Annotated in this window: 109 protein-coding genes, 1 tRNA gene and 1 riboswitch (2 of these 111 cut by a window edge); of the genes, 48 read left to right on the top strand and 62 right to left on the bottom strand. The window is 39.3% G+C overall.

Annotated elements, in window-relative coordinates:
• Both RFW85_RS07710 and radC read right to left on the bottom strand, forming a co-directional pair.
• Nucleotides 1-620, bottom strand: partial view of a bestrophin family protein gene (locus RFW85_RS07710; RefSeq protein WP_069141498.1) — the 5' portion only. It extends 292 nt beyond the left edge of the window; only the first 620 of its 912 coding nucleotides appear in the window; its start codon is at nucleotides 618-620; the stop codon falls past the left edge of the window.
• A 61-nt stretch (nucleotides 621-681) separates the two neighbouring features.
• Nucleotides 682-1,401, bottom strand: coding sequence for a DNA repair protein RadC (gene radC, locus RFW85_RS07705; RefSeq protein ID WP_309171368.1), 720 nt, complete (start codon nucleotides 1,399-1,401; stop codon nucleotides 682-684).
• 99 nt (nucleotides 1,402-1,500) lie between these two features.
• Here radC and coaBC point away from each other — a divergent pair, with 99 nt between their 5' ends.
• A complete protein-coding gene (gene coaBC, locus RFW85_RS07700; RefSeq protein ID WP_002116235.1) occupies nucleotides 1,501-2,754 on the top strand; it encodes a bifunctional phosphopantothenoylcysteine decarboxylase/phosphopantothenate--cysteine ligase CoaBC in 1,254 nt (417 codons plus the stop codon).
• Between the two features lie 64 nt (nucleotides 2,755-2,818).
• Here the strand turns inward: coaBC and secF are convergent, their stop codons facing one another.
• The 8 genes from secF to queA all read right to left on the bottom strand — a co-directional run bounded on the left by secF (nucleotide 2,819) and on the right by queA (nucleotide 11,359).
• Nucleotides 2,819-3,784, bottom strand: a complete 966-nt coding sequence (gene secF, locus RFW85_RS07695; RefSeq protein ID WP_005804728.1) for a protein translocase subunit SecF — start codon at nucleotides 3,782-3,784, stop codon at nucleotides 2,819-2,821.
• Between the two features lie 8 nt (nucleotides 3,785-3,792).
• Nucleotides 3,793-5,694 carry a protein translocase subunit SecD gene (gene secD, locus RFW85_RS07690; RefSeq protein ID WP_309171367.1) on the bottom strand — a complete coding sequence of 634 codons (1,902 nt, stop codon included), beginning with the start codon at nucleotides 5,692-5,694 and terminating at the stop codon, nucleotides 3,793-3,795.
• A 51-nt stretch (nucleotides 5,695-5,745) separates the two neighbouring features.
• A complete protein-coding gene (gene yajC, locus RFW85_RS07685) occupies nucleotides 5,746-6,075 on the bottom strand; it encodes a preprotein translocase subunit YajC (RefSeq protein WP_002116168.1) in 330 nt (109 codons plus the stop codon).
• A 97-nt stretch (nucleotides 6,076-6,172) separates the two neighbouring features.
• Entirely contained in the window at nucleotides 6,173-7,306 is a 1,134-nt protein-coding gene (tgt, locus tag RFW85_RS07680; RefSeq protein WP_002116306.1) for a tRNA guanosine(34) transglycosylase Tgt, read from the bottom strand.
• 152 nt (nucleotides 7,307-7,458) lie between these two features.
• Entirely contained in the window at nucleotides 7,459-8,028 is a 570-nt protein-coding gene (locus RFW85_RS07675; protein WP_017385650.1) for a LemA family protein, read from the bottom strand.
• A gap of 85 nt (nucleotides 8,029-8,113) precedes the next feature.
• A complete protein-coding gene (locus RFW85_RS07670; protein ID WP_170249733.1) occupies nucleotides 8,114-9,142 on the bottom strand; it encodes a hypothetical protein in 1,029 nt (342 codons plus the stop codon).
• 92 nt (nucleotides 9,143-9,234) lie between these two features.
• Nucleotides 9,235-10,236 carry a hypothetical protein gene (locus tag RFW85_RS07665; RefSeq protein WP_309171366.1) on the bottom strand — a complete coding sequence of 334 codons (1,002 nt, stop codon included), beginning with the start codon at nucleotides 10,234-10,236 and terminating at the stop codon, nucleotides 9,235-9,237.
• Between the two features lie 85 nt (nucleotides 10,237-10,321).
• On the bottom strand, nucleotides 10,322-11,359 hold the full coding sequence (queA, locus tag RFW85_RS07660; RefSeq protein ID WP_309171365.1) for a tRNA preQ1(34) S-adenosylmethionine ribosyltransferase-isomerase QueA: 1,038 nt from the start codon (nucleotides 11,357-11,359) through the stop codon (nucleotides 10,322-10,324).
• Nucleotides 11,360-11,541: 182 nt separating this feature from the next.
• Between queA and RFW85_RS07655 the strand changes: the two genes are divergently transcribed.
• From RFW85_RS07655 to RFW85_RS07615, 9 genes are all read left to right on the top strand, one after another.
• A tRNA-Leu gene (locus RFW85_RS07655) sits at nucleotides 11,542-11,628 on the top strand.
• 525 nt (nucleotides 11,629-12,153) lie between these two features.
• A complete protein-coding gene (locus RFW85_RS07650) occupies nucleotides 12,154-13,425 on the top strand; it encodes a HAMP domain-containing sensor histidine kinase (protein ID WP_309171364.1) in 1,272 nt (423 codons plus the stop codon).
• A gap of 67 nt (nucleotides 13,426-13,492) precedes the next feature.
• Nucleotides 13,493-16,243: a bifunctional [glutamate--ammonia ligase]-adenylyl-L-tyrosine phosphorylase/[glutamate--ammonia-ligase] adenylyltransferase gene (gene glnE / locus RFW85_RS07645; protein WP_309171363.1), complete on the top strand. Its 2,751-nt coding sequence runs from the start codon at nucleotides 13,493-13,495 to the stop codon at nucleotides 16,241-16,243.
• A gap of 24 nt (nucleotides 16,244-16,267) precedes the next feature.
• Nucleotides 16,268-17,194: a branched-chain amino acid transaminase gene (locus RFW85_RS07640; protein WP_086265231.1), complete on the top strand. Its 927-nt coding sequence runs from the start codon at nucleotides 16,268-16,270 to the stop codon at nucleotides 17,192-17,194.
• A gap of 68 nt (nucleotides 17,195-17,262) precedes the next feature.
• Nucleotides 17,263-18,153 carry an ELM1/GtrOC1 family putative glycosyltransferase gene (locus tag RFW85_RS07635; protein ID WP_309171362.1) on the top strand — a complete coding sequence of 297 codons (891 nt, stop codon included), beginning with the start codon at nucleotides 17,263-17,265 and terminating at the stop codon, nucleotides 18,151-18,153.
• 21 nt (nucleotides 18,154-18,174) lie between these two features.
• On the top strand, nucleotides 18,175-19,203 hold the full coding sequence (locus RFW85_RS07630; RefSeq protein ID WP_309171361.1) for a glycosyltransferase: 1,029 nt from the start codon (nucleotides 18,175-18,177) through the stop codon (nucleotides 19,201-19,203).
• Nucleotides 19,200-19,955: a polysaccharide deacetylase family protein gene (locus RFW85_RS07625; RefSeq protein ID WP_199977989.1), complete on the top strand. Its 756-nt coding sequence runs from the start codon at nucleotides 19,200-19,202 to the stop codon at nucleotides 19,953-19,955. Before RFW85_RS07630 ends, RFW85_RS07625 begins: the two co-directional genes overlap by 4 nt.
• Nucleotides 19,952-20,719: a glycosyltransferase family 2 protein gene (locus RFW85_RS07620; RefSeq protein WP_309171360.1), complete on the top strand. Its 768-nt coding sequence runs from the start codon at nucleotides 19,952-19,954 to the stop codon at nucleotides 20,717-20,719. The genes RFW85_RS07625 and RFW85_RS07620 overlap by 4 nt, the downstream gene beginning before the upstream one ends.
• Before the next feature lie 7 nt (nucleotides 20,720-20,726).
• The gene (locus RFW85_RS07615; RefSeq protein WP_309171359.1) at nucleotides 20,727-21,761 is read left to right on the top strand and encodes a glycosyltransferase; all 1,035 of its coding nucleotides are present in this window, start codon (nucleotides 20,727-20,729) and stop codon (nucleotides 21,759-21,761) included.
• Here RFW85_RS07615 and RFW85_RS07610 read toward each other — a convergent pair.
• Together RFW85_RS07610 and RFW85_RS07605 are read right to left on the bottom strand one after the other, a co-directional pair.
• The gene (locus tag RFW85_RS07610; RefSeq protein ID WP_309171358.1) at nucleotides 21,758-22,651 is read right to left on the bottom strand and encodes a hypothetical protein; all 894 of its coding nucleotides are present in this window, start codon (nucleotides 22,649-22,651) and stop codon (nucleotides 21,758-21,760) included. The two genes, RFW85_RS07615 and RFW85_RS07610, sit on opposite strands and share 4 nt — an antisense overlap.
• A gap of 18 nt (nucleotides 22,652-22,669) precedes the next feature.
• Nucleotides 22,670-23,485 (bottom strand): glycosyltransferase family 25 protein, encoded by an 816-nt coding sequence (locus RFW85_RS07605; protein ID WP_309171357.1) that lies wholly within the window; start codon nucleotides 23,483-23,485, stop codon nucleotides 22,670-22,672.
• Between the two features lie 179 nt (nucleotides 23,486-23,664).
• On the opposite strand from RFW85_RS07605, the gene wecB reads away from it, so the two are divergent.
• Nucleotides 23,665-24,792 (top strand): non-hydrolyzing UDP-N-acetylglucosamine 2-epimerase, encoded by a 1,128-nt coding sequence (wecB, locus tag RFW85_RS07600; RefSeq protein ID WP_068528974.1) that lies wholly within the window; start codon nucleotides 23,665-23,667, stop codon nucleotides 24,790-24,792.
• A gap of 1 nt (nucleotide 24,793) precedes the next feature.
• Here the strand turns inward: wecB and RFW85_RS07595 are convergent, their stop codons facing one another.
• From RFW85_RS07595 to RFW85_RS07580, 4 genes are all read right to left on the bottom strand, one after another.
• Complete coding sequence (locus RFW85_RS07595; RefSeq protein WP_309171356.1) at nucleotides 24,794-25,588, bottom strand: glycosyltransferase; 795 nt, start codon at nucleotides 25,586-25,588, stop codon at nucleotides 24,794-24,796.
• Nucleotides 25,589-25,627: 39 nt separating this feature from the next.
• Nucleotides 25,628-25,843, bottom strand: coding sequence for a hypothetical protein (locus RFW85_RS07590; RefSeq protein ID WP_068528968.1), 216 nt, complete (start codon nucleotides 25,841-25,843; stop codon nucleotides 25,628-25,630).
• A gap of 147 nt (nucleotides 25,844-25,990) precedes the next feature.
• Entirely contained in the window at nucleotides 25,991-27,775 is a 1,785-nt protein-coding gene (aspS, locus tag RFW85_RS07585; protein WP_309171355.1) for an aspartate--tRNA ligase, read from the bottom strand.
• Nucleotides 27,776-27,945: 170 nt separating this feature from the next.
• A complete protein-coding gene (locus RFW85_RS07580) occupies nucleotides 27,946-28,710 on the bottom strand; it encodes a DUF4184 family protein (RefSeq protein ID WP_309171354.1) in 765 nt (254 codons plus the stop codon).
• 135 nt (nucleotides 28,711-28,845) lie between these two features.
• Between RFW85_RS07580 and znuD the strand changes: the two genes are divergently transcribed.
• Complete coding sequence (gene znuD / locus RFW85_RS07575; RefSeq protein ID WP_309171353.1) at nucleotides 28,846-30,921, top strand: zinc piracy TonB-dependent receptor ZnuD; 2,076 nt, start codon at nucleotides 28,846-28,848, stop codon at nucleotides 30,919-30,921.
• 75 nt (nucleotides 30,922-30,996) lie between these two features.
• Nucleotides 30,997-32,460 (top strand): phospholipase D family protein, encoded by a 1,464-nt coding sequence (locus tag RFW85_RS07570; protein WP_309171352.1) that lies wholly within the window; start codon nucleotides 30,997-30,999, stop codon nucleotides 32,458-32,460.
• A gap of 195 nt (nucleotides 32,461-32,655) precedes the next feature.
• Here the strand turns inward: RFW85_RS07570 and RFW85_RS07565 are convergent, their stop codons facing one another.
• On the bottom strand, nucleotides 32,656-33,102 hold the full coding sequence (locus tag RFW85_RS07565; RefSeq protein WP_002116392.1) for a hypothetical protein: 447 nt from the start codon (nucleotides 33,100-33,102) through the stop codon (nucleotides 32,656-32,658).
• A 165-nt stretch (nucleotides 33,103-33,267) separates the two neighbouring features.
• Here RFW85_RS07565 and RFW85_RS07560 point away from each other — a divergent pair, with 165 nt between their 5' ends.
• The gene (locus tag RFW85_RS07560) at nucleotides 33,268-33,651 is read left to right on the top strand and encodes an RcnB family protein (RefSeq protein WP_309171351.1); all 384 of its coding nucleotides are present in this window, start codon (nucleotides 33,268-33,270) and stop codon (nucleotides 33,649-33,651) included.
• 39 nt (nucleotides 33,652-33,690) lie between these two features.
• Here RFW85_RS07560 and RFW85_RS07555 read toward each other — a convergent pair whose 3' ends face one another.
• The 4 genes from RFW85_RS07555 to RFW85_RS07540 form a co-directional block, all read right to left on the bottom strand.
• Nucleotides 33,691-34,173 (bottom strand): phosphate-starvation-inducible protein PsiE, encoded by a 483-nt coding sequence (locus RFW85_RS07555; RefSeq protein ID WP_086265224.1) that lies wholly within the window; start codon nucleotides 34,171-34,173, stop codon nucleotides 33,691-33,693.
• A gap of 119 nt (nucleotides 34,174-34,292) precedes the next feature.
• On the bottom strand, nucleotides 34,293-36,074 hold the full coding sequence (locus tag RFW85_RS07550; protein ID WP_108009036.1) for an acyl-CoA dehydrogenase C-terminal domain-containing protein: 1,782 nt from the start codon (nucleotides 36,072-36,074) through the stop codon (nucleotides 34,293-34,295).
• Nucleotides 36,075-36,242: 168 nt separating this feature from the next.
• The gene (locus tag RFW85_RS07545) at nucleotides 36,243-38,045 is read right to left on the bottom strand and encodes an acyl-CoA dehydrogenase C-terminal domain-containing protein (protein ID WP_046811894.1); all 1,803 of its coding nucleotides are present in this window, start codon (nucleotides 38,043-38,045) and stop codon (nucleotides 36,243-36,245) included.
• A 290-nt stretch (nucleotides 38,046-38,335) separates the two neighbouring features.
• Entirely contained in the window at nucleotides 38,336-38,698 is a 363-nt protein-coding gene (locus tag RFW85_RS07540) for a hypothetical protein (protein WP_309171350.1), read from the bottom strand.
• A gap of 132 nt (nucleotides 38,699-38,830) precedes the next feature.
• Here RFW85_RS07540 and baeS point away from each other — a divergent pair, with 132 nt between their 5' ends.
• A complete protein-coding gene (gene baeS / locus RFW85_RS07535; RefSeq protein WP_057085699.1) occupies nucleotides 38,831-40,489 on the top strand; it encodes a sensor histidine kinase efflux regulator BaeS in 1,659 nt (552 codons plus the stop codon).
• Nucleotides 40,490-40,510: 21 nt separating this feature from the next.
• Nucleotides 40,511-41,197 carry a response regulator gene (locus tag RFW85_RS07530; RefSeq protein ID WP_309171349.1) on the top strand — a complete coding sequence of 229 codons (687 nt, stop codon included), beginning with the start codon at nucleotides 40,511-40,513 and terminating at the stop codon, nucleotides 41,195-41,197.
• Nucleotides 41,198-41,266: 69 nt separating this feature from the next.
• Here RFW85_RS07530 and RFW85_RS07525 read toward each other — a convergent pair whose 3' ends face one another.
• The 3 genes from RFW85_RS07525 to RFW85_RS07515 form a co-directional block, all read right to left on the bottom strand.
• Nucleotides 41,267-41,848, bottom strand: coding sequence for a L,D-transpeptidase family protein (locus tag RFW85_RS07525; RefSeq protein ID WP_309171348.1), 582 nt, complete (start codon nucleotides 41,846-41,848; stop codon nucleotides 41,267-41,269).
• 73 nt (nucleotides 41,849-41,921) lie between these two features.
• Nucleotides 41,922-43,364, bottom strand: coding sequence for a protein adenylyltransferase SelO family protein (locus RFW85_RS07520; protein WP_309171347.1), 1,443 nt, complete (start codon nucleotides 43,362-43,364; stop codon nucleotides 41,922-41,924).
• A 99-nt stretch (nucleotides 43,365-43,463) separates the two neighbouring features.
• Nucleotides 43,464-44,636, bottom strand: a complete 1,173-nt coding sequence (locus RFW85_RS07515) for an acyl-CoA desaturase (RefSeq protein WP_016143072.1) — start codon at nucleotides 44,634-44,636, stop codon at nucleotides 43,464-43,466.
• Between the two features lie 208 nt (nucleotides 44,637-44,844).
• Between RFW85_RS07515 and RFW85_RS07510 the strand changes: the two genes are divergently transcribed.
• Nucleotides 44,845-45,378, top strand: a complete 534-nt coding sequence (locus RFW85_RS07510; protein WP_309171346.1) for an META domain-containing protein — start codon at nucleotides 44,845-44,847, stop codon at nucleotides 45,376-45,378.
• A 28-nt stretch (nucleotides 45,379-45,406) separates the two neighbouring features.
• On the opposite strand, the gene RFW85_RS07505 is transcribed toward RFW85_RS07510, so the two are convergent.
• The 3 genes from RFW85_RS07505 to RFW85_RS07495 all read right to left on the bottom strand — a co-directional run bounded on the left by RFW85_RS07505 (nucleotide 45,407) and on the right by RFW85_RS07495 (nucleotide 48,700).
• Entirely contained in the window at nucleotides 45,407-46,120 is a 714-nt protein-coding gene (locus RFW85_RS07505; protein WP_309171345.1) for a glycerophosphodiester phosphodiesterase, read from the bottom strand.
• A gap of 75 nt (nucleotides 46,121-46,195) precedes the next feature.
• On the bottom strand, nucleotides 46,196-46,774 hold the full coding sequence (locus RFW85_RS07500) for a cob(I)yrinic acid a,c-diamide adenosyltransferase (RefSeq protein WP_032005538.1): 579 nt from the start codon (nucleotides 46,772-46,774) through the stop codon (nucleotides 46,196-46,198).
• Between the two features lie 93 nt (nucleotides 46,775-46,867).
• Nucleotides 46,868-48,700, bottom strand: a complete 1,833-nt coding sequence (locus RFW85_RS07495; protein ID WP_170248331.1) for a TonB-dependent siderophore receptor — start codon at nucleotides 48,698-48,700, stop codon at nucleotides 46,868-46,870.
• A 35-nt stretch (nucleotides 48,701-48,735) separates the two neighbouring features.
• Nucleotides 48,736-48,943: riboswitch (cobalamin riboswitch) on the bottom strand.
• A 126-nt stretch (nucleotides 48,944-49,069) separates the two neighbouring features.
• Between RFW85_RS07495 and RFW85_RS07490 the strand changes: the two genes are divergently transcribed.
• From RFW85_RS07490 to RFW85_RS07475, 4 genes are read left to right on the top strand one after another with little or no spacing between them, the layout of a single operon-like run.
• Complete coding sequence (locus tag RFW85_RS07490) at nucleotides 49,070-49,738, top strand: phosphoribosylanthranilate isomerase (RefSeq protein ID WP_170248330.1); 669 nt, start codon at nucleotides 49,070-49,072, stop codon at nucleotides 49,736-49,738.
• Nucleotides 49,713-50,942 carry a tryptophan synthase subunit beta gene (gene trpB, locus RFW85_RS07485; protein ID WP_170248329.1) on the top strand — a complete coding sequence of 410 codons (1,230 nt, stop codon included), beginning with the start codon at nucleotides 49,713-49,715 and terminating at the stop codon, nucleotides 50,940-50,942. The genes RFW85_RS07490 and trpB overlap by 26 nt, the downstream gene beginning before the upstream one ends.
• Nucleotides 50,943-50,951: 9 nt before the next feature.
• Nucleotides 50,952-51,464, top strand: a complete 513-nt coding sequence (locus RFW85_RS07480) for a DUF1543 domain-containing protein (RefSeq protein WP_170248328.1) — start codon at nucleotides 50,952-50,954, stop codon at nucleotides 51,462-51,464.
• Nucleotides 51,465-51,501: 37 nt separating this feature from the next.
• Entirely contained in the window at nucleotides 51,502-52,497 is a 996-nt protein-coding gene (locus RFW85_RS07475) for a DUF2804 domain-containing protein (RefSeq protein ID WP_032056703.1), read from the top strand.
• Between the two features lie 8 nt (nucleotides 52,498-52,505).
• Here RFW85_RS07475 and RFW85_RS07470 read toward each other — a convergent pair whose 3' ends face one another.
• Entirely contained in the window at nucleotides 52,506-53,381 is an 876-nt protein-coding gene (locus tag RFW85_RS07470; protein ID WP_199978012.1) for a metal-dependent hydrolase, read from the bottom strand.
• 121 nt (nucleotides 53,382-53,502) lie between these two features.
• On the opposite strand from RFW85_RS07470, the gene RFW85_RS07465 reads away from it, so the two are divergent.
• The 5 genes from RFW85_RS07465 (at nucleotide 53,503) to RFW85_RS07445 (ending at nucleotide 58,827) form a co-directional block, all read left to right on the top strand.
• Nucleotides 53,503-54,552, top strand: a complete 1,050-nt coding sequence (locus RFW85_RS07465; protein WP_170248326.1) for an AraC family transcriptional regulator — start codon at nucleotides 53,503-53,505, stop codon at nucleotides 54,550-54,552.
• Between the two features lie 246 nt (nucleotides 54,553-54,798).
• On the top strand, nucleotides 54,799-55,602 hold the full coding sequence (gene trpA, locus RFW85_RS07460; protein ID WP_309171344.1) for a tryptophan synthase subunit alpha: 804 nt from the start codon (nucleotides 54,799-54,801) through the stop codon (nucleotides 55,600-55,602).
• Nucleotides 55,599-56,495: an acetyl-CoA carboxylase, carboxyltransferase subunit beta gene (gene accD, locus RFW85_RS07455; protein WP_086265215.1), complete on the top strand. Its 897-nt coding sequence runs from the start codon at nucleotides 55,599-55,601 to the stop codon at nucleotides 56,493-56,495. Before trpA ends, accD begins: the two co-directional genes overlap by 4 nt.
• A complete protein-coding gene (gene folC, locus RFW85_RS07450; protein WP_309171343.1) occupies nucleotides 56,492-57,778 on the top strand; it encodes a bifunctional tetrahydrofolate synthase/dihydrofolate synthase in 1,287 nt (428 codons plus the stop codon). The genes accD and folC overlap by 4 nt, the downstream gene beginning before the upstream one ends.
• Nucleotides 57,769-58,827: an SPOR domain-containing protein gene (locus tag RFW85_RS07445; RefSeq protein WP_309171342.1), complete on the top strand. Its 1,059-nt coding sequence runs from the start codon at nucleotides 57,769-57,771 to the stop codon at nucleotides 58,825-58,827. The genes folC and RFW85_RS07445 overlap by 10 nt, the downstream gene beginning before the upstream one ends.
• Before the next feature lie 29 nt (nucleotides 58,828-58,856).
• Here RFW85_RS07445 and RFW85_RS07440 read toward each other — a convergent pair whose 3' ends face one another.
• The 3 genes from RFW85_RS07440 to RFW85_RS07430 all read right to left on the bottom strand — a co-directional run bounded on the left by RFW85_RS07440 (nucleotide 58,857) and on the right by RFW85_RS07430 (nucleotide 61,152).
• Nucleotides 58,857-59,435, bottom strand: a complete 579-nt coding sequence (locus RFW85_RS07440) for a dual specificity protein phosphatase family protein (protein WP_309171341.1) — start codon at nucleotides 59,433-59,435, stop codon at nucleotides 58,857-58,859.
• Nucleotides 59,432-60,244, bottom strand: a complete 813-nt coding sequence (locus RFW85_RS07435) for an MBL fold metallo-hydrolase (RefSeq protein WP_309171340.1) — start codon at nucleotides 60,242-60,244, stop codon at nucleotides 59,432-59,434. Before RFW85_RS07435 ends, RFW85_RS07440 begins: the two co-directional genes overlap by 4 nt.
• A gap of 257 nt (nucleotides 60,245-60,501) precedes the next feature.
• Nucleotides 60,502-61,152: a peroxiredoxin gene (locus RFW85_RS07430; protein ID WP_005050084.1), complete on the bottom strand. Its 651-nt coding sequence runs from the start codon at nucleotides 61,150-61,152 to the stop codon at nucleotides 60,502-60,504.
• A gap of 406 nt (nucleotides 61,153-61,558) precedes the next feature.
• On the opposite strand from RFW85_RS07430, the gene secA reads away from it, so the two are divergent.
• Both secA and RFW85_RS07420 read left to right on the top strand, forming a co-directional pair.
• Complete coding sequence (secA, locus tag RFW85_RS07425) at nucleotides 61,559-64,279, top strand: preprotein translocase subunit SecA (RefSeq protein ID WP_309171339.1); 2,721 nt, start codon at nucleotides 61,559-61,561, stop codon at nucleotides 64,277-64,279.
• Between the two features lie 131 nt (nucleotides 64,280-64,410).
• Nucleotides 64,411-64,854 carry a hypothetical protein gene (locus RFW85_RS07420; protein ID WP_078219685.1) on the top strand — a complete coding sequence of 148 codons (444 nt, stop codon included), beginning with the start codon at nucleotides 64,411-64,413 and terminating at the stop codon, nucleotides 64,852-64,854.
• A 68-nt stretch (nucleotides 64,855-64,922) separates the two neighbouring features.
• On the opposite strand, the gene RFW85_RS07415 is transcribed toward RFW85_RS07420, so the two are convergent.
• Together RFW85_RS07415 and RFW85_RS07410 are read right to left on the bottom strand one after the other, a co-directional pair.
• A complete protein-coding gene (locus RFW85_RS07415; protein ID WP_002116183.1) occupies nucleotides 64,923-66,233 on the bottom strand; it encodes an MFS transporter in 1,311 nt (436 codons plus the stop codon).
• Nucleotides 66,234-66,365: 132 nt separating this feature from the next.
• Entirely contained in the window at nucleotides 66,366-67,007 is a 642-nt protein-coding gene (locus RFW85_RS07410) for a hemolysin III family protein (RefSeq protein WP_309171338.1), read from the bottom strand.
• Nucleotides 67,008-67,135: 128 nt separating this feature from the next.
• On the opposite strand from RFW85_RS07410, the gene RFW85_RS07405 reads away from it, so the two are divergent.
• Together RFW85_RS07405 and RFW85_RS07400 are read left to right on the top strand one after the other, a co-directional pair.
• Entirely contained in the window at nucleotides 67,136-68,344 is a 1,209-nt protein-coding gene (locus RFW85_RS07405; protein WP_309171337.1) for an SAM-dependent methyltransferase, read from the top strand.
• A gap of 12 nt (nucleotides 68,345-68,356) precedes the next feature.
• Complete coding sequence (locus RFW85_RS07400) at nucleotides 68,357-68,776, top strand: GNAT family N-acetyltransferase (RefSeq protein WP_309171336.1); 420 nt, start codon at nucleotides 68,357-68,359, stop codon at nucleotides 68,774-68,776.
• A gap of 29 nt (nucleotides 68,777-68,805) precedes the next feature.
• Here the strand turns inward: RFW85_RS07400 and RFW85_RS07395 are convergent, their stop codons facing one another.
• From RFW85_RS07395 to RFW85_RS07375, 5 genes are all read right to left on the bottom strand, one after another.
• On the bottom strand, nucleotides 68,806-69,666 hold the full coding sequence (locus RFW85_RS07395; RefSeq protein ID WP_080027746.1) for a patatin family protein: 861 nt from the start codon (nucleotides 69,664-69,666) through the stop codon (nucleotides 68,806-68,808).
• An 11-nt stretch (nucleotides 69,667-69,677) separates the two neighbouring features.
• On the bottom strand, nucleotides 69,678-69,935 hold the full coding sequence (locus RFW85_RS07390) for a hypothetical protein (protein WP_004638947.1): 258 nt from the start codon (nucleotides 69,933-69,935) through the stop codon (nucleotides 69,678-69,680).
• A gap of 165 nt (nucleotides 69,936-70,100) precedes the next feature.
• Nucleotides 70,101-72,236, bottom strand: a complete 2,136-nt coding sequence (locus tag RFW85_RS07385) for a 3-hydroxyacyl-CoA dehydrogenase NAD-binding domain-containing protein (RefSeq protein ID WP_309171335.1) — start codon at nucleotides 72,234-72,236, stop codon at nucleotides 70,101-70,103.
• Nucleotides 72,237-72,254: 18 nt separating this feature from the next.
• Nucleotides 72,255-73,460: an acetyl-CoA C-acetyltransferase gene (locus RFW85_RS07380; protein ID WP_309171334.1), complete on the bottom strand. Its 1,206-nt coding sequence runs from the start codon at nucleotides 73,458-73,460 to the stop codon at nucleotides 72,255-72,257.
• Nucleotides 73,461-73,630: 170 nt separating this feature from the next.
• Nucleotides 73,631-74,641 (bottom strand): AraC family transcriptional regulator, encoded by a 1,011-nt coding sequence (locus tag RFW85_RS07375; protein WP_002116561.1) that lies wholly within the window; start codon nucleotides 74,639-74,641, stop codon nucleotides 73,631-73,633.
• A 210-nt stretch (nucleotides 74,642-74,851) separates the two neighbouring features.
• Between RFW85_RS07375 and RFW85_RS07370 the strand changes: the two genes are divergently transcribed.
• The 6 genes from RFW85_RS07370 (at nucleotide 74,852) to RFW85_RS07345 (ending at nucleotide 82,660) form a co-directional block, all read left to right on the top strand.
• Nucleotides 74,852-75,970, top strand: coding sequence for a CoA transferase (locus RFW85_RS07370; RefSeq protein WP_309171333.1), 1,119 nt, complete (start codon nucleotides 74,852-74,854; stop codon nucleotides 75,968-75,970).
• A 155-nt stretch (nucleotides 75,971-76,125) separates the two neighbouring features.
• Complete coding sequence (locus tag RFW85_RS07365; RefSeq protein WP_309171375.1) at nucleotides 76,126-77,358, top strand: carbohydrate porin; 1,233 nt, start codon at nucleotides 76,126-76,128, stop codon at nucleotides 77,356-77,358.
• A 174-nt stretch (nucleotides 77,359-77,532) separates the two neighbouring features.
• The gene (locus tag RFW85_RS07360; RefSeq protein ID WP_309171332.1) at nucleotides 77,533-79,938 is read left to right on the top strand and encodes a glucose/quinate/shikimate family membrane-bound PQQ-dependent dehydrogenase; all 2,406 of its coding nucleotides are present in this window, start codon (nucleotides 77,533-77,535) and stop codon (nucleotides 79,936-79,938) included.
• Nucleotides 79,939-80,103: 165 nt separating this feature from the next.
• Nucleotides 80,104-81,747 (top strand): nitrite/sulfite reductase, encoded by a 1,644-nt coding sequence (locus RFW85_RS07355; protein WP_309171331.1) that lies wholly within the window; start codon nucleotides 80,104-80,106, stop codon nucleotides 81,745-81,747.
• Nucleotides 81,740-82,225, top strand: a complete 486-nt coding sequence (locus RFW85_RS07350; RefSeq protein WP_309171330.1) for a DUF934 domain-containing protein — start codon at nucleotides 81,740-81,742, stop codon at nucleotides 82,223-82,225. Before RFW85_RS07355 ends, RFW85_RS07350 begins: the two co-directional genes overlap by 8 nt.
• An 81-nt stretch (nucleotides 82,226-82,306) precedes the next feature.
• Nucleotides 82,307-82,660: a multidrug efflux SMR transporter gene (locus RFW85_RS07345; RefSeq protein WP_086265202.1), complete on the top strand. Its 354-nt coding sequence runs from the start codon at nucleotides 82,307-82,309 to the stop codon at nucleotides 82,658-82,660.
• 51 nt (nucleotides 82,661-82,711) lie between these two features.
• Here the strand turns inward: RFW85_RS07345 and RFW85_RS07340 are convergent, their stop codons facing one another.
• From RFW85_RS07340 to RFW85_RS07330, 3 genes are all read right to left on the bottom strand, one after another.
• Nucleotides 82,712-83,155, bottom strand: coding sequence for a VOC family protein (locus RFW85_RS07340; protein WP_017392465.1), 444 nt, complete (start codon nucleotides 83,153-83,155; stop codon nucleotides 82,712-82,714).
• Between the two features lie 129 nt (nucleotides 83,156-83,284).
• Nucleotides 83,285-84,460: a thiolase family protein gene (locus tag RFW85_RS07335; RefSeq protein WP_309171328.1), complete on the bottom strand. Its 1,176-nt coding sequence runs from the start codon at nucleotides 84,458-84,460 to the stop codon at nucleotides 83,285-83,287.
• 108 nt (nucleotides 84,461-84,568) lie between these two features.
• Nucleotides 84,569-85,084: a GspH/FimT family pseudopilin gene (locus RFW85_RS07330; protein WP_309171326.1), complete on the bottom strand. Its 516-nt coding sequence runs from the start codon at nucleotides 85,082-85,084 to the stop codon at nucleotides 84,569-84,571.
• Nucleotides 85,085-85,463: 379 nt separating this feature from the next.
• On the opposite strand from RFW85_RS07330, the gene omp38 reads away from it, so the two are divergent.
• Nucleotides 85,464-86,489, top strand: coding sequence for an outer membrane protein Omp38 (omp38, locus tag RFW85_RS07325; protein ID WP_017385600.1), 1,026 nt, complete (start codon nucleotides 85,464-85,466; stop codon nucleotides 86,487-86,489).
• A gap of 121 nt (nucleotides 86,490-86,610) precedes the next feature.
• Here the strand turns inward: omp38 and RFW85_RS07320 are convergent, their stop codons facing one another.
• From RFW85_RS07320 to RFW85_RS07300, 5 genes are all read right to left on the bottom strand, one after another.
• On the bottom strand, nucleotides 86,611-86,769 hold the full coding sequence (locus tag RFW85_RS07320) for a hypothetical protein (protein ID WP_016143433.1): 159 nt from the start codon (nucleotides 86,767-86,769) through the stop codon (nucleotides 86,611-86,613).
• A gap of 3 nt (nucleotides 86,770-86,772) precedes the next feature.
• Entirely contained in the window at nucleotides 86,773-87,978 is a 1,206-nt protein-coding gene (locus tag RFW85_RS07315; protein WP_309171325.1) for an RtcB family protein, read from the bottom strand.
• Between the two features lie 264 nt (nucleotides 87,979-88,242).
• Nucleotides 88,243-89,703 carry an amino acid permease gene (locus RFW85_RS07310; RefSeq protein ID WP_086265197.1) on the bottom strand — a complete coding sequence of 487 codons (1,461 nt, stop codon included), beginning with the start codon at nucleotides 89,701-89,703 and terminating at the stop codon, nucleotides 88,243-88,245.
• A 21-nt stretch (nucleotides 89,704-89,724) separates the two neighbouring features.
• Nucleotides 89,725-90,738, bottom strand: coding sequence for a methyltransferase (locus RFW85_RS07305; RefSeq protein WP_309171324.1), 1,014 nt, complete (start codon nucleotides 90,736-90,738; stop codon nucleotides 89,725-89,727).
• A 64-nt stretch (nucleotides 90,739-90,802) separates the two neighbouring features.
• Nucleotides 90,803-92,161, bottom strand: a complete 1,359-nt coding sequence (locus tag RFW85_RS07300; RefSeq protein ID WP_002116159.1) for a uracil-xanthine permease family protein — start codon at nucleotides 92,159-92,161, stop codon at nucleotides 90,803-90,805.
• A 178-nt stretch (nucleotides 92,162-92,339) separates the two neighbouring features.
• Here RFW85_RS07300 and typA point away from each other — a divergent pair, with 178 nt between their 5' ends.
• The 3 genes from typA (at nucleotide 92,340) to RFW85_RS07285 (ending at nucleotide 95,343) form a co-directional block, all read left to right on the top strand.
• Entirely contained in the window at nucleotides 92,340-94,175 is a 1,836-nt protein-coding gene (typA, locus tag RFW85_RS07295) for a translational GTPase TypA (protein ID WP_002116501.1), read from the top strand.
• Between the two features lie 255 nt (nucleotides 94,176-94,430).
• Complete coding sequence (gene mscL, locus RFW85_RS07290; protein WP_309171323.1) at nucleotides 94,431-94,862, top strand: large conductance mechanosensitive channel protein MscL; 432 nt, start codon at nucleotides 94,431-94,433, stop codon at nucleotides 94,860-94,862.
• A 136-nt stretch (nucleotides 94,863-94,998) separates the two neighbouring features.
• A complete protein-coding gene (locus tag RFW85_RS07285; protein ID WP_309171322.1) occupies nucleotides 94,999-95,343 on the top strand; it encodes a gamma-glutamylcyclotransferase family protein in 345 nt (114 codons plus the stop codon).
• 14 nt (nucleotides 95,344-95,357) lie between these two features.
• Here the strand turns inward: RFW85_RS07285 and RFW85_RS07280 are convergent, their stop codons facing one another.
• Complete coding sequence (locus tag RFW85_RS07280) at nucleotides 95,358-95,648, bottom strand: peptidylprolyl isomerase (RefSeq protein WP_002051379.1); 291 nt, start codon at nucleotides 95,646-95,648, stop codon at nucleotides 95,358-95,360.
• Nucleotides 95,649-95,667: 19 nt separating this feature from the next.
• Nucleotides 95,668-96,492 (bottom strand): bifunctional DNA-formamidopyrimidine glycosylase/DNA-(apurinic or apyrimidinic site) lyase, encoded by an 825-nt coding sequence (gene mutM / locus RFW85_RS07275; RefSeq protein ID WP_309171321.1) that lies wholly within the window; start codon nucleotides 96,490-96,492, stop codon nucleotides 95,668-95,670.
• 75 nt (nucleotides 96,493-96,567) lie between these two features.
• On the opposite strand from mutM, the gene RFW85_RS07270 reads away from it, so the two are divergent.
• The 4 genes from RFW85_RS07270 to RFW85_RS07255 all read left to right on the top strand — a co-directional run bounded on the left by RFW85_RS07270 (nucleotide 96,568) and on the right by RFW85_RS07255 (nucleotide 101,566).
• Nucleotides 96,568-97,134, top strand: a complete 567-nt coding sequence (locus RFW85_RS07270; protein WP_309171320.1) for a DNA-3-methyladenine glycosylase — start codon at nucleotides 96,568-96,570, stop codon at nucleotides 97,132-97,134.
• A gap of 134 nt (nucleotides 97,135-97,268) precedes the next feature.
• Nucleotides 97,269-99,467 carry a TonB-dependent receptor gene (locus RFW85_RS07265; protein WP_309171319.1) on the top strand — a complete coding sequence of 733 codons (2,199 nt, stop codon included), beginning with the start codon at nucleotides 97,269-97,271 and terminating at the stop codon, nucleotides 99,465-99,467.
• 9 nt (nucleotides 99,468-99,476) lie between these two features.
• Nucleotides 99,477-100,586: an NADH:flavin oxidoreductase/NADH oxidase gene (locus tag RFW85_RS07260; RefSeq protein ID WP_309171318.1), complete on the top strand. Its 1,110-nt coding sequence runs from the start codon at nucleotides 99,477-99,479 to the stop codon at nucleotides 100,584-100,586.
• Nucleotides 100,587-100,642: 56 nt separating this feature from the next.
• Nucleotides 100,643-101,566 (top strand): AEC family transporter, encoded by a 924-nt coding sequence (locus RFW85_RS07255; protein WP_309171317.1) that lies wholly within the window; start codon nucleotides 100,643-100,645, stop codon nucleotides 101,564-101,566.
• Nucleotides 101,567-101,598: 32 nt separating this feature from the next.
• Here the strand turns inward: RFW85_RS07255 and RFW85_RS07250 are convergent, their stop codons facing one another.
• The 4 genes from RFW85_RS07250 to RFW85_RS07235 all read right to left on the bottom strand — a co-directional run bounded on the left by RFW85_RS07250 (nucleotide 101,599) and on the right by RFW85_RS07235 (nucleotide 104,363).
• Entirely contained in the window at nucleotides 101,599-102,423 is an 825-nt protein-coding gene (locus tag RFW85_RS07250; RefSeq protein WP_060466037.1) for a tetratricopeptide repeat protein, read from the bottom strand.
• Nucleotides 102,424-102,607: 184 nt separating this feature from the next.
• Nucleotides 102,608-103,318: a DsbC family protein gene (locus tag RFW85_RS07245; RefSeq protein WP_086265191.1), complete on the bottom strand. Its 711-nt coding sequence runs from the start codon at nucleotides 103,316-103,318 to the stop codon at nucleotides 102,608-102,610.
• Between the two features lie 146 nt (nucleotides 103,319-103,464).
• A complete protein-coding gene (locus tag RFW85_RS07240) occupies nucleotides 103,465-104,187 on the bottom strand; it encodes a folate-binding Fe/S cluster repair protein (protein WP_309171316.1) in 723 nt (240 codons plus the stop codon).
• Nucleotides 104,188-104,246: 59 nt separating this feature from the next.
• Nucleotides 104,247-104,363, bottom strand: a complete 117-nt coding sequence (locus tag RFW85_RS07235; protein ID WP_002116161.1) for a hypothetical protein — start codon at nucleotides 104,361-104,363, stop codon at nucleotides 104,247-104,249.
• 38 nt (nucleotides 104,364-104,401) lie between these two features.
• Between RFW85_RS07235 and RFW85_RS07230 the strand changes: the two genes are divergently transcribed.
• Nucleotides 104,402-104,854, top strand: a complete 453-nt coding sequence (locus RFW85_RS07230) for an SRPBCC family protein (RefSeq protein WP_014207573.1) — start codon at nucleotides 104,402-104,404, stop codon at nucleotides 104,852-104,854.
• A 48-nt stretch (nucleotides 104,855-104,902) separates the two neighbouring features.
• Here RFW85_RS07230 and RFW85_RS07225 read toward each other — a convergent pair whose 3' ends face one another.
• From RFW85_RS07225 to rutD, 8 genes are all read right to left on the bottom strand, one after another.
• Entirely contained in the window at nucleotides 104,903-105,775 is an 873-nt protein-coding gene (locus RFW85_RS07225) for an NAD(P)-dependent oxidoreductase (RefSeq protein ID WP_309171315.1), read from the bottom strand.
• Between the two features lie 15 nt (nucleotides 105,776-105,790).
• Nucleotides 105,791-107,143: a pyrimidine utilization transport protein G gene (rutG, locus tag RFW85_RS07220; protein ID WP_068612099.1), complete on the bottom strand. Its 1,353-nt coding sequence runs from the start codon at nucleotides 107,141-107,143 to the stop codon at nucleotides 105,791-105,793.
• Between the two features lie 31 nt (nucleotides 107,144-107,174).
• Nucleotides 107,175-107,765, bottom strand: coding sequence for an NADH-dependent FMN reductase RutF (gene rutF, locus RFW85_RS07215; RefSeq protein WP_081310019.1), 591 nt, complete (start codon nucleotides 107,763-107,765; stop codon nucleotides 107,175-107,177).
• 66 nt (nucleotides 107,766-107,831) lie between these two features.
• A complete protein-coding gene (rutC, locus tag RFW85_RS07210; protein ID WP_005072774.1) occupies nucleotides 107,832-108,215 on the bottom strand; it encodes a pyrimidine utilization protein C in 384 nt (127 codons plus the stop codon).
• Between the two features lie 45 nt (nucleotides 108,216-108,260).
• Nucleotides 108,261-109,013, bottom strand: coding sequence for a pyrimidine utilization protein B (rutB, locus tag RFW85_RS07205; protein ID WP_309171314.1), 753 nt, complete (start codon nucleotides 109,011-109,013; stop codon nucleotides 108,261-108,263).
• Entirely contained in the window at nucleotides 109,010-110,128 is a 1,119-nt protein-coding gene (gene rutA, locus RFW85_RS07200) for a pyrimidine utilization protein A (protein ID WP_309171313.1), read from the bottom strand. The genes rutB and rutA overlap by 4 nt, the downstream gene beginning before the upstream one ends.
• Before the next feature lie 360 nt (nucleotides 110,129-110,488).
• Nucleotides 110,489-111,076, bottom strand: a complete 588-nt coding sequence (locus tag RFW85_RS07195) for a malonic semialdehyde reductase (RefSeq protein ID WP_151823340.1) — start codon at nucleotides 111,074-111,076, stop codon at nucleotides 110,489-110,491.
• Nucleotides 111,073-111,879, bottom strand: a complete 807-nt coding sequence (gene rutD / locus RFW85_RS07190; protein ID WP_309171312.1) for a pyrimidine utilization protein D — start codon at nucleotides 111,877-111,879, stop codon at nucleotides 111,073-111,075. The genes RFW85_RS07195 and rutD overlap by 4 nt, the downstream gene beginning before the upstream one ends.
• 174 nt (nucleotides 111,880-112,053) lie before the next feature.
• Between rutD and RFW85_RS07185 the strand changes: the two genes are divergently transcribed.
• From RFW85_RS07185 to RFW85_RS07175, 3 genes are all read left to right on the top strand, one after another.
• A complete protein-coding gene (locus RFW85_RS07185; protein WP_130119511.1) occupies nucleotides 112,054-112,410 on the top strand; it encodes a DUF488 domain-containing protein in 357 nt (118 codons plus the stop codon).
• Nucleotides 112,411-112,500: 90 nt separating this feature from the next.
• Nucleotides 112,501-112,845 (top strand): zinc ribbon domain-containing protein YjdM, encoded by a 345-nt coding sequence (locus RFW85_RS07180; protein ID WP_309171311.1) that lies wholly within the window; start codon nucleotides 112,501-112,503, stop codon nucleotides 112,843-112,845.
• A gap of 211 nt (nucleotides 112,846-113,056) precedes the next feature.
• Nucleotides 113,057-113,398, top strand: a complete 342-nt coding sequence (locus RFW85_RS07175) for a YegP family protein (RefSeq protein ID WP_016143125.1) — start codon at nucleotides 113,057-113,059, stop codon at nucleotides 113,396-113,398.
• A gap of 53 nt (nucleotides 113,399-113,451) precedes the next feature.
• On the opposite strand, the gene RFW85_RS07170 is transcribed toward RFW85_RS07175, so the two are convergent.
• The gene (locus tag RFW85_RS07170) at nucleotides 113,452-115,167 is read right to left on the bottom strand and encodes a proline--tRNA ligase (protein WP_309171310.1); all 1,716 of its coding nucleotides are present in this window, start codon (nucleotides 115,165-115,167) and stop codon (nucleotides 113,452-113,454) included.
• A gap of 58 nt (nucleotides 115,168-115,225) precedes the next feature.
• Nucleotides 115,226-115,343, bottom strand: the 3' portion of a protein-coding gene (locus RFW85_RS07165; protein WP_309171309.1) for an efflux RND transporter permease subunit. Its footprint extends 2,981 nt past the window's final position; only the last 118 of its 3,099 coding nucleotides appear in the window; its start codon lies beyond the right edge, outside the window; the stop codon is at nucleotides 115,226-115,228.

Raw genomic sequence — 115,343 nt, 5'->3', positions numbered from 1 at the left:
ATGGGCGTATTGGCAATCCGGTCACAGCCAGTTTGTACAACACTTAAATCTGAAACATTTTTATTCATTTGTGCATAGATGATGTCAGAAATTTCACCTTCTTTAAGTGCCTGCAACAATTCCCAGTGAATGAGACTGAGTGTGTACTGAGGGGCGTTATTTTGCTGATAAAGCTGAGTAAGCGCTTGCTGACTCATACCACTGGTTTGTATTAACTCAGTTGGGTTCGCCGTCTGACGACGTAAACGGTCACGCAATACATTAGCAAAAACAATCACATGTTGAATAACTCGCTCACGGCGAGCTTGAGTTAAAATACGACAATCGCGGTCAAAATGGCGTGAAGTTGCAATGAGAACGCCCCATAATTTTCGGGCCTCCCACCAACGGTCATAACATGCACTATTTTTAAATCCTAGGAAAATAGAAAGTACGACACCAATGAGCGTAAAGCCAACCAGAGGAATTTCTGGAAAGCGATAAAGATTGATGTATTCTACTCCACCAATGATTGCCGAGATCAGCATCACAACGCCTAGGGAAGGCAAAATTTTGGGTAAAATTGTGCCTCGCCAAGAGAATAATACTTTGAAAATACTAGGCTGTTCCCGAACAATCATTTTATTTTAAACATCGCTATTTTTGTTTTGATCTTCTAGGCTTAGTGGTACTTTGTCAATATCATTGAACTGATATTGTTGCTGGGTTGAGCAGTTGTTGTTCAGCAAAGGAAAAGCTCCCTTCAGGTGAGATAATAAAGTGGTCAAGCAAACGAATTTCGACAAGCTGACAAGCCTGTTCAAGTTGCTGAGTTAAGGCAATATCTTCGGAAGACGGTTGTGCTGAACCAAAGGGATGATTATGTGCAATAACGAGCTGACAAGCATGTTGCTGTAAGGCGTAGCGTAAGGTTTGATTGACCGAAACCGAGCAATTCTGAACTGAACCAAAGAATAGCTTTTTAAAATGGAGCTTTCTTAATTCGGGATCTAGACACAAAACAGCAAAGACTTCTTGTTTCTCACCCTTTAGTTCATAGCGCAGATAATCCAACACTAGATCTGATGAGTGGAGGCTGAGATTGTTGGTTTGAAAGTGATGATTGAGATAACGCCGTCCCAGTTCTTTGACTGCCAGTAATTGTGAATATTTCGTTGCTCCAATCCCATTAAATTGAGTTAACTCACTTAAGGGCGCATCGAACACTGCATTAAGGCTACCAAAGTGATGAATGAGTAAACGTGATAGTTCGACTGCTGAATGTTGCCGTGAACCTGAGCGAAGAAAAATCGCGAGTAGCTCAGCATCTGATAGACTTTGTGGACCTTGTTGTAATAACCGTTCTCTTGGCCGTTCTTGTTCGGGCCAATTTTTAATAGAAGTATTCATATTCCCCAGCATTATTCGCTTAAAATTTTATTTTGTTTGCCCAATCAATCTTGGGTCTGCGCGTATTTAATGCTATTGTGAGCGCCACTGCAACAGAAAGGTATCCTGTTCGTGAGCTTTGATCTAAGCGTTATTCCTCATAAAAACATTGTTTTAGCTGTTACTGGCGGAATTGCTGCCTATAAAAGTGCCATCTTAGTCCGCCGCCTCAAAGATTATGGCTTTGACGTGCGAGTGGTGATGACACATGGTGCTCAGGCATTTATTACCCCATTAACTTTTCAGGCTCTTTCTGGTAATCCTGTTCATACTGAACTTCTAGACCCTGCGGCTGAAGCGGGTATGGGACATATTGAATTAGCACGTTGGGCTGATTTATTACTGGTCGCACCTGCAAGTTGTGACACATTGGCTAAATTTGCGAATGGTTTGGCAGATGATTTACTCAGCACGGTGTTTTTGGCAACAAAATCTCCTGTCTGGGTAGCTCCGGCGATGAACCAGCAAATGTGGGCGGCTAAAGCAACTCAACGTAATTTGCAAACCTTAGTCGAAGATGGCGTACATGTGATCATGCCGGATGCGGGTGAGCAGGCTTGTGGTGATGTCGGCTTAGGCCGTATGCCTGAGCCAGAAGAAATTGCTCGCCAAGTCGCTGGCTATTTCCATCAAGCTCAACGTGCTATCGCTGAGAAATTTGGACTGTTGGCAGGTAAACGAGTAGTTATTACTGCTGGACCAACACGTGAAGCGATTGACCCTGTCCGTTATATCTCAAACCATAGTACTGGAAAAATGGGCTTCGCTTTAGCTGCTGCTTGTTATGCTGCTGGCGCGCAAGTGACTCTGATTGCTGGACCTGTAAGTTTAGATACGCCAAATGGTGTTCAACGTGTAAATGTTGCCTCAGCACGACAAATGCTTGACGTCAGTATGAGTTCTCTAGAAACAGGCTGCGATATTTTTATTGCGACTGCGGCAGTTGCAGACTATCGCGTAGCAGAAGTTGCTGAGCATAAAATTAAGAAAGCAGGGGATGAGTTGAATGTTTCCCTTGTAAAAAATCCAGATATCGTGGCGACAATCGCAGGTCAGGAAAAACGTCCATTTATGGTGGGCTTTGCCGCCGAAACACAAAATGTTGAAGAATATGCGGCAGGAAAACTTGTTGCAAAAAAACTAGACATGATTGCCTGCAACGATGTATCACGTGCTGATATTGGGTTTGCTTCTGATGAGAATGCGATGACAGTTTTCTTTGCTGAAAGCTATCACATGAAAAAGCGTGAGTTAGAGAAAGCATCTAAGCAAGAAATTTCTCAACAACTCGTTGAAGCAATTTCGGATGCCCTGCGCCGTAAATAATTTTGAATCAAATAAAAAACCGCGAATGAATCGCGGTTTTTTTATTTGTCTTAATTTAGACAGCTTAAGGAATTTCATCCTCAAATTCAGGTTTAACCTGAACGATGAAGTCTTGGCGGTTAAGACCACGCCATAATGCAAATGCAGTACCGATATAAATCGAAGAATAAGTACCAACAAATACACCAACAAACATTGCCACAGAGAACCAGTGTAAGCCATCACCACCTAAGAACATCATCGCTAGAACAACCAGCAATAACGTCATTGATGTATGAATAGTACGACGTAAAGTCTCAGTTAACGCAATATCAACGATTTCACGAGGAGTCGCACCGCGAATTTTCCGGAAATTTTCACGGATACGGTCTGACACTACAATGTTATCGTTAAGCGAGAAACCAATAACAGCAAGTACTGCAGCTAACACTGTAAGGTCAAATGGCCATTGGAATAATGCAAAAGCACCAATAATAATGATGATGTCGTGGAATAAAGACATTACGGCACCCATCGCGAGTTTAAACTCAAAGCGGATGGTCACGTAGATCAACATTAAGATAAGTGCTAGTGCAACGGCACCAGCAGAACGAACATAGAGCTCGTTACCAACCTGACCACCGACAGAGTCCACTTTATGAACTTCGGCAGCATTATTTGGTAACTGCACTGCTTTAGTAATCGCATTACTAAGGTCTTCAACCTTAACTTCTTGTACTGGCATACGCACAAGTAAGTCTTTATTACTACCTAAGGTTTGTACTACAGCATCTTTAAAACCAGCTTTATCGAGTGCCTGAATAACTTCAGACTGATTGGCTGGTTGAGCATAGTTAAGCTCAGCTGAAACACCACCTGTAAAGTCCAAACCGAGGTTAAGACCTTTAGTCGCAATAAAGAAAATACTCGCCAAAGTAATAAGGATCGAGAAGATTGCTGCAGGTTTAGCAATCTTCATAAACGGGATGATTTTTGCATCATCCGGACGACCATATTGTTTTGAATCTTGTTGAGTCACTTTAGTCATCATCGATCTCCTTAAATGCTCAACTTTTTCAAATTACGGCGTTTACCATAAATGATTTGTACGATTGCACGAGTTACTGTAATTGCAGTAAACATCGAACAAATAATACCGATCATTAATGTCACGGCGAAACCTTTGATTGGACCTGTACCAATTGCAAACAAAATGAATGCAACAAGGAACGTGGTTAAGTTCGAGTCAAAAATGGTGTTATAGGCTCGATCATAACCGGCCACAATGGCCTGTTTGGGTGAGGCCCCCCAGAGTATTTCTTCTCGGATACGCTCACATATCAATACGTTCGCATCGACCGCCATACCAATGGTAATAACGATACCAGCAATACCCGGTAAGGTGAGAGAAGCTCCAATCCATGACATCACGGTTAAAATCATTGCCAAGTTAAACACAAGAGCAAAGTTCGCGATTAAACCGAATACGCGGAAGAAAACCACCATCCAGATTGCAACGAGCAAGAAGCCGATTTGAGTAGACAATACACCTTTATCAATGTTTTCTTGACCAAGGCTTGGACCTACTACACGTTCTTCAACAAAGTACATTGGCGCAGCTAAAGCACCAGCACGAAGCATTAATGCAAGTTCAGATGCTTCTTGAGGAGAACTTAACCCAGTAATACGGAAAGTCGAACCTAAAACAGCCTGAACTGTTGCAGCGTTAATGACTACAGACTCAGTGTATGGCGTACGAACTTCTGTTTGTGCACCAGTTTTTGGATCTGTGACATAGTTAATTTTTTGCTTGTTCTCGATGAACAACACCGCCATGCGTTTACCAACTGCATTACGGGTTGCATCGGACATCAGCTTACCGCCAGCGCTGTCGAGCGTGATATTTACTTCGGCACCGCCAGAGTCCTGACTAAAGCCAGAGCTTGCATTTTGAACACGCTCACCAGTCAAGATTCGGTTACGTTGCAACAAGAGTTGACGGCCGCTATCTAAAGACTCATAAGCAAAAACTTCTGTGCCCGGAGGTAAAGGTTGACCATTATATTTACCCGTATATGGATCGATATATTGATCATTTAAGTCAGAAACTAAACGGAATTCGAGGTTCGCAGTACGGCCTAAAACACGTTTAGCTTCAGCTGTATCTTGTACACCCGGTAATTCAACAACAATACGGTTGCTACCCTGACTTTGTACCAATGCTTCTGCAACACCAAGTTCGTTAATACGATTACGTAATGTTGTTAAGTTCTGATTTACCGCATATGACTGAATTTCTTGGCGACGTACATCGGTATAAGTAAGCTTTAAAGTAGAACCTGTAGAGCTTGCTAATGCCTGTTGGGTATATTCATTCCCATTACGACGTAAGAAATCCATTGCTGCATCACGGTCAGCATTGTCAGCAAATTGAACAGTGATCACATTATTCGTTAATGCAAGACTATTAAATTTGATCTTGTTTTCACGGAACTGACGACGCAAATCGGTGGCAGAGGTTTCCATACGTTGGGCAACGGCTTTGTCCATATCTACTTCAAGCAAGAAGTGGACACCACCACGTAAGTCCAAACCAAGTTTCATTGGTTTTGCCCCAATCTTTTGCAGCCATTCCGGTGTGGTTGGTGCAAGGTTTAGGGCGACAACATATTGATCACCTAAGTCACGACGTAATACTTCTTTTGCCTTTAACTGCGCTTCAGATGAACTGACACGCAATAGGGCAGCATTATTTGTAAAAGTATTGTCATGGCTCGCAATATTTGCTGTTTTTAAAATTTGCTCTGCTTTTTGCACCACACTTTGATCAATTTGGGTACCAGCTTTGGCACCGGAAATTTGAACAGCGGGCTCATCCGGATATAGACTCGGCAGTGCGTATAATGTACTGATTACCAGAACAACAAGAATCAGTAAATATTTCCATGCAGGGTAACGCATTCGCTTTCTTCTTAAATGAAAAAGCCGTGCTAAAGCACGACTGTTTTATGATTAAAGGTTATTTAGAGTGCCTTCAGGTAATACTGAAATTACGCTGGCACGCTGAATTTTTACTTCTACACCACGGCTAAGTTCAACAACTGCATAGTCACCTTCAATTTTGGTTACTTTGCCCATTAAACCACCAGCGAAAACAACTTCACTACCAACACCTAAGCTCTCGATTAAAGAACGGTGTTCTTTAGCGCGTTTTGCTTGAGGGCGCCAAATTAAGAAATAAAAGATTGCAACGAATACGACAATCATCAAGATGTTTGGCAAAATACCATTAGTTGGGCCAGCTGCTGGTGCTGCATGAGCAGCAGAAATTAAAAAGCTCATTTTGATTTCCTAAAGTTAAAAATATGAGTCAGATAACTGACATAATCCTAATTCGTTTTGCAATTTACCTTGTCTTGAGGTTGAGCGCAAATCTAGCTTATTCATCAACCGGACATGGTGGAACTTCTAAACCACGACGGGCATAAAAGTCCTGAACAAATTCATCAAATGTGCCATTGTCTAATGCATCACGCATACCTTCAGTTAAACGTTGGTAATAACGTAAGTTATGAATAGTACCGAGCATAGATGCTAACATTTCTCCACATTTTTCAAGGTGGAATAGATAAGCACGGGTAAAGTTCTTACAAGTGTAGCAATCGCAATGTGGATCGAGCGGGCTCTGGTCATGGCGATATTTACTATTACGAATACGTACCAGACCATCAGTGACAAAATAATGACCGTTTCGAGCATTACGAGTCGGCATTACACAGTCAAACATATCGACACCACGGCGTACTGCTTCAACGATATCTTCTGGTTTACCAACGCCCATCAAATAACGTGGTTTGTCATGTGGCATTTTATTTGGTAGATAATCTAAAACTTTGATCATCTCTTCTTTAGGTTCACCTACCGATAAACCGCCAATTGCGTAGCCATCAAATCCGATTTCAAGTAAGCCATTTAAAGACTCATCGCGTAAGTCTTCGTACATGCCACCTTGAATAATGCCAAATAACGCATTGTGATTCTTGAGTTCATCATGATGATGGGTTTTACAACGTTTTGCCCAGCGTAAAGAAAGCTGCAATGATTTTTGAGCTTCTTCATGTGTCGCAGGGTAAGGTGTACATTCATCAAAAATCATGACGATGTCAGAGTTCAAGACCTGCTGAATTTCCATAGAAATTTCAGGAGATAAAAATACTTTTGAACCATCAATCGGTGAGCGGAAAGTAACACCTTCCTCTTTGATTTTGCGCATTGCGCCAAGACTAAAAACCTGGAAACCGCCAGAGTCAGTCAAAATTGGCTTATTCCATTTAATAAAGTCATGCAAACCACCGTGCTCTTTAATCACCTCAAGACCCGGACGCAAATATAAATGGAATGTATTTCCTAAAATAATTTGTGCCTGAATGTCTTCGATGTCACGAGGTAACATGCCTTTGACTGTGCCGTAAGTCCCCACCGGCATAAAAACAGGTGTTTCAACAACACCATGTTCTAAAGTTAAACGACCACGACGGGCGCGCCCCGACTGACCTAATTTTTCAAACTTCATCTAAAAATCCTGAACACGAGCAGAGGCGAAGAAACAGTTCGCTGCTAAAAAGAGGGCTATTTTCCTTGATTCTGCGACGTAGTTCTACTACTAAATGTAGCTGGCTATAAAATAGATAAATTTCCGATAACTTGGAGATTATTTTCTTCCTATTAAAAATTAGGTTTATAGTCAAAATTCTCATTCACGAGATTATCTCTAAAAGGGCGAATCGCTTTCTTGGATAAAGTTAATGTATTGATGAGATTGTTAGGGAATACTTCAATCTGGTTGTTGAACAGCTCGACATTACGGTTAAAGATGCTAATTGCTGCACCGACATTTTCATTTTGTTCCTGAATATCATCCATCATTTTGCTATAGAGTGAATCAGCTTTAAGCTCTGGATAATTTTCAACAACAACGTTTAAGCTTCGAATAAGTTCTTGGCTCATTTTCTCGATCTGTTGTAGCTGAGAAATATCAGTGTTATTCACATTTAAATTAAGAATTTGTTGACGTAATTGAGTAACCTTTTCTAATGTCGATTTTTCAAATTGAGTATATTGATTGAGCGTTGATTCAAGAGATTCCAAGGTCTTTACTTTTTGACGCTCGAAATTGGCAACTTCAGCCCAAGCTCTTTTAGTCGCATTAAAGTAACGTACGATGGTGTTACGGATGTGAACGCCCCAGACAATCAGTACGACGAATATCCCCAAGAAAATAAATAAACCTGTCATTTTCACTCCTCTTATTTTTATTCTCTCATTGAGCCTTTTAACTTCTTATTTTTTGATAAGTTGCCAGTTCAGCGCTACGAGAGATTTATTTAATTAAATTAAGCATTAATTGCTGAAATTTTTCATATTGCGGCATAGTCATGGTACGTAAATGCCCACGTAATGTTGAAACATCATGTATTTCACTTTGCTTACTGGTGGTCTGAAAAAGATCTTGTTCACCGAGATAACACAAAATTTGTTCTTCATGATGATAAATTAAATCACCTTTAAAGTGTTGAAAAAAATCATGAAGTTTTAAAGTTATGCTTGGGCTAACTTCTTTAGCTAATTGGTGTTGGGCAGTACCAAAAATATTAAGCTTTTGATTAATCAGGATGTCAGTGCTTTGCCATTCAGTTAAGTAAGGTGCAAAAAAGCGAGAACGTTGGTTACTTACAGCAATACCCAATGTAGGCATTTGAAATATAAAAGCGCCCCATAGATCTCTATGGATCTCTTTAACTATTTTTTTATCACTATCCTGATTTTGAAGAATGGGTAAATTATTTACATAGTGATATTTGAACAGCAGAACTTGATGTTCCGTAATTCCATCATCCCACGTAGTGGAAGCAAACTGAGTAATTTCATTAGATTCATTACCCCGATTAAACAGTGGAAAGTGTTGCTTTAATTTGCTTAAGACTAAAATTGGTTGAGATTGCATAGGAAGATAGGCTGGTAACTGTTGAAACCGTAATCCATAACGTAAAGTGGTGATACGTTCTTCTAAATAGTGAATGACTTCGCTTAGAGGTTTTTGCGGTTCATAGAGCAAATAGGCCAGAAAACCAGTTAAAAATGCCCATAAGAGGCTCCAAATATATTGAATATGAGGATGAAAAAAGTATCCAAATAATAAAGTCGTAATACTGCAAATACCTAACAAATACGGCAATACATTAACAAAACGAAGGTTATGATCTTCACGCCATGGATGTAACGCATTTAAGAGCTCTTGATCTGTTTGTGACTTTTGTCCAGCATCCCAAAGACGAGCAATATTGCGAAAAACCTGTGTATTTTTCTTACGTCTTATATGCAGAGCTTCTTGTAAGGTATCAATTGGCATAGAAGTAATGAGGTCATTATCATAAAGTGCTATTTTTAGATTATCTTTTAAATTGAATGAGATAAATAGAAATAAGTCATAAATAATTACTTTTATGATTTCGGCATTTGAGTTTCATTAATGAAATGCTGCAATCTATTTGCAAATTGCTCAAACTCTGGCATTGAAAGTGTTGTAAGACATTCGGCAAGCTCGCGTACACTAGCGCCATATAAACTTTGCTGGCGTAAAAGATTTACATTACAGAGCCAACATAATGCAGATGTTTCAGGGTGTACATAGAAATCCCCAGGAAAATCTTCCAATATTTTTTCTAATAATAACAAACGGTCAGGGCTTAGAAATTTTACTAAATCCAACTTATTAATTCCGCTCTGTTGATATTTTTGATTAAAACGGATATCACTTGATTCCCAAGCTACACCTAAGCGACAAGCCTTTTTCTGTTGACTTGAAATACTGACTCCGCGAACTGGAAAATTCTCTAAAATGACGCCGTATAAATTATAGCTAACATCTTTTAGTTCCCATTTACCTTTTGAATTATAGGCCATCTCTCGATTGATATAATGGTATCTAAAGATTTTATAGGGGTGAATTGTTTTTCTTACTTGCCACTTGCCGTGTATTGCAGTTAAAACAGAATTTTCTTGATTGCCTAACTTAAACAAAGGAAAGTCTGAAGCGGATGTTCCTTCTTTTGGTAAGTTATCTTCAGTTGCAAATTTGAAATTATATTTATGTTCATAATAATAAGTTTGGATATCTTGAAGTAGGCAAATCAGTTCGGAGGTAGAGGCTCTATGATAAAAACCATAAAAGATCGCAAGAATGGCAAAAGGAAAGAAGTAAATCGAGATTAAAAAGCCTAAGGCCATACAAACTAAGGCGAAAATTGTAGCATTCCAAAAAATATAATTTCGAATATCAAGTTGTTGGGGGCCTGCCCAATTCTTTAATGAATAAACAAGAATATCAGGTGGTAATTGCTGATTAATTAAATTTCTTAATGCCTCAATATTTTTTAAAGTAATTTTGTTATGTGTATTTTGGTTGTCAAAAGCACTTCGAACTTTTTGAAAAAGCAGTTTCATAAATTTTATTATTAGTCGAAATTGTAGTTGGGGCAGCTGGGTTAAATTTTAAATGAGCTTATAAAATTTAACCCAGCTTTAATTTTTAAACTTCTAGCTTATCAATCAGCATTGCATCACCATAGCTAAAGAAACGATAGCGGCTTTTAACTGCATGTTCATAGGCAGCTAAAATGTTGTCGCGATTTGAAAGAGCTGACACCAACATGAGCAGGGTAGATTCTGGTAAATGGAAGTTGGTAATTAAACGGTCTACGATGCAGAACTCATAACCTGGATAGATAAAGATTTGCGTGTCGCCAGTCCAAGCTGCAATTTTACCGCCATGAGCTTGAGCTGCACTTTCTAAAGCACGTGTCGCGGTTGTACCAATGGCAATCACTTTATTGCCGCGTGCTTTAGTCGCCAAAATTAAATCAATGGTTTCTTGAGGTACATCACACCATTCACTGTGCATGATATGGTTGGTAATGTCATCAGTACGAACAGGCATAAATGTGCCAGCACCGACGTGTAAAGTCACAAAAGATTTTTGAACATTTTTTTGCTCTAACTTTGCTAGTAACTCTTCGTCAAAGTGCAAGCTCGCAGTAGGAGCAGCCACACTGGCAATTTTTTCAGGGTTATGGAAAACAGTTTGATAGCGTTCAGTGTCAATTTCTTCTGCTTCACGATTAAAGTAAGGCGGAATAGGTAACTGACCATATTGCTCAAGTACAGGCAAGATCGGCTGTGAAAACTCAACCACAAATAAGTTTTCGTGACGGCCACGTACAATCACAGGAATATTATCTGCACCGACGAAAAGCTCAGCACCTGCTTTAGGTGAGTTGCTAGATTTGATATGACAATACGCCGTGGTGTGGTTTAGCATACGCTCAACTAAAATCTCAATCGCACCGCCTGTAGAGCGTTTTCCTTTAAGTCGAGCTTTCATGACCTTGGTGTCATTAAGCACTAACAAATCACCCTCTTCGAACAGGTCGATAATGTCTGTGAACATATGATCATGATATTGGCCCTTTGAATCTAGGTGCAACAACCGCGAAGCACTACGTGATTCGAGAGGGTAACGGGCAATGAGTTCATCAGGTAATTCAAAGGAAAAGTCAGACAGTTGCATATTTGAGAAAAAACACCACAAAAATTGGGCCTAGTATAAACTTTTTCGCTTTTTTATGGCTGTGCTTCTGACCTAAATCATGAAAAATGTTTAAATGATCTAAAAGTGAACGATAATATTCACTTAGGGTTTGACAAGTTTTACAAACGCGCTAATATACGCAACACAAACATACTTCCTCTCCCGAGGTGGTGAAATTGGTAGACGCGGCGGACTCAAAATCCGCTGTCAGAGATGACGTGTCGGTTCGAGTCCGACCCTCGGGACCATATTCAGAATCGTAAGATTCTACGAAAACCCCTAAGTTAACGGCTTAGGGGTTTTTTGTTGGGTATAAAAAGTAGATAGAGCTTAAGAAATTATGAAATGAGTATTTGATCCCGAGGGTCGGACTCGAATTTCTAGCTATAAATTTAGAGTTTATAAAAATCTTTCATTTTTTAAGCTGAAGAAGTTCTTGTTTAAATACCAAACACGTTTGATAAAAGCGAAACTGAGTAAGAATCTAACCTCGTATTCAAAATAATATTTTTTGACCATCTTTTACGAGTATTCTGAACTCGCATTTCTAACATCTTACAACTTTCCACCTTCAAACATTTGTTGTATTTTTCTCAAACATACCCACTTTATGTATCTAAAAACCTTTAATTGAAACTTCACATTTCTATTTTGAAAAGAAAGTTGCTCTTTTAATGTACTGTGTTAAAGTTTGTAGTAGATCATAATGATTATAAGTACATTTCTTTTAAGAGCGGTTCCGACCAAAAACGACAAAATCTGTGAGGCGGGCAATGACATTCCAACGTTTAGAACTAAATCAGATTGAGCAGTTAAGTGCTTGTAGGATATCTCTGTTGCTTGGATTAAACGCCGAGCAGAACTACATCGAGCAATTTTTCCGGTTTAGTCTTCGTCTTTTGAATTGTAAAAAAGCCTTATTGACTTTTAATCAGGAGCCTTACTTTTGGCACCATTGTCCTGAAGGCATGACCGCCATTTCGTTTAAACCTTCAAAACATTTAAAACAGTGCTTTGCTAAACAACAGGTGATTAATCACTCACATCCCTCATATCAAAATTTAATCAACTATTTAAAAGAATTAAACATCGAGTGCAGCAGGGCATTGGCCGTGCATCTTCTACACCCTGATAAAACCTCTATGGGTTTTGCCGTTTTTTTTGATGATGATGCAGCAACATTTGAAGATGAAGACATCCAGTTATTGCTCGATTACTGTTCTACTTTTATGCAACAAGTCGAATTGAAGTTTAACTACGAAGAGTTAAATGAATTATACGAGCAACAAGTGGCACTTAATTCGAGTAAAACAAAATTTTTCTCGATTATTTCGCATGACTTGCGTGCGCCTTTTCATGGATTGCTCGGATTTTCTGAGGTACTCGCTAAAGAGCGTGAAACTTTAGATGAATCTAGTATTCAAAATATTGCAGACTATTTATATGACACCTCACAGTCGACCTATAACTTGCTTGAAAGTTTGCTGACATGGGCGATGGCCGAGGGAGGGCGTTTTGTCTATCACCCGATTAACTTTAAACTTAGACAAGTCAGCAATATCGTTTGCGATGTACTTCACACATTAGCTTTAAAGAAAAATATTGAACTGATTAATGGTGTTCCAGATGATTTAAACATCTACGCCGATATCAATATGATGACCTCTGTAATTCAAAACTTGGTGTCAAATGCGCTGAAATTTACCGACGTTGATGGTTCGGGCAAAGTCTTTATTGAAGCCAAACAAACTGGCGAAAATATTGAAATAACAGTTCGAGACACAGGTCTAGGCATGACCGAACAACAAATGGCAAATTTATTCCATCCACGTATTACTGCTAGCTTTAAAGGCACTGCAGGGGAAAAAGGTGCTGGTTTGGGTTTGAGTCTTTGCAAGCGTTTTGTCGAGATTAATCAGGGGCAAATTACTGTTGATTCTAAAGAAGGGGTAGGAACGACATTTAAAGTTCTATTACCTTCAGCTCAAGAAAGTCATGAAGTACATACCGAACATCATTCTTCATCAGAAGCAAAATTAGTCTAATCCCTTTTCCTTCCACTACTCGAACTGCTATAACTAAAAACAGAGTACGAGGAAAAGAGCTTTTTATATGAATGCGGAGCAGTTACAAAAAACATTGCGTGCCAGTCAGTACGCAGAACAAGTTTTAGGCCTGCATCAGGCTGTTTTAGAACAAGATTACCAAATAGATCAATTTACTGCACCGCTCTCAACTGATCAAATTTACCAATTTGTACAAACCACATTAGATGGAATTGGTGACGAAACATCTTGGATGCGCGCACTTCGTATTTTGCGTGGTCGTTTAATGTTTCGCTGGATTTGGCAAGATGCCAATCAGCTTACCGATGTTGTCACACTTACTCGTGAACTTTCTGATTTTGCTGATGCCAGCATTTGTGCGGCAAAGGCTTTTGCACGTGTGGCACTCGTAGCGAAACACGGTGAACCTGTGGGTTACTCTGGCAAAGTTCAAGATTTGATTGTAGTTGCCATGGGTAAGCTCGGTGCACAAGAGCTTAATCTCTCGAGTGATATTGATCTAATTTTTGCCTTTGATGAACAAGGCGAAACTAATGGTCGTAAATGCATTGATGTACAGCAGTTCTGTATTTTATGGGGACAAAAACTCATTTATTTGCTTGAGCACATTACCGCAGATGGTTTTGTATTTCGAGTTGATATGCGCTTGCGTCCTTGGGGAGACGGTTCGGCACTAGCGATTAGTCATGCAGCTTTAGAAAAATATTTAAGTCAGCATGGTCGTGAATGGGAACGTTATGCATGGATTAAAGCGCGCGTTGTGACGGGAGGTAAAGAAGGACAAGACTTGTTAGAGATGACACGTCCTTTTGTTTTCCGTCGTTATGTCGATTACACAGCCTTTGCTGCCATGCGCGATATGAAAGCGATGATTGAGCGTGAAGTTCTACGCCGTCATATCGAGGATGATATTAAACTCGGGGCAGGCGGTATTCGCGAAATTGAATTTATTGTTCAGGTGTTCCAGCTGATTTACGGCGGCTCTAAACGTGAGCTGCAAGACCGTCAGTGTTTGGTTAGCCTTGAGCACATTGGCGAAGCAGGTTTGTTAGAAAGACAAGCCGTTTTAGAACTTGAAGATTCCTACCTGTTTTTACGCCGTGTTGAACACGCAATTCAAGCGCTCAATGATCAACAAACCCAGCTATTGCCAGAAGAAATTGACCTAAGACAAAGAATTATAGATACCTTGGGCTTTGCGAGCTGGAATGAATTTATTGATGTTCTTAATGAGAAACGTCAAAAAGTTAAAGTTCAATTTAAGCAGCTCATTGAAGATACAAGTTCAAATGCCGCAACTGAAAACTTTGGCCAGTTAGAGCAGCAGTTGGATGAAGTATTGGATGACAATGCGAAAAATCTGATTCATGAGTTTTGGCACGGTCACGCACTCAAAAAACTACCTTCAAATGCAGTTCAGCGTTTAAAAACATTCTGGCCTCATTTAATTGAAGTGATCTTACAGTCCGAACAATCTCAAACAGCACTTTTACGTTTAATGCCGCTGATTGAATCGGTCATGCGCCGAACCGTGTACTTAGTCATGCTGATTGAAAGTAAAGGCGCATTGCAACGCTTAGTGAAAATGGCGACCGTAAGTCCGTGGATTTGTGAAGAGCTAACGCAATATCCAGTACTGCTTGATGAGTTCTTATCGATGGATTTTGAGTTGCCAAAACGTAAGGACTTAGAAGACTCACTACGTCAGCAGTTGCTCCGTATTGAGATTGATCAGGTCGAAGATCAGATGCGAGCACTTCGCCTGTTTAAAAAGAGCAATGTGTTAACCGTTGCTGCAAGTGATGTGTTAGCTGAAAGCCCATTAATGAAAGTATCTGATGCATTAACAGATATTGCTGAAGTGAGTGTTAATGCAACCCTACATTTAGCTTATCAGACAGTGGCGAAGCGCCATGGTTACCCTAAAGATGTTGATGGGAAACGCTGCTCACTTGACTACAAAGCTTTTGCTGTCATTGGTTATGGCAAAGTGGGGGGGATTGAACTGGGCTATGGTTCTGACTTAGACCTTGTCTTTATTCACTATCTAGATGAACAAGCTGATACGGATGGAACCAAGTCAATTAGTGGCTTTGAATTTGCGATGCGTGTTGCTCAAAAATTTATGTCTTTGATGACTACGCAAACGCTAGATGGTCGTGTCTATGAAATTGATACACGCTTAAGACCTTCAGGTGAAGCAGGTTTGTTGGTGACAAGTCTTAAGGCCTACGAACACTATCAGTTGAAAAGTGCATGGCTTTGGGAGCATCAGGCACTCGTTCGTGCACGCTCTATTGCTGGCGATGAGGTGCTTTGCCAGAAATTTGAAATATTTCGCCGCGAGATATTGACTCAATCTAGAGATGAGGCTTATGTTCGTGAAGAAGTGTTGAAAATGCGTCAGAAAATGAAAGACCACCTAGGTTCATCTTCTGAACAAAAAAAACATGGTATTTTTCATTTAAAACAGGACGCAGGTGGTATCGTCGATATCGAATTTATGGCACAGTATGCTGTACTTGCATGGAGCGGGACGAAACCCGATCTCGCCCATTATTCTGATAATGTAAGAATATTAGAAGATGCTGCTAAAGCAGACTGCTTATCCAGTGAAGATGCCACAGCATTAATTCGAGCCTATCTTAGTGAACGTGCCGAAAGCCACCGTTTAGCCCTTGCAAATCAATCCATGCAAGTCAGCGCAGCGGACTGGCGTAGTACCCGTGCGGTCGTTTGCAATTTATGGCAAAGATTAATAGACCCAACCGCCTCGGTTGAGTTGGATAGTGAATGATTTTATAACAATTTGGAGTGTTCCATGAATTTGGCTGATCGTGATGGTTTTATTTGGCAAGATGGAAAATTAATTGATTGGCGTGATGCAAAGATTCACGTTTTAACCCATACATTACACTACAGTATGGGCGTATTTGAGGGTGTTCGTGCTTATGAAACGCCTAAAGGTACTGCCATTTTCCGTCTTCAAGACCACACAAAACGTTTGTTAAATTCAGCAAAAATTTATCAAATGAAAGTGCCTTATGATCAAGCAACGCTTGAACAAGCACAAATCGATGTTGTTCGTGAAAATAAATTAGCTTCTTGCTATTTACGCCCGTTGATCTGGATCGGTTCAGAGAAACTAGGTATTGCAGCAACAAATAACACCATTCATGCCGCTGTTGCTGCATGGGCGTGGGGTGCATACCTTGGTGATGAAGCGATGGCTAAAGGTATTCGCGTTAAAACTTCATCATTTACTCACCATCATCCAAACGTGACGATGTGTAAAGCAAAAGCATCTGGTAACTACACGTTGTCAATCCTTGCTCACCAAGAAGTTGCACATTCTGGTTACGATGAAGCAATGTTAATGGACCCACAAGGTTATGTATGCCAAGGTTCAGGTGAAAACGTATTCTTGATTAAAGATGGCGTTTTACACACTCCAGATATCGCTGGTGGTGCGCTTGATGGTATTACACGTCAAACTGTAATGACAATCGCTAGAGATCTTGGTTACCAAGTTGTTGAGCGCCGTATTACACGTGACGAATTCTATATTGCAGACGAAGCATTCTTCACAGGTACTGCTGCTGAAGTAACACCAATTCGTGAATACGATGACCGTCAAATCGGTTCGGGTACTCGTGGCCCAATTACTACTGAAATCCAAAAAACTTACTTTGATGCGGTTCAAGGTAGAAATCCGAAATATGAACACTGGTTAACTTACGTAAAATAAGTTAATCCGTTAACATAAAAAGGCGAACATAAGTTTCGCCTTTTTATTTTTTGGCTTAGGGAGCTTCTATGCATATTGTCTATGTGTCTGATGGAAAGGCAGGACACCGCTCACAAGCATTAGGCTTGTTTCAGGCAATGCAAAGACAACAGCCAGAAACAACTTTTGAAGAGGTTCTAATTTCTGATTTACCTATTATTTCTCTGATTCAGGCACTTTTCTCTTCAAAAAAATCTTTATTTAAACAAGCGCCTGATTTTGTATTTGGCGTGGGAAGCCACACACATTTTCGTGTTTGGTTACTCGGTAGAATTTTCAAAAAGGCCAAAACGATTATTTTAATGAAGCCGAGTTTACCTATTGGTTGCTTTGATTATGCTGTTATTCCAGAGCATGACGGTATTCATGCCGATAGCCATGTGATTGTCACGCGTGGTGCATTAAACCCCATCCGTAATGAAAATCGCCATCAAACCGCGAGAGTTTTAATTGCTTTAGGAGGTTCATCTAAACGACATCAATGGAACCAAGATAAAGTATTAATCAGTGTTCAAAAAATTGTGGAGAACAATCCAGAAGCTGAAATTATTCTGACTACTTCACGTCGAACCCCAGCAGAGTTTATTGATATTTTAAAACAACAAAGTTTTGCCCAGCATTTACACATATTTCCGGTTGAGCAAACACCTCAAGGCTGGATTTTCGAAGAAATGCAAAAAGCAGAAGCTGTGTGGGTAACAGAAGACAGTGTATCTATGATTTTTGAGGCGCTTACCGCGGGTTGTCGAGTAGGGGTAATGGCAATGGACCGTTTGAAAGACGACCGGATTACGCACTCAGTTGATCAAATGTTAGAATCAAAATTAATTTCACAGCAGACCTCTGTTGTACAGTTACCACAACCTTATGCTTTTAAAGAAGCGGACCGTGTGGCAACATATCTTTTATCAAAAAATTAAATTTTTATTTTGAGTAAATAAATGAAAATATTGCATATTGCAAATTTTGGCTTTAATAAACAAGGCGCCCATTTTTACTGCACAGACCGTAAAATTTCTGCCGGATTAATTGAAAATGGCCATTTCGTTTATGATTTTAGTTTTCGTGACATGGCTCGAATGGGGACCATTTTTAAAACAAAAAAACTGGGTGCTAATTGGGCTAATAAAGAAGTCCTAAAAGTCGTTAATAATATTGAGCCTGATCTAGTGCTCATTGGACATAGTGACTTAATGAGTTCAGATGTTCTAAGACAAATTAAAGAATCTTATCCAAATACTAAAATTGCATTTTGGTATGTTGACCCGCTTTATCTTGAAAGCAAACTCGACTTTGTTAAAGCATTCTCACCATATTTAGATGCTATTTTCTGTACAACAGGTGGGGAATATCTCCAAAAGTTAAAGCAACCTCATTTAAGTGTGGCTTATTTGCCAAATGTCGGCCACCGCAATGTAGAAACACTACAACAGTTTTCAAATTCTAAGACTGACAAGACTTTTATTTTTTGTGGTGTAGTCTATAAAGAACCTGAGCGTGAGAAGTTCTTAAAGGATTTGGCAGATGCTTTGCAACAAGGTCATGTGAACTATCAATATTATGGTTGTTTTGAACAACCGGGTGTTTATGGTAAAGCCTATTATAAAGTTCTGTCTGAAACAAAAATGGGACTTAATTACTCACGCCGTAATGATGTAACCTTGTATAGTTCTGACCGTATTGTACAGCTGACTGGTAATGGTTTACTCACTTTTAGTCCAAGAATTCCGGGTTTTGAGAAGCTCTATACTGAGCAGGAAGTGGTTTACTTTGATGATCAGTTTGATTTAGCCAAAAAAATCCAATTCTTTGATCAAAATCCAGAGAAGGCTGAAAAAATAGCGAAAGAGGGTTGGGAGAAAACACGCAAATCTTTCAATGCTAAGCGCATCACCCAGTTTATGGTTGAAGTGACATTTAAGCAGCCACTTTCAGAAGATTATGAATGGTCACACGAGGTTTATGCATGATGTGGTTTTTGTACGTTGCGGTGGGCCTATTAGTACTTGCTGCACTGTTATATGTGCTAGGTAATTATACATTCTGGCTTCCGTTTCGTTCGAATAAATTACCACGTATTGTCATGTTGCATCAGGTTACTCCTAAAGATGCAGCCTCTGGCATGAACATGCCTCCTGAAAAGTTTGAACAACTCTTACAACTGTTAACTCGTAAAGGGGCTATCTTTTGCTTTGTTTCTGAGCTTGAGCAATATCGTAATCAAAAGAATGTGGTTGCTTTAAGTTTTGATGATGGCTTTATGGATAATTATCTTTATGCCTATCCATTACTCAAAAAATATAATGCGAAAGCAACTATTTATTTGGCAACGCAAATTGAAGGCATCGAAAAGCTCACTCATGAGCAAATTCATGAAATGGCGAATTCTGGTTTGATTGAATTTGGTGCGCATACGCAACATCATGTGAACTTACTTAAGCTTGACGATCAAACGGCTTACGATGAGATGCTTCAGTCTAAGCGTGATGTTGAAGCATTAGTTGGAAAATGTCCGAGCTTTGCCTATCCATTTGGTCGATTTAACGAAAAACACCAGAAAATGGCCCAAGAAATTGGCTTTAAAAACGCAGTATCGACTCGTAAAAAAATCGAAGCCTATGAAGCTGTTAATCAATTTAATATTCCACGTGTCAGCACGCATGGAGCCATGAATGCTTTACAAATGCGTATCGCCCTTGCTAAAGGACGTTATAAGTTATGAATAAAATTCCATGCAGTGTCTATATTGTCACTTTAAACTGTGGTGCTTGGTTAGAGCGAACATTACAAAGTATCAGTGAGTTTGATGAAGTCATTATTTTAGACTCTGGCAGTACTGATAATACTTATGAAATTGCTCAGCGCTTCGAAAATACGCAAATCTCTCATCAAGACTGGCAAGGTTATGCTGGACAAAAAAGTTTGGCTTTAGCAAAGTGCCGAAATGATTGGGTACTCAATCTAGATGGCGATGAAGTTTTATCTAACGAGTTAAAACAAGAGATTGTTGAGACCATTCAACAGAACAAGCTTGATGCATTAATCACACCAATTAATGATGTGTTTTTAGGTGTTCCAAACAGCAAACATACTAAAAAACATGCAAAGGTACGTTTTTTCCGCAAGTCCAAAGGACATTATGACCTTGCCAATAAAGTTCATGAAAATGTGATTGTGGATGGTGAATCTCAGCGTGCCCAACACGATATTTATCATTATGGTGAATCGAGTATTTTCGTTAAGGTCGAAAAAAATAACCAATATTCCAACTTAAAAGCATTAGAGAAATACCAAAAAGGAAAGTCTCCAAGCGTTGCTAAATTGGTTTTAGTGATGCCTGTGACTTTTATGAAGTCTTATTTTATTCGCCGTAGTTTCTTAAATGGTTGGCGTGGTTTTGTAAATAGTATGATTAACGCATTTTATGCATTTCTAAAAGAAGCTAAGCTTTTTGAACAGACCATGAATAAAGATAAAAATAAGTAGGCGAGCTATGAAAATTGTTCAGGTATTGGCAACGAGTGGTGGAATTGGTGGTTTAGAGCAGCACACTTTTAACCTTGTTAATGAGCTTGCTTTAAACCATGAAGTACATGTGATTGCACATCCTTGCTATGTAGACAAGTTTAGCCAACAAGTACATTTTCATGCTGTCGATTTTGCACGTAGCCGTTGGAATATTTTTTTACTGTGGCAACTTAAAAATCTTATTCAGCAAATTCAACCCGCTATTATTCATGCACAAGCAGGAAAAGCGGCTGAGCTGATTGCCCGCATTAAGCTATTTTTATCTGGCCCGAAATTTGTAACGACGGTACACGGCACTAAAAAGAATAAATCCGCTTATTTAGCTGGTGATGCAGTTATTACAGTGAGCCAAGCGCTCACGCAAGGCATTCCAGAGTCTAAAGCGCACGTGGTTTACAACGGGGTCTATCCTCAACCCGTACTTACTGCTGAAAATAAAGAAAAGTTACTTCAATCGATTCAAAAAGATTTTGCTGAGCTAGACACAAGCAAAAAAGTTGTTATGTGTATTGGACGTCTAGAGCCAGTAAAAAATATCAGTTTACTGATTGAGTCGATGCAACAGATTGATGCCAATTTATGGATTGTTGGCGATGGCTCACTTCGAGCAAGTTTAGAAAAGCAAGTCAGCGAATTGAACATGCAAAATCGTGTCGCTTTTCTTGGGTTTAGAACTGATGCTCGAGATCTGGTGCAATTAGCAGATATCGTGGTTTTGTCATCAGATCGTGAAGGTTTTCCACTTGTTATGGTCGAAGCTTTACAGGCTGATAAAGAAATGGCTTCAACCAAAGTAAACGGTGTGATTGAATGGCTGCCAGAGCAATATCTGGCAGAAATTGGAGATGCACAAGGTTTAGCAAAAGCGATTAAATATGCGCTTCGACCTGAGGCTCAAAACGACTTTAGCCCTTTGTATGCAAAAGCCAAGGCTGAACTGACTGTACCAGCCATGGCTGAGCAGACCATTAATATTTATAAAGGTCTGCTGAAAACTTAATTATTCTTTGGTGTAAGGCGGATGGCATCAAGTACCACGAAGTTATCTTCGACATTAATAGTATGACAACCGTCATCTGCTTGATTCCAGTCTGGTAAAACGACTTCTAATAATTTTTCTTCATAAGCTGTCGGGCTAAGCTGAGTAATCGCTTTTAATTCGATATTGCCGCCATAACGTTTTAAAGAATCTTGGCTTGGTCGAACCAGTCGCCCTTTGTAAATAAAAGGTTTGCCCGCCATACGGAACTGCTGACTGCCTTGGCACACTGGGTTCATTGGGTGCTCTTGCCAGTTTGGATTTAAAATATCTGCGGTAAAGAACAGGTCTAAACGGTCACCAAATTTCTTACAATCACGACGCGTTGAGGTAAAAAGGTACCATAAGCCCTCATGGTAAAAAGGGGTGCTGTCGACTGCTTCAATATTTTCAATAAGGTTGGAATGCTTTTCCCATTTCAGTGGAAACTCAGTACATTTCCAAAGTTCAATCGTCTTGTTTGCAGAAGTTTCTGGGACCATATACCAAGTGTTATCTATTTTAAATACGCAAGGGTATGACAGGTGGTAATCGAGTTTTAAAATGGTTTCAGGCGGGGTGTAAGTGCCATCTTTAAAGACTTCTAAAACAGAAAGAAAGCCGACCGGATGCTGATCATCCACCTCTTCAAAAAAAATGAAATGACGCTCATTTTCATAAGCATAAAAACTATCTGCAAAGGTGAACTTTCTAGGGGAATGGATCTCAAAGAGTGAATCTAATTGCTCAAGTGTAGTAACAGGTTGTTCTAACCAGCCAAAACGCATATACCAATGGGAGTCAAAAGTTTTCGCTTTTTTTGCTTGTTGGTACTTGTACCATTTTTTTTGAAGATTGCGAGTTATTAACATTTAATTACCTGTAGCTACTCATTTTTGTGTTTGGGCGGATTGGAGAAAGTATGCTAATCGAATAATTTTTTTGAAAATAAAAAGAGAAATAACCCGAGAAATTAAATCATTTTTCATTTTGTTAAAGTTCTTTTTAAAGCGATTTGGCTTTTTCATGTATGTTTTTCTATCAGATGCAATATGGCTTTGCATCTCGTCGTCATGCTCAAAGCAATAATAAAAAGGAGTGGAAATATCTCCTTCTAATAAATATTTCCAGTCATCAATATAAGTTAATTTCTTTATTTGCTTATGGACAAAATTTTGAGCAGTTTCTCGGGTTAAAGAGTAAGCATATGTGGCTGTATATAGGTCTTTAGGGCCAGTCATATTGAAGTAAAGTTCATCATTACTTACGTATCCTCTTATTCGTCGTCTAGATGGTTCAGAGTGCCCTCCTAAGAATGCGAATGCGGGATTGGTTTCTAATAAAGAATGTAATTTCTGCTGTATATGTTCGGTTTGAAAAATTACATCATCTTCAATAATTATTATGCGATCATATGCTGCATAATCACCTTGAGCTAGACGTTGCCAAATAATCATATGACTTAACCAGCAGCCTAGTTCACTTGGCCCTAATTCATGATCACATAATCCAGCAAACTGACGACTTAAATTTAAAAAAGTTAAATACTCATTATGAAGTTTTTTTCCATAAATTGCTTCGAAAAATTCAAAATCAATTTGTATATCGTGAATGACCGATTGCAAACTTTGATGTTGCTGTTTAATTTTTTCTTGTCGTTCATTACTTCCTTTCAAGGAGACACACAAGATAAGAATTTTTTTCATGTTTCAACTAACTTGATACAATACATTCTAGCTATTTTAGCCTGCTATGCTTATTGTTGATAGCCTCGCGATATCATACAAAACGCTCATTTACGCAATAATCTGATTAATATTTTAGATTTTGCATGTTCTGTTTATTTATTCTGAACTATCTAGAAAAAGGAATAATTTACTTCATTATGATTAAAGTTCTTATCTCATTTGGTACGCGTCCTGAAGCTATTAAAATGGCACCTGTAATCCAATGTTTAAAAAAAGACAATAGATTCGATGTTAAAGTATTAGTAACAGCTCAACATAGAGAGATGCTTGATCAAGTATTAGAAGTTTTTAAAATAACTCCTGATTTTGATTTAAATTTAATGAAAGCTAATCAAAGTTTAAATCAGCTTTCTGCAAATATTTTACAAAATATGGATAGTATTTATCAAAATTTTAGGCCACATATATTATTAGTGCATGGTGATACATTATCTGCATTTGTGGTAGCTCAATCTGCATTTTATAATCAAATTGATATTGGTCATGTTGAGGCTGGGTTAAGAACTTATAATTTAAAGTCGCCTTGGCCTGAAGAAGGAAATAGACAACTAATTTCTAAAATCTCTAATTTACATTTTGCTCCCACTGAGTTGGCTGCTGAGTGCTTAAAAAAAGAAAATATTCAGTTAAGTAATATATATATTACGGGGAATACTGTAGTAGATGCATTATTAAGTGTTTCTGACCAAATTTTACCTTTACCTATAAAATATAATGGTAGTAAGTGGAACTTGGATGAAAAAATAAAAAAAATTCTGATCACAGGGCATAGACGTGAGAATTTTGGTCAAGGTTTTATTAATATTTGTCAGGCTATAAAAGATTTAGCCTTAAAGTATCCCGCAATTGAGTTTATTTATCCTGTTCATTTAAATCCTAATGTGAAAGATATTGTTTTTAGTTATCTAACTGATATTAAAAATATTATTTTATTACCACCCCAGTCTTATTTAGAATTTATTAATTTAATGAAACATAGTTATCTAATTTTGACAGACTCTGGAGGGATTCAAGAGGAAGCACCAAGTCTGGGGGTGCCAATTCTAGTAATGCGAGATACTACTGAAAGACAAGAAGCTATTGATGCAGGCACAGTCAAATTGGTGGGAACAGAAACTGCTTCAATAACATTTTGGGTAGAAACATTATTGGAAAATAGTGAGCTGTATCATCAGATGGCTAGAGCTAACAACCCTTATGGGGATGGTACAGCTAGTATTAAAATCAAACAAATTCTTTTGGATAAATATAGTCATACAATATAAATTACTTTAATTTATATTGTATAAAATAACGTATAAGTTTAAATAAATCTTTAATTTTAATACGAGTAGCTAGAGTCTTTAGAAAGTTTTTACTGTGAGTAATATTTTCTAAAGATTCTAATTGTTCATTAAAATATATCTCTAATGCATTTTCTTTATAACTCTTAGTTCTATCTGGTAACCAAGAACCATAAAAATGATGCGTAGCAAAATTTTTAGGTAAGTCTAAGCAAAAATGTGTTGATGGATATACATGAATTGTATTTATAGAATCCTTTCCAACTTGCAGGTTATTATTTAAAGGATTAATAAAAAAATTTTCTCTTAATATTTCTGATACCGAAAAAGTATTAGTATTCTCTTCATCTGTATAAATACGTTCATGATAATATTCTAAAATTCTTTTGGTTAAGCTATGATTTGGTATTGACCCCCAAACAGCAGTAAAAGGAGAGCCTTTCCCTTCAAAACCTGTAAAGGCTTCGTGCTGTAAAAAAATATCAAGATTTTCTTTTAGTTCTACATCAGTATCTAAATAAATTCCTCCAAAATTATGTAAAGCATAAGCTCTTACGTAGTCTGATACATAGGCATATTTTTTTTGATTGTAGGCTGATAAGGTGAAGGGATGACTGTTTATATTAAATGATTTTTCATTCCATAATTTTATTTCATAATCTGGACAAAATAATCTCCATGATTCTATATATTTAACAAGTTGTTCAGGGATCTTGTTGGGGCCAAACCAACAGTAATGTATTATGCGTGGGATCATATAATCTTGTGTGTCTTTCAAAATAATATTTAAAAATAAAAAAACTGTAGCATAGATATTTTATTTATCTGCATTACCTTTGAGCACCATATAAATCAGGGCAACAAAGATCAGTAATGCCCCAGCCAAACTACTGATGCAGAAATACAAAATACGTTCGCTGGTAGTCATGTTAAAGAGTTCATTTGCAAGGATGTAACGCATAAAGAACCATTGTGCAAGTGAGAACACAATAATCACAATTGTGTGTCGACGTACATCTGGACGCATTGCCATAAAGCTGACCTCTTAGTAAAAAGCAGCCTATTATGCCACTGACGTGCTTTTTCGCAAAGCATAGCTTATGAAAACTGAATGTTTGCTTGATATTGTTTAATAAAAAACCCTGCATAAGCAGGGTTTTTTAATGGAAAATCTAAAAAATTATTTAGATTCTTCAGCTTTAGGTTTTTCACGTAAGCGGATGCCTAAGTCACGAAGCTGGTTCGCTTCAACAGGAGCAGGTGCTTGAGTAAGTGGACACTCAGCAGTCTTAGTTTTCGGGAATGCAATAACGTCACGAATTGAAGTCGCGCCAGTCATAAGCATCACTAAACGGTCAAGACCAAATGCCAAACCACCGTGAGGAGGAGCGCCATAACGAAGTGCGTTAAGCAAGAAGCTGAATTTCTCTTCTGCTTCTTCATCAGAAATACCAAGCGCTTCAAAAATCGCTTTTTGCATTTCTAATGTGTAAATACGAAGTGAACCACCGCCAACTTCAGTACCGTTTAATACCATGTCGTAAGCAACAGAAAGTGCTTCACCTGGATTGCTCTTCACGTCTTCTACGCTAGATTTAGGTAGAGTGAATGGGTGGTGAACAGAAGTCCATTTACCATCGTCAGTTTCTTCAAACATTGGGAAGTCAACAACCCAAAGTGGAGCCCACTCACAAGTTGAAAGATTCAAGTCGTGACCAATCTTGACACGAAGCGCGCCCATTGCGTCATTTACAACTTTAGCTTTATCAGCACCGAAGAATACGATATCGCCATCTTGTGCGCCAACACGTTCCAACAGTTCAAGTACAATCGGTTCAATGAATTTCACGATTGGAGATTGAAGACCTTCAATTCCTTTAGCGAGTTCATTAACTTTAATATACGCTAAACCTTTTGCACCATAGATGCCAACGAATTTGGTGTATTCATCGATTGCACTACGTGGCAATGAAGCTGCACCAGGAACACGTAAAGCAACAATACGACCTTTAGGATCTTTTGCAGGACCAGCAAATACTTTGAACTCTACTTCTTGCATTAAGTCTGCAACCTCAACGAGTTTCAACGGAATACGCAAATCTGGTTTGTCAGATGCATAGTCACGCATTGCTTCGCTATATGGCATACGGCGGAATTTTTCAAATTTTACGCCAAGCAAGTCGTTAAATAGTTTAACAGTCATGCCTTCCATCAAATCCATGATTTCATCGTCATTTAAGAACGATGTTTCAATGTCGATTTGAGTGAATTCTGGCTGACGGTCAGCACGTAAGTCTTCATCACGGAAACATTTCGCGATTTGGTAGTAACGATCAATACCACCCACCATCAATAATTGTTTAAACAATTGCGGTGATTGTGGAAGTGCGTAGAAGCTACCATTTTGTACACGACTTGGTACTAAATAGTCACGCGCGCCTTCAGGAGTTGCACGAGTTAAAATCGGAGTTTCAACGTCTAAGAAACCGTGATCGTCTAAATAATTACGGATCAAGTTAGTTACTTTAGAACGGAAACGTAAGCGATCTAACATTTCTGGACGACGGATGTCCAAGAAACGATATTTTAAACGGTGTTCTTCTGACACGTTGATGGTGTCATCATTTAACGGAAATGGCGGAGTTTCAGAAGCAGCAAGAACTTCGATTTCTTTGCCTAAAACTTCGATTTGACCACTCACCATATTTGGGTTTTCAGTACCTTCATAACGGCGACGAACACGACCTGTAATTTTTAATACATATTCAGAACGTGCTTTATCTGCAGTTGCAAATGCTTCTGGAGTATCTGGGTCAATAACCACTTGAACGAGACCATCACGATCACGCATATCAAGGAAAATAACACCGCCATGGTCACGGCGACGATGTACCCAACCGCATAGTGTAACGGTCTGGTCGATTTGGGCTTCAGTTAAAGAGCCACAGTAATGAGTTCGCATCATGATGAAGATTATCCAAACTATATTGGCTGAAAGGACGGATGCGTAAACCGCGCACCGTCAAAAAAGTAAGTTTTCGATTATGCCTTGTTGGATGGTTTGTCACAAGAACTAGATCAAAAAACCGCAGAAATTAAGCTGAAAATGAGCAATTTGGCAGCGATTTTAGTTATTCATCCCATTCTTTGTTGTCGATCTAAAACCAAGAATAGTAAGCATCCTAAGCTAAAGGTATTTAACCAACCTTGCATAAATTCATTAATAGAACGACCAGTGAAATAATAGGTATCAGCATGCCAAACTTCATGAGGAATGTAGCGGGCATAATCCCAAAAAGAAAATAGGCCTAACAATGTAGATAAAATCAACAGACACCATGCAAAAATTTTAATTTTATAGTTTACTTTCCAGTGTTGTTTATAGCGCTGATAATAATGAATACACATCCAAACAATAAAAGGTAAAGCAAGAGCAGAGGAGCCTAACTGCAAAAGACGATGTAAGGGGTATGGGTGTCCTAAAAGGTGAATCTTTGTTGCTAATACATCTTTAAATACAAAAGTCCGAAAGTCTGAGTGTGTTAGACCATCCCATATTAAATGTGTTGCAATTCCTAAAGTAAGTGCGAGTAATGTTCCAACCAAAAATAAAAAAATACGTTTTAAAGAGTTGAGGCCAAGATCATGCTGAATGCCGAAAAAACGGTAAATTACAGGTCGATATAGAAAGTACCAAATAGCACAAAAAATAAGGCCTAAGGTAAGGTTAGGATAAATCAGGCCTTTCCATTGATGTGTCAACATACCTGATTGCATTGTAAATAAGCGGTAAAGATCAGGTGTCATACTGCCAATTGCTAACGCAGCAATTGGCAAAGTGTTTCGGCTAAGCTTCGAAAGAGGAGGCGCTATAACGGCATGAGAGATTGTAAAAGGCATTAGAAATCGGAATTTACTCACATCATTTAATTGGCCAGTCTATCGAATCATCTGATTAGAAATGTTTTTTATTGCAAAACAACTGAAATGTTATAATATAACAAAACAAAGGCGTAGCGATCAGAGAATCACCTCATGTTGTTCCATAAAAATATTTTGACCATATCCATTTTAGCTGTCATATCCGTATCTTCATTTGCAGCAGAAAGTGAAAATGTTGAAAAGCTAGAAACCATTCGAATTAAGGCTCATCCACTTGAGCAAACTTCACAAGATTTTGCTGTGGCAGATACTGTTGTTGACCAAAAGCATTTATCGCAAGGTGCTGCGACCATTGGGGATGCACTCAGTAGCGAAGTGGGAATTTATGCTAATCAGTTTGGGGCTGGTTCGAGTCGTCCAGTCATCCGTGGACAAGATGGGCCACGCGTTAAAGTACTTCAAAATTCATCAGAAAATATTGATGTCTCGACTTTGTCTCCTGACCATGCTGTCACTGTAGATCCTGTGCTTGCGAAACAAGTCGAAGTAATTCGCGGACCTTCAACTTTACTGTTTGGTGCGGGGACTGTCGGAGGTTTAGTCAACGTTATTGATAACAAGATCCCTACGCAAATGCCTGAAAACGGTTATGAAGGACAAGTTGGCTTACGTTACAACACTGGAAGTGATGAAAAACTGGCGAGCGCTGGCCTAACTGTTGGCTTGGGCAGCCAAGTTGCTTTACGTGTTGAGGGGTTAACTCGTGATGCGAATAATTATATTGCGCCCAATTATATTCATGAAGGCGAAAAAGAGCGCCGTGTAGACAATACTTTTGCGCAGGGTGACTCAGTTAACGTTGGTTTGTCTTGGATTTATGACCGTGGCTATACAGGTATTTCTTATAGCAACCGCAGAGACCAGTATGGCTTACCAGGCCATAGCCATGAATATGAAAATTGTAAGGCTCATCTAGGCGGAAGACCACATTTGCATTGTGACGAACATGAGCATGAACATGAAGATGGTGAAGAGGCTCACGCCCATGAAGAACATGAACACGAACATGGCGGCCCATGGATTGATTTAAAGTCTGAGCGTTATGATTTTAAAACCGAGTTAAATGAGCCATTTGCAGGCTTCCAAAAGTTACGTGCACAAGCAAGCTATACAGACTATCAACATGACGAAATTGAAGAAGGCACAATTGCGACCCGATTCCAAAACAAAGGTTATGATGGACGCATTGAGTTAGTACATAACCCGATTGCAAGTTGGGAAGGGGTAATTGGCGCACAGTTAGGTCAACAGAAATTGGATTTAACTGGCGAAGAAGCATTTATGGCTCCGACCACTACCAAAAAGTGGAGCGTATTTGCTTTAGAACATAAACAATGGAAAGACGTACATTTTGAGCTTTCTGCCCGTGCAGATCAGCAAGAAATTGATGTAGACGATAATTCTAAACAGGATTTTGATGGTTCGGCATTCTCATACGCAGGTGCTGCGAATTGGGAGTTTGCACCGAACTATAAACTGTCTTTTGTCGCTTCACATCAGGAACGTTTACCTTTAGCTCAAGAGTTATATGCAAATGGTGGACATTTTGCGACGAATACTTATGAGTTAGGAAATGATCAACTCAGTAAGGAAAAATCGAATAATGTTGAGTTAGGTTTGCATTTTGATAATGACAAACTTGATTATCATCTTCATGTGTACCATAACTGGTTTGATGACTACATCTATGCGCAAACTCTTGACCGTTATAAAGACTTCCGTTTAGTTCAATATACTCAAGATAAAGCTCGTTTCTATGGTGCTGAGGGTGAAATTGGTTATCAAATTACCCCAATGTACAAGATTAGTGCTTTTGGTGACTATGTACGCGGTAAAATTGATGCAGAGGGTAACGCTCCACGTATTCCAGCGGGACGTTTAGGTACTAAAGTTGATGCAGACTTTGGCGATGGTTTTAGTGGTTCTGCCGAGTACTATCATGTCTTTAACCAAGATAAGATCGCAGCTTACGAGACCGAAACTGAAGGCTATAACATGCTTAATCTTGGCGTGGCATACTCTGGACAATATGGTGCAAAAACAGATTATCGTGTTTATATGAAAGCAAATAACTTGTTAGATGACACGGTTTATCAACATGCTTCATTCTTATCAAATATTCCACAAGTTGGACGTAATTTTACTGTGGGTGTTGATTTTAGTTTCTAAGGCTTTAACACGAAACTAAACTTGAAAAATCAAGCCAAAAGACCTAATTTGAAACCATCAAGTTAGGTCTTTTTTATGCGTATTTTTCAACGAATTCATCAAAAGTTAAATTGGTCAGGGCGTCGTTATATGGCGGTATTACTTTGCGTTGTTGCTATTGCATATGTTGCATCGGCGATTTACCACACAGTAAAACCATTACCACAAGGGATTAACTTTAGTGGCAAGCTTAGACATGCCGATGTTAAATTTTTAGCAGACAAAACTTATCTTGATGCAAAAGGGCAACAGCAGGTTGACCAGCACATCTTTGATGAAATCTTGAAAATGATTGATGAGGCAAAAACCACGATTGTGGTGGATATGTTCTTGTTTAATTCAGAAGTGGGTGATTCAAAGCTGAAGCAAAGATCATTAATGCAAGAGCTAACCGATGCATTAGTAAGTAAGAAAAGACAAAATCGCCAAATTCAGATCGTTATGATTACTGACCCAATTAACTCGGTATACGGTGGTCTAAGCCCTGAACACTACCGTCAGTTACGTCAGGCAGGTATTGATGTGATTGAAACGAATTTAGCCCCTTTGCGTGCTTCTAACCCATTCTGGTCAGGCTTCTGGTACATCTGCTGTCAAAATATTGGCAATAACCCTGAAAAGGGCTGGTTACCAAATCCATTCGGTGATGAAAAAATTACACTGCGCAGTTATTTAAACTTATTTAATTTTAAGGCCAATCACCGTAAAACAGTTGTTGTTGATACCGATGCTGGTTGGAAGTCATTGGTGACCTCAGCAAATCCACACGATGGCAGCTCTAGACACTCTAATGTCGCGTTGGTTGTAACAGGGGCGACAGCTGCTGATGTTCTTCAAACTGAAGCTGCAGTTGCACAAATGTCAGGCAGTAGCTCCCCATCGCTCATTTTAGGTGACTTTGAGAAAGACGTAACTAAACCTCAAGTGCAAGTTTTAACTGAGGGCGCAATTTATCAATCTGTATTGAAATTAATTAATTCAGCGAAGCCGAAAGAGCATCTTGATTTAAGTATGTTCTATCTATCTGAACGCAAGATTATTCAAGCACTAAAAAATGCTCAAGAGCGAGGTGTTATTGTTCGTGTTTTACTCGATCCAAATAAAGATGCATTTGGTAGACAAAAGAATGGTATTCCAAACCGTCAGGTGGCTTCAGAGCTACATGCTGCTGGTATTCCAATCCGTTGGTGTGATACCCATGGCGAACAGAACCATAGCAAAATGATTTTGAAATATAACGCTCAACAAGCTGAGTTGATCGTAGGATCTGCCAACTTTACGGCCCGTAATTTAAAAAATTACAACCTTGAAACGGATATGTTGGTCATTGGCAAAGTTCAAGATCAAGTTTTTAAAGATGCACAAGATTACTTCAATACCTCGTGGTCAAACCTAAAAGATAGACAGATGAGTGTGGATTATGCGAAGTATGCAGATGAGTCTAAAGTGAAGTATTGGATTTATCGTTTTATGGAATGGTCAGGGTTGTCGACTTTTTAATCACTATCTTTGGAGTTTTCCAAAAAATAGCAAGATGATTGGCGACATGGATGTCGCCGTTTCACTGTGTTGCAGGGAAGCAACATCAGTGAAACAAAGGTTTTTGTCACTTTTGACCTCTCAAAAGTGAGGCATTAGCCTATACAAAAGACATAAGAACATCACTGTAAGCAAAGGCTGTGCTATAAGTCCGATTTAAGGTGCTGGCGGAATCAATTGATCCAACGCTTTATCATCAAGTTTTTCTATTTCACTCAAATCTGTCTTAATTTTCCACTGCGACTCGTCGTCAACAGGATTCGGCAAACGTGCTTCAAGCCAATCACAGACCACATCTGGAGAAAATTCAGGGTGATTACATTGAATGATCCATGATAAAAAATCTTTGGCTTCACCATTCATATAAGGTGGTGGTGAAACAGGAAAGAATAATGTGGGTAGGCGTTCATTCGTCGATAGGTAATTTAAAACATGACCTAGTTCTTGAACTGTTTGCCATGCAAGTGCATGCTCTACGTCAATACTGAACTTAAACCACCAAGCATGTTCGCCGTCTGCTCCATGAGCCATGATACGGGCTTCTTGTACACTTGGAACTTTGCAAAAGAATTGATGAAGACGCTCAAAACTGATTTCAGACACAGCAATTGACCTAGTTTGAAAAATGCTAATGGTAGCACAGATACAGATTCTTCATATTTTCTTTATAGTCATTACAAAGTTTAGCAATCAAAGCTGTTTTATTCATGGTTTCTCCTCGACTGTCTTCTAATCTAGCTCCATATCAAGATTAAAAGGAAATAGGCCATGAAAAAGCCAATCGTTCTTGTTCTTTCAACATTGATGTTAGGTATATCAGCTACCGCGATGGCTGATTCAGGTCATCGTTGGGACAATAAACATGGTAAAAACTATGATCGATATGAGCATCGTGATGACCGCCGTCATGATTATCGTAATGATCACCGAGCGCCAGTTTGGTCAAATGCTAATCGTGGTAAGCATTATGGTAACTATGTTGCTTTTAAACGTGGTGAACGTATTCCTACCCAATATCGCCATAGCCGCTATTATGTTTCGGACTGGAGAGCGCACCGTTTATATGCGCCACCACGTGGATACCATTGGGTTAAAACCCCTAATCAATACTTATTAGTAGACTCAAGACATAACATTTATCGAGTTCGTTAAAAGTAAAATAACAAAGGCCTCTATTTTGAGGCCTTTTTTCTATGCTAACTCGTCATCTTGCGGTTGAGGGGTTTTCAAATTATTTGAGGTTTTTGCGTGTTTCTCTTTCATTACTGATGGGTAGTGCCATGAAGCAAATCGTACAACTAAAATAGATAGGGCTAAAATCAAAATTGAGCCCGTAATAATGACTTGATCGATATCCGCTTTATGATCATGTTGAATATCTGAAATGAGTAGTCGGGTTAAGGCTGTAATTGCAACATAAATAAGAAAGCGCACAGGCATATGATTGGTTTTAAAGTAAATTCCAACCATTGCTCCCAATTCCAAGTAGATAAATAATAATAAAATATCATCAATTGAAGCGTACTTTTTGACAGTCAGAATTTCAAAAACGGTATTGGCTGCCGACCATGCCACCATACACCCGATAATAAACAAGGCTAAATAATGGAAGGCTTCTACGGCGTAATGTCCGAAACGGTCAAGTATCCGTTCGTATTTTTTAGAATCAGGCATAATGAGATCTTTTGTTTACTTCATAATATTTAGAAATTAAACAAATTTTGTGCCAATGGAAATAGTAAATATAAAATAAAAAACGCCTGATTATTCAGGCGTTTTTATGAAGAGCTTAATTAAGCTTGATTTGTAAAGTAATCTTCACTAAAGCCCATAATTAAGTCAGAACCAGCTTTGATTTTAGCAATACGCGCATCAATATCAGGCAAAATACGTTCAACAAAGTACTGAGCTAAAGCAAGTTTATTTTGGTAGAAATCACCAGACTTATCCTTTGCTGCCGCTGCAATTTTTGCAAACATGTATGAGAAGCTGAGTAAACCCACTGCATGTAAATAATCAACCGCAGCTGAGTTCGGGAACTCTACATTCTCAGCAGCTTGCTCAATAATAAACTGAGTAATTGCTTCGATTTCAGTTGCAGCGTCTAAAGTTGCATCTTTAATAAAGTTCAAATCTGCATCTAATGTATTTGCAAAGTCACGAATTTCAGTGATGTATTCAGCGATGAAGGCACCACCATTCTTAATCACTTTACGACCGATTAAGTCTTGTGATTGAACACCATTCGTTCCCTCATAGATTTGAGCAATACGAAGGTCACGAATACATTGTTCCATGCCCCATTCACGGATATAGCCGTGGCCACCAAATACCATTTGAGCATCTAAAGTCGCTTGGAATGCTGTATCCGTGAGGTAAGCTTTTGCAATTGGAGTTAAAAGCGCAACGCGGTCATTGGCTTTTTTCACTGCTGCTGCATCAGTTGAGAATTTAGTAATATCGAGTTGTTGACCTACATAAACTGCAAATGCACGAGATGCTTCATTGTTTGCACGTACGTTTAACAACATACGACGTACATCACCATGCACTAAAATGCTGTCAGCAGGTTTGTTTGGTGATTGAACACCAGCTGCACTACGTCCTTGTAAACGGTCAGTTGCGTATTGAGCAGCATTTTGATATGCAAATTCAGATGCGCCTAAACCTTGAATACCCATTGATAAACGTTCGTAGTTCATCATAACGAACATTGCTGCAAGACCTTCGTTTTCTTTACCAACGAGGTAACCTTTAGCTCCATCAAAGTTCATTACACAAGTTGCAGATGCTTTGATACCCATTTTATGTTCAATTGAACCTGGGCCAACATGGTTACGGTCGCCTAAAGAACCATCTTCATTTACAAGGTATTTCGGTACGATAAATAACGAGATACCACGTGAACCAGCAGGGGCATCTGGAGTTTTAGCAAGTACTAAGTGAATGATGTTTTCTGCTAGATCGTTGTCACCGCCAGTGATGAAGATTTTAGTACCTGTAATGTTATAAGTGCCGTCTTCATTACGTTCAGCTTTAGTTTTGATAATACCTAAGTCAGTACCTGCATGTGGCTCAGTTAAGCACATGGTGCCTGACCATTCACCTGAATAAATCTTAGGTAAATAAGTCTCTTTTTGCTCTTGAGATGCGTAGCTGTTTAAAGCCATACCTGCACCCACTGAAAGAAGCGGGTAAAGCATAAATGATGGGTTTGTCGCAAATAACATTTCATCAGAAAGAACGGTGAGCATTTTTGGCATGCCTTGACCGCCCCATTCTTCATCGGCACCTAAGCCAATCCAACCACCTTCTGCATATTGACGAAATGCATCTTTAAAACCAGCTGGTGTGAATACTTCGCCGTTTTCATAGCGAGCGCCTTCTTCGTCACCGGTACGGTTTAATGGATGAGTCACGTTCTGAGCAAATTTAGCCATTTCTTCTAAAATTGCTTCAGCTGTTGCAGCATCTACATGAGCGAGTTTCTCATTAGACTGCCAAAATTGTTCTGCTTTAAATACATCATTTAAGATGAATTTCATATCAGCTAAAGGAGCATTGTAAATTGGCATAATCGTTCACCCTTTTTTGTGCACATTGGCCTGTGCTAGATATCCTGTAAAACGAAATGGATATGGAATTTAAAGTGTAAATTTATCATTGATTTTATAAAAAAAGGACCGTCAAAACTGAGCAGTCCTTTTTTGTTTTTTAACATTGCATATCGCAACTAACTATGGTTAGAAAGCGAAATGTTCAGCGTCTAATGACATTAATGGATCTAGACCACCAGCGATCACATCTACATGAGAACGTACACGTGGCAAGATTTTCTTGAAGTAGAAACGAGCAGTAGTTACTTTCGCATTGTAGAAGTCAACATCGGTTGTACCTTCTGCTAATTTCTCTTGTGCTACAAGCGCCATACGAGCCCATAGGTAAGCTAAAGTGATATAACCTGCGAAGTATAGGTAATCTACAGCAGCAGCACCGACTTCATCTGGGTTTTGCATCGCACGCATACCAATTTGCATAGTAAGATCGCCCCATTCTTTGTTAAGTGCCGCAAGCGGTTCAACAAATTCTTTCATAGCAGCGTTGTCTTTGTTTGCTTCTACGAATTTATGGATAATCTTAGTGAAGTCACGTAGCATTGCACCTTGAGTTTGCAATACTTTACGACCTAACAAATCAAGTGCTTGAATTTCAGTTGTACCTTCGTATAAGCAAGCAATACGTGTATCACGTACGATTTGCTCCATGCCATGCTCAGAAATAAAGCCATGACCACCGAAGACTTGTACACCGTGCTTAGCAGATTCAGAACCTGTTTCAGTTAAGAATGCTTTTGCAATTGGAGTCAATAAAGACAAGATGTTGTCAGCAAACTTACGCTCTTCTTCAGTTTCGCCTTTTTCAACGATATCTGCGTATTGAGCAAGTAAGTAAACAAGAGCACGACCGCCTTCAGCAAACGCTTTTTGAGTTAAAAGCATGTTACGAACAGCAGGGTGAACGATAATAGGATCTGCTTCTTTTTCTGGAGCTTTAGGACCAGAAAGTGAGCGCATCGCTAAACGTTCTTTCGCGTATGTCAACGCACCTTGGAAAGATGATTCAGACGCTGCTAAACCTTGAACAGCAGTACCAATACGTGCTGTGTTCATGAAGGTGAACATACAGTTCAAACCACGGTTTTCAGGTCCAATCAAGTAACCTTTAGCTTGGTCAAAGTTAATGACACAAGTCGCGTTACCGTGAATACCCATTTTGTGTTCGATAGAACCACAACGTACCGCATTACGTTCACCAATAGTTCCATCTGCATTTACATTGAATTTAGGAACGATGAATAATGAGATACCTTTAGTACCTTTTGGTGCGCCAGGTAGGCGAGCAAGAACGATATGGATGATGTTCTCAGCCATGTCATGTTCACCAGCAGAGATAAAGATTTTCTCGCCAGAGATTGCATAGCTACCATCTGCATTTGGTTCTGCTTTAGTACGGATAATACCTAAATCTGAACCTGCATGAGACTCAGTTAAGCACATCGTACCTGTCCAAACACCTGAAACAAGGTTTGGTAAATAAGTATTTTTTTGTTCATCAGAACCGTGATGTTCTAATGTACGTACAGCTCCGTGAGACAAGCCTGGGTACATGCCCCATGCCCAGTTCGAGCTACCTACCATTTCAGAAATTGCAATACCTAAAGAGTTAGGTAAGGCCTGACCACCGTATTGTTCTTCAGCTGATAAAGACGGAAAGCCAAGTTCAATATATTTTTGATAAGCTTCTTTAAAACCTGTTGGAGTAGTGACTACACCATCATTCCAAGTACAACCTTCGCGGTCGCCAACTTGGTTTAAAGGAGAAAGTTCATTTTCACAGAAGTCAGCAGCAGCTTCTAAATATTGATCAACCAATTCACGGCTTACGTTACCTTGGAAATCAGGTAATTTTGCATAGTGTTCTTCAGCATTTAATAATTCATGCAAAACAAATTGCATATCACGTAAGGGCGCTTTGTATTGTGGCATATCGGGTTCCTCAATACTGGTGAAACCAGAGTTATAATCTTAATCTATGAGAATGTGCCATGAGGCACCTTGGACTATTACATCGTGCAACAACTTGCATAACTGCACAAGCACCTCAGGACCTTTACTTTGTGACTGCAAAGTCAAGAAAAAAATGCTTAAACTAGCTAAGTGCTTTGAGTGTAAACACTTTTGGTTATGTTTATATGATACAAATAGTCAAAATCGTAAACAGTTATGTATAAACAAAAAGGCGCCTATAGGCGCCTTTTTGTCTCATAATTTTAGAATTATTTTGCTGGAGCAGGAGCGTTAACTGGTGGTTGAGGGCGCTTTGGTTCAAAACGAAGGTTACAAGTACCTTCAAGTGTCTTATCTCCAACTTGAACATTTACTGTTTGTCCATTCGCTTTACCATCACATGCTTTTTGGATTTGTTCAAAGCGAGCTTGACGTTCTGCACGGTGCTGTTCCCATGCAGCTTTTTGTTCTGGGGTGAACTCACGGTGCTTCCGGTGGTGATCCTCACGAGGGCCATCTTGCATCATTCCACGCTCTGGTTTAGGTGGTTGAGTTGTCGATTGACACGCAGCCAAACTTCCCATAGTTACAATTGCCGCACTGAATAATGCAATTTTTGCCGTCATTTTCATATCTAAAGCCCTTTAATGTTGTGTTTACTGATGGGTTAAAGATTAGATAATAAAGATGTAGAAACAATGGAGAGTTTTTCTTTTCGTTGTTGGTTACAATGCAAAATATAGGGTAAAAATGAGAGAGTGCTTTTGAACGTTCTACGTGTTCCCATTGCATTACGGTTATTTTTGACAGTCTTGCTCACCACATTGCTTATTGCGACTGCAAGCTTGAGCGTTTTGCACTGGACAATGCAAAAGAACTTTGCCAAATACGTGGCTGACGTTGAAATGCAGAAGCTAGATCGTCTCATTACTAATCTGGGTGATGTCTATACCGTTTACCATGATTGGGGAAATGCGATTCAGGCGCAGATTTTACAAATCGAAGGAACCGCAGCTCCTGACGACTATGATCGTCTCTCACAGTGGTGGCTTCGTCGTCAATATGATATTGCAATACAACAGCATTCTTTCGATGAACATGCCCTTATTAATATTTCACCGCAAGTTGCACCGACCAATAAAAATACTATTTTTAGTGATGAAGAATTAAGAACGCTTGAGCAAAATTTACCTTCTCAATATCAACCCTTTGAAGGGCTAAGATTTCCCTTAAGCGCAAACCAGTTTCGTCCAAGTGATGATAAAAATAAGTCAAAGAAGGGAAGCCTAAAAGATATTGAAACCCAAAATGGTAAGAAGCGTTTTATTGCTTTGCCAGACCGTTTAGGGTTGAGTTCACGTTTATCTTTATATGATGCACGACACCAGTTTGTGGTAGGTGAGCCGCCTTCTTCAGACCAAATGTCATTTCGCCCGATTATCTTAAACAATCAAGTCGTGGGATATTTAGGTTTAAAACCTGTTTTAGATAAAGAAGATGCTTTGAGTATTAATTTCTTTAGTAATCAAAAGCGTTATTTACTCTTGATTTATGCTTTGACCTTACTATCAAGTTTAGTTGCAGCGCTGTTAATGGCAACTTATTTTAAAAAACCAATTCAGCGTTTATTAAATGCAACCAATGAATTAACTAAAGGAAATTATCAACACCAAGTGGTCATTAAGCGAAATGATGAGTTAGGTGATTTATCTACTCAATTGAACCATTTGGCAGAGATTTTACATCAGCATGAAGAGTCGCGACGTCAATGGGTGGCTGATACTTCTCATGAATTAAAAACGCCTTTGGCTGTATTGCAAGCACAAATTGAAGCGATGCAAGACGGGATTCGAAAAGCAACCCCAGAACATTTAGATGCGATGATGCGTCAGGTTTCAAGTCTGAAAAAATTGACCCAAGATCTTGCAGACTTGGCCCAAGCAGATGCTCAGCAGCTTAAGTGTTATTTGAGTTCTGTAAATCCATGGGAAGTGGTACTACAAGAAGTTGAAAACTTTAAACCAAAACTTGAGCAGGCTGGTCTTGAAATTCAAGTTGAAGGAACAAGTTCTCCGCTATTATTAGATCGTGATCGTTTTAAACAGATTGTTGTTAATTTAATTAGTAATAGTATTCGTTACACGGAAACAGGTGGCAAAATTCATATTCATACAAGTCAGACTCCTCAAGAGTGGACTTTGTATGTGGATGACAGTCCGTTTGGTTTAAGTGATGAGCAGTTATCCCGTTTAGGTGAACGTTTCTATCGCGTAGATGATTCGCGTACGCGTAGTACAGGTGGAACAGGGCTGGGCTTAGCTTTGTCTTGTAAGATTGCGCAGGCGCTTGGTGGTACACTCAGTTTTGAACATTCACCATTAGGTGGTTTACGTTGTGTACTTACTTTTAAAAAGCAGAGTTAAATATAAAAGGAAAAATATCTCATGAAACATGTGATGTTGGTTGAAGATGAAGTCGAATTAGCGCATTTGGTGCGTGATTATCATGAAGCTGCCGGTTTTGAAGTAAGTATGTTTCATGATGGTCAAGATGCCTATGCGAGCTTCCAGCAACGTAAACCAAATTTGATGATTTTGGACTTAATGGTTCCACGAATGGATGGTTTAACGATTTGCCGTAAGGTTCGTGAACAATCAGATTTACCGATTATTATGGTTACGGCCCGCACCGAAGAAATTGACCGAGTATTAGGTCTTAACATGGGTGCTGATGATTATGTCTGTAAGCCATTTAGTCCCAAAGAGTTAGTTGCTCGTGTACAAGCTGTGCTACGTCGTTTAGAGCGTAAGGCCGAGCCTGAGCAAAATGATTCTTTCCGCATCGATAAAGCACAACAAAGAATTTGGTATCAACAAAAATCGTTGAGCTTAACGCCAACCGAATTTCGCTTACTTGAGCTATTTTTAGAGCATGTGGGGCAAGTTTATTCACGTGCACAATTATTAGATCACATTAATCCAGATAGCTTTGATGTTGCCGATCGTGTGATTGACAGCCATATCAAAAACTTGCGCCGAAAAATTAGTGAAGCGGCTGAAACTGGTAACCGTCATGAGTGGATTCAAGCAGTTTATGGTGTAGGTTATCGCTTTGAATATCCTGAAGAGTAAGTCTTCATAAAAGTTATTCTGTGGATAACCACAATGTTATCCACAGAAAATGTGGATAGTTTTAAAGAGTTATGGATAAATTATAATCTTGGTGTGATTGGGTACTAATTGCCAAATTTCATCTATATCTACATTTCTAACAGCGATACATCCTAAGGTCCAATCCTTATGGGGCATATAAGTCGAGCTAAAAGGCATCGATATTAATGATTTTGGAACGGATCCATGAATCATGATATCTCCTCCCGTTGGTTGATTATGTTGCTTGGCATAAGCAATATCTTTCGCATCGGGATAGGAAATATGCAGCGATTTATAGTAAGCACTTTGTGAGTTTCGCCAATCTATAGAATAAATCCCTTCTGGTGTTTTACCATCATTTTCAAAGTGTTTATGTCCTTTGGGATTAAAGCCGAGACGAATCGGATATTGCCGAATTACCTCTTCATTATTTTTAAGTAGAAGTAGGCGTTGGTTTTTAAACACTTCAATTGAGGTAACTTGCTTGGTCTTTATGAGTTCTAATATTTCTTCATTTGAGAGTGCTTGATGACTTGACGTAAAAGTCGGTAAATATTTTTCATAATTATAAAAAGCGATTCCCAGTGGAATGATAAGAAGTGTGCAAATAATGAAGGGGCTAATTTTCATATATTATTTTTTATACTCAATGAACTCTCTTAAATGTCTCAAATTAACTTAAGAGAGTTTTAGTTTTTTAATATTAAGATGAACAGCTCACTGCTACATCTGGAACATCACTTGGTAATGGCCCTAAATCTTGTGGTTGCTCAAGCTCTAGTTGTCTTGTGTAAGGATGATTAAGTAGTTTAAATAAACGATCTACTTCGCTAAAATCATCTCTTTCCGCTGCTTCAATAGCACGCTGCGCCATGTGATTACGCAAAATATAAACTGGATTTGCTTTTTGCATATTTGCATCCAGCTCATCAATATTTTGATGTTCACGAATACTTTCATATTGGCTAAGAAACTCATCAAACTGTCGAATATCAAGACAATCATCTCGTAAAGCTTTGAATTCTTTATTTTGAAGACGAATAAAACTTTGAGTGTAATCAAGTTGTTCAGTTTGTAATATTCTTAAAAACGCAAAACTACAATCAAGGCTGTCTTTATGGAAATGAGGAAGACCCATTTTTTGACATAAACCTTGTCCATAGTGTTCTAAAAAGATTGGTTCAAATTGTTCTAAGCAACGTGCTAACTTTTCTTTGAACTCATCTTTTTGTTCAGATTCAGCGAGAGGAATTAAGTTGTTTAGCCACGTCCATAAGTTCCAATGGCCTATACTCGGTTGATTTTGATAAGTATAACGACCTTGGTAATCTGAGTGATTGTTGATCCAGTGGGGGCGGAAACGCTCCATAAAACCATATGGCCCAAAATCGAGTGTTGAGCCGGTAATATTTAAGTTATCAGTATTCATCACACCATGAGCAAACCCAACTAATTGCCATTTTGCAATCATGATCGCAGTACGCTCAACCACCTTTTTGGCAAAAGATAAAGTTGGATTTTCGGTTTCTAGGCATTCTGGATAATGCCATTCAATACATTTTTGAGTGAATTCTGACAGCAATTCAGGCGCATATTGATTAATCCATTCAAAATGTCCTAAACGGATATGACATTCAGATGTTCTGAGTAGCATTGCGCCTAACTCTAATTTTTCACGCTGTACGCCTTGAGTCGAGGTTGTGAAACCGACTGCATGACTAGATGCGATGCCTAAAGCATTTAGAGCATGTCCTGCTAAATATTCACGGACAACAGAACGTAATACGGCTCGTCCGTCCCCCATTCTTGAATAAGGGGTAGGGCCTGCACCTTTGAGATGTAGGTCGATGGTTTGACCCTTTGTATTTAGTATTTGCGCAATCAGTAAGCCACGTCCATCGCCGAGCTGTCCTGCCCATTGTCCGAATTGGTGACCCGCATAGACCATCGCCAGAGACGGAAATTCAGGGAATGTACGCTGTCCACTACAGATCTCAACCCATGCATTTTTATCATCTTCTGACCATTGCAGTTCATCAGCCAAAGCACTGTTAAAATGTCCTGCTTTTGCACCACGTAAAGGTGATGGCTGCTGAACATGAAATAATTTAGACGGAAGTGAAGGGTAGAGCGGATTAAACTGCATAGGCTTAGCAAAATAGAGAGAGCGGATTTCACTATAACACAGTTAAAAAGCAGGCATAAAAATAGCTCCCGAAAGAGCTATTTTAGATCAGAATTTATTTTAGTCTGACACCACATTGGTATTCTTTTTAACACTACGCATGAGTGTTTCTAAGCATTCGCGGTGATGACTTAAACGATGTTCAAGCAATTGAAAATCAACTTTAAGCTTATGATCCATTCTATGAATCTTTTCAGCCATTGCTGCTTTTTTAGCTTGTAACTCTTGTTCTTTAAGTTTTGCCCAATCATTTAAGGTGTGTGTAAATGCTTCGTACTCTTGTGCAATACGTTGCTTCATTTGAGTAATGTCTGCATTTACATCATGACCATAAATAGCGAGGTCTTGTTCAGCGTATTTAAATTTCATCGCCAGTTCTGCTTTTTTAATATTAAAGCTTGGAATACGACGTAAATTTTTAGCTAAACCAATTTTAGAACATGACCAGATCAACCATTTAGTTGGGTCATATTGCCACCATTTCACACCATTACGATAGTCGTATTGGAAGATATGGTGATAGTTGTGGTAACCCTCGCCCCAAGTGGCAATGGCTAACCAGAAATTATCACGTGCTGAGTTTTCGTCTGTATAAGGACGTTTACCAAACATATGGCAAAGTGAGTTAATAAAGAATGTAACTTGATGGCTAATGATTAAACGTACTAGACCACCCAAGAGCACTACACCCCATAGGTCGCCAGTTGCCCAACCGATTAAGCCTAAAATACCAACATGAACAGCAACTACGAGTAAACCATAGTATTTATGCTGGAACATGACCAATTTATCATTGAGTAGGTCTGGTGCATTTTTAAAGTCTGGCTCAGATGGTGAATGATCGCGGATCATCCAACCCATATGCGCATACCAAAAACCACGCTCAATTGAATATGGATCTTCATCAACATCATCAACATGTCGATGGTGAGTACGGTGACCAGATGCCCAGAACAAAATACTATTTTGCACGGCAAATGTTCCACCGATCATTAAAAGAATTTTAAGCGGTAACGACGCTTCATAAGCTCGGTGAGCCCAAAGGCGATGGTAACCAGCAGTAATCCCCATACTACTTAGAGCTAAAAGAAAAAATAAGCTTACCCATGCGCTTACACTAAAATCATAATAATACGCATAAATCGGGATTATGATTGCGGCAAGAATTGGTAAACCAATTAAGGTAATGCTAGCGGTCCAGTTAATTGGGGCTTTGAGTGGGGCGGAAGTCATATCCGGCAGCGCTCCTAGAATCCTTGTGAAACAAGGTACAAAGACAAAACGACATAGCAAAACCAATCATCAAGATATATTGCTATTCTATCCTTCATATTAGCACGTGCTTAGTGAGAATCACTAGCATTATTGTACAGATGTATTGAAAGAACCGTAACAGAATTAAACTATGTCAAAGAGTTTTTCAAGCAGGAGAAGTTGTTTAATGAACGTACAACGATTGAAAAAAAAGAACAGCATTGATATTTCAAGAAAATTATCATTGAAGTGTGTCTTGGTCACAATCAGTCTTGTATTAGCCGCATGTCAAAGTGCACCCGAACAAAGTACGAAAAAAGTTCAAACAAAAAGAACAGCTCATCAGACTCAAGCACCTGTTGTAAAAAAGAGAGTGAGTCCAGATGGCATTCAAGATATTGATTGGCAGATCACTCAGATCAGTGGTCATAAGGCAAAATTCTTTAACCAATGGCCAACTCTTTCACTGAACTCAGCAGTCAAAACAGTATCGGGCCATACGGGCTGTAATGCTGTTTTTGGCCGTTATACATTTAATTTCAGCCAGCAAAAACTTGATATGCAAGTAAATGCAGGTCATTCAAGCTGTGATGGTGCTTTGGCTCAAGAAGCAGAGCTGGTAGATGCTTTGCAACGTATCCAACGCTTCCAACTCGTAGGTAATACGCTATATTTACTTGACCAGAGTGGTCAGCGCCTTATTCAGGCACAAAAGAAATAAAAGGTGGTTTTTACCACCTTTTTTATATTTATAAAGCTTGTAACATCGTGGTTGGAATATCTGTAATTAAGCCCTGAACCTCTAAATCACGCAGCCTTTTTGCTCTTTCTACATCATTTACTGTCCAGACACTGATGTTCAAACCAGCTTGATGTGATAATTCAATCACTTCATCTGTTGCAAGCTGGTCGTGCCAACCAATATGACCGCAACCATATTGATGCGCGAGTTCAATCGCTGTTGCGCCAACTGGAAGTTCAACTAACAATCCGCATTTAAATTGAGAGTTTATATCGCGTAAAGCAGTTAGAATTTGAAGATCAAAACTTGTGATTGTTACGACTTTCTCAAAGCCCTGTAATTCCGTCTCAAGCTTTTGAACGAGCTTTTCGGCCAACGCCATATCTCTTACAGCTTTAACTTCAACTTCAATATGATCGAAATTATCAAGTAAGTTTAAAACACCTGTAAGGGTCGGTGTTGGTTCAGAAGTTGGCCAATTGGGCCAGCTTTGACGATGATCGAATGACAACGCTTGAGCCAAAGTCGATTGCTCTACAATTTGATCGACTCCAGCTGTACGCAAAAAATTGTCATCATGAATAACAACTAACTCTTGGTTTTGAAGCTGGCGAATATCGAATTCGACACCACGAATACCTAAATTTTTTATGTGCTGAAACCCACCAAGTGTATTTTCAGGAGCTTCTCGGCGTGCACCACGATGACCAATAATGCGCATAATTTTCTTCTATGAAATCTTTTGATTATGGTCTCTTTTAAAAAGAGTAGAGACCATGTTTAATCTAATCTATTTTTAAATAATCTCATTAATATTTTTTTGCCAAAGCACTTCTTGTCCACCCTCAGCACGCTGTAAAGCACGCGATGCGACAAATAACCAGTCAGATAGACGGTTTAAAAGTTGAAGTGCTGTAGCTTGAATATTTTGATCACGAGTTTGCACCGACATGAGTGATCGCTCTGCACGACGACAAACGGCACGAGCTTGATGAGCATAACTACAAGATAAAGAACCAGATGGTAGAATAAACTCCTTAAGCATCGGTAAGTCTTCATTCATACGGTCAATTTCTTTTTCAAGAAATTCAATACAAACGGGCTGGAGTAGATTGTAATTTGGAATACAAACCTCTCCACCTAAATCAAAAAGCCAATGTTGAATCAGACTTAAGCTTTTATCCCAATCAGCCTTATTAGTTACTTGGCTATCTGTAATTTGAGCACGAAGTACCCCAATAATGGCGTTGAGTTCATCAACATCACCAAGTGCCGTAATTCGTAAATCATCCTTGGCAACACGAGAACCATCGCCTAAACCAGTGGTACCTGAATCGCCTGTGCGTGTATAGATTTTGCTTAAACGGTGTCCCATTATGGATATCCTGAACATAAAAAAGGGATAATGTCGGTCAGAACATTACCCCGAAACTGGAGTTAAGAAAATATTTTTATAATAAAGTTTTGCTTAGTAGCTTAAGGTCACACCAGCTGATGCAAGGCGGCCACCATTTACATAGTAGTATCCTTGGTCTTGATAAGCTGTTTTATAATCCACGTCTCCAATATTTTGGATATTAGTAAACAATTTAATATGCGGATTCATATTCCAATAAGCATTAATATCTACAGTTGCGTAACCTGGATTCTTGTAATTACTATCCCAGTCTTTCGACTTTGATTTTGCAACAAGCGAAGCACTAATGCCATACACTTCATTTTGCAGACCTGTTGTTAAGGTTAATCCTTGACGAGGGCGGCGGTTTAAATCCTGATGAGTCTCTTCATTCTCAGGTTTGACATAGCTATAAGTTGCTTTTGCAAATAGATCATCTTTCTGCCAACCAACATAAAATTCACCACCTTGGTAAGTTGCTTTATTAATATTAGTTAATTTACCAAAATTCACTGAACCGATAAGATCTTCAACTTCAGTATAGTAAGCAGATAAACCTGTTTTAAAACCTGCTGGTAGAGTTTGATCTATACCAATTTCATAAGATGTACTTTCTTCTGGTTTTAAATCTGGGTTGCCGTTCCATGAGTTGAAAAGTTCATTAAGCGTTGGTGATTTAAAAGCAGTACCAATATTGGTATAGATACTTGTTTTATCTAAAAGTTGGTAACGTGCAGCAATTTGACCAACAGTATGTGAGCCATATTTTTCATTATCTTCTATACGAATACCGGCTTGAGTGTTTAATCTATCACCATTGAATTGATGTTGAAGATAATACCCTGTCGAGTCTACGTTTTCATTGTATGGTGCTCCATAAGATAGAATATCTCCATCCAATGTACGGTGGGTGGCACCAACTAAGAGTGTTTGCTGTGGTAAAAACTTCCATTTGCTATATAGTTCTACTTCCTGAGTTTTGCTATGAACAAAATCAGTAGAGTCTTTTTGATTAACTTCATCTTTGAATTGTGATAAACGAGTATTTAATTCTAAGTTATCTGTTACATTTAAACGGCTACGTAAATTGATAATCTCATTTTCGAAGTCTTGTTTAAGCAATGCACCATTAAATGTATAAGCATCATAAAGACTTGAACCTTCATTATGGCTATAGTCGACAGAAATACCGTAATCTTTCTGCTCAACACCAAACTTTGTACTAAAACCTTTCTGATCAAATGATGCTGTATCCGATGAGTTAGTTTTTTGGTTAGTTACTTTGGTTGCATCAGACTCTAAGCGTTGTCCACGAATTTGGGCATAAAAACCATCTTCATATAAATCAGCACCAATAACTGATTTATAAGTTTTATTCTCACCAATTTCACCTGTGATAAAAGCTCTATTCTTTTCAGGTGTTTTTGAAACGAGCTGAATTACTCCGCCAATGGCATCAGTACCATAGAGAACAGAGGCAGGCCCTTTCAATACCTCAATTTGTTTAATATCTGTTGTGTCAATAAATGCAAGACTTGCTGTTCCTGAGGATGCATTATTTAGTCGAATTCCATCTCGTAGCACGAGAGTATGATCAGATTCTGTACCTCTTAAATAAATCTCTGCAAGTTGTCCCATACCACCACTTTGCACCATATTGATGGAAGCATCGGTTTGTAATAATTGTGGTAAAGAAGCGATAGGAGATTGTTCGAGAACTTTTGGTTCAATAATATTAATACGCGCCGGAACTTCACTTGCTTTTTCAGCACTTTTTGAAGCAGTCACTACAATTGGATCAAGCTGAGTTACATTCGTTGTATCTTCAGCAAAAATAACAGATGAAAACCCCATCGCAATAGCGATAGCCCCTACTAGACGAGTAGGTTGAAAAGACTTAGACATAACATGCTCCATACATTCACCCCACGTGAATGATCGGGTAGATAGATGAAACAAGTAGGTCTCCGGACTTCAGCGCCATATTTAATTTATGGACATATTCACCTTCCCACATCACTGCAGTGGTGTAAGTCGAGAACGACTTAAAAAATATGCTTTACATTGTTACCGTTGCGGGGGCAGTGCCGGACTTTCACCAGCTTCCCTAAAGCATGAATTGCTTACACTTGCTTCCAATTTTACGCAGTATAAAGTGGCGATTTACTTCATACAATGTCATTTGGAGCAATTCCCAGAGAACTTTTACGCAAGGGACAAAAATTGCATTACAATGGCGCTTATTTTAAGAAATGGTTGTAGTTTAGGCAGATCATGAGCCCATCAAACCAAAAACGTACACGAGCAAAAATCTGTGGAATTACTCGCATTCAAGATGTTCAGGCAGTTGTTGCTGCTGGAGCTGATGCGATTGGTTTTGTTTTTTTTCCGCCAAGTCCAAGACATGTAACGGTTGAACAGGCCCAAGAATTAGCAAAAGTAATTCCACCTTATGTACAAATGGTAGGTTTGTTTGTAAATGCGAGTGCTACTGAAATTCAGGAGGTACTTGATTGTGTTCCCCTAGATGTATTACAACTACATGGCGATGAAACTCCAGAACAATGTCAGGAAATTGCTCGCCATTGTAAACGTCGCTGGTATAAAGCGATTCAGGTTAAACCTGATCTGGATGTAGTTGCTGAAATTCAAAAATATCAGGCAGCTGGTGCCAGTGCTGTATTGCTCGATGCGTGGCATCCTGAGCTCAAAGGGGGCACAGGACATCAGTTTGACTGGTCTAAATTCCCAAAACTTGATATTCCATTAATCTTGGCAGGCGGTTTAACCCCTGACAATGTCATTGACGCTATTCATACTACCGGTGCTTTTGCAGTAGATGTGAGCGGAGGCGTAGAGTCCGCAAAAGGTATAAAAGACCAACAACTCATTGAACGATTTATGCAAGGAGTCCAACGTGGATCAGCAAAACAATGTGATTGACTATACACAGTACCCAGATGCTGCAGGGCATTTCGGTATCCATGGCGGACGTTTTGTGTCAGAAACTCTAATGGCGGCATTAGAAGATTTAGAAAATCTCTATTCCCGCATGAAAAATGATGAACAGTTTTTGGCAGAATTCGACCGTGACCTCGCCTACTATGTAGGTCGTCCTAGTCCACTTTATTATGCTGAGCGATGGTCAAAAGAGTTAGGTGGTGCGCAAATTTACCTTAAACGTGAAGACTTGAACCATACAGGCTCACACAAGGTAAATAACACGATTGGTCAGGCATTACTTGCAAAGCTTTCAGGCAAAAAACGTATTATTGCCGAAACTGGTGCAGGGCAGCATGGTGTAGCAACAGCAACAATTGCAGCACGTTTAGGTCTTGAATGTGTTGTTTATATGGGTGCTGAAGATGTTAAGCGTCAAGCGATGAATGTTTATCGTATGCGTTTGTTGGGTGCTACAGTTGTTCCTGTACAAAGTGGTTCTAAAACGCTGAAAGATGCCATGAACGAAGCGATGCGTGACTGGGTAACTAATGTTGATACGACGTACTATGTGATTGGTACAGTTGCAGGCCCGCATCCGTACCCACAACTTGTACGTGATTTCCAGTCAATTATTGGGCGTGAAGCGCGTAAACAGATTTTGGAGCAAGCAGGTCGCTTACCAGATGCATTGGTTGCTTGTGTGGGTGGTGGTTCAAATGCAATGGGCTTGTTCTATCCATTCTTAAACGATGCCAATGTGAAAATGTATGGTGTTGAAGCAGCTGGTTTTGGTATTGAAACTGGTAAACACTCTGCGCCGTTAAATGCGGGTCATGTTGGTGTATTGCATGGTAACCGTACTTACTTGATGAGTGATGAACAGGGCCAGATTATTGAGACACATAGTATCTCAGCGGGCCTTGATTATCCGGGTGTTGGCCCTGAACATAGCTTCTTGAAAGATATGAAGCGTGTAGAGTACGTGCCAATTAACGATTCAGAAGCTCTACAAGGTTTCCGTGACTTAACTAAAATTGAAGGGATTATTCCTGCGCTTGAAAGCTCGCATGCGATGGCCTATGTGTCTAAGCTTGCACCGACAATGTCTAAAGATCAGATTATTATTGCGACTGTTTCAGGTCGCGGTGATAAAGATTTAATGACAGTTGCACGCATTGATGGCGTAGAAATGGTTGAAATGTAAGAGGAAAAAATGTCAAGTTTGTTTATGGTAATGTTAGGCGGGCGTCATGCACGTGCTAATACCGAAGTTCATGATGTTGTCATGGCTGTAGGAGATACTTTGGAAGAAGTTTATCCTCAACTTAAACAGGCTTGGTTTGGTGAGGCTCAAGGATTGCATATTGATGCTTGGGCCAAGCTCTCTGGCGTTAGCTCTCAAGGACAAAATTATCAAATTCACTTTACAGACGCTGCTCCACAACCAGATGATTTAAAATTATATTTAATTAATCTAGGTGGATATAATGCAAGTGAATTCGGTGAACTTCACCGTTATGAGTTTGTGGTTGCACCGAATGCGGTAGCTGCCAAACAATTAGGTAAACAATTTATAGATCGGCAGTGGCAAAAAGCACATACAGATCGAGTCATTGATATTGATGACTGCTTAGCGATAGATTGTGTAGCAGGACGCTATATTCATTTAATAAAAGGCGATTTTGCTGAAACAATTTGGGAAAATACGTATTTGACCGTGGTATAGGTCATTTGAAATCTAATATTCATATGGAAGTGGGTAAATGGATTTAATTCAAGAAAATGGACAGCCTCGCTACGGGCGTTTTGAATCTGTACCGTCAACCATTCACGTACAACATTATATTTATAAAACCCCTTACGGTAAGGTCCTTAAAGGCTGGCGTAAGCAATTAAAATATAAAAAATTTAAATTCTGTGGCATTCAACATAAACACTATAGTATTGGTCTGGCAATTGCAGATATCGGCTGGGTCGGGCATGGCTTTTTCTATATTTATGACCATGAAACAGGGCAGGTTATTGAGTGGAATGCCATTCAGCCTTTGGGGCATAAAACCTATCTTGATGAACAACCCTTATTTAATCAAAGTTATTTTTCTAAATCTCCTTATCAGTTTGATATCCAGCATGCCAATGGTGTGCGATATATCCGAGTGACCAAATATGGTGAGATTCAACTCAGCGCTCGTATTTTTTGTGCTGGGACCGATATATTAAGTTTGTGTACACCAACTGGCATCAATGGTTGGACTTATACCCAAAAGCAGACCACGTTGGCTGTAGAGGGAATGTTTATTAATAAGCAAAACCAAGTCGTACAATTTGATGAAAAGACATTTGCATCCTTAGATGATACCTGCGGTTTTTTGCGACCTGAAACAGCTTGGTTCTGGCTTTCATGTAATTTTTGGGATGAGCAAGGGCGACGTATCGGTTTAAATTTAGCTTCTGGTGTGAATGAAAGCTTTGGTAATGAAAATTGCTTATGGATTAACGGAGTTTTATTTCCACTGACTGATGTTTTATTTGAAAAAGTAAATGATGAACTTTGGCAAATTAGCTCTCTAGATCAAAAACTTAATCTACAGGTCCATATTGGTTGGTGCAGGTACGAAAATATTAATTTAAGAATGATTGGTAGTCAGTTTAACCAGTGGCAAGCTAAAATTAGCGGCACGATTGAGCATGAAGCAACCGATATAATCAATTGCAATGAGCAATACGGTTTACTAGAACAACATTATGCAAAATGGTAACAAGCAGGTTATAAACCTGCTTGCCAGAATGCTTCACCAGCTGCAATTGGGTCATTTGTCTTTTCGAGTGTTTCAATCCAAACAGGATATTGACGAATGACTGGATGCTGACTTGGATGAAAGTCTTTTTTAAACCAATCTAAATATTGGCTTTTCATAGCTGTTAATGTCCCTTTTTTGCCAAAGAACCACGGTAAGCCTTTAAGGCTCATTAATAGTCGTTCTCTAGAACTAAAACCATCACATTTCAACATGATATTCGTGCGGTAGAGTGTAAAGCCAAACATCAGTACTGTCGTAAGAACCAATACAAATCGACGAGTCGACTCAGGAACTTCACCTACTTGTTTCATGACATCAAAAGCAACATCACGGTGCTCCATCTCTTCAATGGCATGCCAAGCAAACAGTGCTCGAACATAGGGGTGAGCATTTTCCAAAGTTTTTTTATGGCTATAAAAGGTTTCTGCCATTAGCGCTGTTAAATGTTCAGCTGCCGCCGTCATTGCAATATTGTATTGCGGTGAGCGTTTGGTGAGTTCAAAACGAAAAATTCTTTTAAGTGTGGCTGTGAACTGGTCAACAGGCATGCCTTGCTCTTTCATGAGCTGATTCATTTTGTCATGTGCAATACCGTGTTGAGCTTCTTGTTTAATGAAGTCTGCAACCCGTTTTTGTAGTTCGGGATCATCAATTTTGTCTCGGAACATACGGACACATTCAATAAAATAACGCTCTCCATCTGGAAAGGTTAAGCTGAGCGCATCAAACATACGAGTCAAAAAAGGATCATTATTAAACCAAAAGCGAGGTGCTTCGTTTAAATGAAAATCCAGATCTTTACGAACTACTGGCTCGACCTGATAAGAAACATGTGCGTTCATATTTTTATTTCTCGCATCTAACATGTTGATTAGTATGTCGCCAATAGTCGGCTTTGTTTTGACAGTTATTGCCAATTTTTATACAGTTTGCGACAAGATGGCATTAAAAAAAGGATGAGCCATGCAGGATTTTACGATTTCAAATGGTTATTTTTATCTTTGGAATACTTATCTAAAAGAAAAAGGAATCGATTGGCAGGCATTAAACCTTACAGATGTTCAGGCCCGTCAAGTTCAAAATATTTTAGCTTCATCTATTGATGCTCAATCTTCTTTAAACTTTTTTCTTGAACTTTTAGAGCTGACAGAGTCTCGTCTACAAGTTTCTAATTTAGTCCTAGAAATGGCAACTTGTATTACACCTGCCAATTTTGGTGTACTGGGATATATGGCTTCTCGAAGTGGCAGCTTCGCAGAGGTTCTTGAATATGTCATGAAATTTCATCGTCTCGTGATTGACGGTGAGCAAGTCGTGCCTATGCAAGTTGAACAAGATGCCTCTAACATTCGTTTGTACTGGCCGCTAGTTGATGCCAGTAATATCATACTTTGTGAGCTGACTTTAGCTGCTATGGTTCAGCTTGCTAAACAAATTGCCCCTTTCCATGATTTTCTCTTGCAGCATGTTGAGTTCGTGCACCGTTCACGTGGCCCATTAGTTCACTATCAGCGTTTCTTTCAATGCAAATTGTCATTTGAGCAACCTTACTATGCATTAACTTTTGCAAGTGAGGGATTGAATGTTCGTCCTCGACATGCAGACCCTAGCTTAATGCAACTTTTAGTGAAACAAGCAGAAGAGGCATTGGCTCAGCGGAAAATACATACAGATTTAGCTCAGCAAATACATTGGATTGTTCATGAATATTTCAAACACAAGCAACAAGCCCCGAAAATAGAGGATATTGCCATCGAGTTGAATATTTCAGTACGAAGCTTGCAGCGTCAATTACAGTCATTAAATACTTCATTTAAATTAATTTTAGATACTGAACGCATGAAACGCTGTGAAATATTACTTCACCAAAATGAAAGCCTCACCACAATTGCTGAACAGTTGGGATATTCGGATCAGTCGGCACTTGCACGGGCTCATAAAAATTTGACAGGACAAACTTTACTTGCGCGGAAAAGGGAATTACAACTCGCCAATAAAAATATTGAGAAATAAACTTTGTGTGGTGGTTTTTTGGTCAGTCGACGATCTAATAATGGCTCGAAAATAGGAAGCTTTGATCATTGAGAAAAGTTTCAAAATATTGATAAATGTACACCATGGGTTGTATGAATCATACAATCGAATATCGCCATAACGTTAGACCTGTTCAATGGACAAAAAATAGCGTTAAAATGCGATGTTCTTGTATTTCTACAAACAACTCCTCAATTTTAAATAATTCAAGGAAAGCACAACCCTATGTCACGTCTTGCCACCCGTTTTGAAAAGCTTAAGTCCCAACAACGTAAAGCGCTTGTATCTTATGTTATGGCGGGTGATCCACAGCCACAAGTAACGGTTCCGTTACTGCATAAAATGGTTGCGGCAGGAGCAGATGTCATTGAGCTTGGTTTACCATTTTCAGATCCAATGGCTGATGGTCCGGTAATTGCGCTTGCAGCTGAACGTGCGCTTGCAGCAGGGACTAACACGTTGGATGCACTCAACATGGTAAAAGAGTTCCGTGAGAAGGATCAGGAAACACCTGTTGTTTTAATGGGTTATCTGAATCCAGTTGAAGTGATTGGTTACGAGAAGTTTGTTTCTCATGCGAAACAATGTGGTGTAGATGGCTTATTACTTGTGGATTTACCACCAGAAGAGTCAAAAGAGTTTGGTGCTGTGTTGAAACAACATGATATGGACCAAATTTTCTTACTTGCGCCAACTTCTACAGATCAACGCATTCAACATGTGACAAATCAGGCAAGTGGTTTTATTTACTACGTTTCACTTAAGGGTGTAACTGGAGCAGCAACACTTGATACGGCAGAAGCTGCTGCGCGTATTCAAAAAATCAAAAATGCCACTAATATTCCAGTGGGTGTTGGTTTTGGTATTAGTGATGCCGCCTCAGCAAAAGCAATGGGTAACGTTGCTGATGCCGTGATTGTAGGTAGTGCTTTCGTTAAAAATTTTGCAACGTTGGCAGCGGATGACGCTGTTGAACAGACGGTGAGTAAAGTCAAGGAGCTTCGAGCAGCGCTCGATGAGTTAGTATGAATCAAGAAGTGAAACCAGGGAAAGTTCTTAGCCCTTCGACACCATGGACAAAACGTCCGGTTCCAGGTATTGAAGTCGCAGATGAGCAACAAATTCTCAAAGCAACATTTACTGAGCCAACGATTGAATGTCCTGAATGTCATGCACTAGTGACACGTACAGCAATTTCTTTCAATGCATATGTTTGTCCGCAATGTGACGAACACTTACGAATGAAAGCTCGTGACCGCTTGAACTGGTTCTTCGATAATGTTGTAACTGAATTGGGTCAAGAATTTACTGCTAAAGATCCATTAAAGTTTGTTGACTCTAAACCGTATCCAGATCGTATGCGTGAAGCGCAAAGCAAAACTGGTGAAACGGAAGCATTAATTGCCATGCAAGGTAACTTAAATGGCGTAGATATGATTGCATGTGCTTTTGAGTTCGACTTTATGGGCGGCTCAATGGGTACAGTTGTAGGTGACCGTTTTGTACAGGCTGCCGAGCTTGCAATTGAAAAACGTCAGCCATTAATCTGTTTCGCAGCTTCTGGCGGCGCACGTATGCAAGAAGGTATGTTATCGCTTATGCAAATGGCGCGTACTTCTGCTGCGATTCAAAAATTAAAAGATGCTGGCTTACCATATATCGTTGTATTAACACATCCTGTTTATGGTGGTGTAACAGCTTCTTTAGCAATGTTGGGTGATATCCATATTGCTGAACCTAAAGCGATGATTGGCTTTGCTGGTAAACGTGTAATTGAGCAGACTGTACGTGAAACTCTTGAAGAACCGTTCCAACGTGCTGAATATTTGCTTGATCATGGTGTAATCGATCAGATTGTTCATCGCCACGCTTTACGTGATACTGTATCTCGACTTGTATCGAAATTGATGAACTTACCTTGAACCAACAAGCTCCACTTTCAATAGACTCTTTAGATACATGGCTCAATTATTGGAGCCATGTTCACGTTACAGGGATAGATCTTGGTCTGGAACGTGTAATTCCTGTTGCAGAAAAGCTGGGTGTAACTCAGCCTAATGCTAAAGTTTTTACAGTAGCCGGAACGAATGGTAAAGGCTCAACCACAACCACACTGGCTGCGATATTAAACGCACAGGGTTATAAAGTTGGGTTATATCAGTCACCACATATCTATCGCTTTAATGAGCGAGTCAAATTAGGTGGAGTCGAAGTCGATGATCAAAGTCTGATTGATGCTTTTGTTCAAGTCGATCAGGCTCGTCGCGATTGTGATTTAAGCTTATCTTTTTTTGAAGCAACCACATTGGCTGCTTTTGTTATTTTTAAACAACAACAATGTGATGTATGGGTGCTCGAAGTCGGTTTGGGCGGGCGTTTAGATGTCGTCAATGTGATTGATCCCAATGTTGCAGTGATTACTAATATTGGCCTAGATCACACAGACTGGTTAGGCGATACCATCGAAAAAATTGCTTTTGAAAAAGCAGGCATTATTCGTCCACATATTCCGGTTATCTTTGCGGGTGAGCAACAATTACCGCAAGTAATTCAAGATAAAGCACAAAGTTCACAAGCAGAGTTATATACCGTTAATCGTGATTATTTCTATAAGCTCGCAGAAGATGGACAAAACTGGTACTTTGCTTCGGAAGGAACCACTTTAAAACTTCCTTTAGGTACATTAGCGATTGAAAATATTGCGGGAGCAGTTGCGGCCATTTTAAATAGCGGACTTGAGATTTCTCAGTCAGCATTAGAAAAAGGTATTCAATCTGCTCGCTTAGAAGGGCGTTTTGAACAGCGTCAAGTGGACGGGAAGACGGTCATTTTTGATGCTGGGCACAATCCACATGGTGTTGAATTTTTGTTAAAGCAATTGCGAAATTTCTTAGAATACAATAAACAGTACACAGAAGTTGTCGCAGTATTTTCAATGCTGGCAGATAAAGATATAAAATCAGTAGTCGATTTATTGAAACCTACTGTTTTACATTGGAAAATTGCTGAATTGAATGTGCCGCGTGCTGCACCGATTCAGCAACTCAATGATGCCTTGCAAGGCCAGACAGTACAACAATATGGCAATATCAAAGAGGCTTTTAAATCAGCGCTTGAGCAAACAAATAACAATCAGCTGATTTTGGCCTGTGGTTCGTTTCATACTTTAGAAGCGATTTGGGAGTATTTGGAAGAATGTCAATGAATAACAAACAACGCTGGATGGGTGGCGTTGTTTTACTAGGAGGTGGTGTTTTATTGGCAGCATTACTCCTAAAAGGAAATGAGGAAATAAAACAGGTTGAAGTTCAACCCTCCGCATCCACATCGCCAAAAACTCAAACTAAACCAAAACAGACAACTGAAGGGCAAATGGTACAACTACAACCTCTTGCGGTTGATGTTGAAACTGAAAAACGGTTGCTAGAAGAACAGCGTCGTGCGCGTGAAAAAGCCGTTGCTGAACAAGAAGCACGTGCAGCTGAGTTCTTAGCAATGCAGCAGCAAGCTGAAGCTGACGCTGCTCGTAAAGCTGCAGCAGAGTACGCTGCGATTAATGCGCGCCGTGCAGCGGCTCAAGAAAGTTCAGATAATATTCCACCGGAGTTAGTGGGTGAGGCGAAAGCTAAAAACCAGCAAACCAATACGGTGAATAAAACAACTGATACTTCAAAAATAGATGCAGACAAGAAAGCTGCTGAAGCAAAACGCCAAGCAGAAGCAGACAAGAAAGCGGCTGATGCTAAGCGTCAAGCTGAAGCAGACAAAAAAGCAACTGAAGCAAAACGTCAAGCGGAAGCAGACAAGAAAGCAGCTGAAGCTAAACGACAAGCAGAAGCTGATAAAAAGGCTGCAGAAGCGAAACGGCAAGCAGAAGCAGACAAGAAAGCTGCTGAAGCCAAACGACAAGCAGAAGCTGATAAAAAAGCTTCTGATGCTAAACGAAAAGCTGAAGCTGAGAAAAAAGCTGAAGCTGAAAAAGCGCGTGAATTGCTTGAAAATGGCGATAAAAAGTGGATGGTTCAAGTCGCTTTGGCTGCTAACCAGGCCAATGCAGATGCAGTTGTTTCCAAATTACGAGCTAAAGGCTATAAGGTCACTACAAGCCCAACCAGTAAGGGTATTCGTATTATGGTTGGACCTGCAAAAGACCGTGATACAGCAGATGCTGCTCGTAAGAAAATTTCTTCTGATTCAAGTTTAAATATGAAATCGGCGTGGGTGATTGACTGGGTGCCGTTAGACAAACGTTAACCAGAGTAAAAATTCTACTCAAGATGTCACTAAGATGGATTCGACAGTTGTAGTTGAATCCATTTTACATTTTCAGGTGTGAATAAACGGTCAATATTCTTCCAAATAATATGATAACCATAACCACCTTCTTTCATTTCCTTAACCGCATCATCAATTGCCCAATTTTCAAAAATAATGCGGTACATGGCAACGCTAGCACCTGTACGGTCCGAACCATGGTAACAGTGCAATAAAACACGTTGATTATTCTGCTTGGCAATTTTGATTTGTTGCATGACTTCTAAGAGATCTTGTCGGTCAATTGCCCAAGTGTTGATAGGAATATGCACAAGATTAAAATTTTCATTTTTAAAAACTAAAGTATCTGCGTCTTTGGCTCTTAAATTAATGATCGTTCCAATTTGATGATTCTTTAATTCAGAAATCATTGCAGCATCAGGCTGTTCACTGCGATAAACATCATTACTAATTTGATAAAAGTTATGAGTCTGAGAAACTAAGCTTCCCCAATCTTGTGGTCGATGCTCATAGGCGATACTTTCGTGCTGCATACACCCTTGTAAACTTATACAGATGACAAGTGTAAGGAGCGATAATTTTTTCATGTTTGATACCGTTTCAGCTCATCAGGGTCGTGAGCACAAATTATTTCAATCGTTGGTTCATGTTGAGCTAAATGCTGTAAACGCTTGAGATTAAAAAGACGCTTTTCATTATCTTCTGCAAATGTTTTTTCCAACAGACCGAGTGATCTTAATTTATTTTTAGGGTTTAACTCTAGGTGTGAGTAGTAGGCATCTCCACAAAATAATAACCATTGATTTTGCTGCTTTATTGCAATACCGCAATGTCCAGCTGAATGCCCCAACAGTGGTACCATTAAAATTTCATCTTGAAACAGTGGAAATCCTTTTACTTTTTCGAGGTTAAACCATGCTTCACCTTTTTGATATTCAACAAAGTTCCAGTAGCGATGATCTTTATATTGATTGGTTCTATAACGAAGTTTGCCCTTAAAATGTGGAAGTTGGGCTGCGTTATATTCTGCAGCTAAAACATGCACAGTGGCATGTGGAAAATCTGAAATTCCACCAGCATGATCAAAATCAAGATGAGTGATAAAGATGTGCTGTACATCCTTCGGATTAAATCCTAGCTTTTGAATTTGTTGGATCGCACTAAACTCAAGGTTAGGCTCAATTTTGCCTAAACCTTTAACTAATGAGCCTAGGCGTTGCTTCATATGTAAGTAATCTTGCAAGCCAAAGCCTGTATCGATAAGCACTAAGCCTCGATCAGTTTCAACTAAAAGACAATGACAGATGACTTCAGCTCGGAAGCCTTTTTGTCCAAATAAAGGGGCGCAAACTGGGCACATGCTGCCACACTTTAAATGATGAATTTTATAGATCATGATTTTTATTTTTTTACCGAATCGCTTCGAGTTATAACTGATCTGAGCAATAAAAACTATGCTTATTCAATACATAAATAAAAAAGCCATCACTATAGATGACTTTTTTGTGTGATATTTAATCTACGTGTGCCTATGCGCTTTGCTTGTCTTGTAGCCAACTTTTCAAATGTTTGCCTACACACTTCGCTTGTCTTGTATCTAACTTTTCAAATGTTTGCCTACGCACTGCGTTTGTCTTGCAAGCAATAAAACCTTTAGTCGGTTTTATTGCTTTCAGGCTGTGGTGTGAGTCGTAAATAAGGTTTAACAGCCGTATAACCTTTAGGGAAACGCTGTTTAATTTCTTCTTCATCTTTAAGTGACGGCACAATAACGACATCTTCACCTTGCTGCCAGTTCGCAGGCGTAGCGACTTTATGCTTATCTGTTAATTGTAATGAATCCACAACACGTAAGACTTCATTAAAATTTCGGCCAGTTGAAGCAGGGTAAGTAATGATTAAGCGAACTTTTTTGTTAGGATCAATAATCACTAATGAGCGTACTGTCAGAGTTTCGCTAGCATTAGGGTGAATGAAACCATAGAGCTCAGATACTTTACGGTCTTTATCTGCAATGATTGGAAAGTTTACAGTTGTATTTTGTGTTTCATTGATGTCGTTGATCCAGCCTTTGTGAGACTCTACATCATCTACTGACAAAGCAATCGCTTTAACATTACGCTTCGTAAATTCATCTTTTAATTTTGCTGTATAACCTAACTCAGTTGTACATACAGGAGTATAGTCGGCTGGATGTGAAAATAAGATTCCCCAACTATCCCCTAAAAAATCATAAAAATTAATCGTGCCTTCACTCGATTCTTGTTGAAAATCGGGAGCAGTATCTCCTAATCGTAGTGTCATGATCTTTCCTCAATTGCTCATAATTTGTTATTCGATTGAATGAATATGCAGCATTTACTTTATGATTAAAATTATTGTTTTTGTATTTTATTATGAACTTTTTATATAAGTGTAAATATATATGACTAAAACTCATTATTTTAAGTGCTTAATCAATGTAACTTTAAGGTAAATTTGCTAAATTAGATTTCTCGGAAGTTATGCTTAATCGATGAGCGTTAATGGTGTGTTTTTGGTGCTCGGCACATTAAGGGGAGATTAGATGAATGAAAAACCACTCGTCTAACTATCAGATTTTTTTTAGGGGTTTTGTGCAAACCCCTTGTACTTCAAATTTCTGGCACCATAATAAACGACTGAGAAAAAGTTTATTCATTTGACCAAGCAAGATTTAGAGAGTTTATCCATGTTGGCAAGTCTGATCGGAGGTATCTTCGGTACAAAAAATGAGCGTGAACTCAAACGCATGCGCAAAATTGTTGAGCAAATCAATGCGCTCGAGCCGACGATATCAGCTTTAAGCGATGCAGACTTATCTGCAAAAACTCCAGAATTCAAACAACGTTATAATAATGGCGAAAGTTTAGATAAATTACTTCCAGAAGCGTTTGCAGTTTGTCGTGAAGCTGCTAAACGTGTAATGGGTATGCGTCATTATGACGTTCAGTTAATTGGTGGTATTACCTTACATGAAGGTAAGATTGCCGAGATGCGTACTGGTGAAGGTAAAACCCTTATGGGTACTCTGGCGTGTTATTTAAACGCTTTGAGTGGTCAGGGTGTACATGTCATTACTGTGAACGATTATTTGGCACAGCGTGATGCCGAGTTGAACCGCCCATTATTTGAATTTTTGGGCCTATCAATTGGTACGATTTATTCAATGCAAGGTCCATCAGAAAAAGCGGAAGCTTATCTTGCAGATATTACTTACGGTACCAATAACGAATTCGGTTTTGACTACTTACGTGACAACATGGTGTTTTCTTTAGCAGAAAAGAAACAACGTGGTTTGCACTATGCCATTATCGATGAAGTTGACTCCATCTTAATTGATGAGGCACGTACACCATTAATTATTTCTGGTCAAAGTGAAGACTCTTCACACCTCTACAGTGCAATCAATACGATTCCACCTAAATTGCATCCGCAAAAAGAAGAAAAAGTATCAGATGGCGGTCACTTCTGGATTGATGAAAAGCAGCGTTCAGTTGAAATGACCGAAGTTGGTTATGAAACTGTTGAACAAGAACTTATTCAAATGGGCTTGTTGGCCGAAGGCGAAAGCTTATATTCAGCAACAAACCTAAACCTTGTTCACCATGTATCTGCTGCTATTCGTGCGCATTTCCTATTCCAACGTGATGTTCACTATATTATTCATGATGGTGAAGTGGTTATTGTCGATGAACATACGGGTCGTACGATGCCGGGTCGTCGTTGGTCAGAAGGTTTGCATCAAGCTGTCGAAGCAAAAGAAGGCTTAGAAATTCAGCCTGAAAACCAAACTTTAGCGACAACAACATTCCAGAACTATTTCCGTCTCTATAAAAAGCTTTCGGGTATGACAGGTACTGCTGATACTGAAGCTGCGGAAATGAAAGAAATTTACGGTCTTGATGTTGTGATTATTCCAACTCACCGTCCAATGATTCGTAACGACCAAAACGATTTAATTTATTTAAACCGTAACGGCAAATATAACGCGATTATTCAAGAAATTATGAATATTCGTCAGCAGGGTGTTGCTCCTATTCTGATTGGTACAGCAACCATTGAAGCCAGCGAAATTTTATCTTCTAAGTTAATGCAAGCTGGTATTCATCATGAAGTTTTGAACGCAAAACAACATGAGCGTGAAGCTGACATTATTGCTCAAGCGGGTAGCCCGAATGCAGTAACGATTGCAACTAACATGGCTGGTCGTGGTACGGATATTATCTTGGGTGGTAACTGGAAAGCTAAGCTTGCCAAACTTGAAAACCCAACTGCAGAAGATGAAGCACGTCTAAAAGCACAATGGGAACAAGACCACGAAGATGTATTGCAAGCAGGTGGTTTGCATATTATTGGTTCTGAACGCCATGAATCACGTCGTATTGACAACCAGTTACGTGGTCGTGCCGGTCGTCAGGGTGACCCAGGTGTTTCTCGTTTCTATTTATCTCTTGAAGATGATCTGATGCGTATTTTCGCAGGCGACCGTGTCGTTGGTATGATGCGCGCGATGGGTTTGAAAGAAGACGAAGCGATTGAACATAAAATGGTGAGCCGTTCGATTGAGAATGCTCAGCGTAAAGTTGAAGCACGTAACTTTGATATTCGTAAAAACTTATTGAAATACGATGATGTGAATAATGAACAGCGTAAGATCATTTACTCACAACGTGATGAAGTATTAGCTGAAAACACCTTAAAAGAATACGTTGAAGAAATGCATCGTGAAGTGATGCAAGGCATGATTGCCAACTTTATTCCACCAGAGTCAATTCATGACCAGTGGGATGTGGAAGGTTTAGAAAATGCTTTACGTATTGATTTAGGTATTGAGCTCCCAATTCAAGAATGGTTAGACCAAGATCGTCGTTTAGATGAAGAAGGTTTGGTTGAGCGTATTAGTGATGAAGTAATTGAACGTTATCGTCAGCGCCGCGCTCAAATGGGTGATGAATCAGCAGCAATGCTTGAGCGTCACTTTGTTTTAAACTCTCTTGATCGCCATTGGAAAGATCACTTAGCTGCAATGGATTATTTGCGTCAAGGTATTCACTTACGTGGCTATGCGCAAAAGAACCCTGAGCAGGAATATAAGAAAGAAGCCTTCAACTTGTTCGTAAACATGTTGGGTATTATTAAAACTGATGTTGTAACTGATTTGTCTCGTGTACATATCCCAACACCAGAAGAACTTGCAGAAATGGAAGCTCAACAGCAGCAGCAAGCTGAATCAATGAAGCTTTCTTTTGAACATGATGATGTAGATGGTTTAACTGGTGAAGTTACACTTTCTCAAGAAACCATGAACGAGTCTGTCGAACAGCAAGCTTTCCCTGTTCCAGAAAGCCGTAATGCACCATGCCCATGTGGTTCAGGACTAAAATATAAGCAATGTCACGGTAAGATCTAATCTGCCTTCACAAAAAAAGCAGAACAATTGTTCTGCTTTTTTTATGTTTGTAGTAAGCCTGTGAATAATGTTTGCAGTTTTAAGCATTAAATGCTATTTACTTCTCATCCAGAGTGTATGTTGGAAAGACAATGAAAAAAGTATTACAACCTTTATTTTTAACTGTTCTTGCTGTACCAAGTTTTGTTTTTGCAGCAGAAGCAGCTTCAGCCCCTCAAACGACAACGGTTGACAAAGTACTTGCAGCAAAAGGCCCAACTTCGGCTCAAGCTGTAGTGAAGCAAGAAAATACTACAGTGATTAGTCCACGTACAGGTATTCGCTATACGTTGGGTAACACAGGTAATCGCCCAATTATTTTACAAACTACTGCGATTGCTCCAGCAAACTCAGCAAACATTAATCGTATTGTGGCAAGTAACCCAGCTCTCTCTGCAAAAAGCCAAGAAAAAGCAAAAGTTGCTTTAATCGGTGAAGCAGCTGTAGCAGGACCAGCGGCAGTTGCAGCAAGTAATATAACAGCGCCAGCTGCAACAAATAGTGTTGCTCCAGCAAATCCTGCATCAATGAATTAATTCATTTAAGTATAAAAAAAGCCAGTTCAATTTGAACTGGCTTTTTTTATAGGGGTGTCTTTAAAACTTTAAATCTGATTATTGACATCATCATTTTTCGTTTCACGAATAAGTAAGAACGCAACTAATGATAAAAGTGATGCAGCAGTAAGATAATAACCAACCGCATATAAACCATAAGTTTCAGCAAGCTTCGTAGCAATGAGTGGGGCAAAAGATGCACCAAAAATACCAGCCAAGTTAAAGGTTAATGCTGAACCTGTATAACGAACCGAGGTTGGGAAAAGTTCAGAAAGAACTGTACCAATCGGACCATAGGTTAAGCCCATAATTGCCAAGCCAGTACATAAGAAAAGAAAGACGATCAAGGTATTTCCAGACTCTAACATACTAGAGAAGAACAAGCCGAAAATCGCAGCAGCAATACAAACGCCAATAGAAGTTGTTTTGCGACCAAATTTTTCTGCAAAAATAGCCGATAAAGGAATGAATGCGGCGAAGCAAAGTGTGGCAAAGAGTTGAAGTTCTAAAAATTCACCACGCGCATAACCCAGTTTAGTGGTTCCCCAGTTTAAGGCAAATACGGTAGTAAGATAGAACACAACAAAGGTACAGATGGCTGCAACTGTACCAAGAATAAGCTTACCTGTATGTTTGGTTAAGACTTCTTTAAATGGAATATTAACTTCTTTTTGCTTATCTAAGACTTTCTGGAAAGCTGGAGTTTCATGAAGTTTTAAACGGATATATAAGCCAACAATAACCAATACAGCACTGGCAATGAATGGAATACGCCAACCCCATTGCATGAATGCTTGCTCAGGAATAACTGCGCTTAATAATAAGAATGAACCTGTTGCCAGAATAAAGCCAATTGGAGCACCTAGCTGCGGAAACATGCCGTACCATGCTCTTTTTCCTTCTGGGGCATTTTCAGTCGCTAATAATACTGCACCGCTCCATTCACCGCCTAGGCCTAAGCCTTGTCCTAAACGACAAACAGCTAATAGTAATGGTGCGACAATCCCGATTTGGGCATAGGTTGGAAGTAAACCAATACATACAGTTGAAATACCCATGGTCAGTAAAGCTGCAACTAGAGTTGCTTTACGGCCGATACGATCTCCTAGATGACCAAATAATGCGGCACCGATAGGACGAGCAATAAAGGCAATTGCAAAGGTTGCCAGAGATTGTAAGACTGCGGCACTGCCACTACTAGCAGGGAAAAATAGATGAGGAAAGATAATCACGGCGGCTGTTGCATAGATATAAAAGTCGAAGAACTCAATAGTTGTACCGACTAAGCTTGCAAACAAAACTCGTGTTTTTGAATTAGTGGCTACTACAGGAGCAGCAGTCGCAGAAGTTGACTCCATATAAGACCTTATATCAGTTAAAATTTATTTTTAATTACTATTCTTTTTAAAGACGTATTTTTCTCAAAGAATAGCGTGAAAGAACATCATCCATGACTCTTTCAGGATCACTGAATATGAGTGAAAAATGGACTAAACTACGTACCAATAGATTGCAAGAAAATGTGCCCCTGCACCTAAAAGCACAAAAATATGCCAGATCGCATGGGTATATCTTACCTTTTTTAACGCGTAAAACAATGCTCCAACCGTATAAGCTAATCCGCCAATAATTAACAAAATCAACGCGTCTTTACTCAGATAGGTGCGCATATCATCCATAACAAAAACAGCAAGCCAACCCATAAGAACATAAGCAAGTAGCGAAATTTTCTGAAAACGATGAATAAAAACTAACTTGAAAAGTGTACCAATTGCAGCAATGCTCCAGAGAGCAATAAGTAAAATATGAGCTTTTTGTGTAGGTATAGCAATGCTTAAGAATGGGGTATATGTTCCAGCAATTAAATAATAAATGGCAGTGTGATCGAGTTTTTTATACCAGTAGCGTAGGTTTTGTGTTTGAGCAAAATGATAGAGTGTAGAACTGGTAAAAACTAAAATCAGGCTAAATGAATATACCCATAAGCCCACCCACTGAGCAGTTGAAAGATAAGATCCCTTTATAATTAAAAAGATAGAAGCTACAACTGCCATAAAAACACCAGCACCATGACTATAGGCATTAAATAGTTCTTCTTTTGGATCGTAAGTTTCCAACACAGATTTACTCATAACTTTAATTTTTTTGATTAAAAATACAAATGTATAGAAATACAAAACAGTCGTAAAGTTATTTTATTTTTAATCCTAGACCCTTTAAACTTCTATTTTATATGAGTCTTCATTTTTCAGGTATATCCGTGTCGGTTTTCTCCTTTGAGCAAGAACAGCAATTCTTTCATGAAATCAAGCAAATGCTTGACCAACAAGCTTTTGAGCGTTTGATCTTGAGCCAATATAAGGGAGAGTTGGCGCAGCTGGAAAAAATCACTTTCCGCGTTGTAGAGCTACATGGTCAAAAACAGCTTTCAGCTCTATATCATCACACGACCCAAGATGTGACTAAAAACTATTCATTTCAAGAAGGTTTGCAACAGATTGAGCAATTAATCACTCAGTGTAAGCAAGCAAACTTATTTTCGACTACTCAAGAAATTCAACTTAAAAAAAATAAGAAAAAAGCCATATTAAATATGGGCAAAAAGCAGGCGGTAAATACGACACAAACGGTTCAGGCGCATGACCGTGAAAAGCAGCGCTATGTACAGCAGGGGAATGCATTTTTAAAAGAGCTGGGTATTACTGATGAAAAAGCTCAGGTCATTCCAAGCATGGCTCGTAAATGGAAACAGATTAATAAATTTATCGAAATTTTTGCGAGTGCCTATGAACAGATTGATGCGTCTCAACAAGAGTTACGCATTGTCGATTTTGGATCAGGTAAAGGTTATTTAACTTTTGCATTGTATGATTATCTGCAACAACAGAAAACACCATTAATTACTGGTGTAGAGCTGCGCCGTAATTTGGTGGAGTTTTGCCAGAACGTTGCAGACAAAGTTCATTTCAATCATTTAGACTTTTTTGAAGGTGATGTTCGTAGTTATCAACCGGAAAAGTTAGACGTCATGATTGCGTTGCATGCTTGTGACATTGCTACCGATTTTGCGATTCATACCGGCATTCGTTTAAATGCATCAATGATTATGTGTGCCCCATGTTGCCATAAAGAGTTGCGCCCACAATTACATAGTCCCGAAGTTTTACAGCCAATGCTGCAATTTGGAATTCATGCTGGTCAGCAAGCTGAAATGTTGACTGATACATTACGTGCATTACTTTTAAAAGCTTATGGCTATGAAACCAAAGTTTTTGAGTTTGTATCGCTTGAACATACCAGTAAAAATAAAATGATTTTGGCAACGAAGCGTAAGGATGTTACTCAGCCTGATGCCAAGATCATGGCTCAAATTCAAGCCTTGAAAGACATGTATGGTATTAAAAAACAAACTCTAGAATTGTTATTACAAGACCAGTTGCCTATCGAGAATATTGGTTGTAAGTGTTAAGCAGGTTAACCCATGTATAAAATTATAGCGGGTGGTTGGGAGCAGCTTGAGAAAGATGCCAAGCTCATTCGTGAGCAGGTTTTTATTCAAGAACAGGGAATTGCCCCTGAAGATGAATGGGATGATTTGGATGCCACAGTTTTGCATTTTATTGTGTATGACTGTGAGCGACCAATTGCTACAGCGCGATTGTTGCCGCAGCATAGCGTAGGGCGGGTAGCTGTTTTGGTACCTTATCGTAAGCAAGGTGTGGGCAAAATTTTAATGGAGCATATTATTGAATATGCGCGCCAGCAGAACTTACTTTATCTAAAGCTTTCAGCGCAAACCTATGTGACCGCGTTTTATGAAGCATTGGGCTTTGTAGTTCAAGGCGAGGAATATCTAGATTGTGGTATCCCACATATTGATATGGCTTTAGAGTTAAATTGAGACTTCTTTTTAGAAATCTCAATTTGGCATTATTTCATTGCATTCCAGCTTTCAATGGCTTGTAAACCTGTTTCTAAGCCGACTTCATAGCTATAGCGAAGCTTTTTCGGATTGGTGCTTAAACGGCCAGCCATGTTTTTAAGCGGCGGTGGGCAAACTTCTAAAATCTGCTGTTCTGGGTTGGAACCACGGACAAAATCTACTGAAGCATTATATCTGGCACAACGGCTACGTAAGCTATTTGCGAAACCATAATGATGCTTAAAAGCATATTTCGCGAGGAACTGATCACCTCTGCTGCTGGCTTTAAAGTAATTTTTCGGGCGAGTGCGTAAAACTAACAGTTTTTTGACATCACTTTGCTGAGCCGTCCAGCGAACAGGTAGGGCATCTGCAACGCCACCATCAAAGTATGGTTCACCCATAATATCGACGGGATGACGCGTTAAAACTGGAATTGAGCTAGAAGCACGAAGTGCATTCAGCAAGTTATCTTTACCCGCACGAAGATATTCTGCTTGTCCTGTTTTGGCATGCGTCAATACCATATAAAAATCAGGATTTTTAGCAAACAGACTTTGCTGATCAAGCGGATGCTCTTGCTCGCCAATCTCCCACATCCATTTTAAATCAAGTAAATCGCCGCCTTTAAAGAAGCGTTTGTAATCGATAAATTCAGGACGGAGTGAGTGATCAATATAAAATGTTAACGTGCGGCCTTGTTGGCCTGCTAAGTAATTTGCAACGTTGGTTGAACCAGATGATACGCCAACATATAAATCGAAAGGATTGAACTGCTGCTGTAAAAAAGCATCAAGTACACCACTGGTAAAGGCACCACGCATGCCTCCACCCTCTACAACAAGTGCATTACGGGAAAAATCTGTCATTTGATATCTAATTACTGAGTTGAGTTCTGATGTTCTTTCATATCCATTTCAGACATGTTGTCACTATGTTGAGCGTGTTGCTCTGTGGAATTTTCAGCTTTTTGCTGCATTTGCTCTTGTTGTGCTTTGCGCTGAGCCCCTGGCATATAGTCAGGTTCATTACTCATCGCTAAATAGAAAAAGCCAAGGAAAATCGCACTCAAAACACCAACGATCAGAACAAATTTCCAACCTAAAATTGCTGACTCGGAAGAATTTTTATCGGACATAAGAATTTCTCGAATGTGCTATAGAAGCACAAAAATGAAGTCTATTTATAGCATATTTAGGCAGGGGGCTGAAATCTTAAAGGTCATAAAGAAAAACCCATATAAATAAAATATATTTATATGGGTAAGGTTTATGCAGTTTTTTAAATATTCAATAGGACTAAATTACTGAATATTTTGTTTATGCTCAGCTTTGGTTCTTAGTAAAGCTGGCGGTGTAAAACGTTGACCATATTTGGCAGCCAATTCTTCTGCGCGTTTTTGTGCTTTATCAGTACCATATTGATTTAGGAATTGAATTGCTCCTCCAGTCCAAGGTGCATAACCAATCCCAAAGATAGAACCGACATTGGCATCAATTACAGACTCCAATACGCCTTCTTCATAACAACGTAAAGTATCTAAGGCCTGTACAAACAGAATGCGATCAATCATATCTTGTTCAGAAATATCATGTTCTTTTTTCCAGCGGTTTAAGCCTTCCCATAGATGCTTTTTACCATTTTCAGGATATTCATAAAAACCAGCTCCAGCAGCTTTACCTTTACGGTTTAACTCATGAATCATGGTGTGAACCACTTCATCTACAGAAGTTTTAGGTAAATCTTTTCCTTCGGCTTGTAGAGCTTTGCGTGCTTCACTAGCAACATGTTCGGTTAATGTTAAAGATACTTCATCTTGAATAGCGAGGGGGCCAACTGGCATACCAGCTTTCAGTGCTGCCATTTCAATACGCGCTGGGTGGACACCTTCGGCAAGCAAGCGCATACCTTCTTGAATGAAAGTACCAAACACACGACTGGTAAAGAAACCACGGCTATCATTAACAACAATCGGTGTTTTTCCAATTTGTTGTACAAAGTCGTAAGCTTTGGCAAGTGTCTCTGCGGAGGTGTTTTTACCTTTAATAATCTCAACCAACTGCATTTTGTCGACAGGACTAAAGAAATGCAGACCGATAAAAGCTTTATCATTCTTACTTGCTTGCGCTAAACCTGTAATTGGCAGGGTTGAGGTGTTTGATGCCATCACACCGTTAGGCGCTAGATATTGGTCGGCTTCTTGAGTGACTTTAGCTTTGAGTTCTTGATTTTCAAATACCGCTTCAATAATTAAATCACAACCTTGAAGATCTTGAGCGGAAGCTGTCGCCGTGATGAGAGATAAAATCTGATCACGTTTTTCTGCGGTCATGCGGCCTTGTGAAACACGTTTATCTAAGAGCTTTTGTGAGTAAGCTTTACCTTTCTCAGCATTTTCAACAGATACATCTTTAAGTACAACTGGAATGCCTTTAATGGCTGTTGAATAAGCAATACCTGCACCCATCATGCCTGCACCCAATACACCAACTTTAGTCGCTTGCCATTTTGGAACGTCGGCAGGACGACTAGCACCAGACTTAATTGCATTTAGACCATGCCAGAAAGTGCCGATCATATTTTTAGAAATTTGACCTGTTGTAAGCTGAGTAAAGTAGCGAGACTCAATACGTAAAGCAGTATCGACATCAACTTGTGCACCTTCAACTGCGGCAGCCATAATTGCTTCAGGGGCAGGGTAACAACCTTTGGTTTTGTCTTTTAACATGGCTGGTGCAATTGCAAGAACTTGTGCAACTGCTGGAGTTTTTGGATCGCCACCCGGAATTTTATAACCCTTCACATCAAAGGGCTGCTGAGATTTTGGATTGGCCTTGATCCAAGCAATTGCTTTATCTAAAAGTTCTTGTTCATTTTCGGCAGTGTCATGAATTAAGCCTAAAGATTTTGCTTTATCGACACCGAACTGTTTGCCTTCCATTAAAAATGGGAACGCATTTTGAAGTCCGAGGAGACGTACCATACGTACAATACCGCCGCCACCTGGTAACAAACCTAAAGTAACTTCTGGTAGACCAAATTTGCTTTTCGGGTCAATAATTGCAATACGGTGATGGCAACTTAATGCGATTTCCCAACCACCGCCAAGTGCCGTGCCATTTAATGCTGCAACCACTGGAATCCCTAGTGTTTCAATTGTACGTAAATGACCTTTTAGCTTTTCAACCATATTGAAAAAGTCAGTTGCATGTTCAGGCTGAACTTGAATCAGCTCATCTAAATCACCGCCTGCAAAGAAAGTTTTTTTAGCCGAGCGGAAAATAACCCCTGAAAGTTCTGTTTCTGCTTTAAGTTTCTGAGTCGCTTCATCAAGCGAGTCACGAAACTCAGCATTCATGGTGTTCGCAGATTGACCAGTTGAATCAAGCGTTAAAATGACAATATTGTCGGCATTTTTTTCGTATTGAATTGCACTCATCTTCTATATCCCTAATTTTTATACGCGTTCAATAATGGTGGCAATACCCATCCCACCGCCAACACAGAGCGTCGCTAAACCGCGCTTTTTATCTTGTCGTTCAAGCTCATCAAGTAAAGTACCTAAAATCATGGCACCTGTTGCTCCTAATGGATGACCTAAAGCAATCGCACCACCATTTACGTTGACTTTTTCAGTAGGGACATTGAGCTCATTAATAAAACGCATAACAACTGCTGCAAATGCCTCGTTGACTTCAAATAGGTCAATATCATCAATCGTAAGCCCAGCTTTTTCTAAAGCTTTACGTGCAGCAGGCGCAGGGCCAGTCAGCATAATGGTTGGGTCAGTACCAACCAGTGCGGTCGCTAAAACTTTAGCCCGTGGTTTTAAGTTTTGTTCTTTTACCGCTTTTTCAGAAGCTAACAAAACTACAGCTGCTCCATCGACAATGCCTGATGAGTTACCTGCATGGTGAACATGATTAATTTTTTGTGCTTCTGGATATTTTTGTAAACCGACTGCATCAAAGCCCATTTGCCCCATCATTTCAAAACTTGGGTTGAGCTTCGTTAGACCTTCGAGTGTTGTATTGCCTTTAATAAATTCATCTTTCTCTAAAATCACCACACCTGCGTGATCTTTGACTGGTACGACTGATTGGTCGAAATAACCATTTGATTGAGCCGCCGCCGCTTTTTGCTGTGACTTCACAGCGAAATTATCAACATCTTCACGGCTATAGCCATCTAAGGTTGCGATGAGGTCGGCCCCAATACCTTGCGGAACAAATGATGACTTAAGGTTTGTTTCTGGGTCTAAAGCCCACGGCCCACCATCCGAACCCATTGGAATACGTGACATTGATTCAACGCCACCAGCAACTACTAAATCTTCCCAACCAGAGCGAACTTTCATTGCTGCCATGTTGACTGCTTCTAAACCAGATGCACAAAAGCGATTGATTTGCACCCCAGCAACATCATCATTCCAACCTGCTGCAATCGCTGCAGTTTTGGCAATATCACCACCTTGATCGCCAATTGGTGTTACACACCCCAAAACAATGTCATCGACTTTAGAGGTATCGAGTTGATGGCGTTGTTGTAATTCATTTAATAAGGTGGTCAATAATGTAATTGGTTTTACTTCGTAAAGAGAGCCATCTTTTTTTCCTTTTCCGCGTGGGGTGCGAATGGCATCAATAATATAAGCCTCGCTCATAACAGTTCCTTTTTTATTACTTAAACTTTGTTGTGTTTTGAGTGTACTGGTTTTAAAAGGCAACGCAATGACGATAAGCGCACCAGTCAGGTGATGATTTTTGCCAATAGAAATACAAAAAAGCCCAAGTTGAACTTGGGCTAAATGTGAAATTTAAATAGATTTGAGAATTAGTGATAACCATGTAGCTGGCGATATAGGCCAGGTGTTACCCCCGTCCATTTTTTAAATGCGCGGTGGAAAGTACTGGTTTCACTAAAACCAACTTGTTGAGCAACATCTTCAAGTGTTAACTCAGGGTTGAGTAACAAGTGAATTGCAGCATCTCGGCGTAAAGCATCTTTTACACCTTGGTAGCTTTTACCTTCGGCAGCCAAGCGGCGGCGTAAGGTTTGAGGAGATAAATATAACATTGATGCAACGTCATTAAGCGTTGGCATTTCTTCACCAATTTGGCTTTTGAGTACTTCACGAATACGAGAAGTTAGCGAGTTGGTGTTTTTGAATTTCACTAAAAGCTGAGCAGGAGCTGCTTTTAAGAATTCTTCTAGCGTTTTTTCATCTTGGCGGATTGGTAAATCAAGATAATCAGCTGCAAATGTAATTTCAGTACGTGGTGCATCAAACTGCATGACTGGTGCAAAAAATAATGCATCATATTCATCTGCATGTGCAGGACGTGGATAGCTAAAATGAACGCGCTCTAATGGCAAACGACGTTCAATCAACCATGATGCTAGACCGTGCCAAATCATGAGCATACTTTCAGTAATGAAATGGTCTGGATCTAAAGTTTTTGGAATGAGGGGAACTAGACGTGCTTCATGTTTGTCACGCTCTAGAGTTACAGACCATTCATCGCCAAATAATTTGTAGAATTGAGATGACAGTTCAAGGGCTTGGCCCAATGTTTTTGCGTGAATAATCAACTGACACATAATGGCAAAAGTGCCCAGACGACGCGGTTGTACGTCAAATCCAACGTGTTCATCCTGTGTGACCATCCACAACATTTTTATAAATCGAGTGTATTGTTCTGGTGAGATTCGAGCTTTAGGTTGACGTAATAATTCCGCTTCAATACCCACATGTGAAAGGAGCATTTCAACATCCATGCCAAGGCGTTTTACGCCTGTCAAAGCCGCATTCACGAAGTGGATGCTAATCGTATCGCGACTCATATTGAATCCTTCAGTCTCTTTGATGTTCACTTTAAATTGACCTAAATGACCGTCTAAAAAAATAAATTGGCGATTTACAACAGAGTAAAAGCACTTTTTACATGTTAAATTGCCGAAATGATCAAGGTAAATGGCTGAACATGACATTGTTTTAGAATATTTGCTTAACTAATATAAAAGAAAATTCGAATAATAGTGGTTAAAAATACGATGACGACAGCATTAAATGGACTTAAAGTTCTCGATTTCTCGACGCTCTTACCAGGACCTTTTGCCACAATGTATTTAGCCGATATGGGGGCAGAAGTCATCCATATCGAATCTCCATCACGTCCAGATCTAATCCGAATCATGCCGCCATATGCAAATGGTCAAGCAACAGCACATAGTTATCTAAACCGAAATAAACAGTCGATTGTTCTGGATTTAAAGGATAAGGCGAGTATTGATCTGATTAAAGCCAAAATTTCTGAGTTTGATATTGTCATAGAGCAGTTCCGACCTGATGTCATGCGCCGTCTCGGACTAGACTACGCGACACTTGCCGAAATTAACCCGCGTCTCATTTATTGTTCAATTACAGGATATGGACAAACAGGAAGCTATAAAGACAGGGCTGGGCATGACATTAACTATTTAGCTTTAGCTGGTATTGCTGGATATAGCGGCCGACAAGACAGTGGTCCGCCACCGCTAGGTATTCAGGTTGCAGACATTGCAGGTGGTTCACTTCATGCTGTCATTGCGATTTTAGCTGCGGTCGTCGAACGCGGACGTAGTGGAATGGGACAATATATTGATATTTCTATGACTGATTGTGTTGCTAGCCTAAATAGTATGGCGGCATCCGCCACACTTGCTGCACAGGTTGAACAGGCACCTGAGCATGGCATGCTCAATGGTGGCATTTTCTATGACTATTATATGACTCAAGATGGTCGTTATCTTTCAATAGGTAGTCTTGAGCCACAATTTATGTCTGGTTTATCAGTGGCGCTTGATTTGCCTTTATTATTACAAAAGGGCGCTTCCTTAGATGTAGAAGACAGACAGGAAGTTAAACAAGCCATTCAAGAGAAAATCAAAACGAAATCATTTAAAGAATGGTATGAAATTTTTGCAAATCTTGATGTGTGTGTAGAACCTGTTTTAAGCCTAACAGAGTCCTTAAACTCACCTTTAGCACAAGAACGTGGATGGATTGTGGATGTACCTTTGCAAAATAATGCGACGGTTACAGAACCACAATTGGCTTGTCCAATTAAGTTTTCAAGATCGGAAATGAGATATTCCTTTATTGGTCAAAAACTTGGTGAAGGGCAGTGGTAAACAGCTGAGGCCATTTTTCATACAATGTGTATTAAGATTATTATTAGATTAATCAATCGATTAACATTTTGAATAATTTCTTTACATAAAATTAGCGTACCCTTAATAAACAAAGACATAAAAGGTATGTAAACATGAAAACACATAAATCCTTGATGGCTTCCTGTTTATCCGTTTTATCAATTACTCTTTTTATACAGCATGCACAAGCTGCTGCTGCATTCGACCCAAATAGTCCTTGGATGTTGGGTGATTGGAACGGTCAACGCACCGCGTTACAAGCACAAGGTTATGATTTTTCTTTTGGATATACCGGCGAATATGCCGGTATTTTAGATTCAAAAAATACATCTACGCATGGCAGTGCTTATACGGGGCAACTGGCATTAGGAACTCATTTTGATCTAAATAAAATTTTAGGTTGGCAAGATACTGAAGCTCAAATCACATTAACATATCGTGATGGACAGTCGCTTTCTGAACATTCACCAGCTTTAGCAGGGCACTTAAGCTCGGTACAAGAAGTGTGGGGGCGTGAGCAAACTTGGCGTTTAACAGATTTATGGATTAAGAAAAAATTCATGGATCAAAAATTAGACGTTAAAGTCGGTCGTTTTGGTGAAGGTGAAGACTTTAACAGTTTTGACTGTGATTTCCAGAACTTGGCACTTTGTGGTTCGCAAGTTGGTAACTGGGTGGGTGAACAGTGGTATAACTGGCCGGTTAGCCAATGGGCAATGCGTGTTAAATATAACTTGCAACCTGACTTATATACTCAAGTTGGTGTATATGAATATAACCCAGAAAATCTGGAGCGAGGCAAAGGTTTTAACTTAAGTACTGATGGTTCTCACGGTGCAATTATTCCTGCCGAAGTGGTTTGGTCACCTAAATTAGGTGCTCAAAGTATGGCGGGTGAATACCGTTTAGGTTATTACTACAGCACTGCTGATGCAAAAGAAATTGCGGATGAAACCAAAAACTCTCATAAACAAGGTGTTTGGGTAACTGCAAAACAAAAATTATTCCAGCCTGCTGATCAAACAGATCGCGGTTTAACAGGTTTTGTGAACCTGACTTTCCACGACTCTGATACCAACAAAATTGATAACATGCAAAATGTAGGCTTGGTCTATAAAGGTTTGCTCAATCAACGTCCTCAAGATGAATTGGCACTCGGTGTTGCTCGTATCCATATCAATGATGACTGGAACGATGTTCAAACTAAAGAATATGACACCGAATACAATACCGAGCTTTACTACGGTATTCATGCCACTAACTGGTTAACTATTCGTCCAAATGTGCAATATGTTCGTCATGTTGGCGCATTAAAAAATGGTGATAACACTTGGGTTGGCGGTATTAAATTCTCAACTGCATTCTAAGCGTAATTACTCCGAAAAACGGATTGTCGAGGGCTAACTCATTAATTGAATTATCCTGACCTTCCGTTTTTTCTTGATGCCTGAATTTGTTTTAGATGTATTGGTGATGCCATTTTTCTATAAGGTTCTTGGCACATCTTTCCTATAAAAATGATGATTGATAAGAGGTGGTTTATGAATCAACCTACTTCAAGATCAGGTTTAACGACTTTTACCGTAATTATTATTGGGTTACTGGCGTTATTCCTGTTAATTGGAGGTATTTGGCTCGCTACACTAGGCGGTTCAATTTACTACATTATAGCTGGAGTATTACTCCTCATTGTTGCATGGCAACTCTACAAGCGTGCTTCTACTGCTTTATGGGTTTATGCTGCATTAATGCTAGGTACCATTATCTGGAGTGTCTGGGAAGTTGGTACAGACTTTTGGGCGCTTGCACCACGTTTAGATATTTTAGGTATTCTTGGTTTATGGTTATTGGTTCCGGCTGTAACTCGTGGAATCAACAACCTTGGATCAAGTAAGGTTGCCTTATCTTCAACTTTAGCAATTGCAATCGTGTTGATGGTTTATTCTATCTTCAATGACCCGCAAGAAATTAATGGTGAAATCAAAACACCTCAACCAGAAACAGCTCAAGCCGTGCCTGGTGTTGCTGAAAGTGATTGGCCAGCTTATGGTCGTACTCAGGCAGGTGTGCGTTATTCTCCATTGAAACAGATCAATGATCAGAACGTAAAAGACTTGAAAGTTGCTTGGACTTTTCGTACTGGTGATTTAAAAACAGATAACGACTCTGGCGAAACCACTAATCAGGTTACACCGATTAAAATCGGTAATAACATGTTTATCTGTACAGCTCACCAGCAGTTAATTGCGATTGATCCTGCTACAGGTAAAGAAAAATGGCGTTTTGATCCGAAACTTAAAACGGATAAATCATTCCAGCATTTAACTTGTCGTGGTGTGATGTACTACGATGCAAACAATACAACTGAGTTTGCAACGAGTCTTCAAAGCAAAAAATCTAGTTCTACACAATGTCCACGTAAGGTATTTGTACCAGTCAACGATGGCCGTTTAGTGGCTGTAAATGCTGACACAGGTAAAGCATGTACTGACTTTGGTCAAAATGGTGAAGTGAACTTGCAAGAGTTCATGCCATATGCTTACCCAGGCGGTTATAACCCGACATCTCCTGGTATTGTGACTGGTTCAACTGTCGTGATTGCGGGTTCTGTAACAGATAACTACTCAAATAAAGAGCCATCTGGTGTGATTCGTGGATACGACGTTAACACTGGTAAACTTCTTTGGGTATTTGATACTGGCGCAGCAGATCCAAATGCAATGCCGGGCGAAGGAACTACTTTTGTTCATAACTCACCAAATGCGTGGGCGCCTTTAGCATACGATGCAAAACTTGATATCGTTTATGTACCAACAGGTGTAGGTACACCAGACATCTGGGGTGGTGACCGTACCGAGCTGAAAGAGCGTTATGCAAACTCAATGTTAGCGATTAATGCTTCTACTGGTAAATTAGTGTGGAACTTCCAAACAACCCATCACGATTTATGGGATATGGACGTACCATCACAACCATCTTTAGCTGATATCAAAAACAAAGCTGGCCAAACTGTTCCTGCAATCTATGTATTGACGAAAACAGGTAATGCCTTTGTGCTTGATCGCCGTAATGGTCAACCGATTGTTCCTGTAACTGAGAAACCAGTTCCACAAACAGTTAAACGTGGACCACAAACTAAAGGTGAGTTCTATTCAAAAACTCAGCCATTCTCTGACTTGAACTTGGCACCACAAGATAAATTGACTGATAAAGACATGTGGGGTGCCACTATGCTTGATCAGCTCATGTGTCGTGTATCTTTCAAACGTCTAAATTATGATGGTATTTATACTCCACCATCTGAAAACGGTACTTTAGTTTTCCCTGGTAACTTGGGTGTGTTTGAATGGGGCGGTATGTCAGTTAACCCTGATCGTCAGGTTGCTGTAATGAACCCGATTGGTCTGCCATTCGTAAGTCGTTTAATTCCTGCTGATCCAAACCGTGCACAAACTGCAAAAGGTGCAGGAACTGAACAGGGCGTACAACCGATGTACGGCGTACCGTATGGTGTTGAAATTAGCGCATTCTTATCTCCGCTTGGTTTACCTTGTAAGCAACCGGCTTGGGGATATGTAGCTGGCGTTGATTTGAAAACTCATGAAGTGGTATGGAAAAAACGTATTGGTACAATTCGTGACAGCTTGCCGAACTTGTTCCAGTTACCAGCTGTGAAAATTGGTGTGCCTGGTTTAGGTGGTTCAATTTCTACTGCCGGTAATGTCATGTTTGTTGGTGCAACTCAAGATAACTACTTACGTGCGTTTAACGTCACGAATGGTAAGAAACTTTGGGAAGCGCGTTTACCAGCAGGTGGACAAGCAACACCAATGACTTATGAAATCAATGGTAAGCAATATGTTGTAATCATGGCTGGTGGTCATGGTTCATTTGGTACGAAAATGGGCGACTATTTAGTGGCTTATGCTTTACCAGATAACAAATAAAAAGCTTTTATAGAAAGGGCCTGGATTTATCCGGGCTTTTTTATGCCGATTTATATTAAAGCTTATCAATAAAACCGCTATTAAATATGCAAAAAAAGCATTTTATTGATGAATAAAAGCTCGCTATGCTATCCGCCTTAATAATGAATCTACTAGCCATACGCCATGTATTTATATACCGATTTCGACCAGCAGCTGGTTAATGAACGAGTTGCTCAGTTCCGTGATCAAACAGAACGCTATTTAGCTGGCAAACTTTCTGAAGATGAATATCGTCCATTACGTTTGCAAAATGGTTTATATGTGCAACGTTATGCGCCTATGCTGCGTATAGCTGTGCCGTATGGCTTAATGAATTCTAAACAATTACGTAAAGTTGCCGAAGTTTCAACTGCTTATGACCGTGGTTATGCACATGTATCTACGCGTCAAAACATTCAATTAAACTGGCCAGCACTTGAAGATGTGCCAGACATTTTGGCTGAACTTGCAACTGTACAAATGCATGCCATTCAAACCAGTGGTAACTGTATTCGTAACACGACAACTGACCAATATGCAGGTGTGGTTGCTGGTGAAATTGCAGACCCACGTCCAACATGTGAGTTGATTCGTCAGTGGAGTACATTCCACCCAGAATTTGCATTCTTACCACGTAAGTTCAAAATTGCTGTTTCTGCACTTGAAGAAAAAGATCGTGCGGCAACTGCATTCCACGATATTGGTGTTTATATCGTGCGTAATGAAGCGGGTGAAATCGGCTACAAAATTATGGCTGGTGGTGGTTTAGGCCGTACCCCAATCATCGGTAGCGTTATCCGTGAGTTTTTACCACGTGAAGATTTAATTGCTTACTTAGAAGCGGTTTTACGTGTTTATAACTTGCATGGTCGTCGTGATAACAAATATAAAGCGCGTATCAAAATTCTAGTTAAGGCATTAACTCCTGAAGTGTTTGCACAAAAAGTTGAAGCTGAATTCGAACATACACGTGAAGCATTGAAGATTCAGCCAGAAATCTTGAAAAAACTGGATGAAGAATTCACACCGTTTGACTATCAAGATTTAGCAGATGAAGACTTCACAGCTTTATTTGCTGAGCATCCAAAATTCAAACAATGGTTTAATATCAACACACATGCGCATAAAGTGAAGGGCTATCGTATTGTTACGATTTCTTTAAAACGTGCAGGTATTGCGCCAGGTGATATGACCAGCGAAGAAATGAATTTTATTGCAGACCTTGCTGATAAATATACATTCGGTGAACTTCGCACGACTCACGAACAAAACATTGCTTTGGCAGATGTACCTCAAAAAGATTTGTTTGATGTATGGCAAGCGCTTGAACAACAAAATATGGCGCGTGCACATATTGGTTTTATTACCGATATCATTAGTTGCCCGGGCGGTGATTTCTGTTCGCTTGCAAATGCAAAATCAATTCCAATTGCTGAAGCAATTACACGTCGTTTTGATGACTTAGACAAAGTTTATGATCTTGGTCATTTAGATCTAAATATTTCTGGTTGTATGAATGCTTGTGGTCATCACCACGTAGGTAACATCGGTATTTTAGGTGTAGATAAGAAAGGCGCTGAATTCTACCAAATTACATTAGGTGGTAATTCTGATCATGATGCATCAATCGGTGACATCTTAGGGCCATCATTTGCAGCAGATGCTGTGCCTGATGTCATTGAGGAAGTATTAAATACTTATCTTGATTTGCGTACTGAAGGTGAACGTTTTGTTGATACATATCGCCGTGTAGGAATTCAACCATTTAAGGAGCGTGCATATGCTTAATACAGCTCTACCAGTGCTTTATAAAGATGGCACGATTGCAGATAATACTTATCAAATCATTGCTGAAGATGGTGTTGTTCCACAAGGTGACGTTGTTGTAACAACAGCTCAACTCGATCAATTGGCAAACATTCAAGGTAAAAAAGCTTTGTATGTAACTGTGAATGATTCACCTGAAGAACATACATTTCCATTAAATGAGCTTAATGCAATTTTCATCGAGTTCGCAGGTTTTGGTGATGGGCGCGGTTATTCATTTGCTGCATTATTGCGTCGCCAAGGCTTCCAAGGTGAACTTCGTGCAACAGGTGATGTATTTAAGGATGTTTTAAACTACTTAAAACGTTCAGGTTTTGACAGTTTTGTGATTAAAGAAGGTAAAGATGTGCAAGAAGCGGCAGCTGGTTTGCAAGACTTTACCAACCCATACCAAGCTTCAACAGCCGTACCGCAAGCAAGTTATCAAACTGGTGCTTAAATAGTTTTTAAATATAAAGGCTGAACTCAGGTTCAGCTTTTTTTATGAATAATTTTTAAATGATTCAACTGAAGAACAAAAATGTTTGGTTTAATTTCAAAAATAAATCCTGGTGCTTGGTGGCTACTTTTTGCTATTGCGACAGATGTACTCTCAACATTTTATTCTGCTAAGGGGAATGGCTTAGTCAATAAAACAGCTCAGGGTATTGCTCTGGTTTTGTATATTATTTCTTTTGCATGCGCTGCTATTGCTTTGAAATATATGCAAGCTGGAATCTTATATGTGCTTTGGTCTGGGATAGGTGTATTAGCAACAGCTTTTTTGGCAAAGATTTTTCTTGGTCAGAATATTGATATGGCAGGATGGGTGGGAATTGGTTTTATTACTGTAGGTTTAATGATTATTGCGCAATATTCCAATATCGATGTTTAAAGCCCTTATAGAAATAGTAAGTATTTCTATAAGGGCTAAATATTAAAAATATTAGGTGTCAAGCTGGCAGTTAATCATCCACTTTATACCGAACTGATCGGTAAAAGCGCCGTACAATGCGCCCCAGAACGTTTTTTCTAAAGGCATTTCAATTTGACCATTAACAGATAAAGCATCAAAAAGTTGTTTTGCTTTTTCTTGCTCATCTTTTTCAAGATTGATCGAGATGTAGTGATTATTTCCTTGGGTAAAAACGCTGTTAGGGGCACAGAACTGATCATTTGTATCTGAGGCCATAAGTACAGTGTATTCATTAATTGGTAGAGACACATGCAGAACTAGATTTTTGTCGGCTTCAGATAGAGTCACGCCCTCGGTAGGTGGCATATCACCATATCGGCTTAACATACCGAATTCACCGCCAAATACTGACTTATAAAAATTAAAAGCTTGCTCTGCCTGACCTTGGAAATTGAGATAGTGATTGAGTTGCATTTTTATTGTCCATTGTTGTTTTCGTTTAAAGGAATAAGTTAAAACTTAAAAGTGATTTTGTGGGTCATTTTTTGTAGTTTTTTCATAAAAAATCCCACCGAAGTGGGATTTAAAAATAATGAATCTGGATTAAATGAGTTCAATTGCAACCGCTGTTGCCTCACCACCACCGATACAGAGTGCAGCAATACCTTTTTTACCGCCAGTACGTTTGAGTGCGTGAATAAGAGTAAGAATAATACGAGAACCAGTAGAACCTACTGGATGACCTAGGGCACAAGCACCACCATTGATATTCACTTTCTCAGCATCAAGTTTGAAATCATCAATTGGACACATGGTAACCATAGCAAAAGCTTCGTTAATTTCCCAAAGATCGACGTCTTGAGCATTCCATCCCGCTTTTTTAAGAACTTTTTCAATAGCACCAACTGGAGCGATCGTAAATTCTGAAGGATGCTGAGAGTTTGACGCTGTCGCAATAATTTTCGCAAGTGGTTGTAAACTGCGCTGTGCTGCAACTTCACTTGAAGTTAATACTAATGCAGACGCACCATCCGAAATAGAACTTGCATTCGCTGCGGTAATTGTACCGTCTTTTGCAAAAGCTGGTTTGAGTGAAGGAATTTTATCAATTTTAGCATTTAAAGGTTGTTCATCCTGATCAACAACGACGTCACCTTTACGACTAGGTACGGTAACTGGAACGATTTCATCTTTGAAATAGCCTTCAGTAATTGCTGTTTGAGCACGTTTCAAAGAGCGAATCGCAAAGTCATCCATTTGTTCACGTGTATAGCCACGAGTATTGGCCATATCTTGAGCAAACGAGCCCATTAAACGCCCAGTTTCAGCATCTTCAAGCCCGTCAAAGAACATATGATCTTTAATTTCACCATGGCCCATACGGTAGCCAGTTCGTGCTTTTGGTAAAACATAAGGTGCATTTGTCATAGACTCCATACCGCCAGCAACAACAACGTCAGCACTACCTGCTTTAATCATATCAGCGGCTTGCATAACAGCTTTCATGCCAGAGCCACACAGCTTGTTAATCGTTACCGCACCTGTAGAGTCTGGTAAGCCAGCTTTACGCATTGCTTGACGAGCAGGGCCTTGTTTTAAACCAGCAGGAAGAACACAGCCCATAATAACTTCTTCGACATCAGTAGGCTGTAAACCTGCTCGTGCGATAGCTTCTTTAATCGTTACAGCACCTAATTCAGGCGCTGTAAGTCCTGATAGTGATCCTTGAAAACCACCCATGGCAGTACGAGCACCATTCACAATTACGATGTCAGTCATTGTTGTAATCTCCGATTGTTCTTAATCTCAAAATAAGAAATGTTTAAAACCTAGGCAGTATATTGCAAAAATTAAAGAGAGATATCTTCTGCATTAGACTGTAGAGTTCTAACAATTTTTAATGTCTTCTAAACGCGTGTGTCCCATTTTGCTGAGGACTAATTTAAAGTTTTTAAGCTGATTATAAGAACAATAAGTAAAAGTACCGTTAGATTCACGTGGGAGGCCTGTGTCGCCCTGAAATACAATACTATTTAGATTTTTTCCAAACTTTTGAAATTTTAAAGAACCATAGTGATGGTCAAGTTCAACATTGGTTAATACTTCTTCATTGTTTTCTCTTTGTAGATTCTGATTTGTGTCTACAAAGCTTATAAGACTTGTATCCCAGTTACTATTACATGTAGACAAATCAACACTTGGGCAAAGTACGACACTCTTATGTCGTAGAATTGCGTCGTATTTGGCTTTTTGTATATGAATTGTGAGTAGTCGAGAGGAATTTTTTAATTCTACAGAAGCCATAAATTGATGGTATAAAGGTAGCGCTATAGCGACCATAATCATAAAAATTGCGAGCGTTATAGCGAGTTCCACCAACGTGAAACCGGGAGATTTAAACATTAAAATTCCTTAATATATAAAGAAATATTTTGATTTTATGCTTTCTATCAATGATTTATAATGATTTTTATAGTGAGGAAACACAAAATTAAATAAAGGTTATCAGGATGCTAGAATACTGGTAAAATCACCGTAAGCGAAACAAAGAAGCTGTTCATATTTGCTAGTTGAGTGAAAAATTACCGAATTACAACGGAAATTGTAAGTAATTTTGTCAATAATTTACTTGATTAAAATTATCAAGCACTTGGAAAGTCTATCAAGTGTTTGTATGATTCAAATGTGAATAGCTTAAAAATAATACTGGGGTAAAAATATCTCAGGGGCCAATAAATTTAGGCTGAGCTTGAACAACAATTGTTATCTCTGGAGGATATCCATGAAATTGAGTCGTATTGCACTTGCTATGCTTGTCGCTGCTCCATTAGCTGCTGCTAATGCGGGCGTAACTGTTACTCCTTTACTAGTAGGTTATACTTGGCAGGATAGTGACCACAACAACGATAAATTAACAAGTCATGCTGAATTACAAGATGATTTATTCGTTGGTGCTGCACTAGGTGTTGAATTAACTCCTTGGTTAGGTTTCGAAGCTGAATATAACCAAGTTAAAGGTGATCTTGAAGGTACTGGCGTAGCTGGTTCTGAATATAAGCAAAAAACTATTGCTGGTAACTTCTACGCTACCTCAGATTTAATCACTAAAAACTACGACAGCAAATTCAAGCCGTATGTATTATTAGGTGCAGGTCAAACTAAAACTGAGTTTGATGGTATCTATGAAGACAAGAAAGATACTATCGGTAATGCCGGTGTAGGTGCTTTCTATCGTTTGAATGATGCATTATCACTTCGTACAGAAGCTCGTGGTACTTATGATTTTGATGAGAAATACTGGCGTTATACAGCTCTTGCTGGTTTGAACGTAGTTCTTGGTGGTCACTTGAAGCCTGCTGCTCCTGTAGTAGAAGTTGCTCCAGTTGAACCAACTCCAGTTGCTCCACAACCACAAGAGTTAACTGAAGACCTTAACATGGAACTTCGTGTGTTCTTTGATACTAACAAATCAAACATCAAAGACCAATACAAACCAGAAATCGCTAAAGTTGCTGAGAAGTTAACTGAATACCCTAACGCTACTGCACGTATCGAAGGTCACACAGATAACACTGGTCCACGTAAGTTGAACGAACGTTTATCTTTAGCTCGTGCTAACTCTGTTAAATCAGCTCTTGTAAACGAATACAACGTTGATGCATCTCGTTTGTCTACTCAAGGTTTCGCTTGGGATCAACCGATTGCTGACAACAAAACTAAAGAAGGTCGTGCTATGAACCGTCGTGTATTCGCGACAATCACTGGTAGCCGTACTGTAGTTGTTCAACCTGGTCAACAAGCTCAATAATTTGAGTTTTTGAACAGTAAAAAAGCGACTCGTTAGAGTCGCTTTTTTTATTGCAATTTTTAAAATATTGAGTCATTTCTATGTCTCCTTAATAATTACTTTCGATCTTGGTTTAAATTATTTACCAATCACCTTTTCTCAATTGCTGTTTAGTGTCTTGTCTATCTCTGCGATGTTGAGCACGAGGTTTTTCCGTTTCGTGCATACCACCTTTGTGTAGTAAAGGGGATAGAGCTACTTGATTACGGACTTTGATCTTTGGCATTTCTTTAATTTTCATGCTTTAACCTTTAATACATAAAACTTGTTTAAGAGTGTGAATAACTTCAATGAGGTCAATCTGATTTGCTATGACTTCATCAATATCTTTATAAGCACTTGGGATTTCATCTACTACTCCGCTGTCTTTACGGCACTCAATACCTTGAGTTTGTTCAATAAGATCCTGCTGATTAAAAAGAATTTTTGCTTTGCTTCTGCTCATCTTGCGGCCAGCTCCATGGGAACAAGAACAAAATGATTCAGGATTTGCTTTGCCTTTAACAATATAAGATCGTGCTCCCATTGAACCAGGAATAATACCTAGTTCATCTAAGCCTGCTCTAATTGCACCTTTTCGGGTAATCAATAAGTTTTCGCCAAAATGTGTTTCACGGCTTACATAATTATGATGACAATTAATCGCTTCTTTTGTCATTTGAAAAGAAGGGAGAATAGGGCGGATCGCTTCTAAAATTAATCGCATCATCTCTTTGCGGTTTTCAAAAGCATATTCTTGTGCCCACTCTACAGCTTCTACATAATCATCAAAACTTTTTGAGCCTTCAGCAAAATAACTTAAGTCTTTATCAGGAACATGGCCAAAGCGATGCTGAGCTTCTTTTTTGGCTAACTCAATAAAGTAAGTACCAATAACATTACCAAGCCCTCTGCTACCTGAATGTAGCATTACCCATACGTCTTGATTCTCATCAATACATAACTCTATAAAGTGATTACCACCACCCAAAGTCCCAAGTTGCTTTTGCCATGTTGCCTCAAACTGACGAAGCATTCGGACAAGACCCGGATGCTTTTTAATAATAGGTTCTAAGCGTTTTTCAAGTGGAATAATGCTAGAAGCTTTCGCTTTGACTTGTTTATGCAAAGCAAATCCAACCGGCACTTTCCGTTCAATGGCGTCCCGCAAGCGGCTTAAGTTATCTGGAAGTTGTGAAGCTTTCAGGCTCAAACGAATAGCATTCATCCCACATCCAATGTCAACTCCTACAGCAGCAGGAATAATGGCGTGTTTAGTAGGAATAACACTACCTACAGTAGCACCTTTGCCCACATGCACATCAGGCATAACTGCAATATGAGAATAGATAAATTGCAGCTGAGCCATTTTCTTGAGTTGTTCTATACTTTCACTATCTATATCTTGAGTGAAAATTTTAACAGGGACACCATAGAGTGCCTCTTCGTTTAATATTTTTTGTATGCCCATAATTTTTCTCTTATTTTTGTCCGAGTAGGCATAAAAAAACCTAGCGAATGCTAGGTTCTAAGTTTAAGCATTCGGACAAGTGGTGTGAATTTGTACACTTGTCCGTGAGCTGACATCGTGCCAAATTATTTAATCTGTTTTACCTTGTACTAATGGCATGATGTCCTCCTTATTTAAAAGTGCCGTTGAAAATCTGAACGGCATTTTACGCTTTTTAAATCAAAGATCAAGCTTTTGATCTTTGATTTACTTTAATGACGAGTTTTAATCTTGCTCAGGTTTGACGTTCATTTGATCGTAAGAAATCAATTTGGTTTTATTTTTCCACTTATAACCTAACCAAATGATCAAGAACAATGGCAAGCTAATATAAGTTGAAAGTAAGCCTAACCAATCGATTTTTCCACCTAAAATGGCTTGATAGTTCTGCCCTAAGATGATGATTGAACAGAGAATAAATGCAAACCAAGGTGCAAATGGGAAAAATTTGGCACGATATGCTAAATCTTCTAATTTATAGCCTTGAGCAATATATCCTTTACGGAAACGATAGTGTGAAATCGCAATTCCTAACCAAACAATAAAACCGCACATACCCGACATATTGAGTAGCCAGTTAAATACTTGCTTTTCTCCAATAAATGTTGTCAGGAAGCAAAAAGCGGCAATAAATGTGGTGGCATAGAGTGCATTCATCGGAACGCCACGACCATCGAGTTTTGCAAACCACTTTGGTGCACGGCCTTCTTGAGCCATTTTAAACAACATGCGAGTTGAAGAATACATGCCTGAATTACCTGCTGATAAAATAGCGGTAAGAATGACAGCATTCATTAACCCCGCAGCGAAAGCAAAGCCTACTCTTTCATAAAGCAATGTAAACGGAGAAAGTGCGATATCTTCAGTGGCAGCTGCTTGCAATAAATTTGGATCATCATAGGCAATCAGAGTGCCGATAATGAAAATACATAGGATATAGAATAATAAGATTCGCCAGAAAATCTGTTTGATTGCAAGTGGAATTGTCTTCTTTGGATCTTTTGATTCGCCAGCAGCAACCCCAACCATTTCCGTGCCTTGGAAAGAGAATCCTGCAATCATTGCTACACCAATCATGGCTTGTAAACCGCCTACAAAAGGTGCCTCTTTGTAAGTCCAGTTCCCAAAAGTTGCCACACCAGGGGTTAGCATAATCTTGATGATCATGGCTAAGCCAATAATAATGAATGCAACAATCGCAATCACTTTTACCATTGAGAACCAGAATTCGCTTTCGCCAAATCCCTTTACTGTCATTGCGTTAATCATAAAAATAACGGCAAGGAATAGAGCACTCCAATAGAACCCCGGAATATCAGGGAACCAGAACTTCATAATAAACTGGACTGCAACAAGTTCGAATGCAACTGTAATTGCCCAGTTATACCAATAGTTCCAGCCTAGAGCGAAACCAAAGCCTTCTTCGACATAACGACTGCCATAAGTAAAAAAGGCGCCAGATGTTGGTGTATGAGTTGCAAGCTCGCCTAAGCTGGTCATTAAGAAGTAAATCATAATACCAATCAGAGAGTACGCGAGTAGCGCTCCACCGGGACCAGCATTTGCAATTGTTGATCCAGAAGCAAGGAAGAGGCCTGTACCAATGGAACCACCAATGGCGATCATATTCAGATGACGAGCCCCAAGCTTACGCTGGAGTTTTTCAGGAGCATGTGTTTCGCTCATGGAGATTCCTTACATAGTTTGTTATGCACAGGCATATAACACCTTAAAGCCTTGAAGATCAGTTTTAATCTGGCACTGACCAAAGTGCTTCTCAATTAAGATCGGATAGTTTAAAAAACGGTTTGCTACAATCCATAGCTCACCTGATGCCTTTAAATGTTTTTTAGCGTTTTGGCAGAGTCCTTCACTTGCATCGTAGTTGGTATGAATACCTTGATGGAAAGGGGGATTACTGACAATGGCATCGAGTTCTGTTGGAGCGTCTGCAATACCTATGACAGGCTGCAATCTCAACTGGTCTGACCCTATTCCATTTCGACTAAAAGTCATTTCCGTTGACCGTAAAGCGAAAGCATCAATATCTAGGGCATGAATAATATTACTTGAATTTATTTTTGCCAAATAGCAACTGATAATTCCAGCACCACACCCGAAGTCGGCAATTCTACCTGATTTCACCTGATTAAGATAAGGGAGTAAAACAGCTGTTCCGACATCTAGATGATTTTGGCTAAATACACCGGGAAGGGCACAAATCGTAAGCTCTTGTTCATTAACATGAACAGTGTAAGTTTTAAGCCAACTTTCGAGAGGTTTAATTTGTTCTGTTTTTTCAATTTTTAAGTGCCATAGCTGACAGTGACGTGCACTATCAAGTTTAAGTACTTTGCCGAAGCTTTGTAATTGTTTGGCAGCGCGTTCAACACCACCTTTTTTCTCACCTACTAAAAAAACAGACTGAGCAGTTTTAAGATTGCTCATTACGACATGCAGTATGTAATTTAACAGTTCTTTAGATTTGGGAACAAAAATGACGGCTTGATCGAATTCTTGTAATGGAAACTCAACTGAGAAATGCGCATTTGTTCCACTATTTATAAAGCTCTGGTAGTCGGCATAGTTCCATGTCCAGACTGACGCATCAACCTCAGTAGGTAATTGACTGACTAAGGCATCATTCGGTGCATTAATGAACAAGATTCTACCTTTTAAATAGTCCTGTTGTCTTAATATCACTTCACTTCTAGGATCCATGTACATCTCTCATGAAGAAGAATGCCCAGTGGAAACTGGGCAGTAATCAAAATTAAAAAAATAGTTATTTGTGTGTTTCAGGAAGTACAACATTTAAAATTAATGCTGCTATACCACCTGTCGCTACGCCAGAGCTAAAAATATTTTTAAATAATTCTGGTAGGTGTTCCAAAATTTGAGGAACTTGAGCAACACCTAAACCTAATGCAAGTGAAATTGCGATAATTAAAAGTGCTCGGCGATCTAAATGAATCGATGAGAGGATGTTAATACCTGATGCCGCCACGGCACCGAACATGACCATCACTGCACCACCTAAAACCGCTTGAGGAACTGCTTGTATTACACCGGCTACTGCTGGAAATAAACCTAATAAAATAAGTAAAGCAGCAATCCAGATACCCACATAACGACTAGCTACACCAGTGAGTTGAATTACACCATTATTTTGAGCAAAAACAGAACTAGGGAAAGTGTTAAATAAGCCTGCGAGTAAAGAGTTCGCGCCATTCACTAAAACGCCACCTTTAATACGCTTCATCCATTCAGGGCCATTAACGGGTTGGTTTGAAAGTTTACTGGTCGCAGTCACGTCACCAATCGCTTCTAAAGATGTGACTAAATAAATAAAAGCCATTGGAATGAATAAGCCCCAAGAAAAGCTTAAACCAAAATGCATCGGCGTTGGAATCTGTACAAGAGGCGCATCTTTAATACCTGAGAAATCTAGGTAACCCATAAATCCTGCAAGAATGTAACCAATCACTAAAGCAATTAAAATTGCTGAGCTTTTAATCCACACCACTCGGATACGGTTTAGCACAATAATAATAGCAAGTACGGTACATGACATAATAAGGTTGTCTGCACTTGCAAAAGTATGGTCTTGCATCGCTTGGTAGCCACCACCCATACTAATCAAGCCTTCCTTAATAAGCGTTAAGCCAATTAATAAAACAACAATTCCAGTCACCAAAGGAGTAATTAGTCTTTTTACCCATGGAAGAATTTGCGAAACACCCATTTCAATAAAGGAACCAGCAATTACTACACCAAAAATTGCAGCCATAACTTGGTTTACAGGCGTTCCTGCGGCAACCATTGCACTACCAATACCAATAATTGGACCAATAAAGTTAAAGCTTGTGCCTTGTACAATCAGAAGACCAGCACCAAATGGACCAACTTTTTTACATTGTAGGAACGTAGCAATACCTGAAATCACCAAAGACATCGATAAAATCATGTTGGTTTCAGTGCGTGATACACCTAAAGCTAAACAAATTAAAAGCCCAGGTGTAACAATTGGTACAATAATCGCAAGCAAATGCTGGAAAGCTGCTAAAAAAGCGATCAGGGGTTTTGGTCGATCATCTAAGCCATAAACAAGGTCAAGATGGTCTTGAGAGTGTTGATTGGACATGGGTGTAGGTCCGCCGCAATTTTGCAAATTGGCGCTATTCTAATCGAGATACCTATCTTTACAAAACGAAATACAGGCTATTGGAAAATTTTTTTGTCAATGTCAATAAACTGTCACTACTCAAGAGTAGTGTTTTTCTGTATAATTTGCCCTCAAATTTCAGGCGTTTCGAATTTTCATGTCAGATATCAAAAATCTCCGTAATATCGCAATTATTGCGCACGTCGACCACGGGAAAACCACACTTGTCGATAAACTACTTCAGCAATCTGGTGCTCTCGGTGAACGAGCAGGCGAGATTGAGCGTGTCATGGACTCAAATGCGCTTGAAAGTGAACGTGGTATTACCATTCTTGCAAAGAACACTTCTATTACTTGGTTAGATAAACGTACTGATACAACTTACCGTATCAACATCGTGGATACCCCGGGACACGCCGACTTCGGTGGTGAAGTAGAACGTGTTATGTCGATGGTTGACTGCGTATTACTTTTAGTTGACTCTCAAGAAGGCCCAATGCCACAAACTCGCTTTGTGACACAAAAAGCCTTTGCTCGTGGTTTAAAACCAATTGTTATTATCAACAAAGTTGACAAACCAAGTGCGCGTCCAGATTGGGTTATTGATCAAGTATTTGATTTATTTGATAACCTGGGCGCAACTGATGAGCAATTAGATTTCCCAATCGTTTATGCATCAGGTTTACGTGGTGTAGCGGGTCCTGCTCCAGAAGAACTTGCAGAAGACATGACTCCGTTGTTTGAAACGATTGTAGACATCGTTGAACCACCAGCAGTTGATGTTGATGGTCCATTCCAAATGCAGATTTCATCACTTGACTATAACAGCTTCGTAGGTGTTATCGGTGTTGGTCGTATTCAACGTGGTTCAGTAAAATTAAATACTCCTGTTACTGTAATTGACAAAGAAGGCAATACACGTAACGGTCGTATCTTAAAAATCATGGGTTACCATGGTTTAGAGCGTATTGATGTTGAATCAGCATCTGCTGGTGATATCGTATGTATTACTGGTATCGACGCACTTAACATTTCTGACACGATTTGTGATCCGAAAAATGTTGAAGCATTACCAGCTTTATCTGTAGATGAACCTACAGTATCTATGACTTTCCAAGTAAACAACTCTCCGTTTGCTGGTAAAGAAGGTAAGTTCGTAACTTCACGTAATATCCGTGAACGTCTTGATCGCGAATTAATTCATAACGTAGCTTTACGTGTTGAAGACACTGACAGTCCAGACCGTTTCAAAGTATCTGGCCGTGGTGAACTTCATCTTTCAGTTTTAATTGAAAACATGCGTCGTGAAGGTTTCGAAATGGGCGTATCTCGTCCACAAGTAATCATCAAAGAAATTGATGGTGAAAGACAAGAGCCTTACGAAAACGTAACTTTTGACGTTGAAGAACAGCATCAAGGTGCTGTAATGGAACAAATGGGTCACCGTAAAGGCGAGATGACCAATATGGAAGTTGACGGTAAAGGCCGTATCCGTATTGAAGCAACTGTACCTTCACGTGGTTTGATCGGTTTCCGTTCTGAATTCTTGACCATGACTTCTGGTACAGGGATCATGACTTCAAGCTTCTCGCATTATGGTCCTGTTAAACAAGGTACTGTTGCGAAACGTCAAAATGGTGTATTGATCTCAATGGTTCAAGGTACTTGCTTGGGCTATGCATTGTTCAGTTTACAAGACCGTGGTCGTTTGTTCGCTAAACCACAGTTAGAAGTTTACGAAGGTATGATCGTGGGTATTAACTCTCGTTCAGACGATATGGTTGTAAACCCGACTAAAGCGAAACAATTAACTAACGTTCGTGCATCTGGTACAGATGATGCTTTAACTTTAGTACCTGCAATTGAATATACGCTTGAACAAGCGCTTGAATTCATTGAAGACGACGAATTAGTTGAAGTAACACCTAAATCAATCCGTATCCGTAAGCGTTATTTAACTGAAAATGAACGTAAACGTAACCGTGATAAATAATTTTTCTTAATTGAAAAAGAAGAAACCGCTAAATTAATTTAGCGGTTTTTTTAATCGTTATATTTGAAATTAAAGTAAGCTTAAAATCATATTTTTCTTGTAAACGAATATGTTGTTAAAGTGTGAAATAGCTTTCTTTTTTTGATAAAAATATTAAATTATCAATATCATGGCGAGAACTATCTAATTCGATAAGATGCCAATGAAAAAGAAAAATATGACGTGTTTCTGCCCCCGACATCTGGAGATGTTTAGATGAGTATTATTCAAGAATTTAAAGAATTTGCCGTTAAAGGCAATATGATGGATTTAGCCATTGGTGTGATTATTGGTGGTGCTTTTGGCAAAATCGTGGACTCTTTAGTAAAAGATATTATCATGCCGCTTATCACTGTAATTACTGGTGGTGGTGTTGATTTCTCTCAAAAATTCATTGTATTAGGTGCAAACCCTAACAATTTACAATCTTTAGATGCTTTGCAAAAAGCAGGTATTAATGTTTTAACCTATGGTAACTTCCTCACCATTTTAATTAACTTCCTTATCTTGGCTTGGGTTGTATTCTTGATGGTGAAATTATTAAACAGACTTCGCCGTGATAAGAATGAGCCAGAAGCTCCAGCTGCAACTCCTGAAGATGTTCAGTTATTGCGTGAAATTCGTGATGAGTTGAAAAAACAAGCTTAATAAAATTTGAAATAAAAAACGGTACCAAGAGTACCGTTTTTTATTAATTAGTATTTTCTGCTGAACTATAGATATTGTTAAAATTATCAAAGTGCAGATATGTTTAATTAAGTATATTTAAAAAGGATATAAATGAATGAATCAGCTTTTTGTGTATGGCACTTTATGTCCGAATAAAGCAAATGCTCATATTCTCGAACAAATTGGCGGTAGTTGGACCAAAGCCAGTGTAAGAGGTGTGATTCATATTTTAGATTGGGGGCCAGACAAAGGGTTAAAAGCGTTAGAGTTAGATTCGCAAGCGGATTGGGTAGAGGGCTATTTGTTTAGCACAGAAAAACTTGCTGAAAACTGGCAGATGCTTGATGACTTTGAAGGTTTTCAATACCAGCGTGTCATCGCAAATATAAAATTAGAATCAGGCGATTATGTTAAAGCCTGGACATATCAGCTGAATGCACAGGCTTCTGAAAAACCATAGTTAAAATTATGGAATCAACGTAAGCTGCCCATTCTAAATTTAACTTCTAAAAGATGATAGCCAAACTGACTTTTGATCGGACCTTGTAACACACGTTCAGCAGCTGTAAAAACAACTTTGTCAATGACGGGTACCAATTGCCCTTTTTTGACTTCACCAAGTTCTCCACCGCGTTTTGCTGAATTACAGGTAGAGTATTGCTTGGCAAGTTTGGCAAAGTCAGCGCCACTTTGTAGCTTCTTTTTTAGCTGTTCAGCTAAGTCTTTATCTTTGACTAAAATATGTCGGACAATTGCTGTTTGCATGTTGTCTTCCTCCAAAAAATTAAGGCTTTCTCAGCTTTTTAAGCGGTTGGCACTGTGGGCAAAATACGCTGGCACGCTGACCAAGTTTTAAGTTTTCTAATGTGGTTTCACAGTTCACGCACATTTCTCCAGCACGGCCATAAGCGAGTAATGTTTGCTGAAAATAACCATTTTCACCCATGGCATTGCTGTAGTCTCGTAATGTAGAGCCACCTAGATCAATGGCCGACTTTAAAATGCGCTTAATCTCGACAACAAGTTTCTCAATTTGTTGCATGCTTAAGTCACCAGCGGGTTGTGCTGGGTGAATGCCAACATTGAATAAGCTCTCAGTTGCATAGATATTGCCTACACCAACAACTACATGATTATCCATGAGTGCAATTTTTATGCCGACAGATTTATTCTTGAGTTTTGAAGCTAAATATTCCGCATGAAAGTCGGGACTTAAAGGTTCAGGCCCTAAAGTATCTATGAGTTTGCCTTGAGTCTCGTGGTTAAGCCAAAGAATACAACCAAAACGGCGAGGGTCATGGTAACGTAATTGCTGATCTTCAAATTGAATAATCAGATGATCATGCTTTCTCAGTTCATCATTTGTCTCGGTCAGACGAAAGCTTCCTGACATACCTAAATGCCAAAGCATTTGATCTTGTTCAAACTCTGCCAAAATATATTTTGAACGTCGATTTAACCCGATGAGACGTTGTCCGACAAGTTTCTGAACATCATCTGGTATAGGCCAGCGTAAGTTAGGATTACGTACTTCAACACTAAGAACTTTTTGATTCAATAAGGGAAATAAACTGGTTTTCGTGGTTTCGACTTCGGGTAACTCAGGCATGCCAACTCGCAGAATTAACAGATATACTGGATTAATCAAGTATAACGTGTGGTATGTAATATTTCAGAGATTACTATGTCAGATATTTTACCATTAAGCTGGTTTCAACGAGAAACCTCAGAAGTAGCTTATGATTTAATCGGCTGCGTATTATGTAAACGACAACCTGACGGCCAAGTGATCCGCTGTACAATTAGTGAAACTGAAGCTTATTTGGGCGTTCGTGATAAAGCCTGCCATAGTTACAATGATAAACGTACAACTCGAACAGAGGTAATGTATGGCCATGGTGGTACGATTTACGTCTACTTAATTTATGGCATGTATGAAATGCTTAATATTATTACTCAAACAGAGGGTGTACCTGAAGGAGTGATGATTCGTTCTGCGTTTTTAAATAATGCTTCAACCAAAAAAGACTATAAGCTTTTAGCTGGGCCCGGCAAATTGACACGATATTTAGGCATTGACCGTAGTTTAAAAGGCCAAACTTTAGATGAAGAATCTGGGCTATGGATTGAAGCAGCATCCACTCAGCCTGAAGTGGTGATGACACCGCGTATCGGAATTGATTATGCCGAAGAAGCAAAAGAGTGGCTTGAACGATATTGCTGGAAAGATCATCCATCTTTGAGTCGATAATTTTAATCTGGAAATCAGTTTTTAGTTATCGATGAAGAGTGTTCCAGATTTACAACAATGCAGATCGAATTCTATATCCAGACAAGACACCGCTTTTTGTTATCATAACTACAATATAAATAAAGGAAATAAGCATGTCCTTATTACGCTTAGACCGACTTCATTACTGTATTTTAATGAGTATGGGCTGCATTTCTAGCCCTCTTGTTTGGGCAGACGATTTAACACAAGACGTAACTGTATTGCCAACATTACATGTGGAAGCAACCCGTACCGATACGACCTATTTGCAGACACCGGCTTCGGTTTTTCGAATAGATGCACCTCAAGTTGATACTTCTTCACAAGTAAATTTAACTGAAGTTGTGAAGGGTGTACCGAGTTTACAGATTCGTAATCGTGAAAATTATGCACAAGATTTACAGCTCTCAATGCGTGGTTTTGGTGCACGTTCTACTTTTGGTGTCCGTGGTATTCGCCTATATGTGGACGGTATTCCTGCAACAATGCCGGATGGACAAGGCCAAACGTCTAATATCGATTTAAGTAGTCTGGACCATGTTGAAGTTCTAACAGGACCTTTTTCTTCACTTTATGGAAACTCATCGGGTGGGACAATTTTAACTTCTACTAAAGAAGGGCAAGGCAAAGATTCAATTGAGCTGAGCTATTCGGGAGGCAGTCACGATAAAAGCAGAGCAGGGTTAGTGCTACAAGGTGGAGCAAAGGGTGCTAATGAACCAAGTTATGTTATTAGTTCATCATACTTCGATACCGATGGTTACCGAGAACATAGCGGTGCAGAAAAAGTACTAAATAATGCAAAGCTCAGTTGGAATCTTGATGATGGTAGCAAAATCAACTGGGTAACCAACTATGTCAAAATCCATGCAGACGATCCGCAGGGTTTAACGCATGACCAGTGGAATGCTAATCCAAAGCAACAAGTTCCATTTTTAAAGCAATTTAATGTCCGTAAAGACATTGAACAAACTCAAACGGGTGTGACATGGTCTAAGCCTATTAATGATAAAAATGAACTCTATGCCATGGCATATTTAGGTAATCGCCAAGTCACTCAATATCAATCCATTCCAAAAGGTGAAGTAACGTTAAAAAATGATAAGCCAGTTTATACAGGTCAAAAAAGTCCGAAGCATGCTGGTGGGGTCATTGATTTTGAACGTGATTATTATGGTGCTGACTTCCGTTGGACGGGTAAAGAGTTACTTCCAAATACCACTCTAAGTGTCGGTGTTGCACTCGATGCAATGGATGAAGAACGTAAAGGTTTTGAAAATTTTAATACAAATAATGTTTATGGGGTGAAAGGTAATTTACGCCGAGATGAAGATAATACTTTATGGAATATCGATCCATATTTACAAGCTTCATGGCAGTTTTTACCAACATGGCGGTTAGATACGGGTGTGCGTTATAGCAATGTCCATTACAAGTCAGAAGATCATTTTACTTCAGGGCCTGATGAGTATGGCACTGTTAACGGTGATGATAGTGGCAAAACAGATTACAATAAGGTTTTGCCTTCTGCTGCTTTAAGCTGGCAAATTTTACCTGAACTCATGGCCTATGTGAGTTATGCCAAAGGCTTTGAAACGCCAACTTTTACTGAAATGGCTTATCAAACTGATAACTCAAAGTCAGGTTTTAACTTTGATTTAGAACCATCCACAAGCGATACCTATGAAACAGGCTTAAAGTCACAAAACCATTTAGGTGATTTTACGTTAGCAGTTTTCCAAACAAAAACTAAGAATGATATTGTTTCAGCTGGAAGCTTAGATGGGCGTTCAACATTCCGTAATGCAGATAAAACCTTACGTGAAGGTGTAGAGTTTGCATGGAATAAAAAGTTGTGGCGAGATTTAACTGCGACTGCAAGTTATACATATTTAGATGCGACTTTTGATGCAAACGTTCCTGAAAAGCTTGATCGAGACGATAACGTTCTCGCTTCAGCAATTCCATCAGGAAATGCTATCCCTGGAATTGCTAAAAACCAAGCTTATGCTTCTTTAGCTTGGCAGCCATCGCACGGTCTATATGGTGGTGTAGATGTACAGTATATGGATAAAGTATACGTGAATGATACCAACAGTGACGCAGCGCCCAGCTACAGTGTAACCTCAGCTCATGTTGGTTATGCATGGGTAATGGGCGACTGGAAAGTGAATAGCTTTGCCCGTGTTGATAATCTATTTGATAAAAACTATGCAGGTTCAGTGATCGTAAATGATGGTAATGGACGTTACTTTGAACCAGCAGATGGACGTAACTGGAGTGCAGGATTACGTGTAATTAAGCAATTCTAGGAATTAAAAATGGCAAAATTATTTGAAACGGTTAACTTTGGTTCACTACAACTGGTCAATAGAATTGTAATTGCTCCGATGTGCCAATATTCGGCAACAGATGATGGTGAAATTACCTATTGGCATGAACAGCAATGGGCGAATTATGCATTGTCTGGCGCTGGGCTTTGTATTGTAGAAGCGACTGCTGTACAACCTGAAGGTCGGATTAGCTATGCTGACCTTGGGCTTTGGAATGATCAACAACGTGACAAAATTAAAACGTTGTTAGCTAAGGTTCATACACTTTCACCGATGCCATTTGGAATTCAGTTAGCACATGCAGGACGTAAAGCATCTACTGAAAAGCCGTGGTTAGGTAAAGGTCAGATTGCAAAAGATCAGCCTCATGGTTGGCAAACGGTTGCACCAAGTGAAAGTACCTTTTCGGTCCATGATGCAGCCCCCCATGCTTTGACTATTGCTGAGATTAAACAAGTTCAACAAGACTTTGCAGCAGCGGCAAAACGTGCTGTAGAAGCTGGATTTGAGTTGATTGAAGTTCATGCCGCGCATGGTTATTTACTACATCAATTTTTATCACCGATTGCCAATCAGCGTACTGATGAATATGGCGGTTCTTTAGAAAACCGTATGCGTATGACCCTTGAAGTTCTTCAGGCAATTAAACTCGCTGTACCAGAAGGTTATCCTGTAGGTGTTAGGTTGTCTGCAACCGATTGGTTGGGGAGTATCGAGCATTGGGATGTTGAATCTACAGTGGGCTTATCAAAAGCTTTAGAGCAATTGGGCGCAGCCTATGTGCATGTGTCTAGTGGTGGTTTGCATGAGCATCAATCTATTACGATTGGGGCTGGTTACCAAGTTCCATTTGCTGAACAAGTCAAAAAGCATGTGTCTATTCCCGTTATTGCTGTAGGGTTAATTACTGAGCCAGAACATGCTGAACAAATTTTGGAAAACCAGCAAGCTGATGCTATTGGTCTTGCTCGTGCAATGCTATATGACCCAAGATGGCCTTGGCATGCAGCAGCAGCTTTAGGGGCAGAAGTTAAAATTGCACCTCAGTATTTACGTTGCCAACCTCATGGATTAAAACAGCTTTTTAACTCTTTTTAATTGTATTGGGCAAAGTCATCTTTGCCCATTTTTCTTTCGCTAAGTGAGGACGGTCAGTGGTTTTTCAGGTTATTTTACCTATCTTGATACTGCTATTGATGGGCTATGTTTGTGTTCTCATCAAATTGGTAACACCTGAACAAATCAGGGCGCTTAGCGCATTCGTAATTAAAATTTCTTTGCCCGCTTTTTTAATTCATTCTTTGGCAAATAAAAACTTACAAGACATTTGGCATCCAGCTTATTTTCTTGCTTATGGTGGCGGGTCTTTAATTTTATTTTTCTTGGCTTTCATTCTCTATCGAAAATATTTTAAAAATAGCTTAACCCATAGCGCCGTTATTTCGATGGGGGCATCTATGTCCAATACTGGATTTATGGGAACAGCTATTCTGACCATGTTGATAGGTAATCATGCTGCGATCTATATTTCTTTAACACTCATCATTGAAAATTTATTGATTGTGGCGCTGATGCTCATTTTGGCCGAAGCTGGTTTACATCAACAGCAAAATCTTTTACCGCTTTTAAAACAAACATTTTTAAACTTACTCAAGAATCCTGTCATTATCGCTATTTTGGTTGGGATGGGATGCATTCTTTTAGATGTTAATCTTCCTGCGACGCTTGATCAGTCTCTAGAGTTACTTGGACGTACAGCTTCGCCTTTGGCTTTGTTTGCAATTGGCGGAAGTTTAGTAGGTATTGGAGTAACAACGGTAAATATAGAAAGTATTTTGTTGGCGACCTTTAAAGTTGTGCTAATGCCATCTGTTATTTTTGCACTTTTTTTAATAACTCCAAATGTAAGCCGTGAAATGCTTTACGCAGGAACATTAATCGCTGCTTTACCAATGCCGATTGCTTTCGGAATTTTTGGACAAGCCTATGGCTTAAATGAAAAAGCCTTAACCCCGCTTATGATTAGTACAATTGTTGGTTTTATTGGGGTGAGCTGGCTGATTGCTTTGTGGTGGTAAAAGAAAAGCCCCCATAAGGGGCTAATCATTGATTATTTTTTCGGTGCTGGCTGTGCGGGAGCATTTGCAGCCTGTTTGCTCTTTTCTGCAATAATCTTATCAACCGAGGCTAAAGACTCTTTAGCGTTAGGTACATTTTGATTGGCGAGTTCAGTAAAGATCTTTTTAGCTTGCGGTAGATTTTGCGGAATGATATTGCCATTCGCCATCATGGTTGCTAAAGCCATAGAAGCAGGTGCATAGCCTTTTTGAGCAATTGACTGTAAAGCTTCGATACCTTGGCGTTTCATTAAAGGATTTTTATTTTCAACGCCTTGGCTAATGTCATAGAGTGCTTTGACCTGAATAGCAGGGTAGTTACCTTTTCGAATTAAAGGCGCTAATTTTTGAAGGGCAATTTGATGTGACTGTGGTTTTTTTTGAGCAAATAAAATGGTCGCAATTTTCACAGTTGCATCATCAGAGCCTTGAGCTGATGCCTTTTGAATATATTGACTGAATTTGTTACTATCTTTGGCAACGCCCAATTCACCAGTCTCATAAATTTGTGCAAGGGTGTAACTCGCTTGGGCGTAACCTTTATTTGAAGCATCCTCATAATATTTTAGGGCTTTAGAAGAGTCTTTTGCTGTACCTTGGCCCATTTGAGTCATATAGCCTAAGTTATAGATAGCTTGGGCATTACCTGTTTGGGCTAGACGTTGCATTTCTTGAAATGCGGCAGAGTAATTTTTTGCTGCGTAGAGTTGCTCCGCCTGTTTAAAAACATCGGTTTTAGCAGCAGTCGCTGTGTTATCAGCTGCAAAAATTGATGCACTTGAAAGAGTGATTAGGCTTGCGATTAGTAATTTCTTCATTTCTTTTTAACCTTTTACTTCGTAGCTACATCAATCCATTGATGCATGAAAGAGTTTCAATTTCTCATCATAAATATTGATTGCTGAAAGTAAACAGCCGATTTGTATATAAAGCACTGCACTTTGGGCAAATTGTGGAGAAAAAATACCCACTCACATTCATATAATGGAGTGGGTAATATTATTATTTTGCTGACTGGAGTAATGCTTCAATTTGCTTGGCATCAGTTGGTACGCCAGAGAGTCTTTGGCCATCTTGCAAGAACAGGGTAGGTGTTCCATCGATATTTAATTTTTGACCTAAAGCAATATTTTTCTGAATTGGGCTTGAGCAACTTTTGCTATTAGTCGGCAATTTGCGATTAAGCATATAGTTTGTCCAAGCTTCTGCCGGATTCTTTGAACACCAGATTTGATTTGAAACTTTTTCAGCATTTGGATGCAAACTAGTAAGAGGATAAAGGAACACATATACGGTTACGTTATCAACCCCAACCATATTTTGTTCTAAGCGCTGGCAATATGGGCAATCTGGATCACTAAAGACATAGATTGTACGTTCACCTTTACCTTTCACATATTTAATCGCCTGATTTAATGGCAAACTTTTAACGTCAATCTTACCCAATTCGGCAATACGTTCTTCAGTCATATTTTTTTGTTGTTTGATGTCGACTAAATTACCAACAAAAAAGTACTTCGCATCTTGATTAGTATAAACAATGCGGCCGCTTGTATACACTTCATAAATACCTTGCACAGGCGATTGATAAACACCTTTTACAGGCAAATCGGGATAATTCGTCTTAAGATTTTGTTCAAGTGTTTTAACATCAGCATGAGCAGAACCGAAAATAGCCAGACTCAACATGAGTGTAGCAAGTTTAGTTTTCATCTTTTTTCTCTTTAATTTCAACAGGACTAATGATGGCATATAAAGCTTAAAAAATTGACGTTCTAATCTAATGAAATCATTAGTGTTTTGTATCTATAAAAAAGCCCACTAACTTAGCAGTGGGCAGTTCGAGCTAATAAAAATTATTATTGTGGTCTTGCAACGTCGCCACTTAAAGCTTCTGGTAACTCAAGAACTTGAAGTCCTAACTCTTGTAGAGCAGCAGGTTTAGCAACAACTAAAGCAAGATAGCCTTCATCATTTGCAATACTATTAACGACTTCTACATCGTTATTTAATTGAGCTGCTGAAACAGGTGCTTCACCTGTACCCTGAACCAGATGTAACCAGTGTTTTGGTTTTGCTTTAAACCAAAGACGTGCCACAATTTCCTGACCTAGGTAACAGCCTTTGTCGTAATTGACGCCTTCACGTTGATGTAGACGTAATTCCTGTGGTTGGAATTCATGTTCAGTGGCCTGTGTAATCCAAGCTTGACCAGTCATAATGGCTTGTTTTTGCCATTCTGAAATATCAGTTTCAGCAGTAGTGAATTCAGTTTGATGATTCACAACTTTTGGAAACACAGCACCTTGTTCACTTAAGGTCATTTTTGAAAAGGCACCATACTTCTTAATATGCTTGGCAAACTCTTCGGCTTGATCTTGAGTAACTACAATTTCAAAACTTTCAGGATTAATCTTCTTTAGCCATAAGCCAAAGTGAATACGACCTTTAAGATCACAAATGGCTGTATAGCGAGTTGTATTTTCAGCTAAACGTTCAGTATCTACAGTAACTTGGCCTTGTAAAAACTTTTGTGCATCTACACCGTTTAAAGCATATGAGGAGAAAGCGAGCAGACTCATGATTAATCTCAAATTCAATATGTTTCTTTATGATTGCTGACTATTTTGCTCCATTTTTACTAAAAAATCAGCCATAGTTTTCGTAATTTGAGTTTGTCCTGAAGTTGGCTTTTTTGTTTAAAAAAACACCAAAAATATACGTTCGGATAAATCGGAAGGTTTAAGCTAATAGCCATAATTTCAATAATTTTAAGGAAATTAAAATAAGGAGAATATGATGGCAACAGGTACAGTGAAATTTCATCGCGTGTTTAAGGCACCAGCCGAGCGAGTTTACCGTGCATTTTTAGATCCAGATGCTTTAGTCAAGTGGTTACCACCCCACGGCTTTACTGCTAAGGTTCATAGTTTTGATGCAAATGTTGGTGGTTCATACAAAATGAGTTTTACCAATTTTTCAACAGGTTCAACCCATGCTTTTGGTGGAACATATGTAGAGTTAGTTCCAAATGAACTAATTCGCTACAACGATCAATTTGATGACCCAAATTTACCCGGGACTATGCAGGTTACTATTACACTAAAAAGCGTATTGGTAGGTACAGAAGTGCATATTACGCAAGAAGGCATACCAGAAGTGATTCCTGTAGAGGCATGCTACTTAGGGTGGCAAGAATCCCTATCTTTGCTTACTTTATTGATTGAAGCTGAAATTCCAGATCAATAAAGTTATTCTGCTTTTCTTATAAAAAAGAGTAGGTCGTATGACCTACTCTTAACATAGCTCTAATTGGTTTTGTTGTTCCAATATTTTAATTATTGCTGAAAAATCGACTTGTTGTGCATCGGGTTTGGAAACCTGATTAAACTGTTGCTGAATGAGACTAAAAGCTGGGAGTTCCAAATTATTTTGAGTAACGAGATTTAGTGCAATTCCAATATCCTTTTGTAATAAATCTAATGCAAAAGTTTTTTCAAATTTGCGGTTTAAAACACGTTGCATCATGATGTGTTCGGAAACATTACTTTTGCCACTAGAGTGGTTAATACAGTTTATTGCGGAGTGTAAATTTACGCCTTGAGATTTAAGGATACTTAATCCCTCTGCCAACGCCCAAAGATGTGTCGCCATTAATGTGTTATTGATGGCTTTTACTGCAAAGGCAGCGCCACTTTCGCCGACATATTCAACTAAATTAGCAAATGCTTGAATGATTGGTTTTGCTCTTTTAAAAGCAGACTCGTCACCTCCGACCATTACCGTGAGAGTTCCTCGTTCAGCTCCAATCGTTTGTCCTGAAACTGGTGCATCTAAATAATCAACTCCACTTAATTTGAGCTGTTGGCTGAGTTTTCTTGCTGTCTCTGGCACACCGCTAGTGCAATCTACCCAAATACAGCCTTGTTTTAGTTGAGAGTCCGCAATTAAATTTTCTACATCTTGGCTAGTCGGTAGGCATGAAAAGATAATATCTGCTTGTAGAGCTTGTGTCAGGTCTACAGCCTGCGTACCAAAGGTTTGTTCATGTTGCTTTGCTTTAGCAAAAGTACGATTCCAAACATAGACTTGGCTGCATACTTGGGTTAAATGGGAAGCCATGTGCCATCCCATTGCACCTAAACCGATAAATGAAACACTTTGAATCAAGGAGTTTCTCCAGAACTAGAGATGCGGGACAGAATTAAGCGGTTCTACTGATTTTTCAATAGATTGATTTTCGGATTTTTCCGTTCTGTTGAGTAATAGGTTAAGAACAATTGCTGCAAGTGTCGCAGTTCCAATACCTCCTAAGTCAAATGGCCCAATATGTAGACTTAAATTCCCAGCACCCATAATGAGACTGACTGCTGCAATAATTAAAGTACTATTTTTAGTGAAATCAACTTTGTTATCGATCCAAATTTTTGCTCCAGCCACAGTAATTAAACCAAAGACAACAATGGACGCACCGCCTAATAAAGCGACAGGGATGGTACTAATGATTGCTCCAAATTTAGGAGATAGACCGAGTAGAATTGCAAATAGTCCCGCAACCACAAAAATAGTTGTTGAATAGACTTTAGTTACAGCCATTACCCCAATATTTTCAGCATAAGTCGTCATGCCTGTACCACCAACAGAAGCTGATAAACTTGTACAGATGCCATCTGCAAAAAAAGCACGACCCATATATGGCGATAAATTACGTTCTGTCATGGCAGAAACCGCTTTAAAATGTCCCAAGTTTTCAGCGACTAAAATAAGCGCAACAGGTGCAATCAATAAAATAGCTTTGGCATTAAAAACAGGTGAGTGAAAAGTGGGTAGGCCAAACCATGCAGCTTGACTGATTGCATTAAAATCGATGGGTTTGCCTAACCCTAAGATATTGGTGAGTAGAAAATAAATAAAATAAGCACTGATGAGCCCGATGAGTAATAGAAGGCGACGAATCATACCTCTTGTAAAAACAGCAACGGCACTAATGCATAAAATGGTAATGACTGCCATCCACGTGTCAAAGCTATTTGTCGAAACGCTTTTGATTGTTACAGGTGCAAGGTTTAAACCAATAATCATGACAATTGCACCAGTGACCACGGGGGGCATGAGTTTTTCAATCCATGCAGTTCCAGTTTTCATGACAATTAAACCGATGCATGCATAAATCAAACCGCAAATGATTGTACCGCCCAGCGCCACAGCTAAATTTGGATTTGATCCAACCCCTGCATACCCTGTGGCTGCTGCGACTGCACCAATAAAGGCGAAGCTTGATCCGAGATAGCTAGGCATACGCCCACCTGTAATTAAAAAGAACAAGATGGTGCCAATACCAGTAATAAAAATGGTGAGGTTCGGATCAAAGCCCATGAGTAACGGGGCTAAAACAGTTGCTCCGAACATCGCAAAAGCATGTTGTAACCCCAAAACAATACTTTTACCGGGAGGAAGATATTCATCAATTTGTACGGGAGTTTCTAAATTACCTGTGTGCGGCTTAAATTTAGGAAACCAAGATTCTTGTGTTCGCATAACAGATCCTCTTTTTCATTTTTTATCTGCATTAGCATGCTGTTTGTAATTCGCAATAATTGCGGTTGAAGTACATAAGTGCATTAAGCCCACTTTGGTGTTTCATTGCTTTGACCGAACAAAACAAGACATCATGACTACCGATACTCATGCTTTGTACAATTTCACAATCAAATGACACCAAGGCCTCATTCAAAATCGGAGAACCAGTGATTAGCTTGCTCCATTCCCCATGAGCAAAGCGTTCTGGCATTGGTGTTTTTCCGCCGAATATTGTAGATAGGGTACTTTGATGAGCAGCTAAAGTATTGACGCACAGCACCTCGTTTTGTTTAAAAGTATTAAAAACTGATGCTGAGCGGTTGAGGCAAACCAATAGTGTCGGTGGTGTATCGGTTACACTGCATACTGCGGATGCTGTAAAACCAGCTTGCCCTGCCGGTCCATCCGTCGTGATGACATTCACTGCTGCTCCAAGATTTGCCATGCCTTGTCTAAAAGTATGCTGATCTACTTCTAAGTGTGTTGAGCATGTTTGAGCCTGCTGAATAGCAGATGGAGTTAAAACCTGTTTCTCTTCTCTTTTTTGCATGATTGCTCTCCAACCCCAATGCATGATCATTACAATGAATCGAGGCTAAAACATCACATCAGTTATGATGCTGAAGGTTTTTATCAGTGACATCGTTTATCCCACATGGGCAATCGATGCAATTTCAATTAAGGCATCGGGTTTCACCAAGCCGCACTGGATACAAAAGCGAGCAGGTTTGTCACCCGGAAAATATTCTGCATATACCGTATTTACTGCGCTATAGTCCGCCCAATCTTTAATGAAAATGGAATTGAACGTTACGTCATCCATGGTACCACCCGCAGTTTCAATCACTTTTTTGATCGTTTCTAAAATATGGCGAGTCTGTCCTGCGGCATCACCAATACAGACCACATTATTATTTTCATCAAAAGCCAATGTGCCTGAGACATACACAATATTGTCTGCTTTGGTTGCAGGAACATAGGGTGCAAGTGGTGCCGATGTTCCTTCAGGAATAACAACTTGTTTAGACATAAGATGCTCCAAATCAAAAAATTTAGATAAAATTAAATGTATGAATTAGGCAGATTGCTGTAGCAATGTTGATGCCGAACTAAAGGTTTCAATAAAACTATTGGTGTCAGACACCCAGCCAAAAAAAGTTTTAATGTTATATAGGGCTGCGTTATGAGCCTCTTGAGGTCCGGCTTGATAGCAAGCATCTTTAAGTGCAACACCGAAATATTCCAAAAAGAAACCATCACGTAAGGTCGACTCGACACAGACATTGGTGGCAATACCTACAAAGACCAAATTACGAATGCCACGAGCACGTAAAATGCTGTCGAGCGCTGTGTTAAAGAAACCGCTATAACGTGGCTTTTCAATAATGATGTCTTGTGGAAGAGGTTGTAACTCATCAATTAAAGCAAAGTCCCAACCGCCTTTACATAAAAGTTGGCCTTGTAATTCGGGGCGTTTACGCATGGTTTTTAAGGCATTGGATTTATGAAAATTTGGTGAGCCTAAACCACCAGCTTCGACGTAGTTTTTATCCCAACCATTTTGGAAATAGATGACCTGAATCCCTGCACTGTGTGCAGCATCAATCGCCTTTTTAATATTTTCGACTACGGGTTTAGTCTTTGAGACATCAAAACCTGCTAAATCTAAATACCCACCTAAAGAGGTGTAGGCATTTTGCATATCAATGACAATAAGCGCAGTTTGTTCTGCTGCTAATTGAATATGTTCAGGTTCGGCTTTCAACACTTTGCCTGTACCAATCTGTGCCGTGAATTCTGCACATACAATATTAGACATTTCATTCATGCACTTTTCTCCAAAACAGTTGGTTCGGCTTGCTCTGCCAGTTCGGTAACGACACTTTCACGACATTTCATGAGCGGTTGAATGCGTTGACCAAAATCTTCTACGCCTTGTACAAAGTCGTCAAAGGTCAACAAAATTCCCTCTGTCCCTTTAATCTCGGAAATTTGATCAAGCATTTTTGCGACATTTTTAAAAGAGCCAACAATGGTGCCCATATTGATATTGACGGGAGAAACGCTAGAGGCCATGTGGCGAATATTGGTGTCAGTGCCAGACACTTTATCTTTTGCACCTTGGTCTTGTAGCCAACGAATAGCTTCCATGTCCGCACCATCGTTATAGTGTTGCCACTTCTGCATTGCAGCGTCATCTGTTTCGGCAGCAATTACCATAAACAACACATAGGTCTGTACATTGCGTCCAGTTTTGTCGGTTTGAACTTTTAAGCGATCATTAATTTCGGCATAGGCTGTCGGTGTATTTAAACCTTTTCCGAAAACAAAGTTGTAGTCAGCATATTTTGCTGAAAAAGCTAAACCAGCATCAGACTGTCCTGCACAGATAATTTTCATATCAGCTTGAGGCTGTGGTTTGACCTGACAATCATTCATCTGGAAGAACTCGCCTTTTAGGTCTGACTTCCCAGTTGCCCAAAGTTCACGTAAAACTTCGACATATTCAGATAAGTAGTCATAGCGCTTAGCAAAATATTCATCGCCAGGCCACATACCCATTTGGGAATATTCAGGCATTTGCCATCCAGTCACGACGTTTAGTCCAAAGCGACCGTTGGAAATCGAATCTATGGTCGATGCCATACGTGCCACAATTGCAGGAGGCATGACTAGTGTTGCAGCGGTTGCATAAATTTGGATTTTACTGGTGACAGCAGCGAGACCTGCCATGAGGGTAAATGTTTCAAGGTTATAGTCCCAAAACTCAGTTTTTCCGCCAAAACCACGCAACTTAATCATGGAAAGGGCAAAGTCAAAACCGTAGTGTTCAGCACGCTGTACAATTTGTTTGTTTAATTCAAAGGTTGGTTTATATTGCGGTGCATTTTCTGAAAGCAGCCAGCCATTATTTCCAATTGGACAAAAAACGCCGATCTTCATCTTGATTCCCCATCGTGAGTTTAGGAAGTCGAACTGAAAGCTATAAAAGATATAATTTTCAGAATTAATATGTGTTTTTAGTAATGCATAGCTCGTGCCAACTTTAATATTTATATATTTATCAATGTATTGGATTTATTGTTTGGTATAATTTTTATCAAATGGTAAAAAATAATGCGATTATGCACCAAGGAGGAACTAACTTGCTTCATTGTGCATCATTTGATCAATTTTGCTTTTGGAGTGTGTATAACATCCAATGTTTTAAAACAGCAGAATAAAAAAAAGGCGACATTGAAGTCGCCGTGTAGAACTAAGGTATTTCTCTTTTGAGATTGAAGAGGGGGTTATGTACTTAACTCATTCTACCCGACAAGCCTCTTCAAAATTTAAACGGGGAAGGCGAGTATAAACTTTTTGAGGGTCGCCATAGCCGATGTTAATGATGATATTAATATGATGATTTGTGCCTGCAAAAAATAGCTCATCAACTTGTTTTGCATCAAAACCAGACATTGGACCCGTATCTAAACCTAAACTACGACATGCCATAATTAAATATGCAGCTTGTAATGAACTATTACGAAAAGCAGTTTCATGTGCTACGGCTTCACTTGATGTAAACCATGACTTTGCATCGGCATAAGGAAATAGTTCTGGCAGTTTGTCATAAAATCTTGCATCGGTTGCAACCAAAACAGTGACAGGAGCTGTCATCGTCTTTTCTACATTGCCAGACGACAATGCTGGCTTGAGTTTTTGTTTAGCTTCAGGTGTTGTTAAAAAGACAAAACGAGCAGGACTACAGTTGGCAGAAGTAGGCGCCATTTTGACCAGATCATAAATTTGTTGAATTTGCTCAGTGCTGACCGCTTTATCTAACCACGTGCTGTGGGTTCTAGCTTCTAAAAAGAGTTGATCTAAAATATTTAATGTTTTTGCATTCATGATAAGGCCTTAATGCTATGGAAAAATTGAATGAAAGTTTGATTTAGTCGTTGAGATTCGGTCACTGTGGAAGCATGGGCACCAGAGGGTAAAATGCAGAGGTGACCATGAGCGAGTTTGGTAAAAAGATCCTGTGATTTATGTACTGGAACTAAAAAATCATCTTGATTGGCAACGATATGAATTGCGGTGTCTTGCAATGCTTGTAAGTGCTCTGCTTGTAATTGAAAACGCATCAATGCTTTGAGTCGTGCAAATACATTTGTCTTAGGTGGAAAGTTTTGGAGTTGAATATCTTCGGTATTTTTAATGTGGCTATGATTCTGAGAAATCCATGCTGGAGGATACAAAAATAATGCCTGTGCACGCACATAGGCTTCAGCACCTGCTGACGCTAATAATGCGATACGGGCATCAAAACATTTTTGTGTATGCGCATCTAGCTCATCCCACGCATTAATCAGTGTCAGGCTGAGCATGGTAATTGAGCTGGATTGTAGTTGTTTTGCTAGCTCCATTCCGATGATGCCGCCTGAAGCATGCCCGATCATATGGAATTCATGAATTTGAAGATGTTCTAATAAGTGTAGTACTTGATTTGCCATGTCACACATATGGTAGTGTGCAGGTAATAAAGCACTGTCTTGGTGACAGCCTTCTTGGTCATAAGTCACGATGTTGAAATGCGTACTCAACGATTCAAGTTGTGGGCTCCAAAAACTAGCATGACCACCTAATCCAGATGAGAAAATCAAATAAGGGGCATCTTTTTGAGCTGAACACGGATAAATATAATATTTCATTTTTTACCATTTGATAAAATAATGAAAAATTCAAAAGCAATTTATATGCCTGAATTAATCAGTAATGGCAAATTGAGACAATATCTAGCGCAAAAGATTTAGATTGTAGAGGAAGGCAAATCAATGTGATGATTAAGCCAATGATATTTAGATTGAGCTGAGTAGGTGTCAGAAATGGATATACATATTAAAAGAATTTATGAAAATGCTGAGCCTAGTGATGGAAAGCGAATATTGGTTGACCGTTTATGGAGTAGGGGAATTAGTAAGGAGAATGCCCACTTAGATTTGTGGCTAAAAGAAATAGCACCATCGACCGAGCTTAGAAAATGGTTTCATGCTGCAACACCAGATCATTGGCACGAGTTTAAACAGCGCTATTTAAAAGAGCTTGAGACCAATTCCGCAGTTCAAGAGCTACAACAAATCGCATTGAAGAATACGATCACACTTTTATATTCAGCCAAAGATGTTGAAAACAATCACGCAATTATTTTGAAGGAATATTTATTAAGTAAAAACTTAAAATAATATATAAATTTTTTTTTGGTAAAAGTCTATTATTTAAAACTTTAAAAAATGAATCATTTCTCGCATAATATACTTTTTGAGATTTTTTTCATGTCTTTGCCAAACTGCCCACAATGCCAATCAGAATATACCTACCAAGATGGCGACTTATTGATTTGTCCTGAATGTTCACATGAGTGGAAAGAAGGAGAAGCATCAGCAACTGAAGAACAAGAAATTATTAAAGATGCAAATGGAAATATCTTGGCAGATGGTGATAGCGTCACTGTAATCAAAGACTTAAAAATTAAAGGTTCTTCTTCAGTCGTTAAAGTAGGTACAAAGGTAAAAACGATTCGTCTAGTGCCAGATGCAAGTGATGGTCACAATATTGATTGTAAAATTGATGGTATTGGTCAGATGAAATTAAAATCTGAATTTGTAAAAAAAGCTTAAACTGTTAATTATTATTACATTTCAGCAGAGATATACGTTTATATCTCTGCTTTTTAAATTCCTAACATCATTATAATTTTATTACGAAAAAGTATAAAAAATGGACTATTCAAGGAATGTTTGCGCCTTTATATTGTCATTAATAACAAATAACTTTCGTCCAGAATAATAACGAAAGTCATACCCACACCAACAAAAAAATGAGGTTTTTATGGCAGGATGGTACGAAATTTCACAAGCGAGTGATGGACAATACCGCTTTATCTTAAAGGCAGGAAATGGTGAACCTATTTTAAATAGTGAGCTATATAAGGCAAAAGCTTCTGCTGTAAATGGTATTGAGTCAATTCAGAAAAACAGTGGTGATGATGCCCGATATGAGCGTTTAACTGCAAAGAATGGGAAACCTTATTTCAATTTAAAAGCTGCAAATCATCAGATTATTGGCACGAGCCAGTTCTATGCGAGCGAAGCTTCACGTGATAAAGGAATTGAGTCGGTTAAAAATAATGGTTCATCTACGACTATCAAGGATTTAACTGTTCAAGCATAAAAATTGAAATAAAAAAGCAGCTTCTAAAAGCTGCTTTTTTATTTATGTATTTATTAACGCACTAATTTAGCTAAAAGCTCTTCTTTAGTTAAATTACTCGCTTCAGCATCGCGGCGGCCTTTGTATTCAAAAGTACCAGCATCCAAACCTTTTTCACCAATTACAATACGGTGTGGAATACCCATCAATTCAAGGTCAGAGAATTTAACACCTGGACGTTCGTTACGATCATCAAGTAACACATCAAAACCTTGAGCTTGAAGTTCTGCATAAAGAGACTCTGCTGCTTCAAGAGTACGTGGTGATTTGTGCGCATTCATTGGAACAATTGCAATTTCAAAAGGTGCAATGGCTTGAGGCCAGATAATACCTTTGTCATCGTAGTTTTGTTCAATTGCAGCTGCAACAACACGTGTTACACCAATACCGTAGCATCCCATGGTTACTGTAAATGGTTTGCCATCTTCACCTAGAACTTTACAGCCCAAAGCTTCAGAGTATTTAGTACCAAGCTGGAAAATATGACCTACTTCAATACCGCGTTTAATTTGTAGTGTGCCTTTGCCATCTGGAGATGGATCGCCTTCAACCACATTACGTAGGTCAAAAACTTCGCTAATTTGTGCATCACGTTCCCAGTTTACGCCAACCGCATGTTTATCCGCTTCATTTGCACCAGCAATGAAGTCAGAAAGAACAGATGCAGCACGATCAACAATTACAGTTAAGCCTTTTTCGACTAAACCTTGTGGACCTGTAAAGCCAGCAGTTAAACCAAATGCTTGAAGTTGTTCTTCAGTTGCAAAAGTAAGAGGCGCAGCAACTAAAGGATGCTTCTCAGCTTTAATCTCATTAAGTTCGTGGTCGCCACGTACAAATAGAGCAACGACAGGAACATTACCTTTTTCATCAGCAACGCCTTGAACCAATAAAGCTTTAACAGATTGCTTTGGATCAGCCTTTAAGAATTGGCAAACATCATCAATCGTTTTTTGGTTTGGTGTTTCAACCAATTTAAATTCTTGTGTCGGTGCTGCACGTTCACCCACTAAAACAGCCTCAGCCATTTCAACGTTTGCCGCATAATCAGATTCAGTTGAAAACGCGATGTCATCTTCACCACTTGCAGCCAATACGTGGAATTCGTGTGAAGCTGAACCACCAATAGAACCTGTATCTGCTTGTACTGGGCGGAAATCTAAACCTAAACGAGTGAAAATACGACTATAAGTGTCGTACATCACATCATAAGTTTCTTGTAATGACTCTTGAGTTGCATGGAAAGAATAAGCATCTTTCATGATGAACTCACGTGAACGCATTACACCAAAACGTGGTCGAATTTCATCACGGAATTTGGTTTGAATTTGATAGAAGTTTACAGGGAGCTGCTTATAACTTTTTAATTCGTTACGCGCCATATCTGTAATAACTTCTTCATGCGTTGGCCCAAGTACGAATGGGTTCGTATGACGATCTTTAAAGCGTAATAACTCAGGACCATATTGTTCATATCGACCTGATTCTTCCCAAAGACTTGCGGGTTGAGTCACGGGCATGAATACTTCCATCGCGCCTGAACGGTTCATTTCTTCACGAACAATCGCATCTACTTTTTTAAGCACACGTGTTCCCATCGGCAGCCATGTATATAAACCAGATGCCAATTTACGAATCATCCCCGCACGTAACATGAGCTGGTGTGAAATCACTTCAGCATCATTTGGGGTTTCTCTCAACGTTGCAAATAAAAAGCGGCTTGCGCGCATGGAAAAAGTCCTAAAAGTTAAGCGTTATAAAAACGCAGATTATACGATAATCGCTGCATTATGACATGAATCGTCGAGTTTGACGCAGCATAAAGTTTTTCAAGTCATCCAGATAAGTGAAAATGACGGGTACAACCACAAGAGTTAATAGGGTAGAGGTAATCACTCCACCAATA

Origin of the sequence: Acinetobacter sp. 12966 (assembly GCF_031196995.1) — a bacterium.
GTDB classification, from domain to species: domain Bacteria; phylum Pseudomonadota; class Gammaproteobacteria; order Pseudomonadales; family Moraxellaceae; genus Acinetobacter; species Acinetobacter geminorum.
The sequence above is the reverse complement of the archived record's forward strand: the minus strand, read 5'-3'. Positions and strand labels throughout refer to the sequence as shown.

Bases quoted from the DNA above. Each gene is read 5' to 3' on its own strand.
- RFW85_RS07370 (WP_309171333.1), top strand. From the start codon at position 74,852: ATGACGACAGCATTAAATGGACTTAAAGTTCTCGATTTCTCGACGCTC.
- RFW85_RS07560 (WP_309171351.1), top strand. From the start codon at position 33,268: ATGAAAAAGCCAATCGTTCTTGTTCTTTCAACATTGATGTTAGGTATA.
- trpA (WP_309171344.1), top strand. From the start codon at position 54,799: ATGTCACGTCTTGCCACCCGTTTTGAAAAGCTTAAGTCCCAACAACGT.
- RFW85_RS07175 (WP_016143125.1), top strand. From the start codon at position 113,057: ATGGCAGGATGGTACGAAATTTCACAAGCGAGTGATGGACAATACCGC.
- RFW85_RS07440 (WP_309171341.1), bottom strand. From the start codon at position 59,435: ATGAAAAAATTATCGCTCCTTACACTTGTCATCTGTATAAGTTTACAA.
- RFW85_RS07330 (WP_309171326.1), bottom strand. From the start codon at position 85,084: ATGTTTAAATCTCCCGGTTTCACGTTGGTGGAACTCGCTATAACGCTC.
- RFW85_RS07300 (WP_002116159.1), bottom strand. From the start codon at position 92,161: ATGTCCAATCAACACTCTCAAGACCATCTTGACCTTGTTTATGGCTTA.
- RFW85_RS07420 (WP_078219685.1), top strand. From the start codon at position 64,411: ATGAAAAAAGTATTACAACCTTTATTTTTAACTGTTCTTGCTGTACCA.
- queA (WP_309171365.1), bottom strand. From the start codon at position 11,359: ATGCAACTGTCTGACTTTTCCTTTGAATTACCTGATGAACTCATTGCC.
- RFW85_RS07430 (WP_005050084.1), bottom strand. From the start codon at position 61,152: ATGACACTACGATTAGGAGATACTGCTCCCGATTTTCAACAAGAATCG.
- RFW85_RS07445 (WP_309171342.1), top strand. From the start codon at position 57,769: ATGTCAATGAATAACAAACAACGCTGGATGGGTGGCGTTGTTTTACTA.
- rutB (WP_309171314.1), bottom strand. From the start codon at position 109,013: ATGAATGAAATGTCTAATATTGTATGTGCAGAATTCACGGCACAGATT.
- accD (WP_086265215.1), top strand. From the start codon at position 55,599: ATGAATCAAGAAGTGAAACCAGGGAAAGTTCTTAGCCCTTCGACACCA.
- znuD (WP_309171353.1), top strand. From the start codon at position 28,846: ATGTTGTTCCATAAAAATATTTTGACCATATCCATTTTAGCTGTCATA.
- RFW85_RS07340 (WP_017392465.1), bottom strand. From the start codon at position 83,155: ATGCAACTCAATCACTATCTCAATTTCCAAGGTCAGGCAGAGCAAGCT.
- RFW85_RS07280 (WP_002051379.1), bottom strand. From the start codon at position 95,648: ATGCAAACAGCAATTGTCCGACATATTTTAGTCAAAGATAAAGACTTA.
- RFW85_RS07395 (WP_080027746.1), bottom strand. From the start codon at position 69,666: ATGACAGATTTTTCCCGTAATGCACTTGTTGTAGAGGGTGGAGGCATG.
- RFW85_RS07310 (WP_086265197.1), bottom strand. From the start codon at position 89,703: ATGAGCGAAACACATGCTCCTGAAAAACTCCAGCGTAAGCTTGGGGCT.
- RFW85_RS07480 (WP_170248328.1), top strand. From the start codon at position 50,952: ATGTCAAGTTTGTTTATGGTAATGTTAGGCGGGCGTCATGCACGTGCT.
- RFW85_RS07635 (WP_309171362.1), top strand. From the start codon at position 17,263: ATGCATATTGTCTATGTGTCTGATGGAAAGGCAGGACACCGCTCACAA.
- RFW85_RS07385 (WP_309171335.1), bottom strand. From the start codon at position 72,236: ATGAGTGCAATTCAATACGAAAAAAATGCCGACAATATTGTCATTTTA.
- RFW85_RS07335 (WP_309171328.1), bottom strand. From the start codon at position 84,460: ATGACTGACATCGTAATTGTGAATGGTGCTCGTACTGCCATGGGTGGT.
- RFW85_RS07610 (WP_309171358.1), bottom strand. From the start codon at position 22,651: ATGTTAATAACTCGCAATCTTCAAAAAAAATGGTACAAGTACCAACAA.
- RFW85_RS07305 (WP_309171324.1), bottom strand. From the start codon at position 90,738: ATGGATCCTAGAAGTGAAGTGATATTAAGACAACAGGACTATTTAAAA.
- rutG (WP_068612099.1), bottom strand. From the start codon at position 107,143: ATGCGAACACAAGAATCTTGGTTTCCTAAATTTAAGCCGCACACAGGT.
- RFW85_RS07470 (WP_199978012.1), bottom strand. From the start codon at position 53,381: ATGAACGCACATGTTTCTTATCAGGTCGAGCCAGTAGTTCGTAAAGAT.
- RFW85_RS07495 (WP_170248331.1), bottom strand. From the start codon at position 48,700: ATGTCTAAGTCTTTTCAACCTACTCGTCTAGTAGGGGCTATCGCTATT.
- RFW85_RS07180 (WP_309171311.1), top strand. From the start codon at position 112,501: ATGTCTTTGCCAAACTGCCCACAATGCCAATCAGAATATACCTACCAA.
- RFW85_RS07510 (WP_309171346.1), top strand. From the start codon at position 44,845: ATGAACGTACAACGATTGAAAAAAAAGAACAGCATTGATATTTCAAGA.
- RFW85_RS07550 (WP_108009036.1), bottom strand. From the start codon at position 36,074: ATGCCAATTTACAATGCTCCTTTAGCTGATATGAAATTCATCTTAAAT.
- RFW85_RS07315 (WP_309171325.1), bottom strand. From the start codon at position 87,978: ATGGGCATACAAAAAATATTAAACGAAGAGGCACTCTATGGTGTCCCT.
- mutM (WP_309171321.1), bottom strand. From the start codon at position 96,492: ATGCCTGAGTTACCCGAAGTCGAAACCACGAAAACCAGTTTATTTCCC.
- RFW85_RS07185 (WP_130119511.1), top strand. From the start codon at position 112,054: ATGGATATACATATTAAAAGAATTTATGAAAATGCTGAGCCTAGTGAT.
- RFW85_RS07580 (WP_309171354.1), bottom strand. From the start codon at position 28,710: ATGCCTTTTACAATCTCTCATGCCGTTATAGCGCCTCCTCTTTCGAAG.
- RFW85_RS07365 (WP_309171375.1), top strand. From the start codon at position 76,126: ATGGCTTCCTGTTTATCCGTTTTATCAATTACTCTTTTTATACAGCAT.
- RFW85_RS07555 (WP_086265224.1), bottom strand. From the start codon at position 34,173: ATGCCTGATTCTAAAAAATACGAACGGATACTTGACCGTTTCGGACAT.
- rutA (WP_309171313.1), bottom strand. From the start codon at position 110,128: ATGAAGATCGGCGTTTTTTGTCCAATTGGAAATAATGGCTGGCTGCTT.
- RFW85_RS07570 (WP_309171352.1), top strand. From the start codon at position 30,997: ATGCGTATTTTTCAACGAATTCATCAAAAGTTAAATTGGTCAGGGCGT.
- yajC (WP_002116168.1), bottom strand. From the start codon at position 6,075: ATGAGCTTTTTAATTTCTGCTGCTCATGCAGCACCAGCAGCTGGCCCA.
- RFW85_RS07615 (WP_309171359.1), top strand. From the start codon at position 20,727: ATGAAAATTGTTCAGGTATTGGCAACGAGTGGTGGAATTGGTGGTTTA.
- RFW85_RS07435 (WP_309171340.1), bottom strand. From the start codon at position 60,244: ATGATCTATAAAATTCATCATTTAAAGTGTGGCAGCATGTGCCCAGTT.
- RFW85_RS07590 (WP_068528968.1), bottom strand. From the start codon at position 25,843: ATGGCAATGCGTCCAGATGTACGTCGACACACAATTGTGATTATTGTG.
- rutF (WP_081310019.1), bottom strand. From the start codon at position 107,765: ATGATCATGCATTGGGGTTGGAGAGCAATCATGCAAAAAAGAGAAGAG.
- wecB (WP_068528974.1), top strand. From the start codon at position 23,665: ATGATTAAAGTTCTTATCTCATTTGGTACGCGTCCTGAAGCTATTAAA.
- mscL (WP_309171323.1), top strand. From the start codon at position 94,431: ATGAGTATTATTCAAGAATTTAAAGAATTTGCCGTTAAAGGCAATATG.
- RFW85_RS07345 (WP_086265202.1), top strand. From the start codon at position 82,307: ATGTTTGGTTTAATTTCAAAAATAAATCCTGGTGCTTGGTGGCTACTT.
- RFW85_RS07260 (WP_309171318.1), top strand. From the start codon at position 99,477: ATGGCAAAATTATTTGAAACGGTTAACTTTGGTTCACTACAACTGGTC.
- RFW85_RS07270 (WP_309171320.1), top strand. From the start codon at position 96,568: ATGTCAGATATTTTACCATTAAGCTGGTTTCAACGAGAAACCTCAGAA.
- secA (WP_309171339.1), top strand. From the start codon at position 61,559: ATGTTGGCAAGTCTGATCGGAGGTATCTTCGGTACAAAAAATGAGCGT.
- RFW85_RS07240 (WP_309171316.1), bottom strand. From the start codon at position 104,187: ATGAGTCTGCTCGCTTTCTCCTCATATGCTTTAAACGGTGTAGATGCA.
- rutC (WP_005072774.1), bottom strand. From the start codon at position 108,215: ATGTCTAAACAAGTTGTTATTCCTGAAGGAACATCGGCACCACTTGCA.
- radC (WP_309171368.1), bottom strand. From the start codon at position 1,401: ATGCTGGGGAATATGAATACTTCTATTAAAAATTGGCCCGAACAAGAA.
- RFW85_RS07675 (WP_017385650.1), bottom strand. From the start codon at position 8,028: ATGACAGGTTTATTTATTTTCTTGGGGATATTCGTCGTACTGATTGTC.
- RFW85_RS07545 (WP_046811894.1), bottom strand. From the start codon at position 38,045: ATGCCACAATACAAAGCGCCCTTACGTGATATGCAATTTGTTTTGCAT.
- RFW85_RS07245 (WP_086265191.1), bottom strand. From the start codon at position 103,318: ATGAAAACTAAACTTGCTACACTCATGTTGAGTCTGGCTATTTTCGGT.
- RFW85_RS07380 (WP_309171334.1), bottom strand. From the start codon at position 73,460: ATGAGCGAGGCTTATATTATTGATGCCATTCGCACCCCACGCGGAAAA.
- RFW85_RS07250 (WP_060466037.1), bottom strand. From the start codon at position 102,423: ATGAAGAAATTACTAATCGCAAGCCTAATCACTCTTTCAAGTGCATCA.
- RFW85_RS07410 (WP_309171338.1), bottom strand. From the start codon at position 67,007: ATGAGTAAATCTGTGTTGGAAACTTACGATCCAAAAGAAGAACTATTT.
- RFW85_RS07505 (WP_309171345.1), bottom strand. From the start codon at position 46,120: ATGCGCATTATTGGTCATCGTGGTGCACGCCGAGAAGCTCCTGAAAAT.
- RFW85_RS07665 (WP_309171366.1), bottom strand. From the start codon at position 10,236: ATGAAACTGCTTTTTCAAAAAGTTCGAAGTGCTTTTGACAACCAAAAT.
- RFW85_RS07360 (WP_309171332.1), top strand. From the start codon at position 77,533: ATGAATCAACCTACTTCAAGATCAGGTTTAACGACTTTTACCGTAATT.
- secF (WP_005804728.1), bottom strand. From the start codon at position 3,784: ATGATGACTAAAGTGACTCAACAAGATTCAAAACAATATGGTCGTCCG.
- RFW85_RS07400 (WP_309171336.1), top strand. From the start codon at position 68,357: ATGTATAAAATTATAGCGGGTGGTTGGGAGCAGCTTGAGAAAGATGCC.
- RFW85_RS07640 (WP_086265231.1), top strand. From the start codon at position 16,268: ATGAATTTGGCTGATCGTGATGGTTTTATTTGGCAAGATGGAAAATTA.
- RFW85_RS07195 (WP_151823340.1), bottom strand. From the start codon at position 111,076: ATGAATGCAAAAACATTAAATATTTTAGATCAACTCTTTTTAGAAGCT.
- RFW85_RS07540 (WP_309171350.1), bottom strand. From the start codon at position 38,698: ATGAAAATGACGGCAAAAATTGCATTATTCAGTGCGGCAATTGTAACT.
- RFW85_RS07500 (WP_032005538.1), bottom strand. From the start codon at position 46,774: ATGGGACACCGTTTAAGCAAAATCTATACACGCACAGGCGATTCAGGT.
- RFW85_RS07525 (WP_309171348.1), bottom strand. From the start codon at position 41,848: ATGAAAATTAGCCCCTTCATTATTTGCACACTTCTTATCATTCCACTG.
- RFW85_RS07390 (WP_004638947.1), bottom strand. From the start codon at position 69,935: ATGTCCGATAAAAATTCTTCCGAGTCAGCAATTTTAGGTTGGAAATTT.
- RFW85_RS07490 (WP_170248330.1), top strand. From the start codon at position 49,070: ATGAGCCCATCAAACCAAAAACGTACACGAGCAAAAATCTGTGGAATT.
- rutD (WP_309171312.1), bottom strand. From the start codon at position 111,879: ATGAAATATTATATTTATCCGTGTTCAGCTCAAAAAGATGCCCCTTAT.
- RFW85_RS07530 (WP_309171349.1), top strand. From the start codon at position 40,511: ATGAAACATGTGATGTTGGTTGAAGATGAAGTCGAATTAGCGCATTTG.
- RFW85_RS07320 (WP_016143433.1), bottom strand. From the start codon at position 86,769: ATGAAAATTAAAGAAATGCCAAAGATCAAAGTCCGTAATCAAGTAGCT.
- RFW85_RS07625 (WP_199977989.1), top strand. From the start codon at position 19,200: ATGATGTGGTTTTTGTACGTTGCGGTGGGCCTATTAGTACTTGCTGCA.
- RFW85_RS07630 (WP_309171361.1), top strand. From the start codon at position 18,175: ATGAAAATATTGCATATTGCAAATTTTGGCTTTAATAAACAAGGCGCC.
- RFW85_RS07230 (WP_014207573.1), top strand. From the start codon at position 104,402: ATGATGGCAACAGGTACAGTGAAATTTCATCGCGTGTTTAAGGCACCA.
- typA (WP_002116501.1), top strand. From the start codon at position 92,340: ATGTCAGATATCAAAAATCTCCGTAATATCGCAATTATTGCGCACGTC.
- omp38 (WP_017385600.1), top strand. From the start codon at position 85,464: ATGAAATTGAGTCGTATTGCACTTGCTATGCTTGTCGCTGCTCCATTA.
- tgt (WP_002116306.1), bottom strand. From the start codon at position 7,306: ATGAAGTTTGAAAAATTAGGTCAGTCGGGGCGCGCCCGTCGTGGTCGT.
- RFW85_RS07375 (WP_002116561.1), bottom strand. From the start codon at position 74,641: ATGAGTCGCGATACGATTAGCATCCACTTCGTGAATGCGGCTTTGACA.
- RFW85_RS07235 (WP_002116161.1), bottom strand. From the start codon at position 104,363: ATGGCTATTAGCTTAAACCTTCCGATTTATCCGAACGTATATTTTTGG.
- RFW85_RS07620 (WP_309171360.1), top strand. From the start codon at position 19,952: ATGAATAAAATTCCATGCAGTGTCTATATTGTCACTTTAAACTGTGGT.
- RFW85_RS07650 (WP_309171364.1), top strand. From the start codon at position 12,154: ATGACATTCCAACGTTTAGAACTAAATCAGATTGAGCAGTTAAGTGCT.
- RFW85_RS07515 (WP_016143072.1), bottom strand. From the start codon at position 44,636: ATGACTTCCGCCCCACTCAAAGCCCCAATTAACTGGACCGCTAGCATT.
- RFW85_RS07265 (WP_309171319.1), top strand. From the start codon at position 97,269: ATGTCCTTATTACGCTTAGACCGACTTCATTACTGTATTTTAATGAGT.
- RFW85_RS07355 (WP_309171331.1), top strand. From the start codon at position 80,104: ATGTATTTATATACCGATTTCGACCAGCAGCTGGTTAATGAACGAGTT.
- RFW85_RS07170 (WP_309171310.1), bottom strand. From the start codon at position 115,167: ATGCGCGCAAGCCGCTTTTTATTTGCAACGTTGAGAGAAACCCCAAAT.
- RFW85_RS07350 (WP_309171330.1), top strand. From the start codon at position 81,740: ATGCTTAATACAGCTCTACCAGTGCTTTATAAAGATGGCACGATTGCA.
- RFW85_RS07605 (WP_309171357.1), bottom strand. From the start codon at position 23,485: ATGAAAAAAATTCTTATCTTGTGTGTCTCCTTGAAAGGAAGTAATGAA.
- RFW85_RS07465 (WP_170248326.1), top strand. From the start codon at position 53,503: ATGCAGGATTTTACGATTTCAAATGGTTATTTTTATCTTTGGAATACT.
- RFW85_RS07670 (WP_170249733.1), bottom strand. From the start codon at position 9,142: ATGCCAATTGATACCTTACAAGAAGCTCTGCATATAAGACGTAAGAAA.
- glnE (WP_309171363.1), top strand. From the start codon at position 13,493: ATGAATGCGGAGCAGTTACAAAAAACATTGCGTGCCAGTCAGTACGCA.
- aspS (WP_309171355.1), bottom strand. From the start codon at position 27,775: ATGATGCGAACTCATTACTGTGGCTCTTTAACTGAAGCCCAAATCGAC.
- RFW85_RS07520 (WP_309171347.1), bottom strand. From the start codon at position 43,364: ATGCAGTTTAATCCGCTCTACCCTTCACTTCCGTCTAAATTATTTCAT.
- RFW85_RS07415 (WP_002116183.1), bottom strand. From the start codon at position 66,233: ATGGAGTCAACTTCTGCGACTGCTGCTCCTGTAGTAGCCACTAATTCA.
- RFW85_RS07285 (WP_309171322.1), top strand. From the start codon at position 94,999: ATGAATCAGCTTTTTGTGTATGGCACTTTATGTCCGAATAAAGCAAAT.
- secD (WP_309171367.1), bottom strand. From the start codon at position 5,694: ATGCGTTACCCTGCATGGAAATATTTACTGATTCTTGTTGTTCTGGTA.
- RFW85_RS07475 (WP_032056703.1), top strand. From the start codon at position 51,502: ATGGATTTAATTCAAGAAAATGGACAGCCTCGCTACGGGCGTTTTGAA.